This is a genomic window from Bradyrhizobium sp. CCBAU 11430 (genome assembly GCF_028128855.1).
Lineage (GTDB): Bacteria > Pseudomonadota > Alphaproteobacteria > Rhizobiales > Xanthobacteraceae > Bradyrhizobium > Bradyrhizobium ottawaense.
In genome coordinates, this window is record NZ_LBJV01000064.1 from 57672 (window position 1) to 173014 (window position 115343).

103 protein-coding genes and 1 tRNA gene (2 of these 104 cut by a window edge) are annotated in these 115343 nt (G+C 63.8%); 59 read left to right on the top strand and 45 right to left on the bottom strand.

Annotation, left to right across the window (positions count from 1 at the left end):
- The 3 genes from XI04_RS23495 to XI04_RS23505 all read right to left on the bottom strand — a co-directional run.
- Nucleotides 1-186: the start of a polyhydroxyalkanoate depolymerase gene (locus XI04_RS23495; RefSeq protein ID WP_028139603.1), read on the bottom strand. It extends 1143 nt beyond the left edge of the window; only the first 186 of its 1329 coding nucleotides appear in the window; its start codon is at nt 184-186; its stop codon lies beyond the left edge, outside the window.
- Nucleotides 187-307: 121 nt separating this feature from the next.
- Nucleotides 308-1126 carry an ABC transporter permease gene (locus XI04_RS23500; RefSeq protein ID WP_212475282.1) on the bottom strand — a complete coding sequence of 273 codons (819 nt, stop codon included), beginning with the start codon at nt 1124-1126 and terminating at the stop codon, nt 308-310.
- Between the two features lie 214 nt (nt 1127-1340).
- Nucleotides 1341-2144, bottom strand: coding sequence for an ABC transporter ATP-binding protein (locus tag XI04_RS23505; RefSeq protein ID WP_212429576.1), 804 nt, complete (start codon nt 2142-2144; stop codon nt 1341-1343).
- 103 nt (nt 2145-2247) lie between these two features.
- Here XI04_RS23505 and XI04_RS23510 point away from each other — a divergent pair, with 103 nt between their 5' ends.
- Both XI04_RS23510 and XI04_RS23515 read left to right on the top strand, forming a co-directional pair.
- Entirely contained in the window at nt 2248-3570 is a 1323-nt protein-coding gene (locus XI04_RS23510; protein ID WP_028139600.1) for an ActS/PrrB/RegB family redox-sensitive histidine kinase, read from the top strand.
- A gap of 103 nt (nt 3571-3673) precedes the next feature.
- Nucleotides 3674-4228 carry an ActR/PrrA/RegA family redox response regulator transcription factor gene (locus XI04_RS23515; RefSeq protein ID WP_008141807.1) on the top strand — a complete coding sequence of 185 codons (555 nt, stop codon included), beginning with the start codon at nt 3674-3676 and terminating at the stop codon, nt 4226-4228.
- A gap of 119 nt (nt 4229-4347) precedes the next feature.
- Here XI04_RS23515 and XI04_RS23520 read toward each other — a convergent pair whose 3' ends face one another.
- A complete protein-coding gene (locus tag XI04_RS23520) occupies nt 4348-4839 on the bottom strand; it encodes an MmcB family DNA repair protein (RefSeq protein ID WP_271610283.1) in 492 nt (163 codons plus the stop codon).
- Between the two features lie 300 nt (nt 4840-5139).
- On the opposite strand from XI04_RS23520, the gene XI04_RS23525 reads away from it, so the two are divergent.
- Nucleotides 5140-6840, top strand: a complete 1701-nt coding sequence (locus XI04_RS23525; protein ID WP_038949475.1) for an alpha-amylase family protein — start codon at nt 5140-5142, stop codon at nt 6838-6840.
- Nucleotides 6841-7019: 179 nt separating this feature from the next.
- Here XI04_RS23525 and XI04_RS23530 read toward each other — a convergent pair whose 3' ends face one another.
- Nucleotides 7020-8618: an alpha-amylase family glycosyl hydrolase gene (locus tag XI04_RS23530; protein ID WP_271610282.1), complete on the bottom strand. Its 1599-nt coding sequence runs from the start codon at nt 8616-8618 to the stop codon at nt 7020-7022.
- A gap of 184 nt (nt 8619-8802) precedes the next feature.
- Here XI04_RS23530 and XI04_RS23535 point away from each other — a divergent pair, with 184 nt between their 5' ends.
- Complete coding sequence (locus XI04_RS23535; protein ID WP_028139596.1) at nt 8803-9483, top strand: MBL fold metallo-hydrolase; 681 nt, start codon at nt 8803-8805, stop codon at nt 9481-9483.
- 3 nt (nt 9484-9486) lie between these two features.
- On the opposite strand, the gene XI04_RS23540 is transcribed toward XI04_RS23535, so the two are convergent.
- The gene (locus XI04_RS23540) at nt 9487-9855 is read right to left on the bottom strand and encodes a winged helix-turn-helix transcriptional regulator (RefSeq protein WP_038949471.1); all 369 of its coding nucleotides are present in this window, start codon (nt 9853-9855) and stop codon (nt 9487-9489) included.
- A 196-nt stretch (nt 9856-10051) separates the two neighbouring features.
- Between XI04_RS23540 and XI04_RS23545 the strand changes: the two genes are divergently transcribed.
- Nucleotides 10052-10354: a hypothetical protein gene (locus XI04_RS23545; RefSeq protein WP_249162434.1), complete on the top strand. Its 303-nt coding sequence runs from the start codon at nt 10052-10054 to the stop codon at nt 10352-10354.
- Between the two features lie 198 nt (nt 10355-10552).
- On the opposite strand, the gene XI04_RS23550 is transcribed toward XI04_RS23545, so the two are convergent.
- Together XI04_RS23550 and XI04_RS23555 are read right to left on the bottom strand one after the other, a co-directional pair.
- Complete coding sequence (locus tag XI04_RS23550; protein ID WP_038949469.1) at nt 10553-11746, bottom strand: extracellular catalytic domain type 1 short-chain-length polyhydroxyalkanoate depolymerase; 1194 nt, start codon at nt 11744-11746, stop codon at nt 10553-10555.
- A gap of 146 nt (nt 11747-11892) precedes the next feature.
- Nucleotides 11893-13299, bottom strand: a complete 1407-nt coding sequence (locus XI04_RS23555; protein ID WP_271610281.1) for an MFS transporter — start codon at nt 13297-13299, stop codon at nt 11893-11895.
- A gap of 460 nt (nt 13300-13759) precedes the next feature.
- Here XI04_RS23555 and XI04_RS23560 point away from each other — a divergent pair, with 460 nt between their 5' ends.
- Both XI04_RS23560 and XI04_RS23565 read left to right on the top strand, forming a co-directional pair.
- Nucleotides 13760-14995 carry an LLM class flavin-dependent oxidoreductase gene (locus XI04_RS23560; protein WP_271610280.1) on the top strand — a complete coding sequence of 412 codons (1236 nt, stop codon included), beginning with the start codon at nt 13760-13762 and terminating at the stop codon, nt 14993-14995.
- Nucleotides 14996-15237: 242 nt separating this feature from the next.
- A complete protein-coding gene (locus XI04_RS23565; protein WP_095424940.1) occupies nt 15238-16614 on the top strand; it encodes a cytochrome P450 in 1377 nt (458 codons plus the stop codon).
- Between the two features lie 260 nt (nt 16615-16874).
- On the opposite strand, the gene XI04_RS23570 is transcribed toward XI04_RS23565, so the two are convergent.
- A complete protein-coding gene (locus tag XI04_RS23570) occupies nt 16875-17714 on the bottom strand; it encodes an SDR family NAD(P)-dependent oxidoreductase (protein ID WP_028139589.1) in 840 nt (279 codons plus the stop codon).
- A gap of 179 nt (nt 17715-17893) precedes the next feature.
- On the opposite strand from XI04_RS23570, the gene XI04_RS23575 reads away from it, so the two are divergent.
- From XI04_RS23575 to XI04_RS23635, 13 genes are all read left to right on the top strand, one after another.
- Nucleotides 17894-18859 carry a sensor histidine kinase gene (locus XI04_RS23575; protein ID WP_028139588.1) on the top strand — a complete coding sequence of 322 codons (966 nt, stop codon included), beginning with the start codon at nt 17894-17896 and terminating at the stop codon, nt 18857-18859.
- A 208-nt stretch (nt 18860-19067) separates the two neighbouring features.
- Complete coding sequence (locus XI04_RS23580) at nt 19068-20804, top strand: putative bifunctional diguanylate cyclase/phosphodiesterase (protein ID WP_028139587.1); 1737 nt, start codon at nt 19068-19070, stop codon at nt 20802-20804.
- 256 nt (nt 20805-21060) lie between these two features.
- A complete protein-coding gene (locus tag XI04_RS23585) occupies nt 21061-22503 on the top strand; it encodes a sigma-54 interaction domain-containing protein (protein WP_271610278.1) in 1443 nt (480 codons plus the stop codon).
- Nucleotides 22504-22699: 196 nt separating this feature from the next.
- Nucleotides 22700-24010 carry an MFS transporter gene (locus XI04_RS23590; RefSeq protein ID WP_049806626.1) on the top strand — a complete coding sequence of 437 codons (1311 nt, stop codon included), beginning with the start codon at nt 22700-22702 and terminating at the stop codon, nt 24008-24010.
- A 108-nt stretch (nt 24011-24118) separates the two neighbouring features.
- Entirely contained in the window at nt 24119-26146 is a 2028-nt protein-coding gene (locus XI04_RS23595) for an acyl CoA:acetate/3-ketoacid CoA transferase (protein WP_028139584.1), read from the top strand.
- A 106-nt stretch (nt 26147-26252) separates the two neighbouring features.
- On the top strand, nt 26253-27437 hold the full coding sequence (locus tag XI04_RS23600; RefSeq protein WP_038949383.1) for a substrate-binding domain-containing protein: 1185 nt from the start codon (nt 26253-26255) through the stop codon (nt 27435-27437).
- Between the two features lie 219 nt (nt 27438-27656).
- Complete coding sequence (locus tag XI04_RS23605; RefSeq protein ID WP_271610277.1) at nt 27657-28430, top strand: ABC transporter ATP-binding protein; 774 nt, start codon at nt 27657-27659, stop codon at nt 28428-28430.
- Entirely contained in the window at nt 28427-29149 is a 723-nt protein-coding gene (locus tag XI04_RS23610) for a branched-chain amino acid ABC transporter ATP-binding protein (RefSeq protein WP_038949385.1), read from the top strand. The genes XI04_RS23605 and XI04_RS23610 overlap by 4 nt, the downstream gene beginning before the upstream one ends.
- Entirely contained in the window at nt 29146-30156 is a 1011-nt protein-coding gene (locus tag XI04_RS23615) for a branched-chain amino acid ABC transporter permease (protein WP_028139580.1), read from the top strand. The genes XI04_RS23610 and XI04_RS23615 overlap by 4 nt, the downstream gene beginning before the upstream one ends.
- A complete protein-coding gene (locus tag XI04_RS23620) occupies nt 30153-31238 on the top strand; it encodes a branched-chain amino acid ABC transporter permease (RefSeq protein WP_271610276.1) in 1086 nt (361 codons plus the stop codon). Before XI04_RS23615 ends, XI04_RS23620 begins: the two co-directional genes overlap by 4 nt.
- Nucleotides 31239-31412: 174 nt before the next feature.
- Nucleotides 31413-34529: a bifunctional diguanylate cyclase/phosphodiesterase gene (locus XI04_RS23625; protein ID WP_028139578.1), complete on the top strand. Its 3117-nt coding sequence runs from the start codon at nt 31413-31415 to the stop codon at nt 34527-34529.
- A complete protein-coding gene (locus XI04_RS23630; RefSeq protein WP_038970657.1) occupies nt 34529-35599 on the top strand; it encodes a sensor domain-containing diguanylate cyclase in 1071 nt (356 codons plus the stop codon). The genes XI04_RS23625 and XI04_RS23630 overlap by 1 nt, the downstream gene beginning before the upstream one ends.
- Nucleotides 35600-35660: 61 nt before the next feature.
- Nucleotides 35661-35737, top strand: a tRNA-Arg gene (locus tag XI04_RS23635).
- A 204-nt stretch (nt 35738-35941) separates the two neighbouring features.
- Here the strand turns inward: XI04_RS23635 and XI04_RS23640 are convergent.
- From XI04_RS23640 to XI04_RS23700, 13 genes are all read right to left on the bottom strand, one after another.
- Nucleotides 35942-36625, bottom strand: a complete 684-nt coding sequence (locus tag XI04_RS23640; protein WP_271623773.1) for a hypothetical protein — start codon at nt 36623-36625, stop codon at nt 35942-35944.
- Nucleotides 36626-36793: 168 nt separating this feature from the next.
- Entirely contained in the window at nt 36794-37879 is a 1086-nt protein-coding gene (gene mcrC / locus XI04_RS23645) for a 5-methylcytosine-specific restriction endonuclease system specificity protein McrC (RefSeq protein WP_271623774.1), read from the bottom strand.
- Between the two features lie 12 nt (nt 37880-37891).
- Nucleotides 37892-40096, bottom strand: a complete 2205-nt coding sequence (locus XI04_RS23650) for an McrB family protein (RefSeq protein WP_271623775.1) — start codon at nt 40094-40096, stop codon at nt 37892-37894.
- 287 nt (nt 40097-40383) lie between these two features.
- Nucleotides 40384-41607 (bottom strand): GIY-YIG nuclease family protein, encoded by a 1224-nt coding sequence (locus XI04_RS23655; protein WP_271623776.1) that lies wholly within the window; start codon nt 41605-41607, stop codon nt 40384-40386.
- Nucleotides 41597-43675, bottom strand: a complete 2079-nt coding sequence (locus tag XI04_RS23660; protein WP_271623777.1) for a DEAD/DEAH box helicase — start codon at nt 43673-43675, stop codon at nt 41597-41599. Before XI04_RS23660 ends, XI04_RS23655 begins: the two co-directional genes overlap by 11 nt.
- Complete coding sequence (locus tag XI04_RS23665; protein ID WP_271623778.1) at nt 43672-46452, bottom strand: class I SAM-dependent DNA methyltransferase; 2781 nt, start codon at nt 46450-46452, stop codon at nt 43672-43674. The genes XI04_RS23660 and XI04_RS23665 overlap by 4 nt, the downstream gene beginning before the upstream one ends.
- A 233-nt stretch (nt 46453-46685) precedes the next feature.
- The gene (locus XI04_RS23670; protein WP_271623779.1) at nt 46686-47699 is read right to left on the bottom strand and encodes an AAA family ATPase; all 1014 of its coding nucleotides are present in this window, start codon (nt 47697-47699) and stop codon (nt 46686-46688) included.
- Nucleotides 47692-48012, bottom strand: coding sequence for a hypothetical protein (locus XI04_RS23675; RefSeq protein ID WP_271623780.1), 321 nt, complete (start codon nt 48010-48012; stop codon nt 47692-47694). The genes XI04_RS23670 and XI04_RS23675 overlap by 8 nt, the downstream gene beginning before the upstream one ends.
- Nucleotides 48009-48260 (bottom strand): hypothetical protein, encoded by a 252-nt coding sequence (locus tag XI04_RS23680; protein WP_271623781.1) that lies wholly within the window; start codon nt 48258-48260, stop codon nt 48009-48011. Before XI04_RS23680 ends, XI04_RS23675 begins: the two co-directional genes overlap by 4 nt.
- 116 nt (nt 48261-48376) lie before the next feature.
- Nucleotides 48377-49036 (bottom strand): hypothetical protein, encoded by a 660-nt coding sequence (locus tag XI04_RS23685; RefSeq protein ID WP_271623782.1) that lies wholly within the window; start codon nt 49034-49036, stop codon nt 48377-48379.
- Nucleotides 49037-49055: 19 nt separating this feature from the next.
- Nucleotides 49056-50372 carry a tyrosine-type recombinase/integrase gene (locus XI04_RS23690; protein WP_271623783.1) on the bottom strand — a complete coding sequence of 439 codons (1317 nt, stop codon included), beginning with the start codon at nt 50370-50372 and terminating at the stop codon, nt 49056-49058.
- 221 nt (nt 50373-50593) lie between these two features.
- Nucleotides 50594-50803, bottom strand: a complete 210-nt coding sequence (locus tag XI04_RS23695) for a hypothetical protein (RefSeq protein WP_095424946.1) — start codon at nt 50801-50803, stop codon at nt 50594-50596.
- A gap of 94 nt (nt 50804-50897) precedes the next feature.
- The gene (locus XI04_RS23700) at nt 50898-51341 is read right to left on the bottom strand and encodes a TspO/MBR family protein (RefSeq protein ID WP_271611010.1); all 444 of its coding nucleotides are present in this window, start codon (nt 51339-51341) and stop codon (nt 50898-50900) included.
- 43 nt (nt 51342-51384) lie between these two features.
- On the opposite strand from XI04_RS23700, the gene dinB reads away from it, so the two are divergent.
- Entirely contained in the window at nt 51385-52485 is a 1101-nt protein-coding gene (dinB, locus tag XI04_RS23705; RefSeq protein ID WP_271610274.1) for a DNA polymerase IV, read from the top strand.
- A 105-nt stretch (nt 52486-52590) separates the two neighbouring features.
- On the top strand, nt 52591-54003 hold the full coding sequence (locus tag XI04_RS23710; RefSeq protein ID WP_028139573.1) for a sensor histidine kinase: 1413 nt from the start codon (nt 52591-52593) through the stop codon (nt 54001-54003).
- A gap of 99 nt (nt 54004-54102) precedes the next feature.
- Here the strand turns inward: XI04_RS23710 and XI04_RS23715 are convergent, their stop codons facing one another.
- From XI04_RS23715 to XI04_RS23725, 3 genes are all read right to left on the bottom strand, one after another.
- Nucleotides 54103-54396, bottom strand: coding sequence for a hypothetical protein (locus tag XI04_RS23715; protein WP_271610273.1), 294 nt, complete (start codon nt 54394-54396; stop codon nt 54103-54105).
- A gap of 202 nt (nt 54397-54598) precedes the next feature.
- Complete coding sequence (locus tag XI04_RS23720; protein WP_028139571.1) at nt 54599-54892, bottom strand: DUF1330 domain-containing protein; 294 nt, start codon at nt 54890-54892, stop codon at nt 54599-54601.
- Between the two features lie 26 nt (nt 54893-54918).
- Nucleotides 54919-55605 (bottom strand): DNA-3-methyladenine glycosylase I, encoded by a 687-nt coding sequence (locus XI04_RS23725; protein ID WP_028139570.1) that lies wholly within the window; start codon nt 55603-55605, stop codon nt 54919-54921.
- A gap of 336 nt (nt 55606-55941) precedes the next feature.
- Here XI04_RS23725 and XI04_RS23730 point away from each other — a divergent pair, with 336 nt between their 5' ends.
- Entirely contained in the window at nt 55942-57336 is a 1395-nt protein-coding gene (locus XI04_RS23730) for an MBOAT family O-acyltransferase (protein ID WP_038970654.1), read from the top strand.
- 3 nt (nt 57337-57339) lie between these two features.
- A complete protein-coding gene (locus XI04_RS23735) occupies nt 57340-58407 on the top strand; it encodes a hypothetical protein (protein WP_028139568.1) in 1068 nt (355 codons plus the stop codon).
- A 55-nt stretch (nt 58408-58462) separates the two neighbouring features.
- On the opposite strand, the gene XI04_RS23740 is transcribed toward XI04_RS23735, so the two are convergent.
- The 4 genes from XI04_RS23740 to XI04_RS23755 all read right to left on the bottom strand — a co-directional run bounded on the left by XI04_RS23740 (nt 58463) and on the right by XI04_RS23755 (nt 60873).
- Nucleotides 58463-58999: a GNAT family N-acetyltransferase gene (locus XI04_RS23740; protein WP_028139567.1), complete on the bottom strand. Its 537-nt coding sequence runs from the start codon at nt 58997-58999 to the stop codon at nt 58463-58465.
- Nucleotides 59000-59121: 122 nt separating this feature from the next.
- Entirely contained in the window at nt 59122-59862 is a 741-nt protein-coding gene (locus XI04_RS23745; RefSeq protein WP_212475294.1) for a di-trans,poly-cis-decaprenylcistransferase, read from the bottom strand.
- 32 nt (nt 59863-59894) lie between these two features.
- The gene (locus XI04_RS23750; protein WP_173015749.1) at nt 59895-60269 is read right to left on the bottom strand and encodes a winged helix-turn-helix domain-containing protein; all 375 of its coding nucleotides are present in this window, start codon (nt 60267-60269) and stop codon (nt 59895-59897) included.
- Nucleotides 60256-60873: a hypothetical protein gene (locus XI04_RS23755; protein ID WP_028139564.1), complete on the bottom strand. Its 618-nt coding sequence runs from the start codon at nt 60871-60873 to the stop codon at nt 60256-60258. The genes XI04_RS23750 and XI04_RS23755 overlap by 14 nt, the downstream gene beginning before the upstream one ends.
- Before the next feature lie 201 nt (nt 60874-61074).
- Between XI04_RS23755 and XI04_RS23760 the strand changes: the two genes are divergently transcribed.
- Entirely contained in the window at nt 61075-62322 is a 1248-nt protein-coding gene (locus XI04_RS23760) for a S1C family serine protease (protein ID WP_028139563.1), read from the top strand.
- A 55-nt stretch (nt 62323-62377) separates the two neighbouring features.
- Here the strand turns inward: XI04_RS23760 and XI04_RS23765 are convergent, their stop codons facing one another.
- Both XI04_RS23765 and XI04_RS23770 read right to left on the bottom strand, forming a co-directional pair.
- The gene (locus tag XI04_RS23765) at nt 62378-62656 is read right to left on the bottom strand and encodes a DUF3551 domain-containing protein (protein WP_028139562.1); all 279 of its coding nucleotides are present in this window, start codon (nt 62654-62656) and stop codon (nt 62378-62380) included.
- A gap of 149 nt (nt 62657-62805) precedes the next feature.
- The gene (locus XI04_RS23770) at nt 62806-63780 is read right to left on the bottom strand and encodes a Bug family tripartite tricarboxylate transporter substrate binding protein (RefSeq protein ID WP_028139561.1); all 975 of its coding nucleotides are present in this window, start codon (nt 63778-63780) and stop codon (nt 62806-62808) included.
- Nucleotides 63781-63905: 125 nt separating this feature from the next.
- Between XI04_RS23770 and XI04_RS23775 the strand changes: the two genes are divergently transcribed.
- Together XI04_RS23775 and XI04_RS23780 are read left to right on the top strand one after the other, a co-directional pair.
- Entirely contained in the window at nt 63906-64316 is a 411-nt protein-coding gene (locus XI04_RS23775) for a VOC family protein (protein WP_028139560.1), read from the top strand.
- A 237-nt stretch (nt 64317-64553) separates the two neighbouring features.
- Nucleotides 64554-66134, top strand: a complete 1581-nt coding sequence (locus XI04_RS23780; protein WP_028139559.1) for an AMP-binding protein — start codon at nt 64554-64556, stop codon at nt 66132-66134.
- 108 nt (nt 66135-66242) lie between these two features.
- Here the strand turns inward: XI04_RS23780 and XI04_RS23785 are convergent, their stop codons facing one another.
- The 3 genes from XI04_RS23785 to XI04_RS23795 form a co-directional block, all read right to left on the bottom strand.
- A complete protein-coding gene (locus XI04_RS23785; protein WP_028139558.1) occupies nt 66243-67337 on the bottom strand; it encodes an HD-GYP domain-containing protein in 1095 nt (364 codons plus the stop codon).
- A 374-nt stretch (nt 67338-67711) separates the two neighbouring features.
- Entirely contained in the window at nt 67712-70006 is a 2295-nt protein-coding gene (locus tag XI04_RS23790) for a xanthine dehydrogenase family protein molybdopterin-binding subunit (RefSeq protein ID WP_028139557.1), read from the bottom strand.
- Nucleotides 70003-70494 carry a (2Fe-2S)-binding protein gene (locus XI04_RS23795; RefSeq protein WP_028139556.1) on the bottom strand — a complete coding sequence of 164 codons (492 nt, stop codon included), beginning with the start codon at nt 70492-70494 and terminating at the stop codon, nt 70003-70005. Before XI04_RS23795 ends, XI04_RS23790 begins: the two co-directional genes overlap by 4 nt.
- 365 nt (nt 70495-70859) lie before the next feature.
- On the opposite strand from XI04_RS23795, the gene XI04_RS23800 reads away from it, so the two are divergent.
- The gene (locus XI04_RS23800) at nt 70860-71624 is read left to right on the top strand and encodes an alpha/beta fold hydrolase (RefSeq protein WP_271594049.1); all 765 of its coding nucleotides are present in this window, start codon (nt 70860-70862) and stop codon (nt 71622-71624) included.
- Between the two features lie 25 nt (nt 71625-71649).
- The gene (locus tag XI04_RS23805; protein WP_028139554.1) at nt 71650-71988 is read left to right on the top strand and encodes a hypothetical protein; all 339 of its coding nucleotides are present in this window, start codon (nt 71650-71652) and stop codon (nt 71986-71988) included.
- A gap of 47 nt (nt 71989-72035) precedes the next feature.
- Here XI04_RS23805 and XI04_RS23810 read toward each other — a convergent pair whose 3' ends face one another.
- Nucleotides 72036-72173: a hypothetical protein gene (locus XI04_RS23810; protein ID WP_157158790.1), complete on the bottom strand. Its 138-nt coding sequence runs from the start codon at nt 72171-72173 to the stop codon at nt 72036-72038.
- Between the two features lie 60 nt (nt 72174-72233).
- On the opposite strand from XI04_RS23810, the gene XI04_RS23815 reads away from it, so the two are divergent.
- The gene (locus XI04_RS23815) at nt 72234-72905 is read left to right on the top strand and encodes a dienelactone hydrolase family protein (protein ID WP_271610271.1); all 672 of its coding nucleotides are present in this window, start codon (nt 72234-72236) and stop codon (nt 72903-72905) included.
- A gap of 227 nt (nt 72906-73132) precedes the next feature.
- Nucleotides 73133-73615 carry a hypothetical protein gene (locus XI04_RS23820; protein WP_038949410.1) on the top strand — a complete coding sequence of 161 codons (483 nt, stop codon included), beginning with the start codon at nt 73133-73135 and terminating at the stop codon, nt 73613-73615.
- A gap of 1 nt (nt 73616) precedes the next feature.
- Here the strand turns inward: XI04_RS23820 and XI04_RS23825 are convergent, their stop codons facing one another.
- The 3 genes from XI04_RS23825 to XI04_RS23835 all read right to left on the bottom strand — a co-directional run bounded on the left by XI04_RS23825 (nt 73617) and on the right by XI04_RS23835 (nt 75648).
- Nucleotides 73617-74351, bottom strand: a complete 735-nt coding sequence (locus XI04_RS23825) for a polysaccharide biosynthesis/export family protein (protein WP_028139551.1) — start codon at nt 74349-74351, stop codon at nt 73617-73619.
- Nucleotides 74352-74504: 153 nt separating this feature from the next.
- Nucleotides 74505-75161: a peptide-methionine (S)-S-oxide reductase MsrA gene (gene msrA, locus XI04_RS23830; RefSeq protein WP_028139550.1), complete on the bottom strand. Its 657-nt coding sequence runs from the start codon at nt 75159-75161 to the stop codon at nt 74505-74507.
- Between the two features lie 169 nt (nt 75162-75330).
- Nucleotides 75331-75648, bottom strand: a complete 318-nt coding sequence (locus XI04_RS23835; protein WP_028139549.1) for a hypothetical protein — start codon at nt 75646-75648, stop codon at nt 75331-75333.
- 378 nt (nt 75649-76026) lie between these two features.
- On the opposite strand from XI04_RS23835, the gene rpsT reads away from it, so the two are divergent.
- The 13 genes from rpsT to XI04_RS23900 all read left to right on the top strand — a co-directional run bounded on the left by rpsT (nt 76027) and on the right by XI04_RS23900 (nt 93014).
- Entirely contained in the window at nt 76027-76293 is a 267-nt protein-coding gene (gene rpsT / locus XI04_RS23840) for a 30S ribosomal protein S20 (protein ID WP_018319466.1), read from the top strand.
- A 1243-nt stretch (nt 76294-77536) separates the two neighbouring features.
- Nucleotides 77537-78946 carry a chromosomal replication initiator protein DnaA gene (gene dnaA / locus XI04_RS23845; RefSeq protein WP_028139548.1) on the top strand — a complete coding sequence of 470 codons (1410 nt, stop codon included), beginning with the start codon at nt 77537-77539 and terminating at the stop codon, nt 78944-78946.
- Nucleotides 78947-79206: 260 nt separating this feature from the next.
- Nucleotides 79207-80325: a DNA polymerase III subunit beta gene (gene dnaN / locus XI04_RS23850; protein WP_018319464.1), complete on the top strand. Its 1119-nt coding sequence runs from the start codon at nt 79207-79209 to the stop codon at nt 80323-80325.
- A gap of 210 nt (nt 80326-80535) precedes the next feature.
- Nucleotides 80536-80901: an endonuclease domain-containing protein gene (locus XI04_RS23855; protein WP_028139547.1), complete on the top strand. Its 366-nt coding sequence runs from the start codon at nt 80536-80538 to the stop codon at nt 80899-80901.
- Nucleotides 80902-80989: 88 nt separating this feature from the next.
- Nucleotides 80990-82126: a DNA replication/repair protein RecF gene (gene recF, locus XI04_RS23860; protein WP_028139546.1), complete on the top strand. Its 1137-nt coding sequence runs from the start codon at nt 80990-80992 to the stop codon at nt 82124-82126.
- 119 nt (nt 82127-82245) lie between these two features.
- The gene (locus tag XI04_RS23865; protein ID WP_028139545.1) at nt 82246-82989 is read left to right on the top strand and encodes a hypothetical protein; all 744 of its coding nucleotides are present in this window, start codon (nt 82246-82248) and stop codon (nt 82987-82989) included.
- Between the two features lie 157 nt (nt 82990-83146).
- The gene (locus XI04_RS23870) at nt 83147-85303 is read left to right on the top strand and encodes a hypothetical protein (RefSeq protein ID WP_271610270.1); all 2157 of its coding nucleotides are present in this window, start codon (nt 83147-83149) and stop codon (nt 85301-85303) included.
- Between the two features lie 72 nt (nt 85304-85375).
- A complete protein-coding gene (locus XI04_RS23875; RefSeq protein ID WP_271610269.1) occupies nt 85376-86077 on the top strand; it encodes a hypothetical protein in 702 nt (233 codons plus the stop codon).
- A 283-nt stretch (nt 86078-86360) separates the two neighbouring features.
- On the top strand, nt 86361-88796 hold the full coding sequence (gene gyrB, locus XI04_RS23880; protein WP_028139542.1) for a DNA topoisomerase (ATP-hydrolyzing) subunit B: 2436 nt from the start codon (nt 86361-86363) through the stop codon (nt 88794-88796).
- Between the two features lie 196 nt (nt 88797-88992).
- Nucleotides 88993-89460 (top strand): hypothetical protein, encoded by a 468-nt coding sequence (locus tag XI04_RS23885; RefSeq protein WP_271610267.1) that lies wholly within the window; start codon nt 88993-88995, stop codon nt 89458-89460.
- 140 nt (nt 89461-89600) lie between these two features.
- A complete protein-coding gene (gene murA, locus XI04_RS23890) occupies nt 89601-90896 on the top strand; it encodes a UDP-N-acetylglucosamine 1-carboxyvinyltransferase (protein ID WP_028139540.1) in 1296 nt (431 codons plus the stop codon).
- A gap of 238 nt (nt 90897-91134) precedes the next feature.
- Nucleotides 91135-92529 (top strand): MATE family efflux transporter, encoded by a 1395-nt coding sequence (locus XI04_RS23895; protein WP_271610266.1) that lies wholly within the window; start codon nt 91135-91137, stop codon nt 92527-92529.
- Nucleotides 92526-93014: a DUF2867 domain-containing protein gene (locus XI04_RS23900; protein ID WP_028139538.1), complete on the top strand. Its 489-nt coding sequence runs from the start codon at nt 92526-92528 to the stop codon at nt 93012-93014. The genes XI04_RS23895 and XI04_RS23900 overlap by 4 nt, the downstream gene beginning before the upstream one ends.
- A gap of 36 nt (nt 93015-93050) precedes the next feature.
- Here the strand turns inward: XI04_RS23900 and XI04_RS23905 are convergent, their stop codons facing one another.
- Nucleotides 93051-93545, bottom strand: a complete 495-nt coding sequence (locus tag XI04_RS23905; RefSeq protein WP_018319450.1) for a septal ring lytic transglycosylase RlpA family protein — start codon at nt 93543-93545, stop codon at nt 93051-93053.
- Between the two features lie 306 nt (nt 93546-93851).
- A complete protein-coding gene (locus tag XI04_RS23910) occupies nt 93852-94967 on the bottom strand; it encodes an FUSC family protein (RefSeq protein WP_028139536.1) in 1116 nt (371 codons plus the stop codon).
- A gap of 118 nt (nt 94968-95085) precedes the next feature.
- Here XI04_RS23910 and XI04_RS23915 point away from each other — a divergent pair, with 118 nt between their 5' ends.
- Nucleotides 95086-96453 carry an MmgE/PrpD family protein gene (locus XI04_RS23915; RefSeq protein ID WP_028139535.1) on the top strand — a complete coding sequence of 456 codons (1368 nt, stop codon included), beginning with the start codon at nt 95086-95088 and terminating at the stop codon, nt 96451-96453.
- Nucleotides 96454-96460: 7 nt separating this feature from the next.
- Here XI04_RS23915 and XI04_RS23920 read toward each other — a convergent pair whose 3' ends face one another.
- Nucleotides 96461-97888, bottom strand: a complete 1428-nt coding sequence (locus XI04_RS23920; RefSeq protein WP_212428959.1) for a serine hydrolase domain-containing protein — start codon at nt 97886-97888, stop codon at nt 96461-96463.
- A gap of 146 nt (nt 97889-98034) precedes the next feature.
- Nucleotides 98035-99096: a helix-turn-helix domain-containing protein gene (locus tag XI04_RS23925; protein WP_028139533.1), complete on the bottom strand. Its 1062-nt coding sequence runs from the start codon at nt 99094-99096 to the stop codon at nt 98035-98037.
- Nucleotides 99097-99419: 323 nt separating this feature from the next.
- Between XI04_RS23925 and XI04_RS23930 the strand changes: the two genes are divergently transcribed.
- From XI04_RS23930 to XI04_RS23940, 3 genes are all read left to right on the top strand, one after another.
- Nucleotides 99420-100337 carry a pirin family protein gene (locus tag XI04_RS23930; RefSeq protein ID WP_271610265.1) on the top strand — a complete coding sequence of 306 codons (918 nt, stop codon included), beginning with the start codon at nt 99420-99422 and terminating at the stop codon, nt 100335-100337.
- A gap of 77 nt (nt 100338-100414) precedes the next feature.
- A complete protein-coding gene (locus XI04_RS23935) occupies nt 100415-101329 on the top strand; it encodes a phosphoribosylaminoimidazolesuccinocarboxamide synthase (RefSeq protein ID WP_028139531.1) in 915 nt (304 codons plus the stop codon).
- 257 nt (nt 101330-101586) lie between these two features.
- Entirely contained in the window at nt 101587-101862 is a 276-nt protein-coding gene (locus XI04_RS23940; RefSeq protein ID WP_080670069.1) for a hypothetical protein, read from the top strand.
- Nucleotides 101863-101913: 51 nt separating this feature from the next.
- Here XI04_RS23940 and XI04_RS23945 read toward each other — a convergent pair whose 3' ends face one another.
- Together XI04_RS23945 and XI04_RS23950 are read right to left on the bottom strand one after the other, a co-directional pair.
- A complete protein-coding gene (locus XI04_RS23945; RefSeq protein ID WP_028139530.1) occupies nt 101914-103407 on the bottom strand; it encodes an NAD-dependent succinate-semialdehyde dehydrogenase in 1494 nt (497 codons plus the stop codon).
- Between the two features lie 119 nt (nt 103408-103526).
- The gene (locus XI04_RS23950) at nt 103527-103847 is read right to left on the bottom strand and encodes a hypothetical protein (protein WP_028139529.1); all 321 of its coding nucleotides are present in this window, start codon (nt 103845-103847) and stop codon (nt 103527-103529) included.
- Nucleotides 103848-104193: 346 nt separating this feature from the next.
- Between XI04_RS23950 and XI04_RS23955 the strand changes: the two genes are divergently transcribed.
- Nucleotides 104194-105387, top strand: coding sequence for a serine hydrolase domain-containing protein (locus tag XI04_RS23955; protein WP_028139528.1), 1194 nt, complete (start codon nt 104194-104196; stop codon nt 105385-105387).
- Nucleotides 105388-105506: 119 nt separating this feature from the next.
- Nucleotides 105507-107201 carry an AMP-binding protein gene (locus XI04_RS23960; protein WP_271610299.1) on the top strand — a complete coding sequence of 565 codons (1695 nt, stop codon included), beginning with the start codon at nt 105507-105509 and terminating at the stop codon, nt 107199-107201.
- 163 nt (nt 107202-107364) lie between these two features.
- Here XI04_RS23960 and XI04_RS23965 read toward each other — a convergent pair whose 3' ends face one another.
- Nucleotides 107365-108366 carry an adenosine kinase gene (locus XI04_RS23965; protein WP_271623784.1) on the bottom strand — a complete coding sequence of 334 codons (1002 nt, stop codon included), beginning with the start codon at nt 108364-108366 and terminating at the stop codon, nt 107365-107367.
- Between the two features lie 125 nt (nt 108367-108491).
- On the opposite strand from XI04_RS23965, the gene murJ reads away from it, so the two are divergent.
- The 9 genes from murJ to miaB all read left to right on the top strand — a co-directional run.
- Nucleotides 108492-110024, top strand: a complete 1533-nt coding sequence (gene murJ, locus XI04_RS23970) for a murein biosynthesis integral membrane protein MurJ (RefSeq protein WP_271610264.1) — start codon at nt 108492-108494, stop codon at nt 110022-110024.
- Nucleotides 110025-110115: 91 nt separating this feature from the next.
- Nucleotides 110116-111168, top strand: a complete 1053-nt coding sequence (gene trpS / locus XI04_RS23975) for a tryptophan--tRNA ligase (protein ID WP_018319435.1) — start codon at nt 110116-110118, stop codon at nt 111166-111168.
- A gap of 92 nt (nt 111169-111260) precedes the next feature.
- Nucleotides 111261-111755, top strand: a complete 495-nt coding sequence (locus tag XI04_RS23980) for a universal stress protein (RefSeq protein ID WP_028139523.1) — start codon at nt 111261-111263, stop codon at nt 111753-111755.
- A 269-nt stretch (nt 111756-112024) separates the two neighbouring features.
- Nucleotides 112025-112594, top strand: a complete 570-nt coding sequence (locus XI04_RS23985; protein ID WP_028139522.1) for a NifU family protein — start codon at nt 112025-112027, stop codon at nt 112592-112594.
- 155 nt (nt 112595-112749) lie between these two features.
- On the top strand, nt 112750-113445 hold the full coding sequence (gene tsaB / locus XI04_RS23990; protein WP_271610263.1) for a tRNA (adenosine(37)-N6)-threonylcarbamoyltransferase complex dimerization subunit type 1 TsaB: 696 nt from the start codon (nt 112750-112752) through the stop codon (nt 113443-113445).
- Nucleotides 113442-113927 carry a ribosomal protein S18-alanine N-acetyltransferase gene (gene rimI, locus XI04_RS23995; protein ID WP_028139520.1) on the top strand — a complete coding sequence of 162 codons (486 nt, stop codon included), beginning with the start codon at nt 113442-113444 and terminating at the stop codon, nt 113925-113927. Before tsaB ends, rimI begins: the two co-directional genes overlap by 4 nt.
- Before the next feature lie 39 nt (nt 113928-113966).
- Nucleotides 113967-114422 carry a Fur family transcriptional regulator gene (locus XI04_RS24000; RefSeq protein WP_018319430.1) on the top strand — a complete coding sequence of 152 codons (456 nt, stop codon included), beginning with the start codon at nt 113967-113969 and terminating at the stop codon, nt 114420-114422.
- A gap of 4 nt (nt 114423-114426) precedes the next feature.
- Nucleotides 114427-115107, top strand: a complete 681-nt coding sequence (locus tag XI04_RS24005; protein WP_095425328.1) for an HAD family hydrolase — start codon at nt 114427-114429, stop codon at nt 115105-115107.
- 183 nt (nt 115108-115290) lie between these two features.
- Nucleotides 115291-115343, top strand: the beginning of a protein-coding gene (miaB, locus tag XI04_RS24010) for a tRNA (N6-isopentenyl adenosine(37)-C2)-methylthiotransferase MiaB (protein WP_271623785.1). 1342 nt of this gene lie beyond the right edge of the window; only the first 53 of its 1395 coding nucleotides appear in the window; the start codon lies at nt 115291-115293; the stop codon falls past the right edge of the window.

Consider the following 115343-nt stretch of genomic DNA (forward strand, 5'->3'; position numbering starts at 1 on the left):
GCCGACCTCGGTGCGCGCCCAGGGATTGAGAGGATTCTGGAACAGCAGCTTGGTCGCGTCAGTGACCGCACGTGCCGGATTGAGAGAGGCGTGTGCCATCTCGTACATCCAGTACATCGGCGTCGTCAGGACCGGACTGCCTTCTGCAGCCAGGGGCGGTGCGCCGCCAAACTCACCAATAGGCATCGCTATATCCCTCTTCGCATCGCAGCATACTGCCGAATGCGCAATATTGCGTCAATGCATGGTTCCGTACATCTACGGAGCCGAAGCGGCTAAACCAGCCTGAATCCACGGGAAAGTGACGTTATTCACCGCCCGACAGCAGCGAGCCGTGCCGTTTGGCGCTGCGCAAAAGGGCAAGGAATGATGCAAAAGATGCAACCAGAAAGACGGCGTTGATGGCCAGCGCCTCCAGCATCAGATCGGCGCGGAAGGTGTTTTCGATCAGCAGCGCGCGCATTCCCTCGAAGGCATAGGTCGGCGGCAACGCCCAAGCGGCGTATTGCAGCCAGACCGGCAACACGCTGACGGGGTAGTAGACGCAGGCGAGCGGCAGGATCGCGAACATCAGGGTCCAGACGATGCTCTCGGCGCCGAGGCCGTTTCGCAGCACGAGACCCGACACGAAGATGCCGACCGACCAGCTCGTGAAGATCAGATTGCAGAAGAATGCGATCAAGGGCAGGCCCAGGGCATAGACATTGAAGTGAAACATGAACAGGGCGAGCAAGGTCATCGGAATGATCCCGATCGCAAGCCGGATCAGGCTCATGACCATCAGCGACAGCAGAAACTCGATCGGCCTCAAGGGGCTCATCATGAGGTTGCCGATGTTGCGCGCCCACATCTCCTCCAGGAACGAGATGGAGAAGCCGAGCTGCCCGCGGAACAGGATATCCCAGAGGATGACGGCGCCGATCAGCGTGCCGCCGGCGCGCGCGAAGAAATTGGAATTCTCGGCGATGTAATACTGGATGAAACCCCAAGTGATGACCTGCAGCGCCGGCCAGTACAGCAATTCGAGCAGCCGCGGCCAGGATGACAGCAGGAGGTACCAGTAGCGCAGGATCATCGCGCCGATGCGATGGACGGAGATGCCGCGGTGGAGGGGGATGTCCGTCATCGCGCGATAACCTGACCCGGATGGGATCTGTCATCCCGGGGCGCGACATCGTCGCGAGCCCGGGATCCATAACCACGAAACTCAATTTGGCGAAGACTCGGAGTGACCCGTCTCGCCTCGCAACCGCCGCCTGTGATTATGGATTCCGGGCTCGCGCTCCGCGCGCCCCGGAATGACAGACCTCCATCCGGGCTACGAATACGGGTACGACCGCTCACCTTGCCGCCTCCTTCGCGCCGTTCACCCGGCCGCGCGCGACGTCCAGAAACACCTCCTCCAGCGTGGTGCGATTGTAGCGCGCCATGATCGCCTCAGGCGTATCGTCGTCCTCGATGCGACCGCGCTTCATGATGATGACGCGGTCGCAGAGCCGCTCGACCTCGAGCATGTTGTGCGAAGCCAAAAGGATGGTGGCGTTGTTGTCCTTGCGATAACGCTCCAGGTGCGCCCGCACCCAGTCGGCGGTATCCGGATCGAGCGAGGCGGTCGGCTCGTCCAGCAGCAGCAGCTCGGGCCGGTTGATCAGCGCTTTGGCGAGCGCGACGCGGGTCTTCTGCCCGGCCGACAGCTTGCCGTTGGCGCGGTCGATGAATTCGGTGAGATCGAGATCGTCCGCGAGCTCGGCGATGCGGCCGGCGAGGTTCTTCACCGCATAGAGCATGCCGAACACGGTGAGATTCTGCCGCACCGTGAGCCGCATCGGCATGTCGACATAGGGGCTCTCGAAATTCATCCGCCCCAGCACGGCAGCGCTCTCCTCGGGCATCCGATGTCCGAGCACCTGCACGCGGCCGGAGGTCGGCAGCACAAGGCCCATGATCATCGCGATGGTCGTGGTCTTGCCGGCGCCGTTGCCGCCCAGAAGTCCGGTGATGCTGCCACGCGGCAACGAAAAGGAGATGTCGTCGACCGCTCGGGTCTGCTTATAGATTTTGACGAGATGCTCGACCGCGATCGCCGCGGACGAGCTGCGCTCCGCGACAGTCGGCCGACTTGAAGCCTTGTCATTCTCGGTCATGCTGGTCGTTCTTCTGCTATTGCAGCGGATAGCGCAAGGCTTGTAATCCGGTGGTTCCGCGAGCCCAGCGTTTGTGATCTGGAAGGCACCCCCATTGGCCGATATGACTGAAATTGCTGCTTCCGACTTTCGCCACGCGCAGCGGCATATCCGCCTGGACACGATCCTGCGGCTGCGTTGGCTGGCGGTGCTGGGCCAGCTCGCCGCGATCTTCATCGTGGCGCAGGGGTTGGAATTCAACGTCGAGATCGTCCCCTGCGTCAGCATCATCGCCTTGTCGGCCGCGCTCAATCTGGCGCTCCAGACCGTGTCCAATCCGCTGCAGCGGCTGGAGCCGATGCAGGCGGCCGGACTGCTCGCGCTGAACATCGTGGAGCTGGCCGGTCTGCTGTACTTCACCGGCGGACTGCAGAACCCGTTCTCGTTCCTCTTCCTCGCGCCGGTGCTGATCTCGGCCACGGCGCTGCCGGCGCGCTTCACCTTCGGCCTCGGTGTGCTTGCGGTAGCCTGCGCCTCGGTCCTGTTCTTCTTCCATTTGCCGCTGCCCTGGGATTCCGATGATCCCCTGGTGCTGCCGCCGATCTACCTCGTCGGCGTCTGGCTCTCGATCGTGCTCGCGATCGGCGTCACCAGCCTCTACTCGTTCCAGGTGACCGAGGAGGCGCGCAAGCTTGCGGACGCGCTGGCCGCGACCGAGCTGGTGCTGACGCGCGAGCAGCATCTGACGCAGCTCGACGGCCTCGCAGCCGCGGCCGCGCACGAGCTCGGCACGCCGCTCGCGACGATCTTTTTGATCTCGCGCGAGCTGGAAAAGACGGTGAAGGACGCCAGCTTTGCCGCCGACCTGAAGACGCTGCGCGAGCAGACCCAGCGCTGCCGCGACATCTTGAGCAAGATCACCCAGCTCTCCTCCACCGGCGCGCCGTTCGACCGCATGAAGCTGTCGGAGCTGATCGAGGAGGTGGTGGCCCCGCACCGCGATTTCGGCGTCGAGATCAAGGTGCGGATCGCGGTCGCCGCCGTGTCCGAGCCGGTCGGCTCGCGCAATCCGGCGATCCTCTACGGCGTCGGCAACATCGTCGAGAACGCGGTCGATTTCGCCCATACCACCGTCGAAGTGAACGCGTGGTGGAACAAGGACACGATCGAGCTTCTGATCTCCGACGACGGCCCCGGCATTCCGCCCGACATCCTGAACCGGATCGGCGAGCCCTATCTGTCGCGGCGACGAACCACGGATGAGGGCAGCGGTGAGCGACGCGGTCTCGGATTGGGCGTGTTCATCGCGCGCACGTTGCTGGAACGCACCGGCGCCAAGGTCTCGTTTACCAACCGGATCTTTCCGGAACACGGCGCGGTGGTGCAGATCACATGGCCGCGACAGCGTTTTGAGGCTATCGAGAGCCTCGAAGAAACAATAGGATAGGCCGCGACCTTGCGTCGCACAACAGGGCCGATCGACTATCGGCGGCCTTGGCACCGCCCGATTGCGAGGCCATATGTAGTCGCGTTGGAGAGAGGACAAAACCTTGAACGCCATCGCCGAACTGAACGAACAGACCGACCGCTCGCTGCTCATCGTGGAGGACGACAAGCCGTTCCTGGAGCGGTTGTCGCGCGCCATGGAAACGCGCGGCTTTGCGGTGACGTCGTGCGACACCGTCTCGGATGGTCTTGCGCAGATCGGCAAGGCAGCGCCGGCATTCGCCGTGGTGGACTTGCGGCTCGGCGACGGCAACGGCCTTGACGTGGTCTCGGCGCTGAAGAAGAAGCGCCCGGATGCGCGCGCGATCGTGCTGACCGGCTATGGCAACATCGCCACCGCCGTCACCGCGGTGAAGATGGGCGCGATCGATTATCTCTCCAAGCCGGCGGATGCCGACGACGTCGTCGCGGCGCTGCTGTCGACCAGCGCGGAGAAATCCGAGCTGCCGACCAACCCGATGTCCGCCGACCGCGTACGCTGGGAGCACATCCAGCGCATCTACGAGATGTGCAACCGCAACGTCTCGGAGACGGCGCGCAGGCTGAACATGCACCGCAGGACGTTGCAGCGCATTCTCGCCAAGCGCGCGCCGAGGTAGCGGTCTCGTAGGGTGGGCAAAGGCGCGCAAGCGCCGTGCCCACGCTCTGTTTGCGTTGGATAGAGATCGTGGGCACGCTTCGCTTTGCCCACCCTACGGCACCGATGTTTGCGGCGCCGCTACTCCCAAAAATCCGCATGCCCTTGCGGGTCGACCAGCCGGTTGATCCGAAGCGCCGCCGCCATTCCAAACCGCACCGTCATCTGCTTGCGCGTGGCGGCTGCGAGCTTGTGCTCGGGCGCTTCGCAATGCAGGTGCGCGCCATAGGCGTCGGCGATGATCAGGCCGGTGCCTTCCGGAAAGATCTCGCACGGCAGGTCCTGAGTGAAGGCGAAGAACAGCCGGTCGCAATGGGCGCGGTACTCGTGCCATTTCTGGTCGGCGCGCAGATCCTCCACCGACGATTTGATCTCGACGATCCAGATCTCGCCGCGCTCGTTCAGCGCCACGAGATCGGCGCGCCGGCCCGAGGGCAGCGGCAATTCGCTGATGCAGGTAAAGCCGAGCGAACGCAGCAGCCGCGCGGTGCCGCGCGCGACCGCGAGCGCCGTCTCCGACTGGCGGCGATCAGGCGGCGGCACGAGGGCGATGTTGCGGGCGGGATTGTCCATGGGGGGAGGATAGCCGATTCCGTAGAACTGCACACTGCTCGATGGAGCCTAAGCGCAGCCTCGATCTCCGCCGTCGTCCCCGCGAAAGCGGGGACCCATAACCACAGGGAGTTGTTGTAGGGCGCTCAGGTAACTCCGAGTCATCGCAAAACTGCTCCCTGTGGTTATGGGTCCCGGATCGGCGCTCCGCTTCGCCGCGCTTGTCCGGGACGACACCGAGGATGAAACACGGAACCTCCCCTCCCCCACGCACTTATCACGCAGCCGCCGCACCTCGGCGGAACCACCGAGGCTGCGCGGATGATCGACGATCTCTGGTACAAGAACGGCGTGATCTACTGCCTTTCCGTCGGCTCCTATATGGACGCCAACGGTGACGGCGTCGGCGACTTCAAGGGCCTGCTCCGCCGGCTCGACTATCTGCATGGCCTCGGCATCACCACGATCTGGCTGATGCCGTTCCAGACCTCGCCCGGCCGCGACGACGGCTACGACATCGCCGACTATTACAGCGTGGATGCGCGTTACGGCACGCTCGGCGATTTCGTCGAGTTCGCCCACGGCTGCAAGCAGCGCGGCATCCGCATCATCATCGACCTCGTCGTCAACCACACCTCGGATCAGCATCACTGGTTCAAGGAGGCGCGGCGCGACAAGAACTCGCCCTACCGCGACTGGTATGTGTGGTCCGACAAGAAGCCGGCCGGTGCCGACAAGGGCATGGTGTTTCCCGGCGTGCAGAAAACGACCTGGACGCGCGACAAGGAAGCGGGCGCGTATTACTTCCACCGCTTCTACGATTTCCAGCCCGACCTCAACACCTCGAACCCGCATGTGCAGGCCGAGATCCTGAAGATCATGGGGTTCTGGATCCAGCTCGGCGTCTCCGGCTTCCGCATGGACGCCGTGCCCTTCGTGATCGCGACCAAGGGTGCGAAGGTGAAGAAGCCGGTCGAGCAGTACGACATGCTGCGCGCGTTCCGCGAATTCCTGCAATGGCGGCAGGGCGACGCCATCATCCTCGCCGAAGCCAATGTGCTGCCGAAGACGGACATGGAATATTTCGGCCGCGATGCCGACCGCATGCACATGATGTTCAACTTCCACGTCAACCAGCACCTGTTCTATGCGCTGGCATCCGCAGATTCGCGGCCGCTGGCGAAGGCGTTGAAGGCGACCAAGCCGCGGCCGGCGACCGCGCAATGGGGCCTGTTCCTGCGCAATCACGACGAGCTCGACCTGGGGCGGCTGACCAAGGCGCAGCGCGACTCCGTGTTCAGGAATTTCGGTCCCGACAAGGACATGCAGCTCTACGACCGCGGCATCAGGCGGCGCCTCGCGCCGATGCTGGGCGGCGATCGCCGGCGGCTCGAACTCGCCTACAGCCTGATGTGCACGCTGCCCGGAACGCCCGTGATCCGCTATGGCGACGAGATCGCGATGGGCGACGATCTCTCACTGCCGGAACGCAATTGCGCGCGCACGCCGATGCAATGGTCGACCGAGCCGCATGGCGGCTTCACCAAGAGCAACAAGCCGGCCTGCCCTGTGATCGACAAGGGGCCTTACGGCTATCCCCACGTCAACGTCGCCAAGCAGCGGCGCGATCCCAACTCCATGCTGAACTGGACCGAGCGCATCGTCCGTATGCGCAAGGAGGTGCCTGAAATCGGCTGGGGCGACTTCACGATCATTCCGGTGCGCGATCCCGCCGTGTTCATCATGCGCTACGACTGGCGCAACAATTCGGTGTTGTTCGTGCATAATCTCGACGAGAAGCCGCGCGAGATCGCGTTCTCGGCCGGGCTGCCGGACGAGGCCGGCGCGCACCTGATCAATCTGCTCGCGGAGGACCACAGCCACGCCGACAAGCGCGGCCAGCACCGGATCGTGCTGGAGCCGTATGGCTATCGCTGGTACCGCGTCGGCGGGCTGGATTATCTGCTGAAGCGGAGCGATATCGACGGGGATACGGTGAGAGGGAAGAAGCATCCGGGGTAAGAGCATCTACGCATCGCTATACTCCACCGCAGCCGTACCCTCCGCTGTCGTCCCCGCGAAAGCGGGGACCCATAATCACAGGGAGAAGTTTGGGGCGCGCTGATCACTCCGAGTCTTCGCCAAACCACTCCCTGTGGCTATGGGTCCCGGATCTGCGCTGCGCTTGTCCGGGACGACGGCTAGGGCGGCGCGACAATCACGCCCTCATTGCCGCGCAGATCCAGCACGCCTTCGATCCGCTCGTCCTCGCGATCCAGGAACGTCGACAGCAGTATGCTGCTGCCGAAACGGATCGCGCTGGTGGTCGCCGCGACCGGATCGGGGCCGAGATTGAGCGCCACGATCACCGCCTGCCCCTCGGCCTCGCGGCGATAGATCAGGAGATCGCCTTGCGCCGCGATCGGATGATAATCGCCGGCGACCAGCGGCCGACTGCTCTTCCGCAGGGTGATCAGGCGTCTGTAGAGGCTGAGGATCGAGCGCGCATCGGCTTCGAGATTGACGACATTGTCGCGCACATAGTGCGCCGGCAGCGGCAGCCACGGCCGCGCCGCCGAGAAGCCGGCGAATTCGGTCGCATCCCACTGCATCGGCGTGCGGCAGCCGTCGCGGCCGACACCGATGCCGGGCACGTTCTTTTCGAAGGGGTCGCGCACGTCCTCCGGCGCAATCGCCACTTGATGCATGCCGATCTCGTCGCCGTAATAGAGCGTCGGCGTGCCGCGCAGCGTCAGCAGCAGCATGGCGGCGACACGGGCCTGCTCGGGACCCACGCGGCTTGCGACGCGCGGGCGATCGTGATTGCCGAGCACCCAGTTCGGCCAGGCGCCGCGCGGCAGCGCCTTCTCGTAATCCTCGATGATTGTCTCGATCGAGCGCGCGCTCCAGAAGGTCAAGAGCAGCGCGAAATTGAACGGCATCTGCGCGCCGGTGAGGTCGTTGCCGTAATAGGCCATGAGACGGTGCAGCGGCAGATAGATCTCGCCGATCAGCACGCGGGCTTCGAATTCATCGGTGACGCGTCGCATCTCGGCGATCACGTCATGCACCTCCGGCTGGTCGGTGGAGTATTGCGTCATGATCCTTTCGTTCGGCGGCCGGCCCTCGACGTAATGCGGATTGGGCGGGTTGTCGCGGAATTCGGCATCCTTGATCAGGTGCCAGATCACGTCGACGCGAAAGCCGTCGACGCCCTTGTCGAGCCAGAACCGCATCACGTCGTAGATCGCGGCACGGACGTCCGGATTGCGCCAGTTCAGGTCCGGCTGCTGGGCGAGAAAGGCATGGTAGTAATATTGCCCCGTGGTCTCATCGAACTGCCACGCGCTGCCGCCGAACTCGGATAGCCAGTTGTTCGGCACCCCGCCGTCGGGTGCCGGATCGCGCCAGATGTACCAGTCTCGCTTGGGATTGTCGCGCGAGGCGCGGCTCTCGACGAACCAGGCATGCTGATCGGAGGTGTGGTTCGGCACGAGGTCGAGGATCAGTTTCAGGCCGTTGTCGTGGGCGGCCGTGATCAGCGCATCGAAATCGGCCATCGTGCCGAACAGCGGCTCGATGCCGGTATAGTCGGAGATGTCGTAGCCGAAATCCTCCATCGGCGAGGGAAAGATCGGCGACAGCCAGATCGCATCGACGCCGAGCGATTTGACGTAAGGCAACCGCTGCAAAATGCCGGCGAGATCGCCGACGCCGTCACCATCTGAGTCCTGAAAGGAGCGCGGGTAGACCTGATAGAAGATGCCGTCGCGCCACCAGTTGCTATCGCTCTGAGCCATGCTGGAGAACCCATCCATAAATCTGCGCCTCGGGCGGAAGAACGCGGCAGCAGCGTCCCGGTTCAAATTGGCGAGCCAATTGGGACGGCCGTGTGACGGCGGGCGTGGTTGTTCCAGGCTCCATTCCAGATCCTTGGCCGAATCTTTTGCTTGGCGGCATGGCAAAAATCGGCATTGTGGCGCCATGACCGAGCAAAATGACACCCAAGACTCTTCGCAATCCAAGGCCGGCGCGATCATCGTTCCCGTGACGCTGTTCGAGCAGAACTGCACCATCATCTGGGACGAGCCCTCCAAGAAGGCGGTGGTGATCGATCCCGGCGGGGACGTGCCGAAGATCCTGGACGCGATCAAGCAGACCGGCGTCACCGTGGAGAAGATCTGGCTGACCCACGGCCATATCGACCATGTCGGCGGCGCGGCCGATCTGCGCGATGCACTGAAGGTGCCGATCGAGGGGCCGCATGAAGCGGACAAGTTCCTGCTCGACAATGTGGTCGACAGCGGCGCACGCTTCGGCATGACCGGCGTGCGCAATTTCGCGCCGGACCGTTGGCTCGCCGAAGGCGACACCGTGTCGATCGGCAGCTTGCAATTCGATATTTTCCACTGCCCCGGCCACTCGCCCGGCAGCGTGGTGTTCTTCAACAAGGAGCTGCGCTTCGCCCATGTCGGCGATGTCCTGTTCGCCGGCTCGGTCGGACGCACCGATTTGCCGGGCGGCAGTCACGCCACGCTGATCAACTCGATTCTGACCAAGCTATTGCCGCTCGGCGACGACGTCGGCTTCATCTGCGGTCACGGCGCCGGCTCAAGCATCGGCCAGGAGCGGATGACCAATCCGTTCATCACCGGCGCGATGTGAGGTTTATTCCGCCGCGTCCACAAGCGTGGCGGTCTCAGTGAGGTGACGATCGCCCCAGTCGCGGATCGCCGCGACGACCGGCACGAAGCTATTGCCCTTGCGGGTCAAGCGATATTCGACCTTCGGCGGCACTTCGCCGAAATCCTTGCGGTCGATCAGGCCGCTTTGTGTCAGGGCCTTCAATTCACGGCTGAGCACGCGCGGGGCGATCTCGGCGCTGCCTTCCGTGCCGCGCAATAAGCCGCTGCGGATCTCGCCATAGCGGCGCGGGCCGTCCTTGAGGTCCCAGACGATGCGCAGCTTGTACTTGCCGCTGATCATCTTCTGAAAGGCCGCGACCGGACAGATGCGCGCCGGGTTCGCCTTCGCCATGTCGTCTCCTCCACGCGTTAGATTCTTGTTTTGACGCGTTTTCTTCACGCGAACCGGCATCCACTTCGCTCGAAAACGCTATGGCGAAGAGGATAGGAGCAACGTCGAAAAAGTCCATACTATCAATTTTGTCCATACTTGCGGGATCGCTAGCAAGCCGCAGATGATGACGCACACGACGAACAGGGAGCGTCACATGAAGCACTTCATGATCAGATATGAATTCAGGAACGGTACGACGGACGCCTGGCACCAGGAGGTCGGCCGCTTCATCAAGGCGATCGACGGCGATCCGGAGCTGACGGGCCGGATCGGCTATCGCGTCTTGAAAAACCGCGACGATGGCAGCTATTTCCATCTCGCCAGCGTCGCTGACGATGCCGCGCAAAAAGCGCTGCAATCGCGCGACTTCTTCAAAACCTATCAGGAGATGACGCGGAAGGTCGCCGGCGGCGAGGTGACGGTGACGCCGATCGAGTGGATCGGTCAGACGGCGTAGTTTCCGCGGGCTGACACAACGACATCGCTACAAACGTCGCTGTCGTCCCGGACAAGCGAAGCGCAGATCCGGGACCCATAACCACAGGAAGCCGTGGTTTGCGGGGACTCGGAGTTGGCCCTTCGCGCCTCACTTTGCCCTGTGGCAATGGGTCCCGGATCGGCGCACGCTTGGGGCGCGCTTGTCCGGAGTTTGGGGCTACTTCATCAATCCTGCGGCGGTCAGTGCGCGCGTGATGATCTGGCCGAGATCGAAGCTGCGAGCCTCCTCGCGCGTCGGCTCGGCCGGCTGTTCGGCGACCGCTGCGCGGATCGAGCGGGCGAGATGCGGCGCGGGCGTCAGTGCCGGCTGCGCTGCAGGCCTGCTTGTAGACTTGCTTGTAGGCTTGGCCTCCGCCTTTGCAGCGTCTGCAATCCAGCCGGTGAGGCCGAAGAATTTTGCGATGTGATAGGACGAGGAAATGCCGGCCTCGATCAGGAACGCGCCTTCGACGCCATAGCGCTGGTCGTTGTCGGCCAGCCCAAGCGGTGTGCCGTGCGCCATGTCGGTGATGGCGTAGGACTCGACCAGCGTCTCGCCGTCCTTGCCCCACCAGGCCTGGCGCGGATAGCCGTCGACATTGGTCTCCGCCATCGGCGCTTCCGGCAGATCGTGCAGATCGAGCCACTGTTTGACGATCTCGTTGGCATTGCCGGGATTGACGGTGCGGTCGGCGCTGCCGTGCCACACCGAGATCTTCGGCCAGGGGCCGCGATAATCCGAGGCATTGCGCACAAGATCGCCGAGCTCGCGCGCGGGACGCACCGGGGAATGAAACATGCCGTCCAGTGCCTCGCGCAAATTCGAGGCGATGCCATAGGGCAGTCCGGCAATGACCGCACCCGCCGCGAAGACTTCCGGATAGGTCGCGAGCATCACCGACGTCATGCCGCCGCCGGCGGACAAGCCGGTGATGAAGATGCGCTTGGGATCGATGCGATGCGCCTCCGCCATATGCGCGATCATCTCGCGGATCGAATACGCCTCGCCGCTGTCCCGCGCCGTATCTTCCGGATTGAACCAGTTGAAGCAGGTGTTGCCGTTGTTGATCCGCTGCTGCTCGGGCATCAGCAGCGCGAAGCCATAGTGCTTCGCGAGCGTCGACCAGCCCGCGCCGAGATCGTAGCCCGCCGCCGCCTGCCCGCAGCCATGCAGCACGACGACCAACGCGCGCGGCTTCTGCAACTGCGCCGGCACGAACGCGAACATGCGCAAGGCCCCCGGGTTGTCGCCGAAGCCGGTGACCTCTTGCAATGGACTGGACGCATCCGCGCTCCGGCCGAGCTCGGCAAAGCGCAGACCGTCCAGCCTCGGCAGACGTCTCAACAGATCAACATTTTTGGCTAACGACACGGCAACTTCCTGGTGGGCGGCTTTCAACGCTTAGCCAAACCAGATAGTTGCTGCATTGCAAAATAAAAAGACCGTGCGCTGTCAATCCACGAAAATCACGGGGAATTCCGCCGAAATCCGCACGAATTAACCGCAATGCCTCGACTTCACGCAGATGCGCGACGCATCCACGACAGAAATGCGGCACAGATCATGATTAATGTCACAAACAGCGCAAGCGAGACCAGAAATCCTGCGCGCGCTGATTGCAGGGCATCGACCGCGAAGAACACCGCGCCGATTGCGGCCACTCCGGCCGCATTTCCGATCTGCGCCGTCGTGCCGTAGATGCCGGACGCCGAGCCTGCGGCGACAGGCTTGACGGTCGAGAGCACCGCGCCGGAGAGCGGCGCCATCACCAATCCCTGACCGTAGCCGAAGATGATCATGACGAACGCGAGCAGAAGCGGCGATGGCGCATCGATACAGGCTGCAACAAGCGCGAGCGCGGCGAGGCCTGCGATCTGAAGCGCGCAGCCTTCGATCAACACCTTGGTGCCGTGATGACGCGCCCGCGCGCCGCTGTGGCGCGAGGCCACGACGAAGGCAAGCGCAAGCGGGATGAAGGCCATGCCGGCTGACAGCGGCGGAATTTTCAGGCCGCGCTGCATGAACAGCGTCATGACCAGATAAAAGGAAAGATTGGCAAGGAAGAAAAAGAAGGCGGCGCCAAGCCCGCGCAGGAAAGCGGCGTCCGCCAGCAGCGAGAGGTCGATCAACGGCATGCCGCCGGCACCAGCGACTGCCTGCTCGAGCTTCAGGAACGCTTTGAGGACGACGCCGCCGACCGCCATCACGGCCCACAGCCAGGGTGCCCAGCCTGCATCGTGACCAAAAAGCAGCGGGCCGATCAGGCACAGCAGCCCCGCGAACAGGACCGAGCTGCCCTTGATGTCGAGCCTCGTCCCTGATCGCCGCGGCACCGATGGCATGATGCGCCAGGCGGCACCTGCAATGACGAGGCCGCAGGGCACGTTGACGAAGAACACCGAACGCCAGCCGGTGCCGGCAAGGTCGATCGTGACCAGCAGGCCGCCGAGCAGGAAGCCCGCGGCACCCGCCAGCCCCAGCACGATCCCGTAGATGGCGAATGCGCGGCTGCGCGTCTCGTCGGTGAAGAGGAGATGCAGCGTCGCCAGCACCTGGGGCACCATCAGCGCCGCGGTCGCGCCCTGCGCGAGGCGAGCGATGATCAGCTCCACCCCTGAGAGCGCGAGCCCGCACCACAGCGAGGTCGCCGTGAAGCCGAGCAGGCCGGCCAAAAAGACAGTCTTGGTGCCGTGGATATCGCCGAGCCGGCCGCCGGTGACGACAAGCGTGGCATAAGCGATCAGATAGATCGCGATGACCGCTTCGATCTGCGCGGGCGATGCCTTCAGCTCGACCGCAATGGTCGGAATTGCGACGTTAACGATGAAGGCATCGACGCCGAACATGAATTGGGCGGCCACGACGATGGCCAGCACCCACCAACGGCGGGTCGAATCGACTTGTTGTGTGACGATCTGATGCATCGGCGCGCGGCCCTGGATTATCGTGCGGATGATTTCAGGTCGTGGGCGGTGGCGCGATTACCTCGGAGGTCAGATTCGTGCGCTCTTCGCCTCTCCCCGCTTGCGGCAGGGCACTCGCACATGCTTCGCGGCGACATCGGAGCAAGCGCCTCGTCCTTCGAGACGACCGCTTCGCGGTCCCCTCGGGATGAGGCTGAACTGCGTCGGTGTGCTTTGAAACTGCACCGGCGTACTCCGCCTTCATCCTGAGGGCCCGCCAACGGCGGGCGTCTCGAAGGATGTGCCGCGGCGGAGGTTGCCTCAAATGCATAGCCCTGCCGCAAGCGGGGAGAGGGAGAAGAGGCAACTTCGCCGCATGCCTGCATTCCGCCGCGCGGGACACCGCGCGATTGCGTTCGTGCCATCAGGCACGTAGCCTCACCGTCTCAACAAACAGAAAATCAAAGCCGGAGAGAACGCCATGGCGCGCCTGAAGTTCGGAGCCTTCCTTGCCCCGCATCACCCGATCGGGGAGCATCCGATGCTCCAGTTCCGGCGCGATCTCGAGCTGGTCGAGCAGCTCGATGCGCTCGGCTACGACGAGTTCTGGTGCGGCGAGCATCATTCCTCGGGCTGGGAGATGATCGCCTCGCCCGAGATGTTCCTGGCTGCGGCCGGCGAGCGCACCAAGCGGATCAAGCTCGGCACCGGCGTGGTGTCGCTGCCCTATCACCATCCCTACAACGTCGCCCAGCGCATGGTGCAGCTCGACCACATGACCGGCGGCCGCGCCATCTTCGGCTCCGGCCCCGGCGCGCTCGCCTCCGACGCACACACGCTCGGCATCGACCCGATGACGCAGCGCGACCGGCAAGACGAGGCCATCGGCGTCATCCGCCGGCTCTTCAACGGTGAGCGCGTCACGGCCAAGAGCGACTGGTTCACCATGAACGATGCCGCGCTGCAGATCCTGCCGCTGCAGGAAGAGATGCCGTTCGTCGTGGCCTCGCAGATCTCGCCCTCCGGCATGACGCTCGCCGGCAAATACGGCTGCGGCATCATCTCGCTGGGCTCGATGACGACACAGGGCCTGATGTCGCTACAGCAGCAATGGCAGTTCGCCGAGGACGCTGCGAAGAAGCACGGCACCAAGGTGAACCGCGCCGACTGGCGCGTGCTCTTGACCTTCCACATCGCCGAGACCCGCGAGCAGGCGCGCAAGGAAGCCGGCGCCGGGCTGATGCGCTGGCACAACGAGTATAATGTCGGCACGCTGCAGCGGCCGGGCCTGACCGCGTTCTCCTCGCCGGATGAAGCCGTGGACAAGACCGCCTTCGTCGAGGGCGCGGCGTCCACCATCGGCACGCCCGACGATCTCGTCAAAACCGTCAAGAACGTGATGCAGGTCTCCGGCGGCGTCGGCGCCATCATCGGCTTCGTGCACGACTGGGCCAATCCGGAGGCGACGCGCCGCAGCTGGGATATGGTTGCGCGCTACGTCGTGCCCGAGATCAACGGCTATATCGACGGCCTGCGCAGGTCGCAAAAATTCGTGATCGAGAACCGCGCCATCTTCGAGCGTGCAGGCCAGGCCGTGATGGCCAAGATCATGGAGAACGAGAAGGCCGCCGAGGCGCTGAAGGTGACCGGCCCCGGCCGCGTCGCCATCCCCGCCGTCAACGCCCCGGATCTGCAGAAGGAAGCGGCGAAGCGGTAGGATGCCAGCTCTCTCTACTCGTCGTCCCGGACAAGCGCGCCCAAAGCGCGCGCAGATCCGGGACCCATAACCACAGCATAGGGTTTGGCGAAGATTGCTAACCACTATCTCGCACACTCCCTGTGGCTATGGGTCCCCGCCTACGCGGGGACGACATCCGAGGTAAATTGCACCACCAAGCGTCGCATCATCGCGGCCAGATCGTGCTATGTTCGCGGAGCCTGCCAACCGGAGCAATCGTCATGTCGATGCAGAATGTGGCCGCAACGGCGCCCGACTACACCGCGCCCAAGCGCAACGCCCTGACGCACATTCCCGGCGACGAGGGATGGCCGATCATCGGCAAGACCTTCCAGGTGCTGGCCGATCCCAAGGGCCACATCGAGGCGAACGGCGCCAAATATGGCCCGGTCTACCGCACCCATGTGTTCGGCGAGACCAATGTCGTGCTGCTCGGGCCCGAGGCCAACGAGCTGGTGATGTTCGACCAGCAAAAGCTGTTCTCCTCGACCCACGGCTGGAACAAGGTGCTCGGCCTGTTGTTTCCGCGCGGATTGATGCTGCTCGATTTCGACGAGCACCGGCTGCACCGCAAGGCGCTGTCGGTCGCGTTCAAGTCCGGGCCGATGAAATCCTACCTGGCCGATCTCGACCGCGGCATCTCCGCGCGGGTCGCGCAGTGGAAGGCCAAGCCCGGCGAGATGCAGCTCTACCCCGCGATGAAGCAGCTCACGCTGGATCTCGCTGCGGCGTCCTTCCTCGGCGCCGATATCGGGCCGGAGGTCGACGAGATCAACCGCGCCTTCGTCGACATGGTCGCCGCCGCGGTCGCCCCGATCCGCCGTCCCCTGCCCGGCACCCAGATGGCCGCCGGCGTCAGGGGGCGCAAACGCATCGTCGCCTATTTCCGCGAACAGATCCCGCTTCGCCGCGGCAATCATGGCGGCGATGATCTGTTCTCGCAGCTGTGCCGCGCCACCCATGAGGACGGCGCGCTACTCTCCGAGCAGGACATCATCGACCATATGAGCTTCCTGATGATGGCGGCGCACGACACGCTGACTTCGTCGCTGACCTCCTTCATCGGCGAACTCGCTGCCAATCCGGACTGGCAGGACAGGCTGCGCGCGGAAGTCCTCGCGCTCGGGCTCGCGCCGGGCGCGCCGAGCAGCTTCGACGATCTCGAAAAGATGCCGCTGTCCGAGATGGCGTTCAAGGAAGCGCTGCGGATCAAGCCGCCGGTGCCTTCGATGCCGCGCCGCGCCATGCGCAATTTCACTTTCAAGGGTTTTACGATTCCCGCCGGCACCGCGGTCGGCGTCAATCCGCTCTATACCCATCACATGAAGGATATCTGGCCGGAGCCGGATCGTTTCGATCCCTTGCGCTTCACCGAGGAAGCGCAGCGCAATCGCCACCGCTTCGCCTGGGTCCCGTTCGGCGGCGGCGCGCATATGTGCCTCGGCCTGCACTTCGCCTACATGCAGGCAAAATGCTTCGCGCGGCACTTCTTGCAGAACATCGAGGTATCGCTGGAGCCCGGCTACAAGCCGGACTGGCAGATGTGGCCGATCCCGAAGCCGCGGGACGGGCTAAGAGTGCGGGTGAAGGCGGTCTGATTTTCTCGTGTCCCGGACGCGCGAAGCGCGAGCCGGGACCCGGAATGCTGCGATCGAGTCGGTGGAGACATGGGCCCCGGCTCTGCAGCGCACCGCACCGGACGATGCTTCGCATCGCCGGGGACGCTGCGCTGCGTCCGGGGCACGAGATCTCGTAGGGTGGGCAAAGGCGCGGAGCGCCGTGCCCACGGTTCGTCGCGATGAAGAATTCGTGGGCACGCTTCGCTTTGCCCACCCTACGGCACCGTCGCCCGGAGCGACTACGCCCCCTGATCGAACGCCTTGCGCAAGGCCACATAGCCCTGCTGCTGCTGGCTCCAGTTGCGGCCGCCGGTCATGGCGCCGTCGACGACGAGATCGTGCCCGTTGATGAAGCTGGATTCGTCGCTGGCCAGGAACACCGCGGCCTGGGCGATGTCATCGGGAAGGCCCGCGCGCGGGATCGGCTGGGCGGTCTTGTAGACCTCGCGCATCACCGCCGGCGTCTTCTCCGCAGCATCGGTCGAGAGTCCGAGCGCCTTGCCGAAAATGCCGGTCGCGATCGCGCCCGGCGAGATCGCGTTGACGCGCACGTTGGACTCGCCGAGCTCCATCGCCACGCATTTGGTGAGATGGATCACCGCCGCCTTGGCCGCGCTATAGACCATCGAGGACGAGAACCCGGCGAGGCGGCCGGCGATGCTGCCATTGTTGATGATGCTGCCGCTCCCCTGCCTCTTCATGTGGGGCGCGGCGTGCTTCATGCCGAGCATGACGCTGCGCACCAGCGTCGCCATCGCCGCATCGAAGCGCTCGACCTCGAGGCCTTCGATGCCGCCGGTCTGCGCCGGGCCGCCGGCATTGTTGAACAGGCAGTCGATCCGGCCGAACTTGTCCACGGCGAGCGCGATCAGCGCCTGCATCTGGTCTTCGAGCGTCACGTCGGTCTGGCGGAAGATGCAGTTGGCGCCGAGCTGCTTGGCCAGGGCTTCGCCCTCCGGTAGACGCCGCCCCGCGATCACAATTTTGGCACCTTCGGCAACGAAGACTTCCGCAGTGCGCAATCCGATCCCGCTCGTCGCCCCCGTAATCACCGCAACCTTGCCGTCCAGCCTGCCCATGGAATGTTCCTGTTTTCGAACGATTTGACGCCAAATGGCGAACATCGGCCGCTGCCATCGCCGCGGACGCCACTATCCCTGCCTGCCTCCGACAAGGCAAGCTATGCTTGTGCGGACGGGATGCGTAACATCTTCACAGGTCGCTCGATTTTCGAACGCATATCGCAACTGGGCTGCGCATGGGGAAGTTGATCGACGAATTCCGTAGGGGTTGGCAGGGTGCGGCGCCGCCATCGCTCGGTCTGAGCATTGCGTTTGCGGTGGCCTGCCTGCTGATTGCCACGCTGACGCGCTGGGCCCTCGCGCATGTGCGGCCCGACGTCTACTTCACTCCCTACTTCCCGGCCGTGTTCTTCGCCGCCGCGTTCGGGGGCTTCCGGATCGGAATCGTGACAGCGCTGGTCGGCGGCATGCTCGGCGTCGTGGTGAATTTCGGCGATGCCTTTGCCGATCGGGCGCGATTTGCCCTGCTGGCACTCTATTGGGCGGTCTGTGCGCTCACCATCTGGGGCGTCGAGCACTATCGCACCATGCTGGCGGAGCAGCGCCGGATCTCCAAGCGCCTGATCGAGGAAGAAGATTATCGCAAGCTGCTGGTCGACGAGCTCCAGCACCGGCTGAAGAACAAGCTGTCGACGGTGCACGCCGTGCTGCACCAGGTGCTGCACGACCACCCGCAGGTCTGGGCCCGGGTCGATCCTCGGTTGCGCTCGCTGGCCGCGACCGACGATCTGATCTCGCGGATCGACAAGGCGGGCTGTGACATCCGCGACCTCCTGATCTCGGAGCTCGGCCCCTACGGCCACGTCCGCTTCACCCTCAATGGCGACCGCCTGTTCCTGCCGCCGAAGCTCGCGGTCACGCTCTCATTGATGTTTCACGAGCTGGCCACCAATGCGGGCAAGTACGGCGCGTTCTCCGCGCCGCGCGGTCTGCTGCAGGTGTCATGGACCGTCAGCGATGACCGCCTGATCATCACCTGGGACGAGACAGAGGGTCCGAGCGTGGACAAGGTGTCCGAGCCCGGCTTCGGCACCAAGCTGTTGAAATCGGCACTGTCGTCCTTCGATGGCAGGACCGAGATCTCTTACTTGAAGACCGGGCTGCATTGCATCATGCAGTGCCGCATCCCCCGAAGCGAATAGCATCGCGCGTCAGGCGAAAGCCGGCCCGCGCACCCGCCCGCAGTTTCGCACGGGCCGTTGACCCTCTGTTAATGACGATCGTCGGCGCGCGTCGCAACGTCGCAAAACACCCCCGTATTTCTCCGTACCCCTTAACCAAACTTAAGAGGGAACTGCGCATGATTGCGTGCATTGCAGGCGCGCTGAAACAACAAGATTCATGACTTCTATGAACGACAACCAATATTCCGGCGCGACTGAAGCCGAGCTCGGTTTTCTCAAGGAAATCGTTAGAATGCTGCCGGCCGGCCTGACCGTGCAGGATGCGCATGGCGAGCTTCTGCTGGTTAACGATGCCGCGGCCGCGCAGCTCGGCATGGATGGCAGCCGTCCCTCACCCGATCTTGCGCCGCGCCGCGAAGCCTGCCGCCAGGCGCTGAGCGCCGGCCAGGCTGTCGTCACCGAGGAGGCGCTTCACGGCGGCGCTGCGCGCCAGGTGCTGCTCACGACCCATCGTCCCGTTCGCCTCGCCGGACGCGAGCTGCTGATCTCGGCGTCCTCCGACATTACCGAGCAGAAGAATTTCGAGGATCAGCTGTTCCGCTCGGCCTATTTCGACGAGCTGACGGGATTGCCCTCGCGGCGCGTGATCGAACATCACGCCAACAATCTGCTGGCGGAGAATGGCGGCGGCGAGCGTTTCGCGCTGGCCTTCCTCGACGTCGACAATTTCAAGCACATCAACGACTATTACGGCCACGCCGTCGGCGATGCGCTGCTGGTCGAGCTGTCGAAGCGGCTCGGGCGCGACTTGCGCGATTCCGACATGCTGTCGCGCATCTCCGGCGACGAATTCCTGCTGCTGCTCTCCCCGATCCAGAGCCAGGAGGAAGTCGCCGAGTTCATGCAGTCGACGCTGGAGCGGCTGACGGCGCCGTTCTTCATCGACCATTCGGAACTCTTCGCCTCCACCTCGGTCGGCATCAGCCTCTATCCCGATCACGGCCGCAGCTTCGAGACACTGCGCCAGAATGCCGACATCGCGATGTACCGCATCAAGAACGACGGCAAGGGATTGGCAGCCTTCTTCGATTCCAGCATGGAGCGCGAGGCGCTGGCGCGGATGAAGATCGAACAGTCGCTGCGGCTCGCCATCCTGGAAAAGCGTTTCTGCTGCGCCTTCCAGTCCAAGGTCGACATCCGCACCCAGGCTGTGAAGGGCATCGAGGCCCTGGTGCGCTTGCGCGACGACGAAGGCGTGATCCAGGCGCCGGGATCGTTCATCAATCTTGCCAGCGAGCTCGGGCTGATCGACGAATTGACCCATCTCGTGCTCGCCGAAATCGTCAAATCGATCGACCTGATCAACGAGACGTTCGGCGCGGAAGCGACCATCAGCATCAACGTCGCGGCCAAGCAGGCCGGCAACCCCGAATTCATGCGCAGCTTCGCGCGGGCGCTCGACGACACCGGCTTTCCGCAGCGCTTCATGATCGAGGTGACCGAAGACGCCTTCGTCGCCAAGAATCATTTCCAGGACGAGATCCTGCCGATGTTCCGCAAGCTCGGCGTCGGCATCTCGATCGACGATTTCGGCACCGGCTATTCCTCGCTCTCGGCGCTGGCCGACATCACCGCCGACGAGATCAAGATCGACCGCTCCTTCATCACCGACATCCATAAGCGCCCGCGCAGCCAGGGCATCCTGCGCGCGATCGAATCCTTGAGCGAAGCGCTCGGCATGACCGTGATCGCCGAAGGCCTCGAATCCTACGAGGAGCTCGCTTATCTGCAGGCCGCGACCAAGATCCGCTACGCGCAGGGCTATTATTTCTCGCGCCCGATCTTTTTGGAGGAGTTGAAGCTGGCAACGCCCGTGTCCAGCGAGTCGCGCGCCAGCGTCGCAAACCGCCCGCACCAGCAGAACCGCCAGGGCTATTCGCGGGCGAGCGGGTATCGAAGGTAGGGGCGCGAGCGCTGCAACACATACCGCTGTCGTCCCGGGGCGCGAAGCGAACCCGGGACCCATAACCACAGGGTGTGGTTTGGCGCGAAGACGGTCACTCCGAGTCCCCCGTTATCACATCTCCCTGTGGCTATGGGTCCCGGATCGGCGCTTCGCTTGTCCGGGACGACAGCGGAGTATGGGGCACAATCCAATTCCCCCTTTGAAATTGCTGCCCTTTTGCTAATACACAGGCAGACTTCCCCCGGGATATGTCATGTCCGCCTCTTCCGCCTCGATCAGCGATCCCGCCTATCTCCGTGCGCGCGCGATGGAAACGCTGTTCGAGCGGCTGGAGAAGCTCTGCGAGGGCGCGATCGCGATCGACCGCGGCGGACGCGTCGTCTACGTCAATGAAAAATATCTCGCGGCGCTCGGTCTCAAACGGACCAGTGAGGCAATCGGCCGGCCGATCGAGGAGGTCATCCCCAACAGCCTGATGCGCAAGGTGGCCGAGACCGGCGAGCCGATCCTGCTCGACATCATGGAGCTCGGCGGAGAGCAGCTCGTCGTCACGCGCATGCCGATCGAGGACGAGAACGGCACGGTGATCGGCGCGATCGGCTTCGTGCTCTACGACCATCTCGAAAGCCTGAAACCTCTGCTCGCCCGCGTCGCCCAGCTCGAGAGCGATCTGCGGCTGGCGCGGCGGCAATTGTCCAACGCCCGCGCGGCGCGCTTCACTTTCGCCGACTATGTCGGCACCACGCCTGGAATCGCGCAGGCCAAGCAGCTTGCAAGCCGCGCGGCGCGGCAGAGCGTCACCGTGCTGCTCACCGGCGAGACCGGAACGGGCAAGGAGATGCTGGCGCAGGCGATTCACAATGCCTCCTCGCGTGCGGAGAAGCCGTTCGTCAGCGTCAATGTCGCCGCGATTCCCGACACGCTGATCGAGTCGGAGTTCTTCGGCACGGCGCCCGGCGCCTATACCGGCGCCGACCGCAGGGGACGCGAAGGAAAATTCCGCATCGCCGACGGCGGTACGCTGTTCCTCGACGAGATCGGCGAGATGCCGCTGCAATTGCAGGCCAAGCTGTTGCGCGTGCTGCAGGAGCGCGAGATCGAGCCGCTCGGCTCGGACAAGATCTCCAGGGTCGACGTGCGCGTGGTCGCCGCGACCAATGTCGATTTGCGCAAGCGCGTCAGCGACGGCGCGTTCCGGCCCGATCTCTATTACCGGCTGAACGTGCTCTCGATCGACCTGCCGCCGCTGCGGCAATGCCTGGATGATCTCCCCGACATCTGCGCCCGGCTGCTCGAGGACATCAGCGCCTCCGGCGATTACGTCAAGGCAAAGATCACGCCGAGCGCGCTTTCCGCGCTGGCGCGCTATGACTGGCCGGGCAACGTCCGCGAGCTCCGCAACATCCTGGAGCGGGCGCTGATCCTGAGCGATTCCGGCCGGCTGACCGGCGAAGATGTCGCCCGCATTCTTCCCGTCGGCACCGACGTCAGGCCCACAGCATCCGAGCGCCCGGCCGGAGCGGTGGTGCCCTATGCCGAAGCCGAGGCCGAGTTCGAGAAGCATACGCTCGAACGGGCGCTCACCGCCAGCAACGGCCAGATCTCCGAGGCCGCCAAAATGCTGCGGATCTCGCGCGCAACCTTCTACAAGAAGCTCGCCAAGTTCGGCCTCGCCCCAGGGTCGGCCTCCGTCTGAGTTTCGAGACACGAACGTGTCCGGAGTCTCGGATTCCGGACACGGCGCTGCGCCGCTGGTTCCGCCAGCAACGGCGAGATTTGCCGTGATTTCAGCCAATTTGCGCAAACCTTCCGCATCTGGCGCGGACCTTGCTCTTCGCTTTGCACAATGACGCATGCTGCACATGCGCATTTGCAACCAGGGAGGACGCAAGATGAGTGAAGCGATCTCGGTCCATCAGCTTCAGGCGAGACAGCCCTCGCACGTCACGGTCGCCACCGCGAGCCTGATCGGCACGGCCATCGAGTGGTACGACTTCTTCCTCTACGGCACCGCCGCGGCGCTGATCTTCAACAAGCTGTTCTTTCCGACCTTCGATCCCATGATGGGGACGCTGCTGGCGTTCGCGACCTATGCGCTCGGCTTCATCGCGCGCCCGCTCGGCGGCGTCGTGTTCGGGCACTACGGCGACAAGATCGGCCGCAAGACCATGCTCTATCTGACGCTGCTGATCATGGGCGTGGCGACCGCCGCGATCGGATTCCTGCCGACCTACGAGACCGCCGGCATCTGGGCCGCGGTCCTGCTCGTCACCTGCCGCCTGATCCAGGGCTTTGGCCTCGGCGGCGAATGGGGCGGCGCGGTGCTGATGGCGGTCGAGCACGCGCCCGCGGACAAGAAGGGCTTTTACGGCAGCTGGCCGCAGTTAGGGGCGCCGCTCGGCCTCGTGCTCGGCACGCTGGTGTTCTCGGTGGTATCGGCGATGCTGACCGACGCCCAGCTGCTTGCCTGGGGCTGGCGCATCCCGTTCCTGTTCTCGATCGCGCTGGTGCTGGTCGGCCTGTGGATCCGCTTCACCATCGCGGAATCCCCCGAGTTCCAGAAGGTCAAGGACACCAAGCAGGAAGTGAAGATGCCGATCCTCGAGGCGATCAGGATGTATCCCAAGAACATCCTGCTCGCGATGGGCGCGCGCTTCGCCGAGAACGGCTTCTTCTACATCTACGCGACCTTCGTGCTCGCCTATGCCACGCAGTCGCTCGGCATGAACAAGCAGGACATGCTCAACGGCGTGCTGATCGGCGCGGCGATCGAGACCTTCACCATCCCGGCCTTCGGTGCGCTCTCCGACCGGCTCGGGCGGCGGCCGATCTACATTTTCGGCGCGGTGTTCTCGGCGCTGATGTCGTTCCCGCTGTTCACGCTGCTGGCGACCAGGAACCCGCAATATGCCTGGATCGCGATCGTGCTCGGCCTCGCGATCGGGCATGCCGCGATGTACGGCCCGCAGGCGAGCTTCCTGTCGGAGCTGTTCGGCACCAAGGTGCGTTATAGCGGCGTCTCGCTCGGCTACAATCTGGCCTCGATCTTCGCCGGCGCACTGTCGCCGCTGATCGCGACGGGATTGATGACGGCCTATGCGCCGGCGACCTGGCCGATCTCGCTCTACATGATCGCGCTGGCGCTGATCACCATCGTGTCGGTCTATTTCGCCACCGAAACACGCAAGATAGTTCAGGGCTGAACGTCCGGATCACCTCGTCCATCGCGAGGAGCAGCCTGTTCCAGGGTCGCTCCTCGCGATAGGATCAAGCAACAACGGCATACGGTCGAAGGGATCGGGAGGAACGCCGTGAGCCATCACCCAGCTCTGCCTTACCTACGCAATTCCGAGAAGGGCAAGGTCGTCACCGCGGCCGAAGCGGTCATGCTGATCCGTGACGGCGACACGGTCGCGACCGGCGGCTTCGTCGGAATCGGCTTTGCCGAGGAGATCGCGATCGCGCTGGAGGAGCTCTATCTCTCCCACGAGGGCGATGCCCCCTATACGCAGGGCAAGCCGCGCAATCTGACGCTGGTCTATGCGGCGGGCCAGGGCGACGGCAAGAATCGCGGCCTCAACCATTTCGCGCATGAAGGCCTGGTCCGCCGCGTGATCGGCGGACATTGGGGGCTTGCGCCAAAATTGCAGCAGCTCGCGATCGCGGGTCAGATCGAGGCCTATAATTTGCCGCAGGGCGTCATCACACACCTGTTCCGCGACATCGCCGCGCACCGGCCCGGCCACGTCACCCGCGTCGGCATGGGCACCTTCGTCGACCCCCGGCAGGGCGGCGGCAAGCTGAACGCGCGTACCACCGAGGACATGGTGGAGCTGATCACGCTACGCGGCGAAGAGTGCCTGCTTTACAAGACGTTCCCGATCAACGTCGGGATCATCCGCGCCACGACAGGCGATCCCGACGGCAACCTCACCATGGAGAAGGAGGCGCTGACGCTGGAAGCGCTCGCCATCGCCATGGCAGCGCATAATTCCGGCGGCATCGTCATTGCCCAGGTTGAACGCGTCGCCGAGGCCGGCAGTCTCAATCCGCGCCAAGTCAAGATTCCCGGCATCCTCGTCGACTGCGTCGTGGTGGCAAGGCCCGAGAACCATTGGCAGACCTTTGGCACGCAATACAATCCGGCCTTCTCCAGCGAGATCCGTGTCCGCGCCGCATCGCTGCCGGTGATGCCGGTCAGCGAGCGCAAGATCATCGCTCGGCGGGCCGCTCTCGAGCTCAAGGCCAACAGCGTCGTCAATCTCGGCATCGGCATGCCCGAGGGGATTGCCTCGGTCGCCAACGAGGAGCGAATCATCGACCTCATCACGCTGACGGCGGAGCCGGGCGTGATCGGCGGCATTCCCGCGAGCGGCATCGATTTCGGCGCGGCAATCAACACGCAGGCGGTGATCGACCAGCCCTATCAGTTCGACTTCTACGACGGCGGCGGCTTGGACGCCGCCTTCCTCGGGCTCGCCCAGGTCGATCGCGCCGGCAACCTCAATGTCAGCAAGTTCGGGCCGAAGCTCGCAGGCGCCGGTGGCTTCATCAACATCAGCCAGAACGCCAAGGAGGTCATCTTCGTCGGCACCTTCGGCGCGGGCAAGCAACGCATCGCGGTGAACGACGGCAAGCTCGTCATTCTCGACGAGGCGAAATCACGCAAATTCGTCGACCGCGTCGAGCACGTCACCTTCAGCGGCCCGTTCGCGGCCGCGCGCAAGCAGCGCACGCTGTATGTCACCGAGCGTTGCGTGTTCGAGCTCAGGCCGGACGGGCTCGAGCTCACCGAAGTCGCACCTGGCATCGACATCCAGCGCGACATTTTGCGGCTGATGGATTTCAAGCCGCTGATCCCGCGCGAGCCCGCATTGATGGACGACCGCATCTTCCGCGAGGGTCTGATGGAATTGCGCGAGCGCCTGCTCACCATCCCGCTCGACCAGCGCTTCACGCTGGACGAGCAGCAGAACCTGTTCTTCGTCAATCTGGAGCGCTATCCGCTGCGCAGCAAGGCCGAGATCGACGCCATCGCCGAGATCGTCGAGAGCCGTTTGGCGCCGCTCGGCCGCCGGGTCTACGCCATCGTCAATTATGACAATTTTTCCATCCTGCCGGAGCTGATGGACGAATATTCCGCGATGGTGCGCAGCCTCGTCGATCGCTTCTATTCCGGCGTGTCACGCTACACCACGTCGGGCTTCCTGCGCATCAAGCTCGGCGAAGCCCTGGAGCGGCGCGGCGTCGCGCCGCACATTTTCGAAAGCGCTGATGAGGCGCAGTCGGATCGGCGTCGGGCCGAGGGAGCCGGCGATGCGCGGCGAGCCCAAAAATGATGCATGCTCGCAAGGCCGATGCGCTCGGCCGGAAGGTTCAATTGCAATGTTCGTAGCGTTGTGCAAATCGCTGTTACCGAGAAACTCTAAATCAGGAGGGACCATCGTGCGTCGATCACTCATCATAACAACAACCATTCTCGCACTCGCTGCGGGCACCTCCGCACAGGCCGACGATCTCAAGGTCGCGCTGATCTACGGCAAGACCGGTCCGCTCGAGGCCTACGCCAAGCAGACCGAGACCGGCCTGAAAATGGGCTTTGAATACGCCACCAAGGGCACGATGACCCTCGACGGTCGCAAGATCGTCATCATCACCAAGGACGACCAGGGCAAGCCGGATCTCTCGAAGGCCGCGCTCGCCGAAGCCTATCAGGACGACAAGGCCGACATCGCGATCGGCACGACCTCGTCGGCCGCGGCGCTCGCCATTCTCCCGGTCGCCGAGGAGAACAAGAAGATCCTGATCATCGAGCCCGCAGTCGCGGACCAGATTACCGGCGAGAAGTGGAATCGCTACATCTTCCGCACCGCGCGCAACTCCTCGCAGGACGCGATCTCGAATGCGGTCGCGATCGGCAAGCAGGGCGTCACCGTCGCAACGCTGGCGCAGGACTATGCGTTCGGCCGCGATGGCGTCGCCGCCTTCAAGGAGGCACTCGCCAAGACCGGCGCGACGCTCGCTGCCGAAGAATATGCCCCGACCTCGACCACCGACTTCACCGCAGTCGGCCAGCGCCTGTTCGACGCACTGAAGGACAAGCCGGGCCGCAAGGTCATCTGGGTGATCTGGGCCGGCGCCGGCAATCCGCTGGCCAAGCTGCAGGACATGGACCCGAAGCGCTACGGCATCGAGCTCTCCACCGGCGGCAACATCCTGCCGGCGCTCGCCGCCTATAAGGGCCTGCCCGGCATGGAGGGCGCGACCTATTATTTCTACGAGATCCCGAAGAACCCGGTGAACGACTGGCTCGTCGCCGAGCACCAGAAGCGCTTCAACGCGCCGCCGGACTTCTTCACCGCGGGCGGCTTTGCCGCCGCGATGTCCGTCGTCGCCGCCGTCACCAAGGCGAAGTCGACCGACAGCGAGAAGCTGATCACCGCGATGGAGGGCCTGGAGTTCGACACGCCGAAGGGCAAGATGGTGTTCCGGAAAGAAGACCATCAGGCGCTGCAGAGCATGTACGCCTTCAAGGTCAAGGTCGATCCGAACGTCGCCTGGGCCGTGCTCGAGCCGGTGCGCGAGCTGAAGATCGAGGACATGGACGTTCCCGTTCGCAACAAGCGCTGAGTTTGTCCGCGCTGCCCTCTTCTTCACCTCTCCCGCTCTTGTCCGCCGAAGCCTTGGCGAAGGCGGATGCGGGAGAGGCCGGGAGAGGGCTCTGTCCTCTCGGGGTTTCCCGCCTGCGGAGACACCCTCTCCCCAGCCCTCCCCCGCAAGCGGGGGAGGGGAGCCGACTGTCATCGCGGACATCTCCACGTTTCCATTGCCAGACTCGATTGAATTCGAATGACGCTCACCCTCGAAACTCGCGACCTCACCATCCGCTTCGGCGGCCATGTTGCGGTCAACAGCGTGACCTGCACGTTCCGTCCGGGCGAGCTCACCGCGATCGTCGGGCCGAACGGCGCCGGCAAGACCACCTATTTCAACCTGATCTCGGGTCAGCTGCGCGCCTCGAACGGCAGCATCCTGTTTGGCGACACCGACATCACCCAGCACTCCGCGCCGATGCGCACCCGCGCGGGCCTCGGACGCGCATTCCAACTGACAAATCTCTTTCCGAACCTCACCGTGGAAGAGAACGTGCGCCTCGCCGTGCAAGCGGCGAACGGCACCCATTACGACATGTTGCGGCCCTGGATGGTGCGCCGCGACCTGATCGCACGCGCCGACGCCATTCTCGAGCAGGTCGCGCTCGGCAGCCGCCGCGGCGTCGCCGCGACCGCGCTGTCGCACGGCGACCAGCGCAAGCTGGAGGTCGCCCTGATGATCGCGCTGGAACCGAAGGTCTTCATGTTCGACGAGCCGACCGCCGGCATGAGCATCGACGAGGTGCCTGTGGTGCTCAACCTGATCGCGCAGCTCAAGCAGGACAGAAGCAAGATCATCCTGCTGGTCGAGCACAAGATGGACGTGGTGCGCTCGCTCGCCGACCGCATCATCGTGCTGCATAACGGGCAACTTGTTGCGGATGGTCCGCCGGCTGAGGTGATTGCCTCGCCGATCGTGCAGGAAGCCTATCTCGGCGTCGCGCCCAAGACTGGAGAGGGTACCGCATGACCGACCTGCTCAAACTCTCCGGCGTCCACACCCATATCGGCCGCTATCACATCCTCCAGGGCATCGACCTCGCGGTCCCGCAGGGGCAGACCACGATGCTGCTCGGGCGCAACGGCGCCGGCAAGACCACGACGCTGCGCACCATCATGGGACTGTGGCAGGCGTCCAGCGGCGAGATCAGCCTCTCCGGCGATCGCATCGAGAGCCGCGCGACGCCGGACATCGCAAGGCTCGGCGTCGGCTACGTGCCGGAGAGCATGGCGGTATTCTCCGATCTCACCGTGAAGGAAAACCTGGTGCTGGCGGCGCGCGACGGCCCGCTCGACGACACCCAGCTCGACTGGATTTTCGGCTTCTTCCCGGCGCTGCGCCGGTTCTGGCTGTCGCGCGCGGGAAGCCTCTCCGGTGGCCAGAAACAGATGCTCTCGATCGCGCGCGCCATCATCGAGCCGCGCAAGCTCTTGCTGATCGACGAGCCGACCAAGGGGCTGGCGCCGGCTATCGTGATGGCGCTGATCGAGTGCCTGAAGGAGATCAAGCGCAAGGGCGCGACGATCCTCCTGGTCGAGCAGAATTTCTTTGCCGCCCGCGAGCTCGGCGACAACGTGCTCGTGATGGACAACGGCACCATCGTCCATCGCGGCGAGATGGCGGCGCTCGCCGCCGACGTGCCGCTGCAGGAGCGGCTGCTCGGCCTGAGCCTGGAGACGCATCAGTGACTGACCTTGCTGCAACCGATCCGCTGCCGAAGCCGAAGCGCGATATCGCGCCGATCCTGCTGCCGGTCGCGCTCGCTCTCGTGACGATCCCCCTGATCGGCTCGCCCAGCACCTGGCTGACGCTCACCGCCGCAAGCCTTGCCATGGGCATGATGATCTTCATCATGGCCTCGGGGCTGACCCTGGTGTTCGGCCTGATGGACGTGCTCAATTTCGGCCACGGCGCGTTCATCGCCGTCGGCGCCTATGTCGCGACCCTGGTGCTGGCGCCGTTCGCAGCCTCCATTCAGGCGGATTCGCTCTGGATGAACCTCGCGGTGCTGGCGCCGGCCGCGCTGCTCTCGATGGCCGTGTCGGGCGCCCTTGGCCTCGTCGTCGAGCGCGTGCTGATCCTGCCGGTCTACGGCCAGCACCTGAAGCAGATCCTGATGACGACCGGCGGCCTGATCGTCGCCGAGCAGACGCTCTATGCCCTCTGGGGGCCACAGATCATCCCGATGCCGCTGCCGGCGTCGCTGCGCGGCTCCTTCATCCTCGGCGACGTCGCGATCGCCAAATACCGCGTGCTGGCGATGCTGATCGGCCTTGCCGTCTTCATCGCGATCCAGCTGGTGCTCAACCGCACCAAGCTCGGGCTCCTGATCCGCGCCGGCGTCGAGAACCGCGAGATGGTGGAAGCGCTCGGCTATCGCATCCGCCGGCTGTTCCTCGGCGTATTCATGACGGGATCGGCGCTGGCCGGCCTCGGCGGCGTGATGTGGGCGCTCTATCGCGAGCAGGTCCATGCCTCCATGAGCGACGACCTCACCGTGCTGATCTTCATCGTCGTCATCATCGGCGGCCTCGGCTCGATCGGTGGCTGCTTCATCGGTGCGATCCTCGTGGCCATGGTCGCCAATTACGGCGGCTTCCTGATGCCGAAGCTCGCCCTCGTCTCCAACATCCTGCTGATGGTCGCCATTCTGATGTGGCGGCCGCGCGGCCTCTATGCGGTGACCAGCCGATGATGATCCTGTCAGGCGATCCGCCGCGTAGCCGAATCCTCACGCTCGTTCTCGTCGTCATCATCCTGGCGCTGGCGGCGACGCCGTTCCTGTTTCCGGGGGCCAAGGCAATGAACGTCGCAGCCAAAATCTGCGTCTTCGCCGCGCTGGTCGCCTCCTACGACCTCCTGCTTGGCTATACCGGCTCGGTTTCGTTCGCCCACACCATGTTCTACGGCATCGGCAGCTACGCGATCGCCATCGCGCTGTACGGGTTGGGCCCGAATTGGGCCGCGGTCGCCACCGGCATCGTGGTCGGACTGCCGCTCGCGGCGCTGCTCGCGCTCGCCATCGGGCTGTTTTCGCTGCGGGTCGCCGCGATCTTCTTTGCCATGATCACGCTGGCGGTCGCCTCCGCCTTCCAGGTGCTGGCTTCGCAGCTGTCCTGGCTGACCGGCGGCGAGGACGGGCGCAGCTTTCAGCTGCCCGAGCTGCTGCGGCCCGGCACGGTGCTGATCCCAAAGAGCCTGGTCGGCTTCGAGATCAACGGCCGGATCCTGACCTTCTACCTGGTATTCGCCATCTCGGCGCTGATGATCCTCGCACTGCTGCGCGTCGTGAACTCGCCGTTCGGGCGCGTGCTGCAGGCGATCCGCGAGAACCGTTTTCGCGCCGAGGCGCTCGGTTTCCGCACGGTGTTCCACCTGACCTATGCCAACTGCATCGCCGCGCTGGTCGCTGCCAGCGCCGGCATCCTGAATGCACTGTGGCTACGCTATGCCGGTCCCGATACTTCGCTCAGCTTCTCGATCATGCTGGACATCCTGCTGATGGTCGTGATCGGCGGCATGGGCACGATCCACGGCGCGATTATCGGCGCCACCATCTTCATCCTCGCCCAGAACTATTTGCAGTCGCTGATGGGCGTCGCCTCCACGGCGGCGTCGGAGGCCGGCCTGCCGCTGCTGCCGGGTCTGCTGCATCCCGACCGCTGGCTGCTGTGGCTCGGCCTGCTGTTCATCGCCAGCGTCTATTTCTTCCCGACCGGCGTGGTCGGACGGCTGCGCAATCCCGCTGGCGACAAGAGCGCAGGCAGCCCGCATTAAGCCGCGATTAATGATGCAGTGCGGCGATTGCTACGCCTGCCGCACAACCCTGACGCGTTTCGCGCTCCGCTGCATACGGACGCGATTGTGCAACTGGATTAATGCTTAGGTAACTGGCTTTCCTAAGGTTTAGGCCATTTGTGCGGTGTATTCGTGTTCCTCCAGGGAGGGGGAATGCGCCAAGTCTTTTCCACGGTGGCAGCCGGAATGTCTCGAGCCGCAAGGAACGGCTGGGAGGCCTTGGCGCGGCGTGGTCCTGTCCTGTGGCTGACCCTGTGCGGCGTGTTGCTGGTCGCGGGCATCTTCGGTGTGACAGCCATGGCCGTCGGCGAATTTCGCGAGCGCACCCTGGCCAACCGCGAACGCGAGCTGGAAAACACGGTCCAACTGATCGCCCGGCACTTTGATCAGCAATTCGAGGATTCCGACGTCGTCGCCGCCGATCTGATCGGGCAGATGAACCTGGTGGAGGTCACCTCGCCGGCAATGTTCCGCGAGCGCATGTCCGGCCCCGCGGCGAACCAGATGCTGCGCAGCAAGATCAGTTCGGTGTCCTATCTCGGCGATATCGCCATCTACGATGCCGATGGCGACCTCATCAGCTGGTCGCGGCCCCACCCGCTGCCCAAGATCAACGTTTCGTCACGGGCCTACTTTCAGACCTTCAAGACGAATCCGCAGTCCGAACCGGTGCTGCTGGAATCCGTCCGCAGCTTCATCATCAACAAATGGACCACGATCGTCGCCCGCCGGTTGACCGGCGCGGACGGCACCTTCCTCGGCGCGATGGTCCGCCGGATCGATCCGGACAGCTACCAGCACTATTTCGCGTCTGTCGCGCTGGCCGAGGGGACGGCCATCTCGCTGTTCGATCGCGAAGGTAAGATGCTGGCGCGCTATCCGCATCTCGAAGAGCTGATCGGCAGAAACTTCAAGGACGCGCCGCTGATGCAGAAGGTGCTGGCCAATGGCGGCCAGCAGACGCTCCGCGGCAGGAGTCCGGTCGACGGCGAAGAGCGGCTCGGATCGGCGGCGTCGCTGACGCATTTCCCGCTGGTCATCATCGCCACCAACACCACGGCCGCGGCGCTGGCCGACTGGCGGCAGCAGACAGGCTTCATGGTGACGACCGCCGCGCTTTCGGCTGCCGTGATCGCGCTGATCCTCTATCTGATCATCCGCCTGATCAACCGGCAGAACCGCGAAGCGCAGGAACGGCTGGAAGCGGAGCGGCTGCGGCTCGACACCGCCTTGAACAACATGACGCAGGGGCTGATCCTCTACGACGCGAGCGGCACCATCGTCACCTGCAACCGACGCTACGCCGACATGTTCGGCCTCTCCCACGACGTCATCAAGCCCGGCTGCCACATCCGCGAGGCGATGTATCATCGCAAGGAGCGCGGCGCGTTCGACGGTGACGTCGAGGAATTCTGTGCTGACGTCATGAGGGTCGTCGCCGAAGGCACGGTCTCCGCGCGAATTCATCAACTGGCCAATGGCCGCGCCTTCCAGGTCATCAACACTCCGCTCGCCCAGGGCGGCTGGGTCGCCACGATCGAAGACATCACCGATCGCCGCCACCTGGAACAGGAGCGCGATCGCAACCACACCTTCCTGCGCGAGATCATCGACCATATCCCCTCGCGGATCACCGTGAAGGACGCCCGGACACGGCGCTACCTCCTGGCCAACCAGGTGGCCGAGGAACAGCTCGGCGAAACCCCGGAGACGATCGTCGGCAAGAGCGCGTTCGACCTTTACCCGACGGAAGACGCCGAGATCATCACCCGGGATGACGACAAGCTGCTGCAATCGCCGAACGGCCTGTTCCTGGATGAGCACATCTGGAATACCCCGGCCACCGGACGGCGCTATATCACTTCGACCCGGATCGGTATCCGCGACAAGTCCGGCGAGCCGCGCTACATCATCAATGTCGTCGAGGACGTCACCGAGCGACGGCGCGCCCACGAGAAGATCGCGCATATGGCGCATTACGATGCGCTGACCGACCTGCCGAACCGCACGCTGTTCCGCGAGCAGATCGAACGCGAGCTGGCGAAGGTCGGAGATCAGTTCGCGCTGCTCTACATCGATGTCGACGAGTTCAAGGGCATCAACGATTCGCTCGGCCACCACGTCGGCGACGAGCTGTTGAAGGCGATCGCGGGCCGCCTCCGTGGCTGCCTCAAGCACGGCGATCTCATCGCGCGACTCGGCGGCGACGAGTTTGCCGTTATCCAGACCGGGATCCAATCCTCGGCCGAGGTGCTGTCCTTCGTGACCCGGATCTACCAGGCGATCCGGCAGCCCTATCATTGTCTCGGCCATCAGCTCTCCACGGATGCGAGCATCGGAATCGCGCTTGCGCCGCAGGACGGTGCAGATCTCGACCAGCTCATCAAGAACGCCGACCTCGCGATGTACGGCGCCAAGGCCGAGGGACGCCGCACCCACCGCTTCTTCGAGCCGGAGATGGATGCGAGCGCCAGGGCGCGCCTGAGCATGGAGCAGGATCTGCGCCAGGCCCTGGTGAACGGCGGCTTCGAGATTCACTATCAGCCGCTGGTCGACCTGCGCACCAACGACGTGTCGGGCTGCGAGGCGCTGCTGCGCTGGCGCCATCCCGATCGCGGCATGGTATCGCCGGCCGAGTTCATTCCCGTCGCCGAGGACACCGGCCTGATCAACGAGCTCGGTGATTGGGTGCTGCGCATGGCCTGCAACGAGGCCGCGACCTGGCCGTCGCATGTGCGCGTAGCGGTCAACGTGTCGCCGGTGCAACTCAAATGCGACACGCTGGCGCTGCGCATCGCGGGCGCGCTCGCCGCCTCCGGGCTGGACCCGCGCCGGCTCGAGCTCGAGATCACCGAGGCCGTGCTGATCCGCGACGACGAAGCTGCGCTCTCGATCCTGCACCAGCTCCGCTCGATCGGCGTGCGCATCGCGCTCGACGATTTCGGCACCGGCTACTCCTCGCTCAGCTATCTCAAGCGCTTCCCGTTCGACAAGATCAAGATCGACCGCTGCTTCGTCGCCGACATCGCGGAGACGAGCGGCGCACCCGTCATCGTGCAGGCGGTGGTGAACATCGCAGCCGCCAGCAGCATGACCACGGTCGCCGAAGGGGTCGAGACCGAGGCGCAACGCGAGCTGCTGCGCGCGCTCGGCTGCACGCAGATGCAGGGCTACCTGTTCAGCCCGCCGAAGCCGGCCAGCGAGGTGCGGAAACTGTTCGGTTCGGGCGATGGCTTGCCCGGAGCCTTGCCGGTGGCGGCGGTGGCCTGATGGCGAAGCCAGCGAAGACGTCAAGCAAGACGTCGGCCAAGACCGTCGATGTCGCGGATTCCTATGCCGTGCGGCTGATGCAGCATCTGGTGGTGCCGACCTTCGTGATCGACCCCAAGCGCCGCGTCGTGATCTGGAACAGGGCCTGCGAGCGGTTGACCGGCCTCGCCGCCTCGGAGGTGATCGGCACCAACAAGCACTGGCAGGCCTTCTACGAGACCAGGCGTCCCTGCCTTGCCGACCTCGTCGCGCTCGACCGCCCCGAGCGGCTACCGGAGTTCTATTCCGAATATGCCGCGCGCGGCCATAACGGGCTCGGCTTTTCCGCGGAAAACTGGTGCACGATGCCGAAGCTTGGCAGCCAGCTCTATCTCGCCATCGACGCCGGTCCGATCCACGACGAAGCCGGCCATCTGATCGCGGTGGTGGAGACGCTGCGCGATCTCACCGACCAGAAGCGCGCCGAGATGGCGCTGAAGGAGCTCGCCACCAAGGACGGCCTGACCGGCCTGTCGAACCGGCGCTCGTTCGACCAGATGCTGATGAGCGAATGGGCCCGCGCCCACCGCACGCAGAAGCCGCTGGCGCTGCTGTTCGCCGACGTCGATCATTTCAAGCTGTTCAATGACCACCACGGCCACCAGACCGGCGACGAATGCCTGCGCGCGGTCGCCTCCGTCGTCAGCCGGCACGCCGTGCGCCCGCTCGATCTCGCCAGCCGCTACGGCGGCGAGGAGTTCGCGCTGATCCTTCCGGACCTGGATTGCGACAGCGCCTGCGTCATCGCCGATGAAATCCGCTGCGCCGTCATGGCCTTGCAGATCGCCCACGGCGCCGTGGGCGCCGGCGATCACGTCACCCTCAGCGTCGGCGTCGCCAGCCATATTCCGGGTGCAGCCGACGGTGGCGGGCCCGACCGGCTGCTGGGCGCGGCCGACGAGGCTCTCTATGTGGCCAAACGCCTCGGCCGCAACCGCGTCATCTGCGCCGAAAGGGTGCTCGCCGAATTCGCAAGCCTTGGTAGGGAGGCCGCAGCGGTTCCGGCGCCCGTCCAGCGCAAAACCGCTTAAAGCGCAATGTGGCGAGAACCGGTTGCCCGCCCCGCGCCAATCGGCTAAATGAGCGAGCACTGCACCCGTAGCTCAGCTGGATAGAGCGTTGCCCTCCGAAGGCAAAGGTCACACGTTCGAATCGTGTCGGGTGCGCCAGTATGTATAGGGGTTTTTCGAGTTATTGCTCTGACGCCGAATCCGTCGGGTAAGCAATAGGTAAGCACCCTCTCCTCTTTCGCGCCCTCGTCCCCCTTCGAAATTTTTATGGCGAAGTACCCCCACTAGTTTGGGGCCCCACTCCCCTTCTCTGCGAGCAGCAAAAAGCGAATTGCCGAGCCGCTCTCACCTGAGACGGCGAACTTATTCCAACCGCTTCCTACGTCGCCTTCGATAGGGGCGCAGCCTACGGCTGCCCTCCCGAACGGTGAAGGAAACCGCCGTCTGCACGCCAAGCTCCTCCATGATCTCATTCAGGGACGTGATCAGCGGCTTGGTGAGGTCCCGCCCAATTCTCCGGTCGCCCTCTTCGCATCGCAAGCCATTGGCAATCAGTGAACCTACCGACTGGCCGCCTCCTTCCGAGTGCCGATTGAGATAGTCGCCAGCAGGATAGCAGGTGACGCCGTCCGGACCGTAAACCCACACGTACGAGGAGGACTCGGAGCGCTCCGTCATCTTGCCGATCTGCTCCGGCAGCTTTGGGTCCTTTGCAGAGTGATCCCACTTCGCCTGGGCGAGCATCCCCTTGCTTACGTCCTTCCGATCTTCCGGGATAACAGCCACCGAAATATACACGTCGGCACCCACCTTCCCTTCGAGCGCTCCGCGGCCCTGAGCCGGGAAGTCCCGCACCTCTACTTGGACGTTCAGATCTCCGACATCCATCTTCTTGATCGTGTGCTCGATCGCACCCGCGATCTTCGAGGTGAGCTGCGGCTCCTGAGTGAGCGCCTCATAATGTCCCTCCACGACCTCCGAAACGATGGCGTCGACGGCTTGCTCGATTGCCTGGAAGACGTGCTCTTTTTCTTCGTCCGTTGCCATAATGCCCCCACCCAACACTACACGCAGGACGGGTATCCTGTCAGCGGACATTCTTGCGATTTCACAAACAGTTTGCGGCACGTCGGCGCATACTCAAACCGACTATGCCGAATACACTGGATCCAATGCGTCGGGAGACAATCTCGATAAGCGAGATTGTAACGCTACTCAGTCACCATCCTGAGCGATCGAGTGGAGCCGATCCAAGATCTCGGAAGGCTTGAGAGCCAAATCGACTGTCACGAACCGGATATCATGGCCCTGGATGGTGAATGTCTCATCCACATCATGGTCGAGCGCGGGATAGAGCAGCACGCCTTCCGCCCTGTCGCACAGGGGTCCGCGGCCCCGTTGAGAGAGAAGATAAGCGTAGATCTGATAGATGTTGGCGCTTTTGAGCTTGTCCTTGTCGGCAATGCCTTTCGCGAGAATGCTGGTGAACTTGGTATCGATGACGATCCTGCGGTCCTGCCTTCTGTCCAGGATGATGTCAGGCTTCATTCCCGGCAACAGCGCCACATCGCCGGATCGGCCCGGCTCCAGCTGCCAGCTCTGATAATTCTGCTCCCGCACGGTCCAGCCATCGGCGGCACGCAGATGATGCCGATAGAACCCGGTGACCCCCTTCTCGAAGATCTTTCGCAGGGTGATCTCGTCCCGCTTGAGCCGCGAGAGTTTCATGTCACCAGGCGTTTCGTTCGGCAGCAGCATTTCGAACGCGAGCCTAGCCGCGTTGATCATGAAGCGGTCTTCGGATTGATGGCTTCCGATCGTGTCTGCGGACATCTCCTGCTGCGTCGGCCGTGACGCTACAATGCCCAGCCGTCCGAGATCGTCGCCGAGCCGGCGGCAATCGGCGGCGACGGCATGATCCCGCACCCGTCCGGCGATCGCAATCAAAGCAGAGCGCACTAGTCGGTTTCGCGGCGTATCGAACGACAGTTCTTCGAACCGGCATGCGAGGCGCCCCCGCTGCAGATGCTGGCGGGACACCGTCTGCAACCAATCCACGCGCCCCCTGACCCGCGGAATGACGGCTTCCCTGCGCTGATAGCCACGCGACAGATTGGTCCTCAGCCGCCGCTTGACTAGCCTCACCAGCAGGCGCCCTAGAATATCGGCCAGCTCGACATCATCATCCGTGCCTACCCCGCACTGGCTCTCGAACTCGGCGAGACCGGACGCATAGACGAGCAACAGCCAGAGGTTCCGAATCGGAATGCCTTTTTGGCTCTGCCAGACCTGATTGGACATCTGCATCCGTCGCTACAGGCAGGCCTGCAGTGTCTTGACATGATCCTCCGCCTTCCCCCTTGCATCGTACCAATATTCCAGCAGCAACGGTTTGATCTCAGTCAGGATCACATTGCCGATCCATGTCTTCCAGCGCGCGGCATCCATGTTCTCAGCCGGCGTGAGAAAGCTGTGACCGACACTGAATTGAGCACCGAGCGACTGGTCCGCCGCAATGATCTCGTTCAACGCGACGATAGACTGCCTTATGGCCTGCAGCAGCTCATCCGGAGCGCCCCGCGCCTTGCAGTATTGCTGCCAGGCAGCTCCGAAATTGGGATTGAGATTCACGAATGCGAAGCGGCGCCGCAGCGCGAGATCGACCAGTGCCAGCGAACGGTCGGCGAGATTCATCGTGCCGACGACATAGAGATTCGGCGGCACATGAACACGCTCCGTCTGAGACATCGGATAGGCTAGCCGGAGCGCCTCGCTCTCGCTGCGCTTGTCCGCTTCTAGCAACGTGAGCAGCTCGCCGAAAATCTGCGCCGGGTTACCCCGATTGATCTCCTCAATCACCAGAACGTATGGCCTCGCGGGCTCTGCCTTCGCCGCTGCAACCGCTTCCAGGAAGGCGCCATCGACCAATTGCAGGCCGGTGGTTCCGTTCGGTCGGTAGCCGCGGACGAAATCCTCGTAGGATAGTGAGGGCTGGAACTGCACGGCCATCAATCGCGAAGGGTCTTTCTCGCCGATCAGTGCGTATCCCAGGCGCTTGGCGAGCCAGGTTTTGCCTGTTCCCGGAGGCCCCTGCAGAACTAGGTTCTTCTTCGTCTTCAGCAAGTCGATCGCTTGTTCGAGCGTCGCGCGCTCAAGGAAGCAGCCTTCATCGATAATGGCCTCAACCGTATAGGACGCTCCCGAGCTGGATTCTTCCGCGATCATCTCGGGAGCTGCGTCGTCCAGTGCCTCGGCCGCGACGTTGATCCGCCAGCGCTCCTCGAAATCCCGCGGCAGGGCGGATACATATTCCTGACCGTCATCAGTCAGATACAGACGGTTGATGCCCTGAACAGTTTCGGCTCTCACGAGACCGGTGACTCTGGCCCACGCGATGATGTGCGACCCCGGCATTGTCGTGGTCCAGGTCGGTACCAGCGATTGCAGCCATTTGGCCGCATCGGTCGTCCCCATCCCGTCGGGGCGGCGCGACAACTGAAGCAATAGATGCCCCATGCCGAAAACACGACCGACCAGCGGCGCGCGCAGCACTTCCGCTGGCTCGTTCGCGGTCAACAGTTCAAGGCCGCGCTGCGTCGGCCGGTACGCCCCGTCGACGAGATGAATGAGTCCTAGTCCGCCCGTGGCTTGCGAGATCACATTGGCGGCGCTGTTCGTGTTGAGCTGCGGCGCTTCCGACAGAATCACGCTTGCGAGGTCGTCCCGTGCAATCCCGTTCTCCGCTTCGCGGACGACCGCCACGAACACGCCGACCGCACCCTTCATGCAGGATAGGCTTCGCCGTTGAGCGGTTACAGGCAAAAGCGACAAGGGCGGTATGTCGCTTGCCTCCGGCTGCGCCGCCTCCACCGTCACCGCGCCTTCGTCGGGACGATTTAAATATCTATTCCAGAGAAACCACGCGAAGATCGACTGGTCGACCTCGCTGGCGATGTCAGGTGCGTTCCCGACCGCATCGCGGATCCGCTGGCGAAGCGCCGGGTGCTGGGCGATGAAGTCGCCGATCAGTCGCGGCGCACCGATCAGGCGTTGCGTGGCCCATACCCTGTTGGCATCCATCAGACAGGTCATGTCGCGCGGAAACATCGCCGCCATCAGCCGGACCAGGCGCGCCTTGGGCCTGCGCTTGGCGTGAGTCGGATAGACCTCAGCCAGAACGCGATCGAACATGTCTTGGAGCCTTTTCCCGCGCTCGGCGAGATCGCTCCCCATCACAGCGTCCCGCTGCTGAAGGAGGTGGTTCGAGATTGCAGCGTCCGAATATGCGCCTTCAACGGTGACCGCGGCTCCCGGCCCGATGCTCGATATCGGATTGGCGTCCCAGAGCCTGCTCTGGAATGCCGGATCGAGCCATTGCGTCGTGTCGGCAGTCCTCACCAGTTCGACATGGGCGACGTATTTTTGCCGCCACTCCACCGCCCACGGCTCGTCCCGGTAGGCGCGAAACGGCCCGTTGAACGCTTCGATCAATGCCTTGTCGTCAAATGAATCAACCATCTCGTCCGCCTTGATCTAGATGTCGAAAGTACACTGGCCGGCGTGTGTTACGTCACATTCCGCGCCATCGATTGCAGATGCAGCACTATTTCCTATTGCGTCTGTGCTTCAGAAGCTTGTGGCGAGCCTTTGCACGTTCGCGGGGCGGCGTTGAGCGCTTCGTCGGGTGGTGCTTGTGCTTCAGCTCCTGCAATCGGGCCCAATCCCTCTCGCGTTCGCCTGGGACTATTGCCCCGGCCACACCGCCTTCTTCCGCTTTGTTTGGTGTGCGTGCCTTGATGAGACGGTTACGTTTTTCGTGGTTGATCTCGTTCACGGTGGCCCACCTTGGTCTTGTCTAGCACCAACGCCGCTGTTTTAGGATCGTACAGATAGTCAGTGATCGTTCCGTCCCTGATCCGATCGACCGCCTCGTTTACGACGAACAGAGGCACAAGAAACCATTCGCGCGGGATCACCGGCTGTCCAAAGCGATCCTTGATCTCGATATCGAGGCGCGCCGAGTCGAAAACGCGGTGGATCAGGTTCTCAAGGCGCGTGCGGTTGACGTTGAACAGCTCGTAAGTAGCGATCACCTCAACGTCGGCCATGAGAAACGTCGGGTCTTGCTGTGCAGAAGCAATGCGGCGCGCAATGTCGCCGCCAGTGACGCCGATCTTGTGCAGCACATCGCGGTGGGCCGCGACGGTCGGATGGTCAGACTTGCTACGCAGCACATAGATCGTGCCGCTGGCCAAGTCGCCGTCTTCGCTCTCGCCGGAAAACAGCGGCCCCGCCGTCGGGTCGGTGATGCGCCGGCCCGCCTCGTCTCGGTGGAGGGCACGTTGCAACGAGCGCAATAGAACGTCGCTCTCGGTGCCGTTATCGTAGATCACGCGCAACCGGCTATCGCGACGATCATACTCGGTGACAAATTCCTCGCCGACTTCCGCAACATAAACGATCTGGCCCCCGGCGATGAAAAACTCGCCTTGCTTGATCTCGGCCATTGTCTGGAATCGCCGCGTCTGGCGTATGCCGGCGTCGAGGTCCTTCTTCACCTGAATGAACAGCGGCTTGAAGTTATCGAAGTCCTCGCATGGTGTGCGGTTGGCGATTTCCTCGGCCGCGCGCTTGTCGGCGGCGGTACGGACATGGCGAAGCTCGGTAATGTCGGCCGCGCCCATGCCTTCCAGCTCGGCAAGCAATTCATCGTCATCAATCGATTCGACCGGCTCGGTGGCAGGCGTCACCACGACCGCCAAGAGGCCCTGCTTGTCGAGCGGGGCGAGAAGCGAACGGCATTCTTCCAACCCGCGCAGCCGATCGAGGCGCACGGCATAAAGCCGCTCGAATATGTCGTTGCTCTCGCCATGCGCTGGCGCGCGGCCTTGGGTTTCGACGAAACGCTGAATTTCCTCGAAGCCCGCGATGATGCGTTCCTCGCGTGGACTACGGCCACCTTTCTTTTCTTGCGGGGCGAAGTCGGCAAGGTCAGCCGCCAGTTCGTCAAGATCGAGATCATCCGTCATAGCGGCCCTCCTTCTTGAAGCGCATGAACGCGACCGCCCCCTCGGCCATGCGTCTTTCCCAGGGGTCCTGAGCGTCGATGGAAGGCAGCCGGCCGCGCTCCTTCTTGAACTGCGACGCTCGGACGGCAAGCCCCTTGGCTTCCTCCGGTGTCAAGCTGGTGCGCTTGGCGGCAATGGCCGCGGCGACCTGTTTTAGGCTGTCCTCGCTCATGGTCTTGGCGAGGATGGCATAGGCTTCACCGAACGGATTGATCCGGTCGATGAGGTCGATGTCGAGTTCGCGAACGTCCATCGCGAATTTCCGCACCCCGTCGATCAACGCGGTGTTGGCGCTCGGCTGTTCATCGCCGCCGGTCCCCGCCCCGTCACCGCCAAGCGCAATCTCCTTGGCCTTCTGCGTGATGTTGAGGGCCGCGATGGCGTGTTGACGCACGGCTTCCTGATCTTCCTCGTCCAGTTCGGGATACTTGTCCTTGATGATCTTCCCCAGGCGCACCTGGGTCAGTTCCTCGGGGATCAGTTCCTCGTCGAACAGCCCGCGCTCGATGGTGTTCTTGTCCTGAACGAAAGCGGCGATGACTTCATTCAGATCCTCGGTGCAGATGCGTGCAGCTTCCTTGCTCTTGGGTTCGGCAAGGCCCTTGATCTCGATGTGAAACTGCCCGGTTTGCTCATTGAAGCCCACATTACCCTTACTCAGATCGTAGCCGCCTTCGCCGTAGTCGAAGCCGGCAACCGGGCCGCTCTGCGTGTTCTTCGGCGTGAAGTTGAAGCGTGGCGCGAGCACCTGTTCCATCAACAGGCTGGCGGCAATGGCTTTCAGAGTGTCGTTGACGGCCTCGGTGACGGCCTCCTCGGAGGCGTCCGGCTCGGCGATCAGATTAGTGAAACGCGCTCGGAATTTGCCCGGCGCGTCACGGGTCGCGCGGCCGATAATCTGCACGATCTCGGTGAGGCTGGATCGATAGCCGACGGTCAGCGCGTGCTCACACCAAATCCAATCGAACCCCTCCTTAGCCATGCCGAGCGCGATGATGATGTCGACATGATCGCGGTTGTTCTTCTGCGTGGGGTCTTTCAGCGCGGCTGAAACCTTGTCCCGCTTGGCCGGGTCGTCATCCACAAGATCGGCGATGCGCAGGACCTTTCCCTCCGGCCGCTTGACAAGCTGGAAGCCCGTCGCGGGTTCGACGCCTTGCCACTCGCCCAACGCCTCGATGATGTGCTCCACCTCCCTGATCTTGTCTTTCGTGCTTTCGCGCGAATTGACGCTTGGGATGTGGATGATCGTTTTCTCGTTCGGGTCAAGGACGCTCAGTATGTCGTCGGCATAGGAGCCGGAATAGAAGAAATAGCCGATGTCGAGTTGCTTGAGAAATTCGTAGCCATTGAGTTGTTCGTAGTAGGTATAGGTGACGGGATCGAACTTCGCCTCGTCCTGCGGGGCCAGCACCGGCACGGCGTCGCCCCGGAAGTATGAGCCCGTCATGGCGACGATATGCACCTTGTCGCGGGCGATGAGCGCACCCAGATGCTGGCCTAGCTTGCTCTCAGGGTCGGCGGAAACGTGATGAAACTCATCCACCGCGATCAGCCGGTTGTCGAATTTCTCGACGCCGAACTTGTCCATGGCGAAACGGAAGGTCGCATGGGTGCAGACCAGAACCTTATCATCGCTGTCGAGGAACGCACCGAGGGAATTGACCTTGCCGCCGTTGTCCGAGCCGGGCGCGTCGCAGAGGTTCCATTTTGGCGCAACGATCCAATCGGCCGAAAAGCCGTATTTGGTCAACGGCTCGTCATGGAAGCTCGCGCCGATGGATTTTTCCGGCACGACGATAATGGCCTGCTTGAGACCCTGATTGGCGAGCTTGTCGAGTGCGATGAACATGAGCGCTCGGCTCTTGCCGGAGGCGGGCGGCGACTTGATGAGAAGGTATTGCTCGCCACGCCGTTCATAAGCGCGCTCCTGCATCGGCCGCATGCCGAGCGCGTTGGCTTTGGTCGACGAGCCGTTCCGAGCATAGGAAACCGAAACGGAAGGGATGGTCTTATTGATGTCGGTCACGCGCTTGCCCCCGCCTTTTTCTTCTTCGCCGCCGTCCCTGGCGATGCAATCATCTTGGTGTAAAGATCGAACAGCTTTTCCAATCGCTCCGTGTCGTTGCGGAAGCGGCGGCCGATATAGATGCGTTCAAGCACCTCGTCGTTGCGGTCATGCGCCGCGCGCAAATCGGCCGGCATGCTCTCTGCGTCATAGAGGTCGGCGATGGTCGCCGGAAAGTGCGCCTCGCGAGCCAGCAATATGTCCTCTGCGCACCGACTCAAATCGGCTTTGTTCTTTTCGGTTAGGGAGGGTATGGGGAAGGTGTTCCAGCAGAGTGTGTTGGAATACATAAAGCGTAGCTCAAGGCGACCACAAACGGCGGCAATCCAAGCGATGTGCAATCTGGACGATATGATCGATAGAACCCACAGCGGTTCATCGAAAAGACCGAAGTTTTGACTGCTTATAACTCCCGCATCATCTATCAGGCCCACGGGCAAAAACTCGCGGCTCTCAGATGTGATGCGAGGCAGTACAATGGTATGATGTTTTGCGGACCTCATCTCGCGAAACTGATGCGCTCGTGACGCCATTTGGTTTGCGCTGGCATCTCGGCTGGAAAGCCTCAGTTGCCTAACAGCATCAATTCGTTTCGCGACCCCCGGGTATTTTCTAGCTTCGGCAAGATCACTATCCTCGATCCATAGGCAATAGACCTCCTCCCCTCGTATGAAGTCGGACGATCCGTAGATGCGGCGGATAATGCGCGATGACAGCTCCGCGGGAAGATCGAGGACACCAAGCTCCTGTCTGCTCAGCCGCAAGTGACCGCCATCGACAACTTTGTTTCCGAAGATCATCTTCGGCAGCGGTGCCGCTGGCTTACTCGCTTTGTTAACGATGATATCGCGGCCTGGCGCGAGATAAGCGTTGATGTTTTCCGTTTGCTTCTCGACGGTGTTGCCGTCATCCCCAATCGAGAACAATCGCCGAACCCTGGCTGGATCGTTCGATATTCCAATGATGGCGACTGTGACTCCGGCGTTGTGGCTGGCGAGATTCGCCCACTTGAAGCTAGTGTGAGCGAATGCGATTTCGTGTCCGGTGTTAAAGATCAGCGGCCAGAGAATCGGCACCTGCTGCCCTTGGCAAACTGAGTTGGTGGACACGAAAGCCGCAGTCGCGCTTGTCTGCGTTCCATAATCGGCGGCCTTCATGAACCAACCCGAAACGTAGTCGAGCGACTTCCAGCTTTTCGTTCGCCCGTCGAAGATCGCCTTCAACTCGGACTTATGATGGTCAGATTGCCAAGTCGAGCCAAGATAAGGAGGGTTGCCGCAGATATAGGTCTCTCCTCCTTCGTTCTCGAAATCGATCTGCGCCTGATCCAATGGGGTGTTGAAGAGGTCATCGCCGTGCAGCTTCACACCCGTCCCCGTCGGCGGGCAGATGCTCAGCCAGTCGAGCCGCAGAGCGTTGCCGCAGGTGATCCAGTTCTGCGCGTCGAGTGGCAGGAAGTCCTGCAAGGCTTCCTTCTGCCCGCGGTAGAGCACGTCGCACTGAAACTCGGCGATGATGAGCGCAAGGCGGGCGACCTCGGCCGGGAAGTCGCGCAGCTCGACGCCGCGAAAGTTTGTCAGCGGGATTTCCGACCGCCGGTCGGCCTCGCCGCGCCGCCTGTTGATCTCGGCCTCGATCTCACGCATCGCCTTGTAGGCAATGACAAGGAAGTTGCCGGAACCGCAGGCCGGATCGAAGACCCTGATCTTCGCCATGCGATTGCGGAGGTTCAGCAGTTTGCGGGGATTGTCGTCCGCTTCCGCAAGCCGGGCGCGCAGATCGTCGAGAAACAGCGGGTTGAGGACTTTCAGGATGTTCGGCACGGAGGTGTAGTGCATACCGAGCGCGCCGCGTTCCTCGTCCTCCGCTACAGCCTGGATCATCGACCCGAAAATGTCGGGGTTGATCTTCGTCCAGTCGAGGCTGCCGATGTGCAGAAGGTACGAGCGGGCGATCTTGCTGAAACGTGGCGTGTCCACACTGCCGGAGAACAGTTCGCCGTTCACGTAGGGAAAGGCGTCGGCCCATCGAGGAATCCCGGCGCTCGCCCGGGCCTCGCGCTTCGTGTTCATCGCGCGGAACAATTCACCGATTACCCCGTGCGTGTTCGACGAATCCCGCTCGCTCATTCGCGCAATTGTGTCGGTGAACAGGTCTTTACCGCTGAATATGTCGGTATCCTCAGCGAAGAAGCAGAAGATCAGCCGCGCCATAAAATGGTTCATGTCACGGCGGCGCTCGGCTGCGCCCCAATCGGGGTTGTCTCTCAGAAGTTCGACATATAGCCGGTTCATGCGGCTGGTGGCGCGCATGTCGAAGGAACTATCGCGCACCTGCTTGATGGTGGTGATGCCCGCGAGCGGCAGGAAGAAACCAAAGTGATCGGGGAAATCAGCATAGGCGCAGGCGACGGTCTCGCCGGTGTCCAAATCCTCCGCCTCGAAGTCCGCGCCGTCGGTCGCTAGGATGAAACGCGCCTTCGCCTTCGCCGTGGCCGGGCTGGCTTTCAGCGCAGCCAAGGTCTTCGTGACTGCGCCCGGCGCACAGACGGCGATGTGAATGTGGCTCCGTTGCAGGACGCCGCCCAGGTCGGAGCTATTCGACGCGCCCGCCCGCAGCTTCTTGATCGTTGTTTCCTTATTGCCGAAGGCTTGCAGGAAGGCGAACGGGAACTCGCCGCCATTGAACGGCTGCTCGGCCAGGGCAGATATGGCTTCTTCAATTTCGACGGCGTTCATCTTGCCCCAGCCTGCCCGGATCCCGGAAGGGACCGCTGATGTAAATGCGGCCGAACTTTCCCCCTCCATAAAAGCAGATATAGTTTTTGTGGCGATTTCCGAGAAAGCATAGGTGTTTCATAGACTTCAACGGCGGCGGTAATTCAAGGAAATTCTGGGAAATTTGCACTACCATCAACCAGCTGTCCCGCTGTCCCACACCCTAAGGCAGCGGGACAGCGGGACAGGGGTCGCTAGTCCTTCGGCTCCGCCGGCTTGGATTTCTTCGCCCGCTTGGCCTTCTTCAACAGCCGGTCAACCCTAGACTTGCTCATCGACAGCTCTTTGCCGATCTCACGGGTGCTCTTGCCCGCTTCCGACAGGTCCAGCACCTTCTGCACATCCTCTGCGTCTTCGCTTTTCAGATCGGTGCAGACCCAGCGGGCCGCCCCGTCGTCGTCCAACTCGAGTTTCGCCTCGAATGCGAGGGCATCCTCGCCGAACACCCCGCGCGCCTTGGTCAGGTGCACCTCGAAGCGTGCGCCTTCGCCGGGATCATAGTCTTCCGGGTGCTTGAGCTGGATCACCGTGTCGAGCACGTCCTCCCGCTTGGACGTGCCGCGCGCATTGCCGCCGCGGCCGGCGTGATGCACGACTAAGACGGTGACCCCGCGTCGCCGCAACTGGAGCAGCCAGGCCTGCATCGAGATCCAGGACTCGGCGTCGTTCTCCGCGCCGCCGTTTACGAGGGTCGACAAGTTGTCCAGAACCAAAAATTCTACACCGTCCAGATGCGAGTTGATGGCCTCTTGCTGCTTCGGATCGGCCAGATTGAGGGACGTCCCCAACGGCTGCCGGTCCATGCACAGGAGGCGGAATGCGCCAACCGGTGGTTGGCGCCCTCCTTTCATCGTTGCTAACAGACGGTCTTGTAAGGCCTCCTGAGGCATCTCTCCATCGACGTACAGCACGTTGCACGCCCTATCGGCTCGCCAGCGCAGAAACTCGCCACCGCAGCTCACAGCGTAAGCGATGCCCAGCGCGACATGGGTCTTGCCGATACCGCGCCCCGCGAACAGCATGGCCAGACCTCGTTCCGGCAGGATCGGATCCAGCACGTTCTTGCGCGGCGGCAACTTCAGCTTGGCGAACTTGCTGACGCAGATCGTGTCGAGCGTCAGAGGTTGCTCTTCCGCTTCAACTTCGTCATCGCCGACCCGGTCGTCGACATCGGCTCGCTCATCGAAATCGAATGCCTGATCATCCATGTCGGCTACCCTTCTCCTCGTCGGTCAATACCGCCCGCCAGCAGTTGACACGCCGTCCCGCTCTGCTGAGGCGGCGCTCTCCCGTCTGCTCCACCTCTCTGGCGTAGTGCGCTTCGGCCAGACGCGGTCGGACAGGCAACAGGCTCAGCCCGAAGTGCTCCGCGATCTCATCCGCGGTGTAGCCCTTGGGGTAGTGAGACTTCAGGTAAGCGACGATCTGCTTGCGCAGAACGCGCGCTCGGCCCCGCACCGCGATTGCGGCTTCCTTGCTGGCTCCCGGGGTCTTGTAACCCGCCGTGTCCGGATAGCTCATCGCTGCACCTCCGACGTGGAGCGCACCAGCGGACCGATCTTGGCTTGAGCCCAGGCATCAAGGCCAGAGATCGGATACAACGGGAATCGGCCGGCCAGCCTGAACGGCGGCCCGTCTGAGCTGACGCAAGCGAGCTTCGCCAGCGTCTTGGGTGAGCACGGGATGTTGTACGTCTCAGCCACGTATCGGGCTGCCTCAAACCGGCGCAGATAGCGCTCGACCGAGGAGTTATGTTTCAGATTGTGCATATTGACCTTTCTGTTTGTCGCTGGACATTCCAACGATGTCAGGTCAATTACCCCTGAGTGTTCGAATCTAAATTAGGTAATAGACGAAAAGTTAGGCGCCCAATTCGGAATTGGATTCAGACTAATTTTCGCGCCTCTTCGGCGGCTCCCTTGATGAACAGTTTGCCGAAGTCGATCCTTTGATTGCCAGACAGGTTTGCTCGCACTCCCGGGATATCGTTCAGAAAATCCTTGTATTCGCTGCTGGCGGCCGCATCAGAGACCGCAAAGGTCTGGAATAGCTTCACCCAGTTTTTGACCGCGGTGCTCAGCTCGCTTCCGGTCCGCTGTATCCTCTGAAATTCCTTCCGGTACTTTAGGACGTGTTTGATCGCATCATCCTGCTCTAACCCGCCCTCCTCCAGGAGCCGGACGCCCATGCAGACCTTCGCCCGCACCCTCCACAGCGCAGACCGATCGTTCTTTTGGCCCCGTTTGCCGGAAGATGTAGGGGGTTTAAACAGCGGTGTGACTGTTCCCATCCTGAGGTCATGGAACGCCTCCGACAGTGCCTGGAAGCGCTGCCCCAACTCCTCCTCTCCGATGGCGGTGAGGAGATGCATAACGGCGACGCTCGCTAAAGAGTAACCGGCCTGCAACCGCATCTGCGGAGCAGATTGATCCTCCTCGTCAGCGCCCTCAAAAGCTTGCTTTACATTCTTTTTGAAGGACACCAGCGGATCGAACGGCTGCCGCTCTGGATTTCTGTATTCGGCTTTGGACTTGCTCTTTGGCATACCGGGCAACTAATTCCTGTTAGTCTTGTACGTGTGTAGCGACATGGGACCGGCCGGCCGATGCAGCTCGCGCTTTGCGTGTCCGACCGCCTCTCGAAACCTGTCGTCCCATCATCGCATCGTCGATGTGCCGAGCAATGCGATCCGCCGCTGCGAGCAGCGCGGAATCGATCTTGTGGATGTAGCCTTCCGTTACACTCGCCCGCGCGTGACCGACTAGAGCCTTGATGGTCGGGATTGAATAGCCCAGGTCCTCGGCCGTCGAGCTGAACGAATGACGCAAACCATGGCTGGTAATGCCAGGGACTTCCTCGGCGGATACTTTCTGAAGCCAACGGGTTAGGCCGGTGTGGTGCTTGTTGCTAGTCGTTATCGCAGGGAAGACGTACTTCGAGCCTGACTTGACCATGGCCTTCTTTAGGACCGCGATCACTGCCGAGCCCACTGGTCGGATACTCTTTCCGGTTTTCGTCTTGCCTAACCTGAGGGCCATTCCGACAGTGTCGACCTCGGTCTTGAGAAGCCCCTCTACCTCGTCCAGGCGACAGCCGGTCATAGCGGCCACTCGACTCGCAAGCACTCGCTGCCAATGCTCTCCATTTGCCTCCGCTGCCGCTAGACATTTGCCGAGCTTGCGGTATCCGGCGTCATCCAACCGCCACTCGCGAGTTCCATCTTTTGGTCGAATGATGCCGTTGACGGGATTGTCAGGTCGATATCCCTCGCGGACTGCGTAGCTGAAGATACCGCCAAGAAGACCAATCGTGCGGGCAGCGGTGCCATTCCCACCAGTGACGATCGCACGTCCTCGCTCTTTCGTTTTGACGTCGGCGGCGGATTTCCCGCTCATTACATCTCGCATGAAGCGGCTGGCATCAGCAGCGGTGAAGTCCGCGACCGTGCGGTTCCCGATGAGGGGAACGATGTGCCGCGTGACCCGTCCCTTGTCGCTGTAGACGGTGGTGGCGCTCTTTGTTACGCCCCGGCGTGTCAGTATGAGGCCCCGCTCAGCCTTCTCCATGTACTCCTGACAAAGCTCCTCGACCGTCATAGCACCCCGGGCGAGCTTCCGACTTTCTGCTGGATCAGACCCCTTCACGACCTCCGCAAGGGCAAGCTTGGCTGCTTTGCGGCCCTCTTCTGCGGTCAGCACGCCATACCGTCCCAGGGTGAGGCGCCGGCTTCGACCGTTCGCGTTTCGATACTGGATGACGAAGGACTTGACCCCACTCTTCTTGACCCTCAAACCGAAGCCGGGAATCTCATCGTCCCAGACGAAGAGGTCGCCGCCTGCAGCGGTGGCTGCATCGGCAATGCGCTTGGTGATCTTGGGCATGGGTAAGCAGAAGGTAAGCAGTTGTTGGGGAACCGAGCCAAATCTCGGGAACCAACAGGACCTTCGAAAAGCCTATAAGCTACGGGATTTGCTGCCGAAAGTAATATCAGCCCATCGGCAGCAAATCAAGGAAAACCTATAACCTTTGCCCTCCGAAGGCAAAGGTCACACGTTCGAATCGTGTCGGGTGCGCCAGTCTTGCGGCCGTTTCAGGCCGACGCTCACGTCAGCACCGCGATAATCGCCTGGATCTGATCGGAGGCGGACGAGACCAATCCGTCATATGATGTCTGGCCGTGTGCGGCGGCGTTCAGGATGCATTCCGCCACGGCCGCTTTCAGACCGAACACCGATTGATGGGCCGGTACGCTCGCCATCACGGTCTCCAGCGCTTGACGCATCGTGTGAATGAGCTCGGAGCTGTATTGCATTGGCTGTCCTCCGTGGGCTCATATTAGGTCGCGTGACCATGCTTGCCACTCACAAGCCTGAGATTGCTCTTTGAACCGGTTGAGACCGAATGTCTCAATTCAAACGCCAGATCGCCGCATTGAGCACGCCGGCAAACGCGACCCAGGCTGCGTAAGCCACGAACAATGCGGCGGCCAGCCTGTCTCGTGATGCCTCGAGACCGATATAGGTCACGATCGCGACGAACAGGCCGATGAGGATGACGAGCGCCGCGCCGATCTGATGCATCGTGAACATGACCGGAGACCAGATGAAATTAAGCGCCAGTTGCGCAGCCCAGGCCAGCATCGCTTTGCCCCCGGGTTCACGGCGAAAGGTCCGCCAGCCCGCGATGGCGATCATGATGTAGAGCAGGATCCAGGCCACCGGGAACGCCCAGTTCGGTGGCACGAAAGCCGGCTTGGCGAGGCCGGCATACCAATCTCCGGGGAGATTGGTCGCACCGATCAGCCAGCCGATGCCGACTACCCCTACCACGAACAACAACAGCTGCAGCATCCATCACCTCGCGCATCGCATCGCGCAATTGTATCATCTTTCCATGAGCGAATCCGACACGGTGACCGGCGAAGCCTCACCCGTCCGCAAGATCATCCATATCGACATGGATGCGTTCTATGCATCGGTGGAGCAGCGCGATAATCCGGACCTTCGCGGCAAGCCGGTCGCGGTCGGAGGCTCCGCGGAACGCGGCGTCGTTGCGGCCGCCAGTTACGAGGCGCGCCAGTTCGGCGTTCGCTCCGCGATGCCTTCCGTCACTGCGAAGCGGCAGTGTCCCGATCTGATCTTCGTCAGGCCGCGCTTCGAGGTCTACAAGGCGATCTCCAGGCAGATCCGCGACATCTTTACCGAACACACGCCCATCATCGAACCCTTGTCGCTCGACGAGGCCTATCTCGACGTGACGGAAAACCTGCAAGGCATCCCGCTGGCGCGCGACATCGCGCTGAAGATCCGCGGGAAGATCAAGGCCGAGACTGATCTCAACGCGTCGGCGGGCATCTCTTACAACAAATTTCTGGCCAAGCTCGCCTCCGATCATCGCAAGCCCAACGGTCAGTTCGTGATCTCGCCGGAGATGGGACCGGCTTTCGTCGAGACGCTGCCGGTCGGCAGGTTTCACGGCATAGGCCCGGCGACGGCTGCGAAGATGAATGCGCTCGGCCTGTTCACCGGCCTCGACATCCGCAATCAGACGCTGGAGTTCATGAATGCGAATTTCGGCAAGTCGGGCGCCTATTACTACTGGATCTCGCGTGGTGTCGACGATCGGCCGGTCCGGGCCAACCGGATCCGCAAGTCCATCGGCGCGGAGACCACGTTCTCGACCGACCTCGCCGAATATGGCGCGCTGGCGGCCGAGCTCAAGCCTCTCGTCGACAAGGTCTGGCGGCATTGCGAGGCGACCGGCAATCGCGGCCGCACCGTCACCTTGAAGATCAAGTTTGCCGACTTCGAGATCATCACGCGCAGCAAGTCCGTCGCAGCGGCCGTTGCGGGGCGGGACGATCTGGAACGGCTGGCGTGCGGCCTGCTCGAAGTCGAGATGCCGCTGCCCAAGCGCGTCAGGCTGCTGGGTGTCTCGCTGTCCGCGCTCCAGACCGGGGACGATGCGGAGCCGCAGCTGACCTTGGGCATTTGAACGGGGCCGACAGGCCCCTCGCCGAACGCGACATCTTTATCCGCGACGCGGCGCAAAACCTGTCGTAGAGACAGTAAAACACGATTTTTCGCGATTGATGCTGGAATGCTCGCCTTATTGATACGCCTCGGATTGCGCTTCGAAGACCGCATCGAGGAGCGCCGGTTTGTCGACCAATACGTCCGAGGCAGTCTCGGGTGGACGCAGATCGCGATGCTGCTCGGCGCCGCCACCTATGCCGGCTACACCCTCTGGGATTGGGTGCTCTATCCCGAAGTCGTTCCGACCACGCTTGCCATCCGTGGCGGCACCGCACTGTTCGTGCTGCTCCCGCTGACCGCGTTACTGTCACGGCGCTTGATGAAGCCATGGGCAGAGACGATTTTCCTCGTCTATTGCGTCATTCCCGGCTGCATCCTGCCGAGCATCTATCTCGTCCTGCCGTCGGGCTTCACCTTTGCCGCCCCCGGCATGATGATGATCATTCTGTTCGTCTCCACCATGCTGCCATTACGGATCGGCTCGCTGGCGATTTTCTGCCTGCTGTCGTGGCTGGCGCTGCTGGTCGCCGAGACGTTCGCACCGACGATGCCGATGGGCCTGCGATTCATCAATCACTCTCTCGTCGGCAACGCCTACGCATTATCGCTCTACGCGGTGGCCGCGCGCGAATACCGGGCGCGAAAGCAATTCCGAACGTCGGAGGCGCTGCAGCGGGAAAAGGAGCGTTCGGAGAAATCGCTGCGCGATCTGCGCGCGACCCAGGAGCATCTGGTGCAGGCGGAAAAGCTCGCCTCGCTCGGTCGATTGGTGGCCGGTGTCGCTCACGAGGTCAGCACTCCGCTTGGCCTCGCCCTGACGACCTCGACAGCCATGCAGACGGATCTACAGACAATCGCCGATGCATTGGGCGGAGCGTCGGTCCGGCGATCCGATCTGACCAAGGGAATTGACAGGCTCAAACAGGGGCTCGACCTGACCTTCGATAACCTGCACCGCGCATCCGAGATGGTGCACAGCTTCAGGCAGGTCGCAGTCCACCAGGCCGATGAGGACCGGCGCGCCTTCGAGCTTAAGGATTGGCTGGCTGAGCTGATGTCCAAGCTTGGGCCGCTGCTATCGCACCATGCTCTGACGGTTGACGTCCAATGCCCGGCAGGCATCAAGCTCAACAGCTACCCGGGCGCACTCGCGCAGGTGATCAGCAATCTCGCCCTCAATACCGCGGGGCATGCGTACCCGGACAAGAGAGGCGGCAGATTCGCGCTCACAGTCAGCCAGCCGGACGCGAAACGGGTCCGGCTGGTCTGCACCGACGACGGCGTTGGGATACCCGAGGAATTGCAGGCGCAGATCTTCGATCCGTTCGTCACGACCGGCCGCGAGAGCGGACATGCCGGCCTCGGGCTGCACATCGCATTCAATTTGGTGGCCTCGTCCCTGAACGGGCGCCTGCGCCTCGAAAGCAAGAGGGGTCCAGGGACTCAGATCGCGATCGAGATCCCGATCGATGCATGAAACTGCGATCGCTGGAGCCGCCTCGGAGAGCGGCGCGCGGCCGACGGTGACGGGATTTTCAACCCCGCCACCGATAAAGCTCGACCCGCTCGGGGGCAATCAATGTCTCACGTGCTCGAACACGACGATCACGCCGGTCGGCTCGGGCTCGTGCGCCATCAGGCGCGTCAGGTCGGAATCACCCCAATCGGCGAGGCTGACGACTTCGCCGCTCTGGCGATCGGGACCGAGCGATGGTGTGGGCTCGAGGACCTTGAGGCCCATCTCGTCGACGAAGAAGGTATGATCGCCGAACATGCTGTTGAGCTGCGGCATGGCCGGATGTTCGTCGGGCAGCACCTGAGCGCCGAGTTGGTTGACGGTCTGCTTCACCTGTTCGGATGTGAGCTTCATGAGCTGCTCCGTTTCTGTATACGGTTTCGTTGGCCCCGGGCGGGAGCACGCGTTCCCTACGCCTTTGTCCGCCTGGCTCGACTCCGAACAGGTGCTGCGCACAAATGTTCCCCAAAAATGTATTTCGTGATCGCGCGTTGCATCTGCCGCGCTCGCGGCACGAGATCGCCACAGGATACACACGATTTATCCGCGGGCGGGTCTAATCGACGGCTTCGACGATCCGGATGTCGCGGTCCGCACCGTCTCCGAGCAGATCGTGAGCTGCCTGGTAGGCCGGGCTTGCATACGCCGCCTTGGCGCGCTCGACGCTGTCGAACTCGATGAGAACCACGCGCTCCATTTGGCCGAGTTCGAAGGCCGCGGCCGGCATCCCGCGTGCGAGCACGCGGCCGCCCGCCGCTTCGATCGCCGGACGCGACAGTTTGGCGTAAGCCGCCATCGCATCGGGATTCTTGATCGCGCGGTAGGTGGCAACCCAATAGGCTTTGGCCATTTTTCTTTCCTGGCTTCGGGGACCTGCTACGCGCTGCGGCTTTCACCGACCGAGAGCGCGCAGATGCGTGACAGATATGTGTAGGGCAGACCGGTCTCCTCGGCCCAGGCATTGAACTGCGCCTGCACCTTGGCGAGATCGCCCTTCGACTTGACCTCTTCGGCAATGTCGAGACCGGCATCGCGCAGGCAAGCTACCACGTCCCCGGACGTCACAAAGCCATCCCACCCGACGAAGCGCAGCAGCATCTGCCCGGTATTGCCGCCGAGCCGGCTGCCGCGCCTGGTCATGAGACCGAGCAGGCCGATCTCGTCGGACGAGGGCCACTTCGCCAGAAATTTGCCGAAGCTGCCATGCCCCTTCGCGATCTCCTGCACGAAGGCGGCGTTGTCGCGCACCGACATGATCTTGGCACCGTTGCGCACGATACGCGCATCGCGCAGCAGGCCTTCCCAATAATCCTCGGGCTGGAAGGTGAGCTTGGCCGGCTGGAAATGCAGGAAGGCGTCTTCGAAGCCGTCCCATTTCGTCTCGATCACGCTCCAGGCAAAGCCGGCGCAAAACACGCGCCTGGTCATTTCGGCGAGGACGCGGTCGTCGCCGAGCTTGGCCAGCCGCTTGAGGTCCGGCTTTGCCGGCATCAATTTCTCCAGCGCCTTGGGCCCGCCCTTGCGCTTCTCAGCGCGGGCACGAATGGTCTTGAAGGAGGTCATGCGGACATCCGCGTTGATGGATCGTCAAGACACCAGAATTGGATCAAGAGGTCCAGCACCGCGGAGGTGAAGTCCGTGACGCCGGCGCGCCAAGCGCACGTGGTCGGGTCCTCGGCCAAGGACGTCGCCGCCCGCAAGCGGGAGCGGGTGGATAGCGGCTGATTTCATCTCAAAGTTGTTGTTGGATGCCACTGCCAGTGAAGCGGCCTCAGTCACCGCCTCGCTGGGACTGTGGTTTATCTTCGCAATCCCGGTTGCAACCCCGCTCGCATCGTCATCCAGACTGAGTAGAACGACGAGCGGCGTCGCGACCCAATAATGTGACCTATTCTTGCAATGTCTTTTGTCTCCGTGGCGTTCCTCGGTCTGGTGCCCGCGACCTTCCTGCTCTACCACGCCACCTCCAGGCTCGCGGTCCAGAATGTCATCATCCTGGCGGCAAGCTACGTCTTTTATGGCTGGTGGGACTGGCGTTTTCTGCCTCTGCTGGTCGGAATTTCCGTCGTCAACTATGCCGCGGCGATTCTGATCGCCGCGACCCATCACGAGCACACCCGAAAGCTTCTGCTCTTTTCCGCGGTCGCAGTGGCGATCATCGTTCTCGCGATATTCAAGTACTTCAGCTTCTTCGTCGATTCGTTCATGACGATTGCACAACGCGCGGGTCTCAATCCGAACCTGCCGACGTTGCGCATCATCCTGCCGCTGGGCATTTCCTTCATCACCTTCCAGGGCATCGCCTATGTGGTGGACGTTTATCGCGGCAAGCATGTTGCGGAGAGAGACCTCGTCAAGTTTCTCGCCTTCAAGGCGTTCTTCCCACAACTCGTGGCGGGACCGATCGAGAGAGCCAGCAATCTCCTGGATCAATTTTCGAAGCCGCGACAATTCACGGCTGATCATGCCGACCGCGCACTCTGGCTCCTGATCTACGGCTACGCCATGAAGGTCGTGGTGGCGGACAGCCTGGCGGTGATCGTCGACACGCTCTTCATTCCGGATCAACCCTTCGGCTGGTCGGTCGTGCTCGCCACGATCGCCTTCGGCATCCAGATCTACGCCGATTTCAACGGATACAGCCTGATCGCAAAAGGCGTCGCGCTTCTGTTCGGCTTCGAGCTGACGTGGAATTTCCGTTACCCCTACTGGTCGGTATCGATCAGCGAATTCTGGCGACGCTGGCACATCAGCCTCAGCACATGGCTACGGGACTACTTGTACATCTCGCTCGGTGGAAACCGTCGCGGCGAGACCATCACGAACCGGAATTTGATGCTGACCATGGCCTTGGGAGGCCTCTGGCACGGCGCGTCGTGGACATTCGTTCTTTGGGGACTGCTTCATGGCACCGTGCTTGCGATGTGGCGTAAATTGCCCGGCGGAGACGAGCCCCCTTCGAAGATCGCCCGCGGCGCCGGCTGGGCCGTCACCATGCTGGTCGTGTTCGTCGGCTGGTTCCTCTTTCGAGCAGCAAATTGGAATTTGCTGGTGGGCATGCTCAGTGCGCTCAAGAACTGGGAATGGGCCCCGGTGCACAGTGCCGTCGCGCTCGCAATTCTATCGCTGTCGGCCCCGCTGATGCTGCTGGAATGGCAATTGCAGTCGCACGGGGACTACTTCCTGATCCGCCGACCTGCGTGGATGAGGTATCCGCTGTTTGCGGCCCTGGCGGCTGTGACGATCGCGGCGTCCGGGCACGTCAACGCAACCTTCATCTATTTTCAGTTCTAGGCCATGCTGAAACGCACGCTCCAGGCGATCATAAAGTCGCCGCTGACCAATGCGCTTCAGCTTGTCGCGCGCAAGTTCGTTCCGGTCGCCGTATTGACGGCTCTCATCCTCGGAATCGCGAATTTCATCCATCAGCAGAGCAACCACCAATGGTCTCGCGGAATCGAGACCTACATCGTCCTCGAGCAGATCAGGCGTTCCGAGCGGCTGCCTGCATCCGATCTCGCCTTTCTCGGCGACAGCTCTTGCCTGTTTGGGATTCACGTCCCGACCTTGTTGCACGCGTTTCCGGGATCCGACGTCGAGGCGTTCTGCACCATCGGCTATGTTGGCCCGGATGGCTACGCCGCCATGCTCGACAAGATGATCGCCCGCGGACGCCAGCCCAAGAAACTCGTTCTGGTGTTCAATCCGATCCAGTTCGAGCGCGATCCAAGATGGAATGAGTGGCCGACCTTCATCAGGACCGACCGTTTTGAAGTTCCTTCCGGCCTGACGTTTCCGGCCGGCGGTCTCGAATACATCCGACTGCTGATGGAGCGAGCCGTGTACACCCCGCTTCCTGGCGCCTATGCGATTTACTACGGCGGCAAGGATCAGTTCATTTCGACCATATGGAGCGAGCACGGTAGCGCCATCGACCCCAACCGAATGCTTGATATTCCTTCGCTGGAGGCTTTCAGGGCCACGCTGCCCGGCCACGTTCTTCTCAAGCCGCTCCCCGCCTCAAAACCGTTCGTGATGAACGCGGAATTCGAGAAGGCGCTCAACTCCCTGTCCGTAACGCTTTCGAAGCTTGACCGGTCAAAGGTCTATCTCGTGATCTCGCCGGTCAATTCCGTCAATGCTCAGGGCGACCCGCAGAGCTTCCACACCGAGGCAGGCAAGAGGATTGCGGCTCGACTTGGCCTCGATCAGTCGCAATTCCTGGATACCCCAGACGTCATGCTGGACATCCTGTATGCGCGTTATCCGGCGCATTTGCATCGATGGGCGCGGATGATCTACACCGAGCAACTTGCCAAGACCCTGGCTAACCGGAGAATCCTGGGAAAATCCGCCAGCGACTGAGTCGTCCGCTGGCGCGCGCCGCGCGTCCTCATGAGATGGTGGATTTTCGCGCTCGCTAACGCGACAAGCGCTTCGCGAGGTGGACCGACTGCCAATCTCCCAGTCCGGTATCCCTGAAACCTGCTTTCTTCGCCAGGCCGCGCATCTCGGCATTCGTCCGGGCCGTCTCGGCGGCGATCATCTCGTGGCCGAGATCGACCGCGCGCGTCTCCATCGCCGTCATCATCTGAAAGCCGAGCCCCATGCGCTGGAAGGCATCGGCAACGGAGATGGCAAATTCGCCATGCCGAGCCATCGCATCGTACGCGTATAGCGTTTCGCCGATGATCCTGCCCCGTCCCTCCTCCCTGAGCTCGGCGAGCAAGGTGAAGTGGTCGCGGCCACCGCTCTTGGCGACGCATTCGGCCGCGACCACGGAGAGATCGGTTCGCGCGCCCATGAAGCGCTTGCTACGCGATGTCGTGGAAAGGCCGGTGAAATAGACCGAGAGGCTCTCGACATCGGATTCGCTGGCGGTCCTGATGCAGACCATGCCCTTCGTTTCGGCCAGTTCGACCGGCTCGACGACGGCTCCCGGAAACAGCTGTGACATGCGTGATGCTTTCGGCAGGTTGCTGGGACTTGCAGACCTAGCCGAGGCCGCGCGCCGTCCGCTTGGACGGAGCTGCCAATCATGCGGATGAAAACGAACAGCTCGTTTTCATGTGCCGCGCGTCACACACGGGAGAGCGAAGGCACTTCCTCGGGCACGATCGCCTGAAGGCCGCCGAAGCGGCGCTCGCGGCCGTGGAAGGAGGCCAAGGCGGCGGCGAGATCGCTCGCGTCGAATTCGGGCCACATCCGCTCGGTGAAGTGCAGCTCGGCATAGGCGCCTTCCCAGAGCAGGAAGTCCGACAGCCGCTTCTCGCCCGAGGTGCGGATGATGAGATCGACGTCGCGCAAGCCGGCTTCGCCGGTGACGAGCTGCGAGAAGGCTTCGCGGGTAAGGCTCGTCAGCGCGGCCGCCTTCGCCGCGGCATTGAGGATGGCGTCGCGCGCGGAATAGTCGACGGCGATACGCAGGTGCAGCGTCGAGCCTTCAGCGGTCGTCTCTTCGGCGCGCGTGATCGCGTTGGCGATGCCGCCAGGCAACCGGTCGCGGCGGCCGATCACGGTGAGGCGCACGCCGTTCTTGACCAGGCTCTGCACCTCGTGGGCGAGATAGAAGCGCAGCAATGTCATCAGCGCCGCGACCTCGGCCTTTGGTCTCCGCCAATTGTCGGTGGAGAAGGCATAGAGCGTCAGGGTGCCGATGCCCTGTTTTGGCGCGGCCTCGACGATGCGGCGGATGGTCTCGACGCCGGCCTCGTGGCCGCGCACGCGCGACAGGCCGCGCCGCGTCGCCCATCGTCCGTTGCCATCCATGATGATGCCGACATGAAGCTTCTCGTTGCGGGACGCAAGGTCACTTTGCATTGCAAAGTCTCCGGTCAAAAAAGGGGGGAAGATCAGGTCGAGACGATACCGAGGCGGCCGAGCGGCGGCGCCTCGCGGCCGGCGGCTTTCGCAGCGTCGCGCACCAGGCGCTCGAGCACGGCGAGATAGTCGAGGAAACGGCGGCGCCCGGTCTTGGTGAGGCGGCAGGTGGTGTGCGGGCGGTTGCCCTCGTAGCCCTTGGTCACCTCGACGAGGCCGGCCTCCTGCAGAACGCCGAGATGCCGGCTGAGATTGCCGTCGGTGAGGCCGCAGAGCTGTTTAAGGTCGGCGAATGCCAGCCCCTTGGGATGCGCCATCAACGAGCTCAGAAGCCCGAGCCTCGCCTTCTCGTGGATCACGCGGTCGAGCCCTTCATAGGAGAAGGGCGCGCTGTCAGTCTTCGACATCATGGTCTCCGGATGCGACATAGAGAATGCCCGCCATCACCGACTGCCCGATCACGAAGGGCAGGCCCATGGTCCATGGCGACAACGTGTGCGTCTGGCTCGCGAGCACCACCACGGCGAAGCCGGACACGAAATACCAGGCACCGGCGAGCGCGACGGTGCGCGGCAGCGAGCGGACGGAAGCGAAAATGCCGAGCGATACCAGGATCTGCCACAGACCCGGGAGCAGCCAAAGCGTCTCGCCCGCGAACTTCCACATCACCACCGCGAGCAGCACGCCGGCAACGCCTGCCGGCAGGAACTGCTCGACCGCCTGGTGGATCATCGCGTCGGCCAGACCCGAATGATGGCGGTGCGAACGCGCACGCATCTCGATCCCGATGATCAGGCCGGACAGCGCGGCGGCTATGAACCAGCCGAGGAAAAAGCCGAGCGGCTCGCCGGTGGGATCGCCCAGCAGCCAGAATTGCAGGATCGCGGTGAGTAGCGCGACAGCGCCGGTCGCTGCCATCGTTGCCGGGCCATAGCCGCGGAACGCCGTACCAGCCGCAATCTGGCTGCGAATCGCCACGATGTCGGCCAGTGCCTTGTCGAGATCGCGCATTGGCAACGGCAGAACCTCGCTTCGCCCGTGTCTCCGGGATTGCTCGTCCCGTTACTTTGTGATGCAAAGTATATGGCATCGCAAAGCAAACGCAAGCTCGAAAGTTGCTGCAAGAGGATACCGCCGGCCCAGACAACTGCCGGTTGCGCATCCCCTACTCCCGTAGATAAGATGCGGTCCAAAAGCGTCCCGGGGGCTGGTATGTGGCTTAAGTCATTAATTCTCGGATCTTTATTGCAAATTGGTATCGCCGGAGCCGCGAATGCGGCGGGCCCGTTCGGCAGCGTCAATGTCGGCAATTGGATCGGCGGCGCCTTCAGCAACGACCAGACCGGCGCCTTCTCCCATTGCGCCGCGACGACGCCTTACCTCAACGGCGTTATCCTGGTGGTCGGCTACAACGCTGTCGGCACCTGGTCGCTCGCCTTTGCGAGTCCCAGCTACCGCTTCAAGCAAGGTGAGAACGCCGCGATCGACGTCATCTTCGACGGACAGGAGCAGGCGAGGCTGTTCGCCACGGCCAATCAGCCGAACATGCTCACGGCGGTCATGCCCGCCAACGTGGTGCGTACATTTCAGAAGGCAAGCCTGATGGTCGCAACCAGCGGCCGCACCGTGCTGAATTTCGATCTGACATCGACCGGGCCGGTGATCGCGGCATTGGCGAATTGCGTGAGCAAGGTGAAAGCCGACGGGCTCGACAAGGCCGGCGACTTCACCAAGGGGGCGGCCAAACCGGCCGCCACGGCGGAGAAGCAGCCATCACCGCCGGCGGGCAGTAAAGTTGCCAGGGCCAAGACCGGCACCGGCTTCGTGGTGAGCGCGAACGGTCACATCGTCACCAATCACCATGTGATCGACGGCTGCGTTGGCGACATCAAGGGCAATCTCACCGGTGAGGTCTCGATGGTGCTGCGCGTCGTGTCGAGCGACGCAAGCAACGACCTCGCTCTCCTGCAGGCGCCATCGACGACGACATTCAAGGACTTTGCGCGGATTCGCGACCGCTCGATCCGCTCCGGCGATTCCGTCATCGTCATCGGCTTTCCGTTCCATGGCTTGCTCTCGTCGGACTTCACCGTGACGACCGGCATCGCGAGCTCGCTCAGCGGCATGCGCAACGATACGCGCTTTCTGCAGATCAGCGCGCCGGTGCAGCCCGGCAATAGCGGCGGCCCGCTGTTCGACACCACCGGTCAGATCGTGGGCGTGGTCACCGCAAAGATCCCGGCGTTGCGCATCGCCGCCGCGACCGGCAACATTCCGGAGAATATCAACTTCGCCATCAAGACGGGTGCGCTGCGCGACTTCCTCGACAATTCCGTGGTGCCTTACCAGACCGCCGAGCCGAAGGGTGAACTCAAGACCACCGACATCGCCGGAAACGCGCGGCCGTACACGATGCTGATCTCGTGCAACGCGACGGAGCAGGCGGAAGCGAAACGATAGCGGCGCGAGCCGTAAGCCGGACGGAGCGACATCCGGCTACGAAGTCAGTCGATCCTCAATACGGAGCAACAGGCCGCACGCGCCGCGGCGGCCGCGGTTGCGCCGGCAGCCCTTGGCCGTAGGCGAAACGCGGATTGCGATCGCAATACAGCAGCCGGCCGGACACGCTGGCCTGGCATTGTTCATAGGTGCTGTAGGTGCATTCGCCGGGATAATCAAATTCGCCGCCCTGGGCGCACCATGGATAGTCGCGCGCGGCCGCGGGCGTGACGGTGGCGAAGCCGGCCAGGACCGCCGCACTGAACGTCAGCAGCACCAATTGCGTCTTGCGCATGATCCAACTCCTCTCTAGCTGGCCCGAGATACGGCGCCATCCCTTATCAGGTTTCGCAGCGCCGTTTTATTCCAGATCAACGAAACAAAGCACGCAAGAAAAAAGCCCTGCCGGACGGCAGGGCTCCTATCCTCACGATCACAAGACCGCTACTCGACCTTCAGGCCGGCGAACTCGACGACCTTCTTCCACTTCTCGGTCTCGGCCTTGATCTCCTCGCCGAACGCCTCGGGCGTCTGCGCCCGGGGCTCGCCGCCGAGCTCGACCAGACGCTTGGCCATGTCGGGCTCCTTGATCACCGCGTTGACCTCGGCGTTGAGCTTGGCGATGATTTCCTTCGGCGTGTTCTTCGGCGCGCCCATGCCGAACAGTGCGCTGGCCTCATAGCCCTTGACGGTGTCGGCGATCGGCTGCACGTCAGGCAGCTGCGGCGAGCGTTCCGTGGTGGTGACGCCGATGGCGCGGAGCGAGCCGGAGCGGATGTGCTGGATGATCGAGGGCATGTTGTCGAAGATCACCTGCACCTGGCCGGCGAGCATGTCGGTGATCGCGGGCGCCGCGCCGCGATAGGGCACGTGCTGCATCTTGCAGCCGGTCATCGCCATGAACATCTCGCCGGACAGATGCACCGAGGTGCCGTTGCCGGACGAGGCCATGTTGACCTTGCCGGGATTGGCCTTCACGTATTCGATGAACTCGGCGACGTTCTTGGCCGGCACGTCCTTGTTGACGGTCATCACGTTCGGCACGCGCTGGAACGAGGCGACCGGCGCGATGTCGCGCACGAAGTTGAACTTCAGATTGGTGTAGAGCGAGGCGTTGATGTAGTTGGCCGGATTGACCAGCTGCAGCGTGTAGCCGTCGGGCTCGGCATTGACGACCGATTCGGTGGCGATATTGTTGCCGGCACCCGGCTTGTTCTCGATCACGAATTGCTGGCCGAGCTTTTCCGACAGGCGCTGGCCGATCAGCCGCGCCAGGATGTCGGTGGCCCCGCCCGGCGGATAGCCGACCACCCATTTCACCGGGCGGGCCGGATAATCGGCGGCAAGGGCCTTCGACAGCGGGGTGGCTGCAAGCGGACTGGCGGCGAGCAGGCCCAGCGCGGTACGGCGAGTGATCATCTCAAGGGTTCTCCCAACGTGTTGTTCTTGAAGCCAGATAGCTTGAAGCCGGCGTCCGCGAGGTTGTAACAAAGCTTGCCGCAGGCGCAAAGTGGGCGGGGCGCATCGCGACGAAAGGATAAGGCATGGTCGTCAAGGTCGAAGCCCTCGATCATCTCGTGATCAACGTCGCCGACGTCGCGGCCACCGCGGAGTGGTACGGCAAGATTCTCGGCATGGAAGTCAAGGTGTTCGACCCCGGCGGCGGCAAAGCGCCGCGGACTTCGCTGGTCTTTGGTAACCAGAAGATCAACGTCCGGCCGCGCGATGCCGACAAGGTGGAGTGGTTCACCGCGGACCATCAGACCGCCGGAAGCGAGGATCTCTGCTTCCTCACCTCCGCCACGCCCAATGAGGTGGTGGCGCATTTGCAGGCACACGGTGTCGCGATCGAGGAAGGCCCGGTTCCCAAGCAGGGCGCGCGCGGCACGCTGCGCTCGGTCTATTGCCGGGATCCGGACGGCAGCCTGATCGAGATTTCGTCGTACGAGGATTGAGAGAGGGTGGGCTCGCTGCCCGCCCCAAACACCGTCATTGCGAGGACCTCTTGCGACGAGGCAATCCAGACTGCCCCCGCGGAGACGGACTGGATTGCTTCGCTGCGCTCGCAATGACGGGGAGAGAGCGTGCATTTCCGCGTCCCCGCGGATCTTCTCGCCGCGCCGTCCGGTGGCAGGAAGACGCAATCATCAAAAGGCAGCCGCCATCAAGATGCAGGCTGCACGGGAGGAATCATGTCGCTTCAACAGACTCCAGCCGGAATCGTCGGCCCATTCGACGGGCTCGACGTGCCCTGGCTCTTGAGGATGCGTGCCGAGGTCCGGCGTGATCATCCGTTCCTGATCTGGGCGCCGTTCGATGCGCCGGCGCGGCGCTGGAGCTATGGCGAATTTCACGAGCGGGTCGGCGCGCTCGCGGCAGGGCTGGCACGGCGCGGCGTGAAGCCGGGCGAATATGTGCTCATTCATCTCGACAATTGCATCGAGGCGCTGCTGGCCTGGTTTGCCTGTGTCGAGCTAGGGGCCATCGCGGTCACCACCAACACGCGCTCGGCGCCGGCCGAGATCGCGTATTTCGCCGATCATTGCGGCGCGGTCGCCGCGATCACGCAGCCGGCCTATGCGGAGATCGTCGCGCAGAATTGCCGCAACATAAGCTGGATGGTGGTGACCTCGCACGATGCGGGGGCGGCGCCGGCGCTAGGCGTCTCGCGGGGCGACAGTTTTGAATCCCTGTTCGCCGACAGCGCCGACCGCCCCAGGCGCGCAGCCGATCCGCTGGCGCCGTGCAGCGTGCAGTACACCTCGGGCACGACCTCGCGCCCCAAGGCGGTGCTGTGGACCCACGCCAACGCGCTGTGGGGCGCGAAGATCAACGCCGCGCACGAGGACCTGCACGCCAGCGACGTGCACCAGACCTATCTGCCGCTGTTCCACACCAATGCCCTCGCCTACTCCATGCTGGCGACGCTGTGGGTCGGCGCCACCTGCGTGATCCAGCCGCGCTTCTCCGCGAGCCGGTTCTGGGGCGTCGCGCGCGAGCATGGCTCGACCTGGACCTCGACGATCCCGTTCTGCATGAAGGCACTGCTCGAGCAGGAGATCCCGAAAGACCATAAATTCCGCCTGTGGGGCACCGCGATCAACGAGCCGCCGGCCTTTGCCGCCTTCGGCGTCAAGATGATCGGCTGGTGGGGCATGACCGAGACCATCACCCACGGCATCGTCGGTGAAGTCGACCAGCCCAACATACCCATGTCGATCGGCCGCGCCGCGCCGGAATATGAAATCCGCATCACCGGCGACGACGGCCGGCCGACCGAGGTCGGCGACACCGGCAATCTCGCGATCAAGGGCATCCCCGGCCTGTCGCTGTTCGCCGAATATCTGCACAACGAGAATGCGACGCGCGAGAGTTTTGACGCGCACGGCTTCTTCCTCACCGGCGACCGCGTCGAGCGACTGGAAAACGGCTTCATCAAGTTCGGAGACCGCGCCAAGGACATGCTGAAGGTCGGCGGCGAGAACGTCGCGGCCTCCGAGATCGAGCAGGTGATCGCGCAGGTGCCGGGCGTGCGCGAGGCGGCTGTCGTGGCCAAGTCGCATCCGATGCTGGACGAAGTGCCTGTGGTCTTCATCATCCCGCAAGGCGGTGTCGCCGGTGCTGCGGCTGATCTGCACGAGCGCGTGATGGAAGCCTGCCGCAAAGGCCTCGCCGACTTCAAGCTGCCGCGCGAGATCAGGTTCGTCGACGACATGCCGCGCTCGACACTGGAGAAGGTGGCGAAGGCGGAACTGCGGAAGATGGTGGGGTGAGGACGGTGCCGTAGGGTGGGTTAGCGAAGCGTAACCCACCACTTCTGTCTCTGCGGATACCAAAGAGGTGGGTTACGCCTTCGGCTAACCCACCCTACGGCATCTCGCCTAAAACGCCCCCAGCGCCACGGGCCTGAACGCCTGCAGCAGCTGCTGATCGAGCTTGCCGCCCATGCCTTCCATCATCCCGAACGCACGGGAATGCGTGAAGGGCATGCGGTAGGCGCGTTTCTCGACCAGCGCGGCGTAGATGTCGACGATCGTCGTCAGACGGACGATGTCGCTGATCTGGTTCGACGACAGGCCGTTCGGATAACCTGAGCCGTCGAGGAATTCGTGGTGATGCAGCACGACGTCGAGCATCTCCGGCGGGAACCCGCCTTGGGCTGCGAGCGCGTCATAGCCGCGGCGCGGATGCTGGCGGACCTCGGCCATCTCATCGTCGGAGAGCTTGCCGGGCTTGTCGAGCAGCGCGGAGGGAACGAAGGCCTTGCCGACATCGTGCAGCAGCGCGGCGCGGGTCAGGCGGCGCTGGTCGTCCTCGCGCATGCCGAGGTGCTGCGCGAAGGAGACGGCGAAGCCGGTGACGAACAGGCAGTGCCGGTAGCTGCCGACATGGTGGCAGCCCACCGTGGTGAGCCATTCGCGCAGCGAGGAATGCTTGATCGCCTTCAGGATCTTGCTCTCGGCGGCGATCACGTCGTCGAAGGTCAGGGGCACGCCGAGCGGCAGCTTCTCGAACATCTTCGCCAGCACCGCGTGCGCCGCCTCGACGCCGCGGTTGAGCGTCTTGCCGCGGTCGGTCGCGTCATAGGCGGCGGTGTCCGGGAAGGCTGCGCGGATGCGCTGAAGGATGGCGTCCGCCTGGAGCGGCCGCGAGATCGTGTCGGTGGCGCCCAGCGCCCAGGCCTGCATGGTGCCGTGATGCAGGGCATCGGCGAGCACGAACAGCCGCGGCATCGAACGATAGGCATCGCCGCGCAGCTTGTTGCGCACGCGCTGCACGCTTTCGGGCGAGCGCAGGTTGATATCGACCACGAGGCCGGAGAGATCGCGCGAGGGCTGCTCGGGAATCCCCTGCGTCGTCACCGTCGAGACATCGCCGACCGCCTTCAGGATGCTGGCGAGCTCGGTGCTCTCGTCGCTCCGGTCGGAGGCGAGCAGAAGCCGGCGTTTGGCGGCGGTTTTGGCTGAGGCGTTCATGACTTCCCCAAAGCACGGGATTGGATTTGGCGTCAGCCTAAGCCGGATCAGGTTCTCCGGCCCTTAAGAGGCGTGCTCAATGGAACTTTGCGGAATTGGGCGCAATTTTACGGATGTGGGTTCCAGGAGGGAGAACTCAAAAATCGCGAAAACAACCCCATGCACAGTAGGAAGCCATTGATGGATAAGAGGAATTCTCACCGTCATGCCGGGCTCGTCCCGGCCATCCACGGCCTTTGGCCCCGGAGCACGAAGAACGTGGATGCCCGGGACGAGCCCGGGCATGACGGCTTGTGGGGATACGGATCACCACAAACAAATCCGCCGGAGGTTGGCCTTCGGCGGATCGTCTCATCCTGCAATCACGCTCGGCCCTACGCCTTCATGCTCGCCTTCACGGCTTCCGCCGTGATCGGCAGTGCCCGCACACGGGCGCCTGAGGCGTTGAAGATGGCGTTGCCGATGGCGGGGGCGACCACCGTGACCGCGGGCTCGCCGACGCCGGTGGCCTTCTCGCCATTGGCGATCACGGTAACCGCGACCTCGGGCATCTGGCTCATGCGCAAGGGCGTGTAACTATCGAAATTGGTCTGCTCGATGCCACCGTCCTTCAGCGTCGCCTTCTCGTACATCGCCAGCGACAGGCCCCACAGCGCCGCGCCCTCGACCTGGGCACGGATATTGTCGGGATGCACCTGCGTGCCGACGTCGGTTGCGACCGTGAGCTTCTTCACGGTGACCGCGCCCGACGGCGCCACCGCGACATGGGCGACGCACGCCGTCCAGCTTGCGGTCGCGCGCTCCTGCGACGAGACGCAGGCAACCCCCATGCCCTCGCCTTTCGGCAATGGCCTGGTGCCGTAGCCCGACAGTCCCATCGCGGCGAGCAGTGTGTTGCGCAGCCGCTGCGCGCCGCCGTCGTTCTTGCCGGCGCCGTCGAGCAGCGAGATGCGGAACTGCGCGGGATCCTTGCCCGTGGCAGTCGCGATCTCGTCGATCATGCTTTCGACCGCCCAGAAGGTCCAACCCGGCGCCACCGAGCGGAGCTGGCCGGACGGCGTGGCGTTGTGCGCGAGCTCGTTCTTGATCGCCCGCACATAATGGTTGGGCACGGTGTAGAAGAAGTCGGCGCCGTTGACCGTGAAGCTGTCGAGCGGACCCTTCTTGTCGACCGAGGGCGTCAGGAAATCGGGGATTCCCCAGCGCGCGGTCGGCCAGGCCGAGACCACGTCGTGGCTGAGCGCGACGAGCTTGCCGTCGCCGTCCACGCCGGCCTTCACTTTCTGGTAGGTGAGCGGACGCGAGAAATCCATCGTCATGTCGTTCTCGCGCGAGTAGATCACCTTGACCGGCTTGCCGACCGCCTTCGCTGCCTGCACCGCGGGAATCATCATGTCGGCATCGAGACGCCGGCCGAAGCCGCCGCCCAGCCAATGCTGATGCATGACGACGAACTTCGGATCGATCCCGGCCGCACCCGCAGCGATCGCGCCGGAGCGTGTCGCGAACTGGTTGCCGGAATAGATGTGCAGGATGTCGCCCTTGAACTCCGCAGTGGCGTTCATCGGCTCCAGCGGCGCATGGATGTTGATGCTGGTGGTGTACTCCGCCTCCACCACCTTGGCCGCCGAACCGAAGGCCGCGTTCGGATCGCCGTCCTTGACGAAGAACTGGCCGGAATCCTCCAGGCCCTGAAGCCGCTTGGCCTCGTCCAGCAGCGACTGGCTCGACAGTTTTGCGTTCGGACCGCCGTCATAGGCGATCTTCAGCGCATCCGCCGCCTTGCGCGCGTTGGCGTAGGTGCTCGCCACTGCGACGACCCAGCCGGAGGTGGTTCCGGTCTTGTCGTCGAGGATGACGGCTTTCATGAAGCCGGGCACCTTCTTGGCATCGCTGTCGTCGACCGACTTCACCGTCGCGCCGAAGCGTACCGGCGGGGTCACCACCTTGCCGTAGGCCATGCCCGGCAGCATCACGTCGATGCCGTACTTGGCCGTGCCATTGGTCTTGGAGGGGATGTCGAGCTGCGGCACCGACACGCCGATCATGGTGTATTGGTCCGGCGTCTTCAGCTTGATCGCCTTCAGCTCGTCCGGCGTGAAGGTCTTGGTCGCCTTGCCGCTCTTGACGATGTCGGCAAACGACATCTGCTTCCTCGACTTCGGATGCGAGACGATGGAATCGCGCACCACCAGCTGGTCCTTGAAGTAGGGCGGCAGCCCCATGGCTGCAGCGGCGGCCTCCGTCAACGCAATGCGACCGGCCGCACCCGCCCGGCTCATCGCCTCGAAGTTCATCATGGTCGACCAGCTGCCGCCGGTGATCTGTGCGCCGAGCACGGGATCGTTGAACTTCGGATCGTTGGAGGCGAGCGCGACGCGCATGTCGCTCCATTTCGCGCCCAACTCCTCGCAGACGATCTGCGCCATGGTGGAGGCGATGTGCTGGCCCATGTCGGCCTTGCCGCAGGTCACGGTGACGAGACCATCCGGCGAGATCGCATACCAGACGCTCGGCTCGAAATTGGCGGGAGCCGCAGCCGACGCGGAATCGATGCCGGGCACGCCGGCATAGCCGAGCACGAGGCCGCTTGCGGCGGTGCCGACGAGGAAGGAGCGGCGGCTGAGATCGGTCGTCGCGGGGGTGACGTTCTTGACGTGCTTATTCATGTTGGCCTCCGTTCGTTGCCGGAGGCGGACGCGGTGCGCATCTCGGATGCGGCTCGCATGATCGCCTTCTGGATCCGCGAATAGGTCATGCAGCGGCAGAGGTTGCCGTCCATATGCGCCACGACTTCTTCCTTGGTCGGATTGGGATTCTTCGACAGCAGCGAAGCTGCCTGCATGATCTGCCCGGACTGGCAGTACCCGCATTGCGGCACCTGCTCGGCGACCCACGCCTTCTGCAAGGGATGATCGCCCTTGGCGGAAAGGCCTTCGATGGTGGTGATCTTCTTGCCGGCGACGTCGCCGACCATGGTCTGGCACGAGCGCACGGCTTCGCCGTTGACGTGCACGGTGCAGGCCCCGCACAGCCCGGCACCGCAGCCGAACTTGGTGCCGGTCATCTGCAATTGCTCGCGGATCGCCCAGAGGAGCGGCGTGTCGTTCGCCGCATCCACGGACATACTCCGCCCGTTGATGGTGAGTGTTGGCATAGGCGTCTTCCCCTGCCGGTGCATGAAGCCGCTTACGACGGCAACTTGAATAGCGGACGCCCACCGGGCTGGCGTCAGCCTTGGCGGCGAGAATGATCGGGTTCGCGTGCCGTGGCAAATGCAATTTGGAACGAGTCGAAAAAACCGCCTCTGCACTTGCTCGTTGTGCGCCGCGCCAACGGCGCCGACGCAGCCACTGGACACAACAGCGCGTGCGTCAGACATGCGTGCCATCGCTTTCAGGCAGTTTCTTCCAGGTAACTTGGCGAAGTAGAATGCAGCCAACCGCGAACCTTACCCTCCCCTGGAGGGGGAGAGTGAAACACTGAGATTGCGGCTAGAACAAAAAGAAAGGGGCGGAAGCAATGCCAAGGATCGATCGCGACGGCGTCAATATCTACTACGAAGTTCACGGCGACGGTCCGCCGCTGCTGCTCACCCACGGCTATTCCTCGACGTCGGCGATGTGGCATGGGCAGGTCGATGCGCTCGCGAGGGACCACATGCTCGTGCTGTGGGACATGCGCGGCCACGGCCAGTCCGATTATCCCGATGATCCCAACGCCTATAGTGAAACTCTGACGGTCGGCGACATGGCGGCGATCCTCAACGCTGTCGGCGCTGAGCGCGCGATCATCGGTGGTCTCTCGCTCGGCGGCTACATGTCGCTCGCGTTCTATCGCAACTATCCGCAAGCCGCCCGTGCGCTGCTGATCATCGACACGGGGCCCGGCTTCAAGAAGGACGACGCCCGCGATGCCTGGAATGCGCGGGCACTCGGCACCGCCGACAAGCTCGATCGCGAAGGTCTCGACATGCTGAAATCGGCCACCCGCGAGCGCGCCACCGCAAGCCATCGCGACGCCAGGGGATTGGCGCTCGCCGCGCGCGGCATGCTGACCCAGCGCGACGCGCGCGTGATCGAGCTGCTGCCCGACATCAGGGTGCCCTGCCTGATCGTGGTCGGCGCCGACGACACGCCGTTCCTCGCCGCGTCCGATTACATGGCGGCAAAAATCCCCGGCGCACAAAAGGTCGTGATCCCCGCGGCCGGCCACGCCGTCAACATCGATCAGCCCAAGGCTTTTGTTGACGCGGTCGAGCCTTTCCTGAAGAACTTGCCGGCATAGGCCGGACAATCAGGGACGCAAGACCATGATGCGAGCGATCTTCGCGGCGGGCGCAACAGCGGCCCTGTTGTCGGCAGCGCACGCCGAACCCTTCGGCACTGTGCCGCCGCGCCAGCCCTTCGTCACGACCTTGTCGAACAATACGCCGCTCGCCTTCGGCATGGATGCCGAGCAAACCGCCCGCGCCCTCGGGCAGCCGCTGCAATATGTGCGCGGGCGTCCCGGCAACGAGATCTATCTCGCGCTGCGCAACATCGGCGGCAGCGGCTTGATCCCCTACCGCCACCGCCTGTTCCTGCAATTCCGTCATGGACGGCTGGCAGGGTGGAAGGAGGATTACGGCGAGAACTGGATGTGGGAGTAGGTGTTGCCGCTCACGGCCTCGGACCACGGCGCATGATGAGCGGAGCTTTACGCTGAAGTTTCGGCTTCGTCATGGCCGGGCTTGTCCCGGCCATCCACGATCTTCCGTGCGGCACCAAGAACGTGGATGCCCGGGACATAGGCGAGCGAAGCGACGCCGTCCTTCAGACGGCTATGCCCGGGCATGACGAGATTGTGGAACGAGCGAATTTCCCTATCGACGACCAACCAAGAAGGACAACCCGCGTGGGACACGACATCAAGCTGACGGCCTCCGACAATTTCCAGTTTGGCGCCTATCGCGCCGATCCCGGTGGTACGCCGAAGGGCGCGGTGGTGGTGATCCAGGAGATCTTTGGCGTCAATCACCACATCCGCTCGGTCTGCGACCGCCTCGCCGGGGAAGGCTATGTGGCGATCGCGCCGTCGATCTTCGACCGCACCACGCCGGGCTTCCAGTCGGGCTATTCGCCCGATGAGATCGCCGAAGCCCGCAAGTTCGTCGCCAGCCCCGATTGGGCGGCGATGCTGCGCGACACCCAGGCCGCGATCGATGCGGTGAAGAGCGTGGGCCCGGTGGGCATCATCGGCTTTTGCCTGGGGGGCAGCATCGCCTTTGTCGCGGCGACCCGGCTGTCGGGACTGAAGGCTGCGATCGGCTATTACGGCGGCGCGGTCGTGCGCTTCGCCGACGAGACGCCGAAGGCGCCGACGCAACTGCATTTCGGCGAGAAGGATGCGGGCATCCCCCTGACCGACGTCGAGACCATCAAGTCGAAGCGGCCGGAGGTGGAGGTGTTCGTCTATCCGGGCGCCCAGCACGGCTTCCATTGCGACGAGCGCGCGAGCTACGACAAGGCCAGCGCCGACATCGCCTGGCCGCGCAGCATGGACTTTTTCGCGAAGCATTTGAAATAGGGCGCGTCTCTTTCGTCTGTCATTCCGGGGCGACGCGTCAGCGTCGAACCCGGAATCCATCGGGCGTCAGCGATGGTGGCGCGATGGATTCCGGGCTCGCGCTATCGCGCGCCCCGGAATGACAAGAGGAGAGAGTTGCGCCATCTCAAAGCAGGAATCGGGTGGCTGCATCCTGCCGCCCGGCGATAGAGCTGGCCAATCGAGCCAACTCACGCCGGGAGATCGCCATGCCGCAAGCCATCACGCACCTCGTCATCCGCAATCCGTTCGGAACCATGGATGTCCCCTCACCCGATGATTACGAAGTGATGGCTTATGCCGCGACGGCCACGCTGCCTGGCGGTGCCGCGGACGGCAATGCGCCGGCGTGGGCAGCGATCGCAGCGCCATCCGATCCGCTCGAAGGCATCTGGGCGAGCCGCTGGAACGGCGGCGCCGATCCGACCATCGCCGGCGACACGGCGGAGACGTGGAAACAAGGGCGCGCGGAAGTGCGCATCACGGGCAGCCGTATCTATCTGCGCTTCGACTGGGACAATGGCCGCCGGCACGGGCTGATCGAGGCCGCACGCGAGGGCGCGGATCGGCTGGTCGGAAAATATGTCAACCTGACCACGCCGGCGATCACACGGCCATGGGTCGGACGCGTCATCGACGCTAACAGGATCGATGGATGTTTTCCTGACGGGCGGCTGGATTTCAGGCGGTGAGCTAGAACCAGCGCTCGCCGACGAACACGGTGTCGCCGGGGTTCAAGGGGGTGCCGAGCGGCACCACGGCGCGCATGGAGCCGCCGTTCTCGGTGTGCGTGATGGTGACCACGTCGCGCTTGGCGCGGGGCGAGAAACCGCCGGCGATTGCGACCGCACTCTCGACCGTCATGTTCGGCACGTAAGGATATTGGCCGGGCGCCGTGACTTCGCCGAGAATGAAGAACGGGCGATAGGCCTCGATCTCGACCGCGACCGAGGGCTCGCGGATGTAACCGTTGCGCAGGCGCGCGGCGATCTCGCCGGCAAGGCCCGCCGTGGTGCGGCCGCGGGCCGGCACTGCACCGATCAGCGGCATGGTGATGGATCCGCCGGCGTCGATGGCATAGCTGTTGGTGAGACCTTCCTGGCCGTAGACCACGACGCGGAGCTTGTCGCCGGCGTCGAGATGGTAGGAAGCGTCATAGCGCATCGGCGCGGCGTAGCCGACCGGCATCGGTGCGGGCGAAGAGGCAAAGGAATTACGCAGCGCGCCGATGGCGCCGCCGCCATCAGCGACGACAACCGGCTGCGGCGCACTGTAGGGCTGGCCATAGGCCATGGAATCGAGATCGGCGCGCGGCTGCATCACCGCGACGGGGCCGGCGGTCTGCATGCAGCCGCCAAGGGTCAGCGCGGCGGACGCTGCCAGGGACGCTGCCAAGATCGACCATCGAAACGCGCGTGCAACCGGCACCGGACCAATCCCTCGAAACGAGACGGCTTAAGTGATGCACCGGTTATGGTTAATAAAGCGTTGAGCGGGGCGGGGTGCTTTGCGGGCGCGATAGCTGCCGCACACTCCGTCATGCCCGGGCTTGTCCCGGGCATGACGAACTTCTGGTGGGACCTACGCGCTCACGCCGACGCCGATCGGGCAGGACACGCCGGTGCCCCCTAAGCCGCAATAGCCGGCGGGATTCTTCGCCAGATATTGCTGATGGTAGTCCTCAGCGAAATAGAATTCGCCTGATGGCGCGATTTCGGTGGTGATGGCACCGAGGCCTTTTGCAGCAAGCGCCTTCTGATAGAGCGCCTTCGACTCGTCGGCCGCCTTCTTCTGCGCATCGGAATAGGTGTAGATCGCGCTACGATATTGCGTGCCGACATCGTTGCCCTGACGCATGCCCTGCGTCGGGTTGTGGCTCTCCCAGAACGTCTGCAGGAGCTTCTCGTAAGACAGCTTGTTCGGATCGAACACGACCAGCACCACTTCGGTGTGACCGGTTCGTCCCGAGCAGGTCTCTTCATAGGTCGGGTTCGGCGTATGGCCGCCGGCATAGCCGACGGCGGTCGTGTAGATGCCATCGCCGAGCTGCCAGAACTTGCGCTCGGCGCCCCAGAAGCAGCCGAGCCCGAACACGGCCTGCTCGAGGCCAGCGGGATAAGGCGGCTTGAGCTTGCTGCCGTTGACGAAATGGGTGGTCGCGGTCGGAATGGCTTGCGCACGGCCAGGCAGCGCTTCAGTTGCGCTCGGCAATGCGGTGGTCTTGCGCATGAACAGCATGATTGGATCTCCGCAGACGAGCCGTCCGTCGCCCGAGCCAGATGCTCAGGCGGCGTGCTCGCGATCAGGTGGGAATATAGGGATCTACGCTGGCGAGAGCGGCCTTGTTACGCCGCTCGCCTCGCGAGCGCTCAATCCCGGGAATTGAGGATCAATCCCGGCGGGAAGCTCAATCCCGGGAATAGCCGATCAGCGGTTTCCGCGGCCGGAACAGGATCATCAGCAGGATGCCGAGAATGCCGAGGACGGCGAACACCGGCTGATCCAGCAGCAGGCGGATCACCGAGGTCCAGAGCCAGGGCGCCTTGGCCTCGACCCAGGTGCGGAATGCCGATTGGCTGGCCTGATTGATGTCGTTCCAGAACTGGCCGAACCGGGTGAATTTGAGGGTCTGGTCGGCCACCCAGCGGGCGCCGTCATAGACCATGAAGATGAACCCGCCAGCGAGCAGCAACAGCCCAATCAGTCGGAAAAAACCGCGGATCATGCCTCACCTTATATGGTCGTCCGATCGGAGGAGCCGACAAAACGCCGCCAGCCAATAGCCGGGAGACGGCAGAAATTCAACCTCTTCAGGGCGTTACGACGCCCCTGGAGCGCCCCGGGGGCCGCTTTTCCAGCCTGGAAAGCGTTGACGGTGCCGAAGACCCTCTCTATAAGGGCGCCAACTGGCGGCGGGCGCAATCCTGCCGCCGCTGTTCTTTGAGCAGTTGCAGGCTCCCTGGGCTTAGAGCTCTTTGCGGCCTCATGTTCCGGGGACAGCCCAGCAACCGAACACCCTAAATCCGAGCGTCGATTCCGCGGTCAAGCAAGCCGGCGCTACCCGACCAAGACGCGACCGGTACCCGCAAAGGATATTGAGACCATGGCCAATACCACTTCCGCCAAGAAAGCGACGCGCAAGATCGCCCGCCGCACCGCCGTCAACAAGTCGCGCCGCACCCAGATGCGCGGTGCCGTGCGTAACGTCGAAGAAGCCATCGCGACCGGCGACCGCGCCGCTGCCGTGAAGGCGCTGGCGAATGCCGAGCCCGCCTTGATGCGCGCCGCCCAGCGCAACATCATTCACAAGAACAACGCCAGCCGCAAAGTCTCGCGCCTCACCGCGCAGATCGCCAAGCTCGCCAAGTAACGAGCCAGGTAACGGCGAACCAATCGGTCGGCCGATCCGATCGAACATCGCACGCGTCAAACAGCCCGGCATCGCGCCGGGCTTTTTTGTTGCCAGTCATATTCACTCAACCGGTCACGCCACAGTCGATCTTCGATCGGAAGGTTTGCACCGCCTGCGCTATTCTTCGTTCCGTAGTTCTACCTGCCGATGTCTTGCAACAGTGGAAACTTTCACCGCGTTGCAAAAACCCCTGTGCTGCGGGGCTAAGATGAATTCGCGCACGCAGGAGTTCTGCACACCGTAGATTCACCGGAACGCGCGTGGCTATGGAGTTACCCTGTGAAACGAGACTCAAAAAGCGATGTCTCGCTAATCACTTATCGACATAGCGACCGCAAGCATTTGGAAAATTCGCCGACACGTCCGGCGCGTGACGAATTTGTAAAAATTTTTTTAGCAGTGACGGAGAATTGTCACATGATGCCCGGCATTCTCGATTCTGTGCACGAATCCAAAAACTTGCTTCCGAGCCTGTGAACAACTCCCGCGCGGCGTTAACCGAGGTCAAGTTTTTTGACGCCTCAAGTGTGAATCAATTTCGTTGCGAGTCTTTCCGCATAGTGTATTCCTTAAGTCGTCAGCGGCGCCCACGATCTTCAGACCAGCGCGGTTTAGGAAACGGGGCGAGCGTGCAAATCGGCGGCGGTGTGCACGTAGGCGACGCTTCAAAAAGCGAATGTCGGATCAAAAACCCATAGCAATATGGGAATGGTATCTCTTTGTCTGAATGTCTCCAAGCGGGATCTTGCGTATCCCGATCGCGCGAGACGCACGGACATCGCAAAGTTACCCCGACACGAGCGATGGCGAAGCCGAGCGGACGAACAGTGCAGACGGGCAGGGCATCAGCGATTTTTCGTCGCGGGTGTCTTCAGAAGCAGGACCTTGTCGTGAGCGATCACGGCAGGACGGGGAGGTATCATGGCCTACGGATTCAACGCGGTATTGACACAAGTTCCATCGTTCAACGATGCCGTCTCCGATCCGTCCAGCGTTCAGCCTCCCACGTGCGAGGGCGCGTCGAGTACGCGCTGACCTCGCGAACTCTCCATCTCCGACATCGCTGATCTGACCCGCGGCGTTTGCGCCGAACGGTCGAGCTATGCCTGACGATGGACTCGCTTGAGGTCGCGCCATGACCAGGGAACCCCTGCATGGCGCTCACCACGCAACCTTATCTCTCAAGAGAAGTTTTTTGACGATGACAATGGAACAGGATCGCTGGTCACGCGTGAAGGGTCGGCTGCGCTCGACCGTCGGCGAAGACGTTTACACGAGCTGGTTTGCGCGCATGGATCTGGAAGGCGTGCAGGACGAGAGCGTGCGCCTCTCGGTGCCGACCCGGTTCCTGAAGAGCTGGATTCAGGCTCATTATGCCGAGCGCGTGTTGTCGTGCTGGCAGGCCGAGATGCCGGAAGTGCATCGCATCGACCTCACGGTGCGTTCGGCCGTGCGCCCGGTGATACAGCCGAAGGAAGCCCCCGCGCCGGTCGAGACGCGACGCACGCCCACACCGGAGCTGCGCTCGACCGCGACCGCGCCGGTGTCGGCCAATCACGATGCGCTCGGCGGCTCGCCGCTCGATCCGCGCCTGACTTTCGCGAGCTTCGTCGTCGGCCGTTCCAACACGCTGGCGCATGCAGCCGCGCGTCAGGTCGCCGAAGGTCGCCGCGGCGACCCGGTGATGTTCAACCCGCTCTACATCCATGCCGGCGTCGGCCTCGGCAAGACGCATCTGCTCCAGGCGGTGACCTGGGCCGGCAATTCCGGTAACGAGCGCAAGGTGCTGTACCTGACGGCAGAGAAATTCATGTACGGCTTCGTCGCCGCGCTGAAGACGCAGACGGCGCTGGCCTTCAAGGAAGCGCTACGCGGCATCGACGTGCTGGTGATCGACGATCTGCAGTTCCTGCAGGGCAAGTCGACCCAGGCCGAGTTCTGTCACACGCTGAACGCGCTGATCGATGCCGGCCGCCAGGTCGTGATCGCCGCCGACCGGCCGCCGTCCGATCTCGAAAGCCTCGATGACCGCGTCCGCTCGCGGCTCGCCGGCGGCCTCGTGGTCGAGATGGGCTCGCTCGGCGAAGAGCTGCGTCACGGCATCCTCAAGTCGCGCGTCGCCGCGGCCCGCGCCCATCATGCGACCTTCGAGGTACCGGAGGAGGTGCTGCATTATCTGGCGCGCACCATCACCCATAACGGCCGCGACCTCGAAGGCGCGATCAACCGCCTGCTGGCGCACTCGAAGCTCAACAACCGGCCGGTGACGCTGGAGATGGCGGAGCACGAGGTGCGCGACCTGGTCCGGCCGCAGGAGCCCAAGCGGATCAAGATCGAGGACATCCAGCGCGTGGTGGCGCGGCAGTATAATGTCAGCCGCTCCGACCTGCTCTCCTCGCGCCGCACCGCCAACGTGGTGCGCCCGCGCCAGGTGGCGATGTATCTCGCCAAGACGCTGACCCTGCGCTCACTCCCCGAGATCGGCCGCCGCTTCGGCGGGCGCGACCACACCACGGTGCTGCACGCCGTGCGCAAGATCGAGGCCCTGGTCTCCAAGGACACCGCGCTGTCCGAGGAAGTGGAGTCGCTGAAGCGCCAGCTTCAGGAATAAACGCCTAAGGCACTCCTGCCATTCTCCCGCCGCCCCGGCCATGCCTGGGCGGCGGTTTTCATTTGGGCGGTAAATCGTGGGAATCGTGCGGAACTGGCCCCCGATCCCTTGAATCCGGGGGCCATCCGAGCCACCTTGCGCGACCCTGGCGGCTTTGGTCATATCGGTTGGATGGCCCTGACCTGCCGGGGTCATCGGTGCCGCGGCGGGGCTTTTCGACCGCCCGGCGTCTTCATTTTGGGGATCGGGCGAGTAGTGCAATGAAGGTTACGGTCGAACGCGCGCAACTCCTGAAGTCACTGGGCCACGTCCACCGCGTGGTCGAGCGCCGCAACACGATTCCGATCCTCGGCAACGTGCTGGTCCGGGCCGAAAACGCCAAATTGTCGCTGAAGGCAACCGACCTCGATCTCGAGGTGACGGAGACGCTGCCGGCGGAAACCGCGACCGCGGGCTCCACCACCGTGCCAGCGCACATGTTCTACGACATCGTGCGCAAGCTGCCCGACGGCTCGCAGATCGTGCTGGAAGCCGACGGCGACCGCGCGGTGCTGGCGATCCGCGCCGGCCGCTCGCGCTTCACGCTGCAGACCCTGCCGGAGAATGATTTCCCGGATCTGGCCGCCGGCGACATGTCGCACTCCTTCTCGCTCGCCGCCAAGGACGTCAAGCGGCTGATCGACCGCACCCAGTTCGCGATCTCCACCGAGGAGACCCGCTATTATCTCAACGGCATCTACCTGCACGCCGCCGGCACGCCCAAGGCCGCCACCTTACGCGGCGTCGCCACCGATGGCCACCGCCTCGCCCAGCTCGATTTGGTGCAGCCGAAGGGCGCCGAGGGCATGCCCGGCGTGATCGTGCCGCGCAAGACCGTCGGCGAGGTGCAGCGCCTGATCGAGGATACCGACGCCGAGATGACGATCGAGCTGTCGCAGGCAAAAATCCGCTTTACGATCGGGAACGTCGTGCTGACCTCGAAACTGATCGACGGCACCTTCCCCGACTACGGCCGCGTCATCCCGCAGGGCAACGACAAAGAGCTCGTCGTCGACAAGAAGGACTTTGAGAACGCGGTCGACCGCGTCTCGACGATCTCCAGCGAGCGCGGCCGGGCGGTGAAGCTGTCGCTGTCGCCGGGCAAGCTGGTGCTGTCGGTGACCAATCCGGATTCCGGCAGCGCGACCGAAGAGCTCGAGGTCGAATACGCCTCCGACGCCCTCGATATCGGCTTCAACTCCCGCTATTTGCTCGACATCGCAGCCCAGATCGAAGGCGACGTCGCAACGCTCAGGCTTGCCGATCCGGGCTCGCCCACCCTGGTGCAAGACCGCGACGACAAAAGCGCATTGTACGTGCTGATGCCGATGCGGGTGTGAGGGACGTGCTCCTCCTCTCGGGATACCTTGTACGCGGAGACAACCCCTCGCCCGGCTTCGCTGCGCGAAGCCACCCTCTCCCACAAGGGGGGAGGGTGAAGCTACAGCCTTCCCTGTCGCCACAAGCGCGACGCACATTGTTGTGCCCTCTCCCCTTGTGGGAGAGGGCATCTCCGCTGGCGGATACACACTCAGTCGGGTGAGGGGTTCGTGCCGCAGGAGCCATCCCATCGGCCAGTCGCCAAGCGTCTCCGCCAATTCGCGAAGAACATGCGGCACGAACCAACCGATGCTGAAACCGCAATGTGGCGCTTGCTGAGGGATCGTCGGCTCTCCACTTTCAAGTTTCGCCGACAGGTACCGTTCAAAAACTACATTCTCGATTTCGTCTGCTTCGAGAAGCGCCTCGTGATCGAGATCGACGGAAGCCAACACTCGGAATCGCAGCGAGACGCGACGCGTGAGGCGACGCTTGCTGCCGAAGGGTTTTGGACATTGCGCTACTGGAACAACGACGTGCTACAGCAGCCCGCTTCTGTATTGGAGGATATCCTTGCAAAGCTTGCCGGGCGGTAAGATACCCCTCACCCGTCGCCTCACTGCGTGAGGCGCCACCCTCTCCCACAAGGGGAGAGGGGAAGAATCGCGCCAGAACGAATAACTGATGACCCCCTCCCGCATTCATCGCCTGACGCTGACGCATTTTCGCAATTATCGGGCGGCGGGGCTCGAGACGGCGGCTGACATGGTGGCGCTGGTCGGGCCGAACGGGGCGGGCAAGACCAATTGCATCGAGGCGATCTCGTTTCTGTCGCCGGGCCGGGGCTTGCGGCGGGCGACGCTGGAAGACGTCGCCGACAACCAGGGCGACGGATCCTGGGCCGTCTCCGCGCAGGTCGAGGGCGCGCTGGGGCTGGCCACGCTCGGCACTGGCATTGATGCACCGCGCTCTGACGCCGCCGTAAGCCGGCGCTGCCGCATCGACCGCGAGCCGGTGGGGTCCGCGACGGCCTTCGGCGACCATATCCGCATGGTGTGGCTGACGCCGGCCATGGACGGGCTGTTCATGGGCGCAGGCTCGGAACGGCGGCGCTTCTTCGACCGCCTGGTGCTGGCGATCGACAACGAGCATTCCAGCCGCATCAACGCGCTGGAACGGTCGCTGCGCTCGCGCAACCGCCTGCTCGAAACTCGCAATTACGACGACCATTGGTGCGACGCGATCGAGCGCGAAACCGCGGAGCTTGCGGTCGCGGTCGCGGCAACGCGCGGCCAGACCGCGGCAAGGCTCACCGGCATGCTGAATGCACGCGCGCAGGCCTCCGCCTTTCCCTCGGCGCAGATCGCGCTCGACGGCTGGATGGAGAACGCGCTGCTGACCGAGACGGCGACGTCGGTCGAGGACCGCTACCGCCAGATCCTGCGCGACAACCGGCCGCGCGATGCCATCGCCGGCCGCACCACCGACGGCCCGCATCTCACCGATCTCCAGGTGATCTACGCGCCGAAAAGCATGCCGGCGCGCGATGCGTCCACGGGCGAGCAGAAGGCGCTGCTGATCGGTCTGGTGCTGGCGCATGCGAGTCTGGTCGCCGAGATGACCGGCATCGTGCCGCTGCTGCTGCTCGACGAGGTCGTCGCCCATCTCGATCCGAACCGCCGCGCCGCGCTGTTCGACGAGCTGCGCAAGCTCGGCGCGCAGGTGTGGCTGACCGGCGCGGACCCGGCGGCCTTCGCCGAGATCGGCGCTGGAGGCGAAGTCTTCGACGTCGAGAGCGGACAGGTCTCGTCGCGACGCTAGGCCTCCGGGTTGAACCCGCTCTGTTCCATCAGCGACTAGCTGTCTGAAGCGGCGCCGACGGTGCCGCCGTTGTGCAATCGCGCGGTATTTCCCACACGCGCGATGCTTGGAGCGTAGGCATGACGACGGTAAGGCACGGGGCAAGAGCTCCTGCGCGATGGCAACTTCTTGCGTGCGGCCTCGCTCTGTTCGCGAGCTGCCTGCTCGCCGCAAGCGCCGGCGCCTGGGTATCGAATTTGTCGCCACTGTTCTCAGTCGCGCTCGCGCCGGATCCCGATGCGCGGCTGCCCGCGCCGACCCGCTACCTCTATCGAGGCACCCACACCACGGTGATGCCCGGCGTCGAAGCCCCGCTCCGCACCAGGCTCGAAACCACCGTGCCCGCAGAGCTCGGCGACGTCCTCAGCTTCTATCGCACGGAGCTCGGAAAGCTTGGCTGGCAGGAACAGCCTGATGGCGCGGTGATCGCAACCGATCACGCCCAGCTCGCTTTCGCCTCCCCGCTGGGGCCGGCCGCACTCCAGCTCGCCCGCAAGGACAGCAGCACCTCGATCCATCTCGTGCAGAAGAACGCCGATGCGGCGATTCGGGCCAATATCATGCCCGAACCCGGCCAGGCCAAGCTGGTGTTCAGCAATATCAGCGGGAGGGACGCGGCGCTCACGATCAACGCACGAACCGTCAAACGCGCCGCCGGCGCCAATGCCGTGTCGCTGGATCTGGCGCCCGGCAAGTATTCCTACGAACTGACCGTACCGGACCATTCAGCCACCACGAACGTCCTCACCCTTACCGCCGGCGATACCTGGGAGCTCACGATCGGGCGCGACGGCGACGCTTGGCCGCCGCTCCAGCTGTATTGAGCCATGCCTGCCTGATCAGGCCCGTGACGCCGCTCGTACGCCGTCCGTTGAACCTCTCCGGTTCCCATCGCGACTTCTCGTCTGAGGCCGCGCGCCGAGGTGTCGCAGTCTGCCCATGCGCAGGGCGACGGCCCGCGCAACACCCAGGAGTTTGACGATGCCGATGATCCCGCTTGGGGCGCAAGTCCCGGCAAGATGGCTGCTGCTTGCCTGCGGCGTTCTCGCGATGGCGAGCACGTCGTATCCCGCGGACGCGGCAGACGAAAGCTTCGTCGACGTCCATACGCTGCCGCGGCTGGACGGCGCGGTGGAGGATACTTCGCACCCCGACACCTATCGCGTCATCTACACTGTGCCGACCGCGCTTGCCGCCACGTCGGACGCCACGAAGAAGCTGCTGAGGGCCGACGGCTGGGTGCCCTATGTGTATCCGCTGGACGAGAAGAGTGCCGCGCTGACCTTCAAGAAGGGTCGGCTGGGGCTGCGCGTCTCCTTCACACAGGCGCGCGGGCGCTCCGACCAATCCGCCGTGTTCTACACGCCGAACCGGATCTATGCGAACGTGCCGTTCCCGGACGGCGCGACCGATCTCGCGTTCGACGAGACCCGACCCTATCTCGGCTGCATCGCGCCCGGCGCGTTCGATGCGACCTCGGAGTTCTTTGCGAAGGAAATGGCGGCGATCGGCTGGCGCAAGCTCACGCCTGAAACGTCCTCGCGCTGGCCGAACGCCGATCTTGACGGGACCGTCCCGAACGGCGTGCGCGTCTTTTACGATCACCCCGATCGCGACGCGACGCACATCTACCAGAAGCCAGTGATGCTGACCCTGACACGACGCGACGACGGCCGCACCAATGTCGACATCCGGGTGGCGCCGTTCGCGCTGCCCCAGGAGCTCGAGGCCGACGATGACATGGCCGGCCTGCCGCGGCCGAAGCTGACCAAATCTGCAAGGGGTCTTGGCAGCGCGAGCTCCAACAAGCGCGAGATGTCGGCCGCCGCGATGGCCGAGCTTCCCGCCGTGCTCGCCTTCTATCACCGCGAGCTCGCCGCGCGCGGCTGGCGGGAAGACGGCAACGCGCCGCTCGCGCCCGGCGACGAGATCGCGATCAATGTCTCATCGGCGGAGGAAACCGGCGTGCTGCGGCTCGGCCGCAAATATGATTTCACGATGATCAGTCTGACCGCGCAGGTGAAGGACTCCGCACTTGCGGCCCGCGCCAAGGCGAAGAAGGAGGCGGACGCAAGGTTCCTCGGCGATGCTTTGGGGGCGGCTCAGCAGCTCATTGCCGCCGATGAGGCCAGGCGCAAGACGCAGGCGGCCGCCCTGTCGGATACGCCGCTGAATGCGCTCGCCGACAGCAAGACGCCGGTGCCGCTGCCCGAGACCGCCGAGGGCGTGAAGTTCGAAGGCAATGACGGCCATCTCGAATTCTCCTCCACCTCGAGCGTCAAGGCGCTCACCGCGTTCTATCGCGCGTCACTCAAGCCCGCCGGCTGGAAGGAGCAACCCTCCGTCATCAACCAGCTCAACATGGCGATGATGGAATTCTCCAAGAGCGGCAAGTCGATCTCGATGACCGTGATGCAGATGGGCCCGAAGGTGAATGTCCGCGCCGACGGATCGGGGCTGGTGATGGCCGCCGCGAAGCCGACGGCCGCCGCCGAAGTGCAGGCCAAATCCTCCGAGCCGCTCAAGCCCGACCCTGAATCCCAGCTCCCCGTGCCGACGCAGCGGTCGTCGACCTCGCTCGCCACCACCAAAATGCCGGGAAGCGAGATGCCGTTCCGCCGCGAGCTGGCAGCCAGCATCGCGGCCCCGCTCGGCGATGTCCTGGCCTTCTACCGGGCCGAGCTTTCCAAGCTCGGCTGGCAGGAAAAGGCCGACGGCGCGACCGTGTCCGCCGAACGCGCACAGATCGACTTCACCTCGCCGCAAGGCCCGGCCGTGCTCAAGCTCGGCCGCGCCAAAGGCGAGACCACGGTCAGCCTGGCGCAGAAGAATCCGGATGCCGCTGTGAAGGCCGACATCATGCCGAAGCCCGGCCAGGCCAGGCTGATGCTCGGCAATATCGGGACGAAGGAAGCCTCGCTGACAATCAACAAGCAGACGGTGAAGATCGCGGCCGGCGCCGGCGGTCCGCAATCGCCGAAAGGCCCGATGCTCGACCTGCTGCCGGGCACCTACCAGTACGCCCTGCGCATGCCCGGGCGCCCGGCCCACACCGAGACCCTCACCGTCGCCGCCGGCGACGCCTGGGGCCTCCTGGTGGGGCCGAGCGGCGACGTGCTGCCGCTGCAGATGTACTGATCTACCGGGCCCCTGATGCCGGGAACGAACATGACGACAATAAAGCCTGTGATGAGAGGTCCGGCACGCTGGTTGCTGCCGCTGTGCGGTCTCGCCCTCCTCGCGGGCGGCCTGATCGCCGCAAATGCCGGCGGATGGATACCGCATCTATCACCGCACACTTCGGCTGCACTCACGCCGGCGGATCCCAACGCCGACATGCCAGTGCCGAAGCAACACAGCTCCTCCAGCTCCAACACCACCCATGCGACCGGCATCGAAATCCCGCTGCGGGTCGGACTCGAAGCCCATGTGCAGGCCCCGCTCACTGCTGTGCTCGCCTTCTACCGCACGGAGCTCGCAAAGCGCGGCTGGGAGGAAAAGCCTGACGGCACTGTGGTTGCCGCCGATCACGCTAAGCTCGCCTTCGTCTCCCCGAAGGGCCCGGCAACATTGAAACTTGGCCGTGCGAAGGACGAGACCATTGTCGAGCTGGTGCAGCGGAATACGGAGGCCGTGGCCAAGGCCAATTTCCTGCCGATGCCAGGACGAGCGCGGCTGATCTTCGGCTATCTTGCGCCCGGCGTGGCTTCGCTCGCGATCAACGATCAGACCATCAAGATCGCGGGCGGCGAAAATCACCCACAAACGCTGGATCTGCCGCCCGGCACGTATTCCTACCAGCTGGTCGTGTCGGGCCATACGTTGCGCACCGATACCATCACCGTGGCCGCAGGCGAGACCTGGTCCCTCCAGTTGGGTGACGACGACAGGAAGCCGGATCAGATCTACTGACCCCACAGACCTGTTCCCGGGCGCCACAGCACGTCGGAACAGGTCGCTGCGACCCCGCAAAATCCACGCCTTTGAAGGCTAAAAAGGGGGTCTCGAATCGGGCTTTTCGCGAGCCCCAGAATCGGCCTTCGAACACCTTGAAAACCGGCCCAAAAACCCCATTTAGTCAAAGGGTTGCCGGAAGATACTTTGCGCTAGGCGCAATCTCTCTTTCATGGCACAAATAGCTCGCAAATCAGCGCCTTTTGCGCGGCTGATTCGGGCGACATCTCGAAGGCCTCTCATGACAGAACCTGCTCGGCAGACACCTGCCGAAAACGAGCCCTCCAATCCGAGCGATTACGGCGCGGAATCGATCCGCGTGCTCAAGGGTCTCGATGCCGTTCGCAAGCGCCCGGGCATGTATATCGGCGACACCGACGACGGCTCGGGCCTGCACCACATGGTCTACGAAGTCGTCGACAACGCGATCGACGAAGCGCTGGCGGGCCACGCCACGCGCGTCGACGTCGTGCTCAATGCCGACAATTCCGTCACCGTGCGCGACGACGGCCGCGGCATTCCCGTCGACATCCACAAGGGCGAAGGAATCTCGGCAGCCGAGGTCATCATGACCCAGCTGCACGCCGGCGGAAAGTTCGACCAGAACTCCTACAAGGTCTCCGGCGGCCTGCACGGTGTCGGCGTCTCCGTCGTCAACGCGCTGTCGAGCAAGCTTGGCTTGCGAATCTGGCGCGACAACAAGGAGCACTACATCGAGTTCGCCCATGGCGATGCCGTCGCACCGCTGGTGGTGGTCGGCGACGCGCCGGGCAAACGCGGCACCGAAGTGACGTTCCTCGCTTCGGGCGAGACCTTCAAGAACATCGAATATGATTTCGCCACGCTCGAGCATCGGCTGCGCGAGCTCGCCTTTCTCAATTCCGGCGTCAACATCGCCCTCTCCGACATGCGTCACGCAGTGGAGAAGCGCGAGGAGATGCACTATTCCGGCGGCGTCGAGGAATTCGTCAAATATCTCGACCGCAACAAGAAGGCGATCGTGCCTGCGCCGATCATGGTGCGCGCGGAAGCCAACGGCATTGGCGTCGAGGCGGCCTTGTGGTGGAACGACAGCTACCACGAGAACGTGCTGTGCTTCACCAACAACATCCCGCAGCGGGACGGCGGCACCCATCTCGCCGGCTTCCGCGGCGCGCTGACGCGCCAGGTCAACGGCTATGCCGAGGCCAATGCGAAAAAGGAAAAGATCGCGCTGACCGGCGACGATTGCCGCGAAGGCCTCACCGCCGTGCTGTCGGTGAAGGTGCCCGATCCGAAATTTTCGTCGCAGACCAAGGACAAGCTGGTGTCCTCGGAAGTGCGCCCCGTGGTCGAGAACGTGCTCAACGAGGCGCTCCAGGCCTGGTTCGAGGAGCATCCGAGCGAAGCCAAGATGATCGTCGGCAAGGTGATCCAGGCCGCCGCCGCGCGTGAGGCTGCGCGAAAGGCGCGCGAATTGACGCGCAAGAGCCCGCTCTCGGTCTCCTCGCTGCCCGGCAAGCTCGCCGACTGCCAGGAGAAGGATCCGGCCAAATCCGAACTCTTCATCGTCGAGGGTGACTCGGCAGGCGGCAGCGCCAAGCAGGGCCGCAACCGCGAATTCCAGGCGGTGCTGCCGCTGCGCGGCAAGATCCTCAACGTCGAACGCGTACGCCCCGACAAGATGCTGTCGTCGGAACAGATCGGCACGCTGATCACCGCGCTCGGCACCGGCATCAGCGACGAGTTCTCGATCGAGAAGCTGCGCTATCACAAGATCATCGTGATGACGGACGCCGACGTCGACGGCGCCCACATCCGCACGCTGCTGCTGACCTTCTTCTACCGGCAGATGCGCGACATCATCGACGGCGGCTATCTCTATATCGCCCAGCCGCCGCTCTATAAGGTCTCACGCGGCAAGTCCGAGCAGTATCTGAAGGACGAGAGGGCGCTGGAGGACTATCTGATCGACGCCGGCCTCGACGACTGCGTGTACATCCCCGGCACCGGCGGCGACCGGTCCGGCCGCGATCTGCGCGCGCTGGTCGACGACGCCCGCGTGGTCCGCAGCATCCTGCGCAATCTGCACAGCCGCTATAACCGCAAGGTGATCGAGCAGGCCGCCATCACCGGCGTGCTGAACAAGTCGATCTACGGCAATCCCGAGAACGCTGCGGCCGCCGCACAATACATCGCGAGCCGGCTGGACAATCAGGCCGAAGAGGTCGAGCGCGGCTGGATCGGGCAATATGTGGAAGGCCAGGGCTTCCAGTTCGAGCGCACCGTGCGCGGCGTCAAGGAAGCCGCTGTGATCGACGATGCGTTCCTGGGGTCGGCCGAAGCCCGCAAGCTCGACGAGTACACAACGAAGCTACAGGACGTCTACGCCCGCTCCGGCAAGCTGCGGCGCAAGGATACCGAGCACATGGTCCATGGCCCGGTCGACCTGTTCGAGGCGGTGACCGAGGCCGGCCGCAAGGGCATCTCACTGCAGCGCTACAAAGGTCTCGGCGAGATGAACCCGGAGCAGCTCTGGGAGACGACGCTCGACACCGACGTGCGCTCGCTACTGCAGGTGAAGGTCAAGGAGGTCGACGAGGCCGACGACATCTTCACCAAGCTGATGGGCGACGTGGTCGAGCCGCGCCGCGACTTCATCCAGGAACATTCGCTGAGCGCGACGATCGACATCTGAGGGCTCGCTGCTTCCACAGCGTCGTGGCCGGGCTTGTCCCGGCCATCCACGTCTTACCCCGCCAAAGAACGTGGATGCCCCGGACAAGCCCGGGCATGACGGCTAGACTAATCCCAGCACCCTGAACCTCACCACCCGCCGTCGCGACGAAGTGGCATGATCCCGTTGGCCGGTTCCGGCCGGGAAGTGTCGTGCCATGACCGCCTCTGCAACAACCAGTTCCGCCCTCCCCTCCCGCCGCCTCGGGGTGATCGGCAGCATCATCGGCGTGCTGGCGCTGGTCGCGGCCGTATTGCCGCATTGGGTCATACCTGCGATTTACCCGCCACCGCCGGCGGACAAGGTGATTGTCGACACCGGCCATCGCCTGAAGGATCGCCTGATCGCGCGCGTCAAGGGCGTCGAGTACCAGGCCCCGCCGCGGGAGAAGTCGACCGGGAGCCAATTGAGGGAGGCGTCCTCGATCGCGGCGATCTCACTCGGTCTGCTTGCCATCCTGCTCTCGGTCCTCGCCCTCGTGTTTCGCGAAGAGAGGCTCCTGGCAGGCGTCGCGGCCGCACTTGGGGCCGGCGCCATTGCCGTCGAAATCTCCTTCCTGGCGATGGGCGTGCTGATGCTGATCGTCATCCTTTATGTGGTGGCCAATATCATCGGCTTGTTCTAAACGCCGGATACGGCGGGCCCATTCAGGCCAACGCGCGGCCTTCCGCCGCGACAAGTGCAGAATTGCTACCCTGCTCAATTCTCGGTAGTTTCCGCTCCCGAAGCAGCCCGCCCCAACGCAACAGGACGGAGAAAACCGACGTGGCGCCCATCCAATATATCGTCGAGGGCGGTCACCGGCTCTCGGGCTCGATCGAGCCATCCGGCAACAAGAATTCAGCGCTGCCGATCATCGCCGCCGCCCTGCTCACCGAGCATCCGGTGACGCTGGAGAACGTGCCGCGGATCCGCGACACCGAGACGCTGGTCGAACTGATCCGCTCGGTCGGCGCGGCGGCGGAATGGACCGGGCGCAACACGCTTCACATCCATGCCAAGAGCATCCGCGCTGCCGATCTCGACCCTGAGCTCTGCGTGCGCATCCGCGCCTCGATCCTGCTCGCCGGCCCCCTGCTCGCGCGCTGCGGCGAGGTGATGCTGCCGCCACCCGGCGGCGACGTCATCGGCCGCCGCCGCCTGGACACCCATGTGCTGGCGCTGGAGCAGTTGGGCGCCAAGGTCACCGCGACCGACCGGCTCGAATTCCGCGCACCCAAGCTTGCCGGCGCGGACGTGTTCCTGGACGAGCCGAGCGTCACCGCGACGGAGAACGCGCTGGTGGCGGCGGTCGCCGCCGACGGCGTCACCCACTTGCGCAACGCGGCCTCCGAGCCCCATGTGCAGGACCTCGCCAACTTCTTGGTCGCGCTTGGCGCGAAGATCGAGGGCATCGGCACCAACACCATGATCATTCATGGGCCGGCAACGCTGGGAGAAGCGACCTATCGGATCCAGCCCGACCATATCGAGGTGGGCTCGCTGATCGGGCTTGCCGCCGTGACGCGCTCGCCGCTTCGCATCACGCGCGCCGGCGTCGAGCATCTGCGCTCGATCCGCATGGGTTTCGAGCGGCTCGGCATCGTCTGCCGGGTCGAGGGCGACGACCTGATCGTGCCGTCGAACCAGACACTGAAGATCCAGGACGATTTCGGCGGCCACGTGCCGAAGCTGGAGGACCAGCCCTGGCCGGCCTTTCCGGCCGACCTGATGTCGATCGCGATCGTCACCGCCACGCAATGCGAGGGCGTGATCCTGATGTTCGAGAAGATGTTCGAATCCAGGATGTTCTTCGTCGACAAGCTGATCGCGATGGGCGCGCGCATCGTGCTGTGCGACCCGCACCGCGCCATCATCGCAGGGCCCAGCCGCCTGCACGGCGCGACCATGACCTCACCCGACATCCGCGCCGGCATGGCGATGCTGCTGGCCGCCGTGTGCGCCCAGGGCACCTCCACCATCAACAACGCCGACCAAATCGAGCGCGGCTACGAGCGCATCGAGGAACGGCTGAACGCGCTGGGCGCAAAGATCAAGCGCGTGCCGGAACGGAAGGGCTGAGGTTCGCCCTCGTCCCGACCACAGTATCGTAGGGTGGGCAAAGCGACTTGTCCGCCGTAGCTCGTAGAGCGAAGGCGGAAGCGTGCCCACGCCCTCTGTTGCAATATTGGAAAGGTGGTGGGCACGGCGCTGGCGCGCCTTTGCCCACCCTACGAGACCGAGCTAACGGATAGAGAGCACCTCACCTCTCGCTCTCACGGGCCATGTTTTCGTCGCGCGGCCGTGCTAATGAGCCGCCATGCTCGACACCGTCCAACATCATTCGCAGCCGCAAGCCGGCGTGCCGCAGAACCATCTCGCCGAAGAGTTCGTCGAGACGCTGCGGCTGGCCGTGCCGATGATGCTGACGCAGCTCGGGCAGATCGCGATGATCACGACCGATCTCGCGCTGATCGGGCGGCTTGGCGAGAATGCGGTGGCCGCGGCGGCGCTGGCGCACACCGTCTATTTCGTTAGCTTCACCTTCGGGCTCGGATTGATGGCTGCGGTGTCGCCGCTGGCGGCGCAGGCGTTTGGCGCCGGAGATGTCAGGCTAATCCGCCGCTCCTTGCGCGTCGGCCTGTGGATCGCGCTGCTGATCTCGCTGCCGATGATGGCCTCGCCGCTCTATGGCGAGCGGATCCTGCTCGCGCTCGGACAGGCGCCGCAGTCGGCCGCGCTGGCCCAGCGCTATCTCAACGGCCTGGCCTGGGGCATCGCGCCGGCGCTCGGCTTCATCGCGTTGCGCAGCATGATGAGCGCGGTGAACCGGCCGCAGCCGCCGCTCTGGATCACGCTCGCGGCGATCCCGGTCAATGCCGCGCTGGTCTATGCGCTGATCCACGGCCTGTTCGGCCTGCCGGAGCTCGGCCTGTTCGGCGCCGGACTTGCGACCACGATCGTCAACCTCGGCACGTTCGTCGCCGTGCTCGCGATCGCAGGGCTGCGCAAGCCGTTTTCGGACTACCGCCCGCTTGCCCGCCTGTGGCGGATCGATTGGCCGCTGATGCGTCAGCTGATCGCGATCGGCGCACCGATCTCGTTTTCGCTGCTGCTGGAATATGGCCTGTTCTCCTCGGCAGCGCTGCTGATGGGGTTGATCTCGACCGCCGCGATTGCCGCGCATCAGATCGCGCTGCAGATCACCGCCGTGCTGTTCATGGTGCCGCTCGGCATCGGGATGGCGGCCACCGTGCGGGTCGGCCACGCCTTCGGCCGCGGCGAGCCGGCGGCGGTGAAGCGCGCCGGGCTCGTCGCCGCCTTGCTCGGCATGGCGTTGGTCTCCGCCCTGACGATCGCCATCATCCTCGGCCGCTACCAGTTGGGCCGGCTGTTCTTCGGCAGCGGTGAGGCGAGCGCGGCCACCATCGAGCTGACCGCGACGCTGCTGCTGGTCGGCGCCACCTTCTTCATCGCCGATGGTCTGCAGACCATCATGGGTGGCGCGCTACGCGGCATCAACGATACGAGAATGACACTGCTGTTCGCGGCAATCGGCTATTGGGGCATCGCCTTTCCCATCGCCTGGGTGCTGGCCTTCAACGCGGGGCTCGGCGCGGTCGGTGTCTGGGTCGGATTTTCGCTCGGGACATTCGTCTATGCCGGGCTCTTGATCTTGCGCTTCCGGATGCTGACGCGCAGACTGGCGGGATGAACGGAGCCGTCCGCGAAGTCACGCCTGAGGTCGATGCCAACACGCTGCTGGCAGGCGCGCAATTCGTCGACGCGTTTCGCGTCGAGATCGGCGCAGCGACGGTGAATGCCCGCGAGGCCTGCACCCGGATGGTGCTGCACGGGCCGCGCTGGATCGACGTGCTGCTGCGCCTGCGCAACATTCTTGTGACGCCGTTCGGGCTGAAGACGTCGGGCGAAGGCGCACCGGCGCCGCACGGATTGATCGGCCTCTTTCCGGTGGTCGACGAAACGCCGGAGCGGCTGGTCGCGGGTTTCGACGATTATCATCTCGACTTCCGCATCGTCGTCGACGTAGCCGGCGACGCCGCGGGCCGACAGGTCACATCGACCACGCTGGTGCGGACACACAATCTGCTTGGCCGGACCTACCTCACGCTCATCATGCCCTTCCACAAGCTCGTGGTTCGCAGCATGATGACAGGGATCATGGAGCCGGCGCGATGAACCGTCCGGGCCGACATTGACGAACACCGCCCGCGTTCAGCCCACCGGCCCCGGGGTCCAATTGTCCCCTGCAAGCGGACTCACTCTCACATCGGGAATGACCCCGAGGTCCATGCTTGGATCGAAATGGCGCATCGTCCGCTCATTGAGGTCAATGATGCGGCCAGGTCTCAGTGGCCCCACGTCATTTATCTTGACGATGACCTTCTTGCCCACGGCTTCGACGAGGGCATATTTCGGCCTCGCGCCAAATTGAACCCCGCCGAATTTGCGACGCAAGCTCGTCTTGATGGCAGCCGTCCAGGCAGAGGGATCATAACGCTCGCCGGTGGCTGTCTTCGGACCGCCCTCCTCCTTGCCGGGCTTGAACGGATTGTACGTGGACGCCGCGCCAACGATCGCATCGCCGGAGGCGGCATCGACGACGTCACTTGAGTGATCCCCACGTGTTTCACTTCGAGCAACGGCAACAGAGAAGGCGAGCGCAACCAGGGCGCCGCAAATTGCGGCGCTCGAGCGGAATAGCATCATGAGTCCTGTGATTTTTTAGATTGGCCGGTTCCAGAACCGCAAACGTGGTCAAGCGAACGCAGAAGCGTTCATGAACTTGCGCCAATCGTTTTGCGGATTCGAGCCAACCCCTGGCTACGGAACCGTCGTGGGAACCGGAGTGGTCCTCACGTAGTGTTTTAGCTTCACACTGACTAAGACAGAGATTGCGTCAGCAGCATGACCCGATGGAACCTGGCGCGTGCAGCGTCTCAGGCAGCCGATCAGCCAAGCCGCGCGACGTGCGCATTGCTGTCGAAAGCCGACGTTTACGAGGACACGCCGAACTCACTCCGCAACGCGCGCGGTCCTGTCGTCCGAGACCTCCGACCATTCGCCGACGACGCGGTCGAGGTCGCACAGATTCTGATGCATCTGCTCAAGTGAGAAACCGAGTGCGAAGAAGCGCTCGGCAGTGTCGCTGGCATGGCCGCGGATCAGGCCGTCGTGGCGCACGGCGGCAACCGCTTCGGCGTAGTGCTGAAGCGCGACGTGGACCGGATGGATCGGCGGCGCGCCGGCTCCTTCGCGCAAGGCCGCTGCGGCCGACCGCAGGAAGCGCGCGATCACGGTCGAGACTTCCGTCAGGGGTGCTGCGAGCCGCGTCTGCACCTCGATCGGCAACGGCACCACGGTGGCGCGGCCAATCATCACGACGTCATGACGCAATCGCAGGACCGTTCGCAGCAGCGGCCCGGTGTCCGGACCGCTCGACAGCCGCGCCGCGCGCTCGCGCTCGGCTTCAGTGCCGATGGCATTGAGACCAACCATCGCGGTGCCGATCCCGTCCTGGATCCGGTGCAGCGCGTCGTTGTCGCGGCCGCGGGTGAGGCCCGCGAGCAGCTCGGTGAAGGCATCGGCGATCAGCTCGAGCAGGATCGCGGCGCTGGCACGGATCTGCCGTACCGCGCGCGAGGGCAGCACCAGGAACGAGACCAGCAATCCCGTGATGGCGCCGACCGCGACCTCGCTGACACGGTCGATCGCCGACGTCATGGGATCGGAATGATGCATGGTCGGAACCAGGAGCACGATCACGGCGGTCACGGTGGCGGCGCTGAGGCTCGGATTGATCGCGGCGATGAAGGCGAGCGGCGCGACCGACAGCACCAGGAGACCCAGCAGGCCCGCTTCGCTGGAATAAGGAATCAGGATCGCGATGGCGCCGCCATAGATGGCACCGCCGATGGTGCCGAGCATGTAGTCGCGCGTCGCCTTCAGCGAGCGGCCGACGCTCATCTGGGTCACGATCAGTGAGGTCAGCACCGCCCAGAGCGGCAATAGCAGATGCAGCGCGGTGGCGAGCGCATAGGCCGCGGTCGCGGCGACCGTGACCCTGATCGCCAATCCCAGTTGCGTCCGCCGCGACCTGATCCGCTCCCACACCTGTCCTGCGAATGCCATGGTCAGACGTCCCAATCTTCTCAGGCCAAGCAAAAGCATGGCTGATGCCCGCGGCCCCAAGGCCGCTTGAAAGGCCAAATCAGCCCGCCTAACTTGCGCGCCAAAACGAGGAAACACGATGGCCCACGAAACCGCAACGCTCGCCGCCTACGTCTTCAACCTGGAATACCAAGATATTCCGGCCGAGGTGCTGGATCGCGCCAAGGTGCTGACGCTGGACTTCCTCGGCAGCGCGATCCGGGCCAGGCGCGAGGCGGAATCGACCCCGTCGATGCTGAAAATGCTGGAGGCGCTGGCGCTCGACACCAAGGGCGAATCCACCGTGTTCGGCGACTCCAAGACCTGGACGCCCGCGATCGCGGCGCTGCTCAACGGCGCGCTCGGCCATTCCCTCGATTTCGACGACACCCACGCCGATTCCTCGCTGCATCCGAGCGCGCCGGTCGTTCCGGCTGCCTTCGCCATCGGCGAGATGGTCGGCGCTTCGGGCCGCGACGTGCTGACCGCGATCGTCGCGGGTTATGAGGTCTGCTGCCGGCTCGGCAACGCGCTCGATCCGACCTCGCATTATGCGCGCGGCTTCCACCCGACCGCGACTGCCGGCACCTATGGTGCGGCCGCGGCGGCCGGAAAACTGTTCGGCCTCTCCGAGCAGCAGCTCATCGCCGCCTTCGGTGTCTCCGGCAGCCAGGCCGCCGGCTCGCTGCAATTCCTGGTCAACGGCGCCTGGAACAAGCGCTACCAGGTCGGCGCCGCCGCGATGAATGGCGTGATCGCCGCGACGCTGGCGCGCAACGATTTCGTCGGCGCGACCGAATCGGTCGAGGGCAAGCACGGCCTGCTCGCCGGCTACACCGACGATGCGCATCCGGACAAGGCGGTCGCCGAGCTCGGCAAGACCTACGAGACCATGAAGATCGGCGTCAAACCGTATCCGAGCTGCCGCTACACCCATGCCGCGATCGACGCGCTGATCGCGATGCGTCGCGAGCACAATCTGACGCCCGACCAGGTCAAGCGCGTCGAGATCGGCCTGCATCGCAACGGCATCACACTGACCGGCGATGCCGCCACCAAGCGTCATCCGACCTCGATCGTCGGCGGCCAGTTCTCGATGTTCTTCACCGGCGCACTCGCGCTCGACCAGGGCTCGTTCGGCTGGGACGATTATGGCCGCCTTGGCGACGCCGCCATCGACGCGCTCGCCGACAAGTTCGACGTGGTGCAGGACGACCGGCTCGAGATCGGCCGCACCCATCCGTTCGGCGCCCGCGTCAGCATCACGACGGACGATGGCGTGCATGAGCGGCTCTATGCGGATCCGTCCGGCGAGCCGAATTCGTTCCCCGACGCGCAGGCGATGCAGCAGAAATTCCTGACGCTCGCGCGCCCCGTGCTCAACGCGCGCGCGGAAAAATTCGCTGATGCGATCATGACGCTGGAGCGTTTCGACCGTGTGGCCAAGGCGACGGAGCTGGGGCGATAACAGCCGCCTAGTTCGTCCCCGCCAGCTTCCCCTTCTCGCGGGTTGCCGCAATCACATCACCCACGAGATCGAACACGCCATCCGCCCCCAGCGGCCCGTTCGGCGAGCGACCGAGCCGCACGATCACCAACTTCTCCGACGGGATCATGATCGCGTACTGCCCGATCGTGCCCTTGGCGAAGAAGGCATCGCGCGGCCAGCCGTGTGTGATGCGAAACTTTGCACCAATGCTGTCGCCCTGGTTGGTCCAGAAGCCGGCGCCGATGCCGACCCAGGCATGCGGCGTGGCTGACGCGGAGTAATTCACCCAGCCCTCGGGCAGGATACGCTTGCCGCCGGCTATGCCGTCATTGAGATAGAGCTGGCCGAAGCGCGCCCAGTCGCGCGCGGAGGCCAGCATTGCGCCGGAGCCCTCGACTGTACCTGAAGCGTCGAGCTGAAGCGTAACGTTGACCATGCCGAGTGGCGCGAACAATTCGCGGCGCGCGAAGCGGAGCGCATCGGCGGGCTTGCCGCCGGCGGCATCTCGCAGCAGATGCGCGAGGATGAGGAAGTTGCCGTCGTGATAATTCCACGCCGTGCCCGGCGCGGTTGCAAGCGGCGCGCGCTCGGCAAAGCTGGCCATATCGTCTTCGGCGTATTTCATGGTGTTGACCGGTTCCAGCGCGGAGCCGAGCGAGGCCTCCAGCGAGCTTCCGAGCGCAATGCCCGCGGTGTGACGCAGCAATTGATCGACGGTGATGGGATGACGCGGATCATCCAGATCTTGCCAGGCGGCGATGGGCGCGGGGCCGCCGAGCTTCAACTTGCCCTGGCGCACCAGAATGCCTGTCAGCGCTGACATCACTGACTTCGTCATGGAGAAACCAAGCAGTTGCGTGTCCGGCCCGATGCCGTCGGCATAGCGCTCGGCGATGATGCGGCCGGCCTTCATGACAACGATCGCGCGGGTGCGGCGATAAGGCGGCTGCGTGGGCTCGGCAAAGGCGCGGTCGAGCGCAGCTGCCAGGCCCTCGCTCTGCGGCGGCACGATCCCCGGGCCGGCGATCTCGGGGAGCAGCGCGGGCTGCTGGTCGTCAGGCGGCAACGCGACATCGGCGATCCCCTGCCCGTGCTCGAGCGTGCAACCAAGTCCCTCGCGATAGACGGCATGGCTGCGGCCGATTCCGAACAGGGACACCGTGACATCCTTGCGCGTGCGATCGACCCGAAGATCCATCGCCCAGGTGAGCAGACCCGCGCCCGGCATCGCGTCGGTGGTCTCGGCGAGGTCGCGCATGAGATCGAGGCCGGAGACGAAGGTCTCCGAGCAGAGCGTGTGGGCGATGAAGCCGGTCGCAACCTTCGGCACGTCGCGGGCGCGTGCGGCGCCGAGCGCGAGGCCGGCACAGGCGATGGTGGTGGTGAGGAGAATGATCTTGCGGCGGCGAGTCACGGGCTTTCTCCGGCTTTGGGACGAGTGCGGGAGAGCAGGCCGGATGCAGGCGATACGCGCTCGCCGGATTTGGAAAACGACCTCGTCGAAAGTGATCGAGGCTAGTCGATTTCGGAATTCTCACGTGATTTCAAAGGTCTGAAAATCTAGGCCGCATTCACCTTCAGCCGCCGATATTCCGTCGGCGTCACCCCAGTCACGGCCTTGAAGGCGCGGTTGAACGGACCCAGCGACTGGAAGCCGGCGTCCATCGCGATGGTGATGACGGGAACTTCGGCCTGGGTGGCATCGGCGAGCGCAGCCTTGGCCTCCTCGATCCGGTGATTGTTCAGGAACACATTGAAGTTGCGATAACCGAGCCGCTGGTTGATCAGCCGGCGCAGCCGGTATTCCGGAATTTTCAGCCGGCCCGCCAGCACGCCGATGGTGATATTCTCCTGACGATAGATCCGCTCGCCCGCCATCAGTCGCATCAGGGCGTCGATCAGTTTTTGATCGGCGGATTCATCGGCCGCAGGCTGACTGAAAACAACCGGCGGGGCGGGCGCCACCGCGGCCGGAAACAGATCCGCCCCATCGATGCGCATCATGGCATAGACGATCGCCGCGACGGTGCAGGCGAGCGCGCCGGCATTGACGGTTTCGGCGACATCGCCGACGTGGTGGCCGACGACGGCGATCTGGAGCACCGCGTTCAGCCCGCCATAGAGCGCGGTTGCACAGACGACGAAGACACGAGCGCTGCGGCGGCGCTCGACCAGGTCAGCCGGCCAGGAGGCGATCATCTGCCCGACCGCAAGGGCGATGAAACCGAGCACGATCAGATTGACCACCGTCACCGAGAAGCGCACATGGCCGCTGGGCGCAATCCAGACGCAGCCTGCGAAGCTGAAGGCCGTCACCAGCGCCCAGACCCATCCGTGCCACCAGCGGAGGTGAAACTCGTCGTCGAACAGGGAGCGCGTGAACAGCCAGAACACTACGATGGTGCCAGTCGACAACGCGATCAGCGGTGCATGCCAGAGCGGGACCCGCGACGTGACATCCACCGAATAGCTCACCGCATGCGCGGCCGAGCTGAGCGCGAAGGCGGCACCGAGGCGGGCTGCCAGCACGTTGCGAAAGTCGTGTAGCAGCGACGCCACCAGCATCAGTAGCAGAGCGACGCTGGCGGCGCGAAAGGCGAGGTCGATGGCGGCAAGGCTCATCAGGTGATGCGATCGGTCGCAGTTGAAGTCGGACGAACATCGTTCGTTGCGTCCGTTTTTTCAAGGACCATCCGCGTTCACAACCGTCATCGCCCGGCTTCACGGATCGTAGGGTGAGCAAAGCGAAGCGTGCCCACCACTTCGTCTCGATCGGAGAAAGCCGGTGGGCACGGCGCTTTGCTCCTTTGCCCACCCTACGGCCTGTCATCGCCGACCGCGGAGTACGGCGCTATCACACCTGTGGCGTCGGGCCCGCCTTTGTCGCGACGGCGATGCGGAATTCTGCTACCGTCGCGACCAAGAAAGCCAAAAGGAGCCTACTCATGAGCTGGCAACCCTCCAACGATCCCGTGCTCGGCGATCCCATGTCCTGCGATGCGCTCGACCTCGTCATCGTGCCGCGCACCCGCGACCTCGGCGACGGCTTCGCGGTGCGGCGCGCGCTGCCGCATGGCAAGCGGCAGATGGTCGGGCCCTTCATCTTCTTCGACCATTTCGGCCCGGTGCAGTTCGTCTCCGGCAAGGGCATGGACGTGCGGCCGCATCCGCATATCGGGCTTGCCACCGTCACCTATCTCTTCGACGGCTCGATCATGCATCGCGACAGCGAGGGCAACGTCCAAGAGATCGCGCCCGGCGCGATGAACCTGATGACGGCCGGCCGCGGCATCGCCCATTCCGAGCGCACGCCGGATGCGCAGCGCGCCGCGGGCCAGAAGATGCTGGGCCTGCAAAGCTGGATCGCGCTGCCGGCCGGATCGGAGGAGATCGCGCCGTCGTTCCAGCACTATGGCGCCGGCGATTTGCCGATGATCTCCGAGCGCGACTTCACCGCACGGGTGATCGCGGGCTCGTCATTCGGCATCGCCTCGCCGGTGTCGATGGTGTCACCCTGGTTCTACACCGAGGTCACGGCCGTTGCGGGCGCCAGCGTGCCGCTCGATCCCGATCACGAGGAGCGCGCGATCTATGTCGTCGACGGCGAGGTCGAGATCGCGAACGAGCGCTATGAGGGGCCGCGGCTGCTGATCTTCCGGCCCGGCGACCGCATCACCGTGAAGGCGCTCAAGGCCACGCGGATGATGTTTCTCGGCGGCGATGCGCTGGAGGGGCCCCGCCACATCTGGTGGAATTTCGTCTCCTCCAGCAAGGAGCGGATCGAGCAGGCCAAGCAGGACTGGAAAACCGGCCGTTTCGCAGCAGTTCCGCAGGAACATGAGTTCATTCCGCTGCCGGAATAGGCTAATCCAGTTGCCGGCCGCGCTGTCCAGTGCGGCCGGATGTCCCGCCTGAAAGCCAAGTCTGCGAAAGCTTTGCGATGACCACCATGCTCTCCAGCGACCTGCCCCTGACCAAGATCGGACGCGGCAAGGTGCGCGATATCTACGCCGTCGACGACGAGCGCCTGCTGCTCGTCACCACCGACCGCATCAGCGCCTTCGACGTGGTGATGGGCGAGACCATCCCGATGAAGGGCGCGGTGCTGACGCAAATCAGCGCGTTCTGGTTCGGCAAGCTGGAAGGCGTGGTGCCGCATCACATGATCAGCGCCGATACCGACGAGATCATCGCGGCCGTGCCGGCGCTGAAACCGCACCGCGCCGAGATCCTTGGCCGCGCCATGCTGTGCAAGCGCACCACCGTATTCCCGATCGAGTGCGTGATCCGCGGCTATATCTCGGGCTCGGCCTGGAAGGAGTACGCCGCCAGCGGCACGCTCGCGGGCGAGAAGCTGAAGGCCGGCCTCGTCGAGAGCGAGAAGCTCGAGCCTTCGATCTTCAGCCCGGCGACCAAGGCCGAGACCGGCCATGACGAGAACATCACGATTGCGAAGATGCGCGAGGTCGTCGGCGACGAGGTCGCCTACACGCTGGAAAGCATGACGCGTGCGATCTACACGCTCGGCGAGGAGCTGGCGCGCGAGCAGGGCATCATCATCGCCGACACCAAGTTCGAGTTCGGCCAGGACAAGGACGGCCGCATCATCCTGATCGACGAGGTGATGACGCCGGATTCCTCGCGCTTCTGGGCGGTCGATGCCTACAAGCCCGGCCAGCCGCAGGCGAGCTTCGACAAGCAGCCCTTGCGCGACTATCTCGACGTCGAGCGCCGTGCCGGCCGCTGGAACGGCGACGCCCCGCCACCGCCGCTGCCGGCAAGCGTGGTGGACGCGACCAGCAAGCGGTATCTCGAAGCGTATCGTCGCGTGACGGGGACGGAGCTGAAGATCTAGGCGCGGTTGCTGCCGCACGCCCTGCCTCCTACGGCGGCCGTCATTCACACTTCGCTGTCGTCCCGGACAAGCGTAGCGCAGATCCGGAACCGTCCGACGAGCAGAGAAACTCGGATTTGAGTGGAGCTCGTCATTAGGGCGGCGCTTTGGCTCCATCTGGGCTGCGATCTCGACTCCATTGATCCAGATCAAACCGGGAGCCAACGATAAAAGGAAGCTGATCACCTCGGCTTGATACAACAACGAGGGAGGTTGCCATGAGGCTGGTCGGCATCAGGCGAACGCTACTTTTTGCAGCCGTTCTGGGCTGCGGAATTTTTGGCTCGACCCAATGGTCAAACGACGCCGGCACCGTGTTCGGCGTTTCAAGCGCCGAAGCCAGGGTCGGTCGGCCGGCAACTCCCGCGAGCGTTGCCGGCGTCGCACGTCGAACCACGCGACGCGCGGTCGTAGGGGGAGCGGCTGTGGGTGCGGCAGCTGCCGGCGCAGCATGCGTCCGCGTCTATGTGAACGGCGCCTACGTCTGCCGCTGATGCATTCGCGCCGGCGATTCCAATCGCCGGCGCGGGCCCCTCGATTGCCGGTCAGACCCCCGCCATCATCACGTATTTGATCTCGACATATTCTTCCATGCCGTGACGCGAGCCTTCACGGCCGAGGCCGCTTTCCTTGACGCCGCCGAACGGCGCGACTTCGGTGGTGATGAGGCCGGTGTTGACGCCGACCATGCCGGACTCCAGCGCTTCGGCCACGCGCCAGACGCGGCCGAGATCGCGGGAGTAGAAATACGACGCCAAGCCGAACGGCGAGGCGTTGCACATCGCGATCACATCGGCTTCGTCCTTGAAGCGGATCACCGGCGCGAGCGGCCCGAAGGTTTCTTCCTGCGACACCAGCGAGTCCGGCTTGACGTCGGCCAGCACGGTCGGCTCGAAGAACGAGCGCCCGAGCTCGCTGCGCTTGCCACCGGTGACGACCTTGGCGCCGCGCTTCACCGCATCCGCGATGTGCCGTTCGACCTTGTCGACGGCCTTAAGGTTGATCAGCGGCCCCTGCGTGACGCCGCTCTCGGTGCCGTCGCCGATCTTCATCGCGGCGACCTTCTTCGACAGCTTCTGCACGAACTCGTCGTAGATCTTGTCCTGGGCGTAGAGCCGGTTGGCACAGACGCAGGTCTGGCCCATGTTGCGATATTTCGAGACGATGGCGCCTTCGACCGCGGCGTCGATATCGGCGTCGTCGAACACGACGAAGGGCGCGTTGCCGCCGAGCTCAAGACCAAGTCGCTTCACGCCGACGGAGGCCTGCTGGTAGAGGATCTTGCCGACCGCCGTCGAGCCGGTAAAGCCGACGAAGCGCACCGCCGGATGCTCGCACAGCACCTTGCCGATCGGCGGCGCATCACCGGTGATGATGTTGAGCACGCCCTTGGGGATGCCGGCCTTCTCTGCGAGCACGGCCAGCGCCAGCGCCGACAGCGGCGTTTCATTGGCGGGCTTGAGCACCACGGTACAGCCGGCGGCGAGCGCCGGGGACACCTTGCGGGTAATCATGGAGTTCGGGAAATTCCACGGCGTGATCGCGCCGCAGACACCGATCGGCTGCTTGATCGCCAGCAGCCGCGCATCGGGCCGCTGCGTCGGAATGGTCTCGCCGTAGACGCGGCGAGCTTCCTCCGCGAAGAACTCGATATAGGCCGCACCGATATCGACCTCGCCGAGCGCCTCCGAAAGCGGCTTGCCCTGCTCGGAGGTCAGGATCAGCGCGAGATCCTCGCGGTTGGCGATGATCAGCTCGAACCATTTGCGCAGGATGTTGGAACGCTGCTTGGCGGTGTGCTTGGCCCAGGCCGGAAACGCACGCTGAGCGGCCTCGACCGCCTTGGTCGTCTCGTCCGCACCGAGCTGCGGCACTTTTGCAAGCTCGACGCCGGTCGCGGGATTGTTGACGGCAAAGACCGGCGTGCCGACCCAGGCACCATCGATGTAGCAGGCCTCCTTCAGGAGCGAGGGGTCTTTCAACCGGTCGCGCAGGGTGGCGGTGGCTTGCGTGGCGCGTGCGGCAGCGGGCGGGGTCATGGCGTTACTCCTCGAACGATCATTTCGGGGCGATCGGATCGGCCGGAATATAGGGACAAGCAGCGCGCAATGCACCGTCCCACAACGCACATCTGATGGGAGCTAAACCGGCAGCGGCCTTAGGCCGCGCCGCTCATATAGGTCTCGCGGCGGCCGATCATACGTTCGGCCGCGGCCTTGGCGTCGGCCTTCGACGAGGTTGCGCAGGTACGGTATTCGAGATCGGGAACGTCGGACGGGTTGCGGCGGCCGAACCAGTTCTTGGAGCCCACCCGCAGCAGCGCCAGCGCCTGCGCCAAATTGTCGACTGCACCGAAGGAATAGAGCGCGCCGGTCCCGGCGATGCGCACCTCATAGATCCCTGGCGAAATCGGCGCCTCCAGGTTCTCGCCCCGTCCGGGACGGGGATAGCGCTTCCATTCGCTCCAGGTCGAAATCATCTGAGGTCCCCCTCGCGGCCGCTTGGCGACCGCCCAATTTGCATCAAGTCTTAACGTCGGCCGCCGATTGGCCGAGTGCTGAACGCCGCAACGCACAAAATGTTTCAAGTGCTTCAAACACAGGAATCATATCGCCAGCGCCCATTCACGGTCACGGCGAGATGCGGCCATCCACCGCAGATTGTGACGGAGTGTTGCCGTTCGGCCCGCCTGTCGTCCTGTGTGTGGCACGGACCGTCAAGTCACGACATCGCGACCGCCGCAGGCATCTGGACGCGCTTGCCGCGCGGAGCCTGCGGGAGGACAATCGATCACTGCCAACAATAATCAAACTCGAGGAAACGCCATGCAAAGCAAAGCTGAGATCGACGAGATTCTGCGTCAGAAGAGCGACGCCCAGGAGATTCCCGGGGTCGTCGCCATCGCCGCCAGCGGTAACGACGTGCTGTATCAGGGCGCGTTCGGCAAGCGCGACCTGTCCAAGCCCGACGCGATGACAGCGGACAGCGTGTTCTGGATCGCCTCGATGACGAAGGCGGTGACGTCGGCGGGCGCGATGCAGCTGGTCGAGCAGGGCAAGCTGTCGCTGGATGCGCCGATCGGTGAAGTGTTGCCCGATCTCGCCGCGCCGCAAGTGCTCGAAGGTTTTGATGCCAATGGCGAACCAAAACTGCGACCGGCGAAGGGCGCGATCACGCTGCGCCATCTCATGACCCACACTGCCGGGTTTGCCTACAACGTTTGGAACGGCGATTGCGCGCAATATCTGGAGAAGACCGGAACGCCGAACATCTTCTCCTGCCAGAACGTTGCGCTGAAGACGCCGATCATGTCCGATCCCGGCACGCGCTGGGAATATGGCATCAACATCGACTTCGTCGGCAAGGCGGTGGAAGCCGTGAGCGGCAAGCGTCTCGATGCTTACTTGCGTGATCACATGTTCACACCGCTCGGCATGAACGACACCGCCTTCAAGATCACCGACGACATGCGCCAGCGCCTGGTCGCCACGCACGCACGCGGCGAGGATGGATCGCTGGCGCCGATTCCGTTCGAGATCGAGCAGAATCCGGAATTCCACATGGGCGGCGGCGGCCTCTACAGCACGGCCGGCGACTACATCAAGTTCACCCGGATGATCCTCAACAAGGGCCGCGGCAACGGCAACCAGGTGCTGAAGCCCGAGACGGTCGCGCTGATGGGCCAGAACCACATCGGCGATCTCACGATTGGCAAGATGACGACAGTGGCGCCCATGTACACCAACGACGTCGATCTCTTCCCCGACATCGTGAAGAAGTGGGGGCTCTCCTTCCTGATCAACACCGCCAAGACGCCAGAAGGCCGCAGCGCCGGCAGCCTCGCCTGGGCCGGTCTTGCCAACACCTATTTCTGGATCGACCCGGCACGCGATGTTTCCGGCGTCATCCTGATGCAGGTGTTGCCGTTCGTCGACGCCAAGTGCCTGGAGGCGTTCGCGGGCTTCGAGCGTGGCATCTATGCCGGGCTCGATGCGGGGAGCGGGCAGAAGGCGGCCTAGCCACTTAGTATGAGGTGCGCGGCGTCGCGCGCCTTCGCCGCAATCGATAACCTCGTGCCCAAGGCCATCGGCTTCAGGCACGAGGCATCAACTTCGAGGAGACGAACTTGGCGAGCGATCTGGCGGACAAAGCGGACAGCTACGTTTGCGGCATCTCGGACACGCCGCTGCTCGGCGACACCATTGGCCGCAGCCTCGACCACGCGGTGCGGCGCTGGGGCGATCGCGAGGCGCTGGTCTCGCCCAGCCACGGTGTCAGATGGACCTGGAAAGAATTCGCCGAGCAGGTCGATGCGCTCGCCGCCGGCCTTCTCGCGCTCGGGCTCGAACGCGGGGAGCGGATCGGCATCTGGTCGCTGAACCGGCCGGAATGGACGCTGACCCAGTTCGCCGCCGCCAAAGCCGGCCTGATCCTGGTGACGATCAATCCGGCCTACCGGCTCAGCGAGCTGGAATTCGCGCTGAAGAAGGTCGGCTGCGCGGCAATCGTCACCGCAACCGCGTTCAAGACCAGCAATTACATGGAGATGCTCAACACGCTGCTACCGGAGCTGGCGGGCACGAGGCCCGGACAGCTGCAGGCGGCGCGATTGCCGGCCTTGCGGATGGTGATCCAGATCGGCGGCCCGGCGGCTTCAGGCACCATCCCTTTCGAGGACGTTGCGCGCATGGGCAGAGCAGAGCATCGCGAGCAACTTGCCGCGCTCGGTGCTGCGCTTCAGTTCGACGACCCCGTCAACATCCAGTTCACCAGCGGCACCACGGGATCGCCGAAGGGCGTGACGCTGACCCACCACAACATCCTCAACAACGGCTATTTCACGGGACGCGCGATGCGCCTGACCGAACATGACCGCATCTGCATTCCGGTGCCGCTCTATCATTGCTTCGGCATGGTCATGGGCAACCTTGCCTCGGTCACGCTCGGCACCACCATGGTCTACCCGGGCGAGGGTTTTGATCCGCTCGCGACGCTGCGTGCGGTCGAGCAGGAGAAATGCACCGCGCTATATGGCGTGCCGACCATGTTCATCGCGGAGCTCGATCATTCCGAGTTCAAGAATTTCAATTTGAAATCACTGCGCACCGGCATCATGGCGGGCGCGCCCTGCCCGATCGAGGTGATGAAGCGCGTCAACACCGAGATGAACATGCGCGAGGTCACCATCGCCTATGGCATGACCGAGACCAGCCCAGTGAGCTTCCAGAGCGCGACCGACGATCCGCTCGAGCGCCGCGTCTCCACCGTCGGCCGCATCCACCCGCATGTCGAGGTGAAGGTCGTCGATCTCGAAGGCAGGATCGTCAAGCGCGGCGAACGCGGCGAGCTCTGCACCCGCGGCTACAGCGTCATGCTGGGCTATTGGGAGGAGAAGGAAAAGACGTCCGACGTGCTCGACGCCAATGGCTGGATGCACACCGGCGACCTCGCCACCATCGACGCCGCCGGTTATTGCAACATCGTCGGCCGCATCAAGGATCTGGTGATCCGCGGCGGCGAGAACCTCTACCCGCGCGAGATCGAGGAGTTTCTGTACCGTCACCCCAAGATCCAGGACGTGCAGATCTTCGGCGTCGCCGACACCCGCTACGGCGAGGAGCTCTGCGCCTGGATCCGCGTCAGGCCGGGCGAAACGCTGACGGCCGAGGAGGTCCGTGCCTTCTGCGACGGCCAGATCGCCCACAACAAGATCCCGCGCTACGTCGAGTTCGTCGACGAATTCCCGATGACCGTGACGGGCAAGATCCAAAAATTCGTGATGCGCGATGCCGTGGAGCAGCGGCTGGGATTGAAGGCGGCGAAGACGGCGTGAGAGACTGAGTACCCTTTCCGCAGGACGGTTGTCATTCCCCGCGAAAGCGGGGAATCCAGTACACTGCGGCTTCTCGATTCAATCACAAACGCCTCTGGAATACTGGATCGCCCGGTCTAAACATCGACCCGGGCGATGACAGCGAGGCTGGTGCGCGACTTTTCTAAACCGTCAGCCCGCGCTGCTGGGCCAGCTCCTTTAGCGACACAAGCGGACGCGCGCCGATGTGCTGGATCACTTCGGCGGCCGCGAGCGCACCGAGCTCGCCGCACTGCTTGTGCGCGAGGTTACGCGAAAGGCCGTAGAGGAAGCCCGCCGCAAAGAGATCGCCGGCGCCGGTGGTGTCCACCAGTTTCCTGACCGGTGAGGCCGGAGCTGCGACAGCGTCGGTCGGTGTCACCACCACGCAGCCCTTCTCGCTGCGGGTGACCACGCCGAGATTGACGTCGTTGCGCAGCTGCTTCAGCGCTGTGTCGAAATCCGAGGTCATGTAGAGCGAATGCAGCTCGGACTCGTTGGCGAAGACGATGTCGACCGTGCCGTTGCGCATGAGCGAGAGAAACTCGTCGCGATAGCGGTCGACGCAGAAGGAATCCGACAGCGTCAGCGCCACCTTGCGCTTGGCATCATGGGCGATCTTGGCCGCCTTGACGAAGGCGTCCTTGGCATTCTTGGGATCCCAGAGATAGCCTTCGAGATAGACGATGCCGGCGGCGGCGATCTCGGCCGGGTCGATGTCGGCGGGCGAAAGATCCTGCGCGGCACCGAGATAGGTGTTCATGGTGCGCTCGCCATCATCCGTGACCAGGATGTAGGAGCAGCCGGTGGCGGGGCCGTCCTGCGCGGCCGGCGTGTTGAAGGCGACGCCGGCTGAGCGGATATCGTGGACGTAGAGCTTGCCGATCTGGTCGTCCTTGACCTTGCCGACATAGGCCGCACGTGCCCCTAAGCTGCCGATGCCGACAATGGTGTTGGCGGCCGAGCCGCCCGAGACTTCCGTGGCCGGCCCCATGTCCTTGTAGATGGCGGCCGCCCGTGCCTCGTCGATCAGGGACATGCTGCCCTTGGTCATGCCGTGCTTGGCCAAAAAGGCCTCGTCAGTCCTGACCAGCACGTCGAACAACGCGTTGCCGATGCCGAGAACGTCATATTTCACGTCAGCCATTCACCTTGATCCTGTTTGGCGGATTGCGATCCCTGCGAAAATCCGCTTCCTGTCGGCCTGAAATCTGGCTCGCGGCCTATCACGACCGGGCCTGCGCGGGCAAGCAACGGTATGATAAAGAGCCGATGATCCGCTCCTTCCTGACCGTCTCGACGGGAACACTGGCCTCGCGGCTGCTGGGGTTTGCCCGCGATTCCCTGATCGCGGCGCTGCTCGGCACGGGCGCCGTGGCGGACGCATTCCTGGCCGCCTTCCAGCTGGTCAATGTGGTGCGCAGGCTGCTCAGCGAGGGCGCGCTGAACGCGGCGCTGGTCCCGGCCTGGCTGCGCATCCGTGACCGCGATGGCGCGGACGCTGCGGCAGCGTTCGCGGGGCGCGTCCTGGGCACGGTCAGTGCGGCCCTGATCGCGATCTCGCTCGCGATTGCCCTGTTGATGCCGCTGATCATGACGGTCATCGCGCCCGGTTTTCTCGGTACCGGCACGCTCGATCTCGCCGTCCAGAACGCGCGGCTGATGCTGCCTTATCTCGCCTTCGCCGGGCCCGTCACCGTGCTGATGGGGCTGCTGAATGCGCAAGGGCGCTTTGCGCTCACGGCATTCTCGCCGCTGCTGTTCAACATCGCGCTGATCGCTGCGACCGCTTTGCTGCTGGTCTGGCACGCTGACGCCGGCTTCGCCGCGTGGCTGCTGGCGGCCACGGTCGGCATCGCCGGCCTGCTGCAACTCCTGATGCTGCTGTCGCAGCGAAGTGCGCGCCTCGCCACGCCTCTGCGCGTCAGTTTCGACAAGGAGATGCGCAGCTTCTTCGCCAAGGCGATCCCCGGCATGATCGCAAGCTCGGGACCGCAATGGCTGATGGTGGCCGGCGCGATCATCGCATCCGCGACGCCGTCCGCGGTGTCCTGGCTCTATTTCGCAAATCGCCTGATCGAGCTGCCGCTCGGCATCGTCGGCGTCGCCATGGGCACCGTGCTGGTGCCGGAGCTGACGCGCGCGGTGAGTGACGGCGACCGTGATGCGGTGGCGCATGCGCAATCGCGCGCGCTCGAGCTTGCGACCGGGCTGGCGCTCCCCGCCACGCTCGGCCTGATCGTGCTGGCCGAGCCGATCGTGCGGCTGTTGTTCGAGCATGGCGCCTTCGGTGCCGGTGACAGCGCGGCGACCGCGCATGCCTTGACGTGGCTGGCGCTTGGCCTGCCCGCGCACGTGCTGATCAAGGCGCTGTCGCCGGCCTTCTATGCCCGCAACGACACGATGACGCCGCTGCTGGCGACGGCCAAAGGCTTTGTGGTGGCGGTCGTGCTCGCCGTGCTGCTCGGCCATCTCTTTGGCGCAAGCGGGATCGCGGCGAGCACCGCGGCCGGCGCCTGGAGCAGTGCGCTCTCGCTGCTTCGGAAAGGCACCAGCGAATTCGGCTTCTCGGTCGATTCTGCCGCGCGAAAACGGCTGCCGCGGATCGTGCTTGCCGCAGCCGCGATGGGCGCCCTGCTCTGGCTGACCACCGGCCTCGTGCCCGCCGAGGCGCACGGCTTCATCAAATTCATCGTGCTGGGCGTGCAGATCGCGGCCGGGATCGCCGTTTACGGCTTGCTGCTGCAAATCCTCGGTGCCGCTTCCTGGCGCGAGGCGGTAGCCGCCTTGAAGCGACCCGCCTAGCCCGGCCCGGTGCGCGAGATCATCGAATTGCTCTTGACGGGGCAGCGCCGCTGTTGGAAACGACGGCCGAATACCTATGGGAAGGCTTACCATGCCATTCGTTGAACGGGTCTTTTCGGGCGTCCAGCCGACGGGCAATCTGCATCTCGGCAATTACCTCGGCGCCATCGTCAACTTCGTGAAGATGCAGGAAACCCACAACTGCATCTATTGCGTCGTCGACATGCACGCGATCACGCAAGGCGTGGACGTCTGGGGCGGACCGGCCGAGCTCGCGCGCAACACCCGCGAGGTGACTGCCGCGTTCATCGCGAGCGGCATCGATCCCAAGAAGCACATCGTGTTCAACCAGAGCCAGGTCTCCGGCCATGCCGAGCTCGCCTGGATCTTCAACTGCGTCGCGCGCATGGGCTGGCTCGGCCGCATGACCCAGTTCAAGGAGAAGGCCGGCAAGGACCGCGAGAACGCCTCGGTGGGTCTGTTCGACTATCCCGTGCTGATGGCCGCCGACATCCTGCTTTACCGCGCCACCCATGTGCCGGTCGGCGAGGACCAGAAGCAGCATCTCGAGCTCTCGCGTGACATCGCGCAGAAGTTCAACAACGACTTTGGTGACTCGATCCGCAACCTCGGCGCCAATGACGGCCTGTTCTTCCCGCTGCCGGAACCCCTGATCACGGGCCCCGCGACGCGGGTGATGAGCCTGCGCGACGGCACCAAGAAGATGTCGAAATCCGATGCGTCGGACAATTCGCGCATCAATTTGACTGACGATGCCGACACCATCGCGCAGAAGATCCGCAAGGCGAAGACCGATCCGGAGCCGCTGCCGTCAGAGGAGAAGGGCCTGGAAGCCCGTCCCGAGGCCGATAACCTCGTCGGCATCTTCGCCGCGCTGTCCGGCCGGCCCAAGGCGGACGTGCTGCGCGAGTTCGGCGGGGGCCAGTTCTCCAGCTTCAAGAACGCGCTGGCGGAGCTGTGCGTCACCAAGCTGGCGCCGATCGCCGGCGAGATGAAGCGCCTCGTCGCCGACCCCGGCCATATCGATTCGATCCTGAACGAAGGTTCCGACCGGGCCCGGGCGATCGCCGACGAGACGATGAAGCTCTCCAAGGACATCGTCGGCTTCATCCGCCGGCGATAGAGACGGTCGGCGTCAGCGCGCCGACCGCATCTCCTCTCCCCAACCTTGCGGGAGTGTGGCAGCATGCCGGCCGTGCACATGCCGGGACATGCATGACCAGCAAGCGACTTTGCTTCGAGCCGGGTCACAAGCCCAAATGCCTCGTCGTCGTCGACGACACCGCCGAATGGGATCGCGCGGTCTACTATGCCAGCCGCTGGGCGATCCGTGCCGGCGGCGGTGTGGTGATGCTGCGCATCATCGAACCCGAACAGCAGAGCCAGGAATGGCTGGGGGTCGCCGACATCATGCGCGCGGAGGCGCAGGAAGCGGCGGAGGCCGCGCTCGACCGTGCCGCCGGCCGCGCCAATGGCATCGCCGCGATCACCCCGGAGCGGGTGATCCGCGAGGGTGTGCCGATGGAGCAGCTGCTCGCCGTGATCGACGAAGACCCCGACATCGGCATGCTGGTGCTCGCCGCCAATCCCGGTGCGGAGGGGCCGGGTCCCCTGGTTGCGCTGCTGGCCCACGCGGTCGGAACCTTCCCGATTCCCGTGACCATCATTTCCGGCGCGCTGAGCGACCAAAGCGTGGATTCACTGTCGTAGGTCGCCTTCACCTCGCCCCGCTTGCGGGGAGAGGTCGGCGCGAAGCGCCGGGTGAGGGGAGTCTCCACGAATCCAATTCTCGCTGCCAGGGAGACGCCCCCTCACCCCGACCCTCTCCCCGCAAGCGGGGAGAGGGAGGAGCGAGCACCCTAACCTGCTGATATAACAACGAAACGCCCTCTTCTCCCCTTGATCGTGCGTTCTCCGTCGCCATCTGCTAGTGGAGAGAGCACGCGCCGGCCTTGAACCGGCGACGTCTGGAGAAAACCATGTTCATTCAAACCGAAGCCACCCCCAATCCCGCCACGCTGAAGTTCATTCCGGGCCGCGTCGTGGTCGACGGCAGCCCGATGGAATTCGCGAGCCGCGAAGCCGCCACCCGCTCGCCGCTGGCCGAAAAGCTGTTCGAGGTGCCCGGCGTCACCGGCGTGTTCTACGGATCCGACTTCATCACCGTGACCAAGGCGAACGGTGAATGGCAGCAGCTCAAGCCCGCGATCCTCGGCGCCATCATGGAGCACTACATGTCCGGCGCGCCACTGCTCGCCGACGGCGCGGCGCAAGACGATGCCGATCTCGATGACGAGGACGAGTTCTTCGACGAGGCCGATGCCGAGACGGTCGACATGATCAAGGACCTGATCGAGACCCGCGTGCGGCCGGCCGTCGCCAATGACGGCGGCGACATCACCTTCCGCGGCTTCAAGGACGGCATCGTCTATCTCAACATGAAGGGCGCCTGCTCCGGCTGCCCGTCATCGACCGCGACGCTCCAGCACGGCATCCAGAACCTGCTCAAGCACTTCGTGCCTGACGTGGTCGAAGTCCGGCCGATGTAAATTGCACGGCCTGAGCTGATTTCACTCCGTCATGCCCGGGCTTGTCCCGGGCATCCACGTTTTTGGAGCCGCAAAGTCGTGGATGGCCGGGTCAAGCCCAGCCGCGACGGCTAGAACCTTAGGCATCATCCGATTGCCAATGCTATGATCACACCATGCTGATCCTCGCCATCGATACCGCGCTCGACGCCTGCTCCGTCGCCGTACTCGACACCGAAACGGCCGAGCTCGTTGCGCAGGAGCAGCTTCTCATGAAGCGCGGCCACGCCGAGGCCCTGATGCCGATGATCGCGCGCGTCATGCAATCGGCCAATCTCGCCTTCACCTCGCTCGACCGCATCGCGGTCACCGTCGGCCCCGGAAGCTTCACCGGCCTGCGCGTCGGCATTTCGGCGGCGCGCGGCCTTGCGCTTGCGGCTGAGCGGCCGGCGATCGGCCTGACCACCTTGTCGGCCTATGCCGCCGCCATCGTCGGCCAGAGCAAATCGGCACCCGTGATCTCCGCAATCGACGCGCGGCACGACCATGTCTATTTCCAGATCGTCGCCGGCGACGGCAGCCAGCTGGTGCGGCCGAGCGTCGCTCCCGTCGACGAGGCGATCGCAGCCTCGCAATTCGGCGCGCCGCATCTGGTCGGCAATGCCGCCAATATCCTCGCCGAGCGCTGGCCGAAGGATGTCCCGCAGCCGGTTGCGGTCGATGCGCAGCCCGCGCCCGATATCGGCTGGGTCGCATGGCTAGGCGCCGCCGCCGATCCCACGACGAATCCGGCGCGGCCGTTCTATCTGAAGGCGCCCGACGCCAAGCCGGCGGCACAGCCGCCATTTGCAGCACAAGTCCCGACCCCATGATGAGATGGCTGTCGGAATGGTGGCGCGGCGGCACCGCCGCCGTCGAGCCCGCATCCGTGCGTGACGCTGCGCAACTGGCGCAGCTTCACGGCGCCTCCTTCGCGCGCGGCTGGGGCGAGGGCGAATTCGAGAGCATGGTCAGCGAGCGCAACACGCTCGTGCATCGGCTGCGCCTCGGCCGCAGGACCGTCGGATTCGCGGTATCGCGGATCGGGGCGGATGAAGCGGAAATCCTCTCGATCGCGGTGGACGGGGCCTATCGCGGCCGCGGCCTCTCCCGCACGCTGCTGATGACCCATCTCGGCCATCTCGCGGGGCGCGGCGTGCGCACAATATTTCTCGAAGTTGAGGAAAATAACCAGCCGGCGCGGCGGCTCTACGATGGTGCCGGATTCATGGTGGTCGGGCGCCGCGAACGCTACTATAAGCAGCCGAACGGGGAACAATTGAACGCCCTTCTGATGCGACGTGACTTGTCGTAACATTGGTGGCAGAAAGCGCCCCCGCCAGGCAGACAAACTATGACCGCACTGAAACCTTCTTCCGCATCCAAGGCGTCCGGCATCGAAGCGCGCTGTGCCGCCACCGGCATGCGCATGACCGAGCAGCGCCGTGTCATCGCCCGCGTGCTCGCGGAGGCGATCGATCATCCCGATGTCGAGGAACTGTACCGGCGCTGCGTTGCCGTCGACGACAAGATCTCGATCTCGACCGTGTATCGCACCGTCAAGCTGTTCGAGGATGCCGGCATCATCGAGCGCCATGATTTCCGCGAGGGCCGCGCGCGCTACGAGCAGATGCGTGACAGCCATCACGATCACCTCATCAATCTGCGCGACGGCAAGGTGATCGAGTTCACCTCCGAGGAGATCGAGAAGCTGCAGGCGGAGATCGCCCGCAAGCTCGGCTATCGGCTGGTCGACCACCGGCTCGAGCTCTATTGCGTCCCGCTCGACGACGACAAGCCGACGTCTTGATTTAGTGCCGATAGACCTCATCATCTTCGACTGCGACGGTGTGCTCGTGGACAGCGAGGTGATCTCCTGTCGCGCGCATGCGGATGTGCTGACGAGGCACGGCTATCCGATCACCTCGGAGCAGGTGCTGGTCCGCTTCCTCGGCGTGTCCGAGAAAGACGCGCGGCGGATGGTCGAACAGGAAATCGGCCGCAGCCTCCCGGGTGATCTGGAGCAGCAGATCAGTGCGGCCACGCTGCAATTCTACGCCAGCGATCTGCAGCCGATCACCCATGTGGCTGCGGCGATCGGCGCAATCGATCTGCCCAAATGCGTCGCATCGAGCGGCACGCCGGAGAAGATCACTCACGGCCTGACCTGTGCCGGCCTCTACGACCTGCTCGCTCCGCACATCTTCTCAGCGAGCCAGGTCGCACGCGGCAAGCCCGCGCCCGATCTGTTTCTGTTCGCGGCCAAGCAGATGAAAGTCCCGCCGGAACGCTGCCTCGTGATCGAGGACAGCGTCCCCGGGGTAACAGGCGCGTCCGCAGCCGGGATGACCGTGCTGGGCTTTCACGGCGGCAGCCACTGCCCGCCGGGTCACGCCGAAAGGCTGCGCGCCGCCGGCGCCGGATCGACATTCGATGATATGCGGCAATTGCCGGAGCTGGTCCGACGGATCGAACCGGCCCGCCCCGTGAGGTAGCCTTTGACCGTCATTCCGGGGCACGTGCAGAGCGCGTGAAGCCGGAATCTCGTCCAAAACCTCCGGATTTCGGGGCACGACTGCATCGCCCCCCGGAATGACGGCCCAGGAGGCTCCATTCGCTGGATTTTCGTCCCTCCAACCTATATCTGAGGGCCGTTCTCCACCACAATTCCGGGTTCCATGACGCCGCCGCGCAAGCTGCACATTAAATCATATGGCTGCCAGATGAACGT

Excerpts from the sequence above, each read along its gene's own strand:
- XI04_RS23500 (WP_212475282.1), bottom strand. The coding sequence starts at position 1,126 with ATGACGGACATCCCCCTCCACCGCGGCATCTCCGTCCATCGCATCGGC.
- XI04_RS23505 (WP_212429576.1), bottom strand. The coding sequence starts at position 2,144 with ATGACCGAGAATGACAAGGCTTCAAGTCGGCCGACTGTCGCGGAGCGC.
- XI04_RS23510 (WP_028139600.1), top strand. The coding sequence starts at position 2,248 with ATGACTGAAATTGCTGCTTCCGACTTTCGCCACGCGCAGCGGCATATC.
- XI04_RS23520 (WP_271610283.1), bottom strand. The coding sequence starts at position 4,839 with ATGGACAATCCCGCCCGCAACATCGCCCTCGTGCCGCCGCCTGATCGC.
- XI04_RS23525 (WP_038949475.1), top strand. The coding sequence starts at position 5,140 with ATGATCGACGATCTCTGGTACAAGAACGGCGTGATCTACTGCCTTTCC.
- XI04_RS23530 (WP_271610282.1), bottom strand. The coding sequence starts at position 8,618 with ATGGCTCAGAGCGATAGCAACTGGTGGCGCGACGGCATCTTCTATCAG.
- XI04_RS23535 (WP_028139596.1), top strand. The coding sequence starts at position 8,803 with ATGACCGAGCAAAATGACACCCAAGACTCTTCGCAATCCAAGGCCGGC.
- XI04_RS23540 (WP_038949471.1), bottom strand. The coding sequence starts at position 9,855 with ATGGCGAAGGCGAACCCGGCGCGCATCTGTCCGGTCGCGGCCTTTCAG.
- XI04_RS23545 (WP_249162434.1), top strand. The coding sequence starts at position 10,052 with ATGAAGCACTTCATGATCAGATATGAATTCAGGAACGGTACGACGGAC.
- XI04_RS23555 (WP_271610281.1), bottom strand. The coding sequence starts at position 13,299 with ATGCATCAGATCGTCACACAACAAGTCGATTCGACCCGCCGTTGGTGG.
- XI04_RS23560 (WP_271610280.1), top strand. The coding sequence starts at position 13,760 with ATGGCGCGCCTGAAGTTCGGAGCCTTCCTTGCCCCGCATCACCCGATC.
- XI04_RS23565 (WP_095424940.1), top strand. The coding sequence starts at position 15,238 with ATGTCGATGCAGAATGTGGCCGCAACGGCGCCCGACTACACCGCGCCC.
- XI04_RS23570 (WP_028139589.1), bottom strand. The coding sequence starts at position 17,714 with ATGGGCAGGCTGGACGGCAAGGTTGCGGTGATTACGGGGGCGACGAGC.
- XI04_RS23575 (WP_028139588.1), top strand. The coding sequence starts at position 17,894 with ATGGGGAAGTTGATCGACGAATTCCGTAGGGGTTGGCAGGGTGCGGCG.
- XI04_RS23580 (WP_028139587.1), top strand. The coding sequence starts at position 19,068 with ATGAACGACAACCAATATTCCGGCGCGACTGAAGCCGAGCTCGGTTTT.
- XI04_RS23585 (WP_271610278.1), top strand. The coding sequence starts at position 21,061 with ATGTCCGCCTCTTCCGCCTCGATCAGCGATCCCGCCTATCTCCGTGCG.
- XI04_RS23590 (WP_049806626.1), top strand. The coding sequence starts at position 22,700 with ATGAGTGAAGCGATCTCGGTCCATCAGCTTCAGGCGAGACAGCCCTCG.
- XI04_RS23605 (WP_271610277.1), top strand. The coding sequence starts at position 27,657 with ATGACGCTCACCCTCGAAACTCGCGACCTCACCATCCGCTTCGGCGGC.
- XI04_RS23610 (WP_038949385.1), top strand. The coding sequence starts at position 28,427 with ATGACCGACCTGCTCAAACTCTCCGGCGTCCACACCCATATCGGCCGC.
- XI04_RS23620 (WP_271610276.1), top strand. The coding sequence starts at position 30,153 with ATGATGATCCTGTCAGGCGATCCGCCGCGTAGCCGAATCCTCACGCTC.
- XI04_RS23625 (WP_028139578.1), top strand. The coding sequence starts at position 31,413 with ATGCGCCAAGTCTTTTCCACGGTGGCAGCCGGAATGTCTCGAGCCGCA.
- XI04_RS23630 (WP_038970657.1), top strand. The coding sequence starts at position 34,529 with ATGGCGAAGCCAGCGAAGACGTCAAGCAAGACGTCGGCCAAGACCGTC.
- XI04_RS23640 (WP_271623773.1), bottom strand. The coding sequence starts at position 36,625 with ATGGCAACGGACGAAGAAAAAGAGCACGTCTTCCAGGCAATCGAGCAA.
- mcrC (WP_271623774.1), bottom strand. The coding sequence starts at position 37,879 with ATGTCCAATCAGGTCTGGCAGAGCCAAAAAGGCATTCCGATTCGGAAC.
- XI04_RS23650 (WP_271623775.1), bottom strand. The coding sequence starts at position 40,096 with ATGGTTGATTCATTTGACGACAAGGCATTGATCGAAGCGTTCAACGGG.
- XI04_RS23655 (WP_271623776.1), bottom strand. The coding sequence starts at position 41,607 with ATGACGGATGATCTCGATCTTGACGAACTGGCGGCTGACCTTGCCGAC.
- XI04_RS23665 (WP_271623778.1), bottom strand. The coding sequence starts at position 46,452 with ATGAACGCCGTCGAAATTGAAGAAGCCATATCTGCCCTGGCCGAGCAG.
- XI04_RS23670 (WP_271623779.1), bottom strand. The coding sequence starts at position 47,699 with ATGGATGATCAGGCATTCGATTTCGATGAGCGAGCCGATGTCGACGAC.
- XI04_RS23675 (WP_271623780.1), bottom strand. The coding sequence starts at position 48,012 with ATGAGCTATCCGGACACGGCGGGTTACAAGACCCCGGGAGCCAGCAAG.
- XI04_RS23680 (WP_271623781.1), bottom strand. The coding sequence starts at position 48,260 with ATGCACAATCTGAAACATAACTCCTCGGTCGAGCGCTATCTGCGCCGG.
- XI04_RS23685 (WP_271623782.1), bottom strand. The coding sequence starts at position 49,036 with ATGCCAAAGAGCAAGTCCAAAGCCGAATACAGAAATCCAGAGCGGCAG.
- XI04_RS23690 (WP_271623783.1), bottom strand. The coding sequence starts at position 50,372 with ATGCCCAAGATCACCAAGCGCATTGCCGATGCAGCCACCGCTGCAGGC.
- XI04_RS23695 (WP_095424946.1), bottom strand. The coding sequence starts at position 50,803 with ATGCAATACAGCTCCGAGCTCATTCACACGATGCGTCAAGCGCTGGAG.
- XI04_RS23700 (WP_271611010.1), bottom strand. The coding sequence starts at position 51,341 with ATGCTGCAGCTGTTGTTGTTCGTGGTAGGGGTAGTCGGCATCGGCTGG.
- dinB (WP_271610274.1), top strand. The coding sequence starts at position 51,385 with ATGAGCGAATCCGACACGGTGACCGGCGAAGCCTCACCCGTCCGCAAG.
- XI04_RS23710 (WP_028139573.1), top strand. The coding sequence starts at position 52,591 with ATGCTCGCCTTATTGATACGCCTCGGATTGCGCTTCGAAGACCGCATC.
- XI04_RS23715 (WP_271610273.1), bottom strand. The coding sequence starts at position 54,396 with ATGAAGCTCACATCCGAACAGGTGAAGCAGACCGTCAACCAACTCGGC.
- XI04_RS23720 (WP_028139571.1), bottom strand. The coding sequence starts at position 54,892 with ATGGCCAAAGCCTATTGGGTTGCCACCTACCGCGCGATCAAGAATCCC.
- XI04_RS23725 (WP_028139570.1), bottom strand. The coding sequence starts at position 55,605 with ATGACCTCCTTCAAGACCATTCGTGCCCGCGCTGAGAAGCGCAAGGGC.
- XI04_RS23730 (WP_038970654.1), top strand. The coding sequence starts at position 55,942 with ATGTCTTTTGTCTCCGTGGCGTTCCTCGGTCTGGTGCCCGCGACCTTC.
- XI04_RS23735 (WP_028139568.1), top strand. The coding sequence starts at position 57,340 with ATGCTGAAACGCACGCTCCAGGCGATCATAAAGTCGCCGCTGACCAAT.
- XI04_RS23740 (WP_028139567.1), bottom strand. The coding sequence starts at position 58,999 with ATGTCACAGCTGTTTCCGGGAGCCGTCGTCGAGCCGGTCGAACTGGCC.
- XI04_RS23745 (WP_212475294.1), bottom strand. The coding sequence starts at position 59,862 with ATGCAAAGTGACCTTGCGTCCCGCAACGAGAAGCTTCATGTCGGCATC.
- XI04_RS23750 (WP_173015749.1), bottom strand. The coding sequence starts at position 60,269 with ATGTCGAAGACTGACAGCGCGCCCTTCTCCTATGAAGGGCTCGACCGC.
- XI04_RS23755 (WP_028139564.1), bottom strand. The coding sequence starts at position 60,873 with ATGCGCGATCTCGACAAGGCACTGGCCGACATCGTGGCGATTCGCAGC.
- XI04_RS23760 (WP_028139563.1), top strand. The coding sequence starts at position 61,075 with ATGTGGCTTAAGTCATTAATTCTCGGATCTTTATTGCAAATTGGTATC.
- XI04_RS23765 (WP_028139562.1), bottom strand. The coding sequence starts at position 62,656 with ATGCGCAAGACGCAATTGGTGCTGCTGACGTTCAGTGCGGCGGTCCTG.
- XI04_RS23770 (WP_028139561.1), bottom strand. The coding sequence starts at position 63,780 with ATGATCACTCGCCGTACCGCGCTGGGCCTGCTCGCCGCCAGTCCGCTT.
- XI04_RS23775 (WP_028139560.1), top strand. The coding sequence starts at position 63,906 with ATGGTCGTCAAGGTCGAAGCCCTCGATCATCTCGTGATCAACGTCGCC.
- XI04_RS23780 (WP_028139559.1), top strand. The coding sequence starts at position 64,554 with ATGTCGCTTCAACAGACTCCAGCCGGAATCGTCGGCCCATTCGACGGG.
- XI04_RS23785 (WP_028139558.1), bottom strand. The coding sequence starts at position 67,337 with ATGAACGCCTCAGCCAAAACCGCCGCCAAACGCCGGCTTCTGCTCGCC.
- XI04_RS23790 (WP_028139557.1), bottom strand. The coding sequence starts at position 70,006 with ATGAATAAGCACGTCAAGAACGTCACCCCCGCGACGACCGATCTCAGC.
- XI04_RS23795 (WP_028139556.1), bottom strand. The coding sequence starts at position 70,494 with ATGCCAACACTCACCATCAACGGGCGGAGTATGTCCGTGGATGCGGCG.
- XI04_RS23800 (WP_271594049.1), top strand. The coding sequence starts at position 70,860 with ATGCCAAGGATCGATCGCGACGGCGTCAATATCTACTACGAAGTTCAC.
- XI04_RS23805 (WP_028139554.1), top strand. The coding sequence starts at position 71,650 with ATGATGCGAGCGATCTTCGCGGCGGGCGCAACAGCGGCCCTGTTGTCG.
- XI04_RS23810 (WP_157158790.1), bottom strand. The coding sequence starts at position 72,173 with ATGCCCGGGCATAGCCGTCTGAAGGACGGCGTCGCTTCGCTCGCCTAT.
- XI04_RS23820 (WP_038949410.1), top strand. The coding sequence starts at position 73,133 with ATGCCGCAAGCCATCACGCACCTCGTCATCCGCAATCCGTTCGGAACC.
- msrA (WP_028139550.1), bottom strand. The coding sequence starts at position 75,161 with ATGCTGTTCATGCGCAAGACCACCGCATTGCCGAGCGCAACTGAAGCG.
- XI04_RS23835 (WP_028139549.1), bottom strand. The coding sequence starts at position 75,648 with ATGATCCGCGGTTTTTTCCGACTGATTGGGCTGTTGCTGCTCGCTGGC.
- rpsT (WP_018319466.1), top strand. The coding sequence starts at position 76,027 with ATGGCCAATACCACTTCCGCCAAGAAAGCGACGCGCAAGATCGCCCGC.
- dnaA (WP_028139548.1), top strand. The coding sequence starts at position 77,537 with ATGACAATGGAACAGGATCGCTGGTCACGCGTGAAGGGTCGGCTGCGC.
- dnaN (WP_018319464.1), top strand. The coding sequence starts at position 79,207 with ATGAAGGTTACGGTCGAACGCGCGCAACTCCTGAAGTCACTGGGCCAC.
- recF (WP_028139546.1), top strand. The coding sequence starts at position 80,990 with ATGACCCCCTCCCGCATTCATCGCCTGACGCTGACGCATTTTCGCAAT.
- XI04_RS23865 (WP_028139545.1), top strand. The coding sequence starts at position 82,246 with ATGACGACGGTAAGGCACGGGGCAAGAGCTCCTGCGCGATGGCAACTT.
- XI04_RS23870 (WP_271610270.1), top strand. The coding sequence starts at position 83,147 with ATGCCGATGATCCCGCTTGGGGCGCAAGTCCCGGCAAGATGGCTGCTG.
- gyrB (WP_028139542.1), top strand. The coding sequence starts at position 86,361 with ATGACAGAACCTGCTCGGCAGACACCTGCCGAAAACGAGCCCTCCAAT.
- XI04_RS23885 (WP_271610267.1), top strand. The coding sequence starts at position 88,993 with ATGACCGCCTCTGCAACAACCAGTTCCGCCCTCCCCTCCCGCCGCCTC.
- XI04_RS23895 (WP_271610266.1), top strand. The coding sequence starts at position 91,135 with ATGCTCGACACCGTCCAACATCATTCGCAGCCGCAAGCCGGCGTGCCG.
- XI04_RS23900 (WP_028139538.1), top strand. The coding sequence starts at position 92,526 with ATGAACGGAGCCGTCCGCGAAGTCACGCCTGAGGTCGATGCCAACACG.
- XI04_RS23905 (WP_018319450.1), bottom strand. The coding sequence starts at position 93,545 with ATGATGCTATTCCGCTCGAGCGCCGCAATTTGCGGCGCCCTGGTTGCG.
- XI04_RS23910 (WP_028139536.1), bottom strand. The coding sequence starts at position 94,967 with ATGGCATTCGCAGGACAGGTGTGGGAGCGGATCAGGTCGCGGCGGACG.
- XI04_RS23915 (WP_028139535.1), top strand. The coding sequence starts at position 95,086 with ATGGCCCACGAAACCGCAACGCTCGCCGCCTACGTCTTCAACCTGGAA.
- XI04_RS23925 (WP_028139533.1), bottom strand. The coding sequence starts at position 99,096 with ATGAGCCTTGCCGCCATCGACCTCGCCTTTCGCGCCGCCAGCGTCGCT.
- XI04_RS23930 (WP_271610265.1), top strand. The coding sequence starts at position 99,420 with ATGAGCTGGCAACCCTCCAACGATCCCGTGCTCGGCGATCCCATGTCC.
- XI04_RS23935 (WP_028139531.1), top strand. The coding sequence starts at position 100,415 with ATGACCACCATGCTCTCCAGCGACCTGCCCCTGACCAAGATCGGACGC.
- XI04_RS23940 (WP_080670069.1), top strand. The coding sequence starts at position 101,587 with ATGAGGCTGGTCGGCATCAGGCGAACGCTACTTTTTGCAGCCGTTCTG.
- XI04_RS23945 (WP_028139530.1), bottom strand. The coding sequence starts at position 103,407 with ATGACCCCGCCCGCTGCCGCACGCGCCACGCAAGCCACCGCCACCCTG.
- XI04_RS23950 (WP_028139529.1), bottom strand. The coding sequence starts at position 103,847 with ATGATTTCGACCTGGAGCGAATGGAAGCGCTATCCCCGTCCCGGACGG.
- XI04_RS23955 (WP_028139528.1), top strand. The coding sequence starts at position 104,194 with ATGCAAAGCAAAGCTGAGATCGACGAGATTCTGCGTCAGAAGAGCGAC.
- XI04_RS23965 (WP_271623784.1), bottom strand. The coding sequence starts at position 108,366 with ATGGCTGACGTGAAATATGACGTTCTCGGCATCGGCAACGCGTTGTTC.
- murJ (WP_271610264.1), top strand. The coding sequence starts at position 108,492 with ATGATCCGCTCCTTCCTGACCGTCTCGACGGGAACACTGGCCTCGCGG.
- trpS (WP_018319435.1), top strand. The coding sequence starts at position 110,116 with ATGCCATTCGTTGAACGGGTCTTTTCGGGCGTCCAGCCGACGGGCAAT.
- XI04_RS23980 (WP_028139523.1), top strand. The coding sequence starts at position 111,261 with ATGACCAGCAAGCGACTTTGCTTCGAGCCGGGTCACAAGCCCAAATGC.
- XI04_RS23985 (WP_028139522.1), top strand. The coding sequence starts at position 112,025 with ATGTTCATTCAAACCGAAGCCACCCCCAATCCCGCCACGCTGAAGTTC.
- tsaB (WP_271610263.1), top strand. The coding sequence starts at position 112,750 with ATGCTGATCCTCGCCATCGATACCGCGCTCGACGCCTGCTCCGTCGCC.
- rimI (WP_028139520.1), top strand. The coding sequence starts at position 113,442 with ATGATGAGATGGCTGTCGGAATGGTGGCGCGGCGGCACCGCCGCCGTC.
- XI04_RS24000 (WP_018319430.1), top strand. The coding sequence starts at position 113,967 with ATGACCGCACTGAAACCTTCTTCCGCATCCAAGGCGTCCGGCATCGAA.